Origin of the sequence: Bacteroides mucinivorans (assembly GCF_034654355.2) — a bacterium.
Lineage (GTDB): Bacteria > Bacteroidota > Bacteroidia > Bacteroidales > Bacteroidaceae > Bacteroides > Bacteroides nordii.
Genome location: NZ_CP178179.1, coordinates 3,344,949 through 3,460,291 on the forward strand (window position 1 = coordinate 3,344,949; position 115,343 = coordinate 3,460,291).

Sequence of the window (115,343 nt, forward strand, 5' to 3'; positions counted from 1 at the left end):
CGGCAGAGACTTTCAATTAAGTGTTTGCCTATCAACCCGGCATGCCAGGAGGTTCCGCAGGCTACAATGACAAAACGCTTTGCTTTCAGAAGTCTCTCCTTATAATCAATGACGGCCGAAAGCACAACATTGTTACTCTCTACATTGATACGCCCACGCATACAATCATAGATGCAATCGGGCTGTTCGAATATCTCTTTCAGCATAAAATGCGGATAACCACCCTTTTCCAGTTGCCCTAAGTTTAACTCTACCTTTGTCACTTCAGGAGTCATCTCCACATTGTTCAGATTCACCACTTTCAACTCCCTGTCCCGGTGTATCACTGCTATCTCTTCATCTTCCAGATAGACTACCTTATCAGTATATTCTACAATAGGAGTAGCATCCGAAGCCAGGAAAAACTCATCTTCACCAATGCCCACCACCAACGGACTACTTTTACGCGCTGCAATAATTTCATCGGGATGATCCTTCTCCAATACGGCAATAGCATACGCACCAATCACCTCACGCAATGCCAACTGTACGGCTGTCAGCAAATCGAGGTTATTAGTAACTTTCATATATTCTATTAATTGTACGAGTACCTCGGTATCAGTACTGCTTTTGAATGTATAGCCTTTGGCCTGGAGTTTTTCTTTGAGAACGGCGTAATTTTCGATGATACCGTTATGGATGAGAGCGAGAGTTTCGGAAGAGGAATAATGAGGATGGGCATTAACTGAACAAGGTTCTCCGTGAGTAGCCCAACGTGTATGTGCAATACCAATGTTACCGGAAATATCTTTCTGTGTGACAAAATTTTCCAATTCGGAGACTTTTCCTTTTGTCTTATACACATTCAACTGTTGGTTGTTACTGATTAGTGCTACCCCAGCGCTGTCGTATCCCCGATACTCCAGCCGTTTCAGCCCTTTGACAAGGATGGGGTAGGCTTCTTTTTTACCAATGTAGCCTACAATTCCACACATATTATCCTATTTTTATGTTTTCAGGGTACAAAGATATACAATTATAATAACATAAAGATTATTTTTACTATAAATATTTGACATAAGCATAGAAAAAAGTTATTTTTACGTCAAAACGTTAATTTTTCTATTATTTTATCCTCAAAAAGAAAGTAGTTTCAAATCTTAATAAAAAGGCTTTCACTACCTTTCACATTAATATAAAAACCCGGCACTGAACTACCAATTTATAACTTCGACATGAAGTATATGTAATTTATGTCACAATAAACATCAATACATATATCAAAATGAAATTAAATTAATACTTTTGCAGAACAAAAAGACAGCATAAACAGGTATTATCATACAATAAAGCTAAATAGAATGAAGAAAAGAGAACTTTTTAACAACGAAACAAAAGAACTGCCTTACCAGCGACAGCCTGAGCAACAGGGTTTGTATGATGCAGCAAACGAACACGATGCCTGCGGAGTAGGTATGCTGGTAAACATTCATGGAGAGAAATCGCACAACATTGTAGAGTCGGCACTCAAAGTACTCGAAAACATGCGTCATCGCGGAGCTGAAGGAGCTGATAATAAAACCGGAGATGGTGCAGGTATCATGTTACAGATTCCTCATGAATTCATTTTATTACAAGGTATCCCCGTACCCGAAAAAGGACGTTACGGTACAGGACTGATCTTTTTGCCAAAAGAGCCGAAAGACCAGGCAGACATTCTGAGTATTATTATTGAAGAGACTGAAAAGGAAGGGCTTACACTCATGCACCTGCGCAATGTGCCTACCTGTCCTGAAATTTTAGGAGAAGCCGCACAGGCAGCAGAACCGGACATAAAACAGATTTTTATCACCGGGTTTACAGAAACAGAAACGGCCGACCGCAAATTATATATAATAAGGAAGAAGATTGAAAACAGGATACGCAATTCTTCTATCGCCACAAAGGACGATTTCTATATCGTTTCACTATCAACAAAAAGCATTATCTACAAAGGTATGCTTTCGTCACTGCAACTACGCAACTACTTCCCGGACCTCACAAACAGCTACTTCACCAGTGGATTGGCATTGGTACATTCACGTTTCAGTACAAACACTTTCCCAACATGGGGACTGGCACAGCCTTTCCGCTTACTTGCCCACAATGGTGAAATCAATACGATCCGTGGTAATCGGGGGTGGATGGAAGCACGCGAAAGTGTTCTTTCATCTCCTACCCTGGGGGATATTAAAGAGATACGTCCCATCATTCAGCCAGGGATGAGTGACAGTGCCTCACTGGATAATGTGCTGGAGTTTCTTGTGATGTCCGGTCTCAGCCTGCCTCATGCCATGGCTATGCTCGTACCGGAATCTTTCAACGAGAAGAATCCAATCAGTGAGGAGTTGAAAGCCTTCTACGAATATCATTCCATTCTAATGGAACCGTGGGATGGCCCTGCCGCACTACTCTTTAGTGACGGACGCTATGCAGGAGGAATGCTCGACCGCAATGGGTTGCGCCCGGCACGCTATCTTATCACTAAAAACGATATGATGGTAGTAGCCAGCGAAGTAGGTGTGATGGACTTTGAACCGGGAGATATCAAAGAAAAAGGACGCCTGCAACCTGGTAAAATCTTACTGGTAGATACCGAAAAGGGAGAAATATATTATGATGACGAACTGAAACAACAATTGGCAAATGCCAAACCCTATCGGAACTGGCTGTCAGCCAACCGCATTGAACTGGATGAACTGAAAAGCGGACGCAAAGTTCCTCACAGTATAGAGAGATACGATTGTATGTTACGTACTTTCGGTTATTCGAAAGAGGATATAGAAAAGATTATCAGCCCGATGGCTACCACCGGGGCAGAACCGATTCATTCAATGGGTAATGACACTCCATTGGCTATCCTTTCGGACAAGCCGCAACTGTTATACAACTACTTCCGCCAACAGTTTGCCCAGGTAACCAATCCACCCATCGACCCTATCCGGGAAGAACTGGTAATGTCGCTGACTGAATATATCGGAGCAGTAGGGATGAATATTCTAACACCAAGCGAAAGCCATTGTAAAATGGTACGCCTGAACCACCCTATCTTGAATAATACTCAACTGGATATTCTGTGCAACATTCGTTACAAAGGTTTCAACACAATAAAGCTGCCCATGCTTTTTGAAATATCACGTGGTAAGGCGGGGTTGCAGGAAGCCTTGAACAATCTATGCAAACAAGCGGAAGAGTCAGTGGCAAACGGAGTAAACTACATTGTACTGACAGACCGTGACGTAAATGCGACGCATGCAGCCATCCCCTCGTTATTGGCAGTGAGTGCAGTGCACCATCACCTTATAGCGGTAGGAAAACGTGTGCAGACAGCCCTCATTGTAGAGAGCGGTGAAATACGCGAAGTGATGCATGCTGCTCTGTTACTTGGTTTCGGAGCAAGTGCACTGAATCCCTACATGGCATTTGCCATCCTCGACAAACTGGTGGCGGAAAAAGAGATTCAACTGGACTATGCCACAGCAGAGAAGAATTATATCAAAGCCATCTGCAAGGGATTGTTCAAAGTAATGAGTAAAATGGGTATCAGTACCATCCGTTCTTATCGGGGAGCCAAAATATTTGAAGCCATAGGTCTGAGTGAAGAGTTAAGCAACGCCTACTTTGGCGGGTTAAGTTCACGTATCGGCGGTATCCGCCTGGAAGAAGTAGCACAGGATGCTATTGCAGTTGAAAGTGAAAAGTTGAAAGCTGAAAGTTCTATGCAGCATAGTGGTACAGCCGACTCTCAACCCTCAACTGGCAACTCTCAACTAAAGAATCGTGGCATCTATACTTTCCGCAAAGATGGAGAAAGACATGCGTGGAACCCGGAAACGATCAGTACCCTGCAATTGGCAACACGCCTGGGCAGCTATAAAAAATTCAAAGAGTTTACCACCATGGTGGACGAAAAAGAAGCTCCCATCTTCCTTCGCGACTTCCTTTCGTTCAAACGTAACCCGATCAGTATAGACCGTGTTGAACCGGTAGAAAACATACTGCGGCGATTCGTAACGGGTGCTATGAGTTATGGCTCTATCAGCCGCGAAGCACACGAAGCCATGGCTATAGCCATGAACAAAATACACGGACGAAGCAACACAGGCGAAGGCGGGGAAGATGCCGAACGTTTCACTCCCCGTCCGGATGGAACCAACTTGCGTAGTGCCATTAAACAGGTTGCTTCAGGACGCTTTGGTGTAACTGCCGAATATCTTGTTAACGCAGATGAAATACAAATAAAGATAGCCCAGGGAGCTAAACCGGGCGAAGGAGGTCAATTGCCGGGTTACAAGGTAGATCAGGTAATTGCCAAAACGCGCCACTCCATACCGGGCATCTCACTAATCTCTCCCCCACCTCACCATGACATCTACTCCATCGAGGATCTGGCACAGCTTATCTTCGACTTGAAGAACGTAAACCCGAAAGCCAAAATCAGCGTAAAACTAGTAGCCGAAAGCGGAGTAGGAACCATCGCTGCCGGGGTAGCAAAGGCAAAGGCTGACCTGATTGTAATCTCTGGTGCAGAAGGAGGTACAGGAGCTTCACCTGCTTCATCTATTCGTTATGCAGGTATCTCTCCGGAACTGGGACTAAGCGAAACGCAACAGACACTGGTGCTAAACGGGCTTCGCGGACAGGTTATGCTGCAAGTGGACGGACAACTGAAAACCGGACGTGACATTGTTCTAATGGCTATGTTAGGTGCAGAGGAGTTTGGTTTTGCAACTTCCGCACTGATTGTACTAGGCTGCGTGATGATGCGCAAATGCCATATGAATACCTGTCCCGTCGGAGTTGCTACACAAAATGAAGAGTTACGCAAACGCTTCCACGGACGAAGCGAATATCTGGTCAACTTCTTCACCTTCCTGGCACAAGAGGTACGAGAGTATCTGGCAGAAATTGGTGTGGAAAGACTCGATGATATCATTGGACGCACCGACCTCATTGAACGCAAACCGGATAACGGAAACGAAAAGCACCGTCTCATTGATTTCAGCAAACTGCTCACACGCATAGAGAGCAGTGCAGCCATCCATCATGTCAGTGATCAGGATCATGGTATCTCTGCCGTAAAAGACGTAACAATCTTGAGTGCTGCACAAGAGGCTATCGAACATCAAAAAGAGGTGTCATTGGAGTATACCATTGCCAATACAGATCGCGCGGTGGGCGCTATGCTTTCGGGGACCATTGCTTCACGGTATGGCGCAAAAGGATTACCGGAACATACGCTGAACATTAAATTTAAAGGTTCTGCCGGACAATCTTTCGGTGCATTCCTTACACCAGGAGTTAGTTTTAAACTGGAAGGCGAAGCAAATGATTACCTTGGCAAAGGATTGAGTGGCGGACGTATCGCTGTGCTTCCGCCCGTACGAAGTAACTTCGAGGCAGAGAAGAATACAATTGCCGGGAACACCTTATTATATGGAGCTACCAGCGGAGAAGTTTATATCAATGGCCGCGTGGGAGAACGCTTTGCTGTCCGCAACTCGGGTGCCATAGCCGTAGTAGAAGGCGTAGGCGATCATTGTTGCGAATATATGACAGGCGGACGTGTGGTAGTTTTAGGACAAACGGGCCGGAACTTTGCTGCCGGAATGAGTGGCGGTGTGGCTTATGTGTGGAACAAAGAGGGTAACTTTGACTACTTCTGTAACATGGAAATGGTAGAACTATCTCTTATCGAAGAAGCAAGCTACCGCAAAGAATTACACGAACTCATCCGCCAGCACTACCTCTACACCGGCAGTAAATTAGCCCGTATCATGCTCGACGATTGGAACCGCTATGCAGACGAATTCATCCAAGTAGTACCTATCGAATACAAAAAGGTTTTGCAGGAGGAACAAATGCGAAAGCTACAACAGAAAATTGCGGATATGCAAAGAGACTATTAAATAGTGATAAGTGGGTTAGTGAGTAGTGATTAGTACCATGCGGTATAATAGCGCAGCCACTTATCACTAATCACTTACCACTTACCACTAATCACTTATCGCTTATCACTAATCACTAATTCATTATCATCATGGGAGATCCTAAAGCATTTTTAACCATACGCCGTCAGGAGGCCGGATATCGCCCCGTATATGAACGTATCACTGACTATAGTGAAGTAGAACAAACCCTTAACACCCACGACCGTAAGCTACAGGCATCACGCTGTATGGACTGTGGTGTACCCTTCTGCCACTGGGCATGCCCGCTGGGTAACAAACAGCCTGAGTGGCAAGACGCCCTCTACAAAGGAAAGTGGAAGGAAGCTTATGAAATACTGGCTGCCACGTGTGACTTTCCGGAGTTTACAGGGCGTATCTGTCCGGCACTTTGTGAGAAAAGTTGTGTATTGAAACTGTCTTGTGATGAACCTGTGACTATCCGGGAGAACGAGGCAGCTATCATAGAAGCTGCTTTCCGGGAAGGATATGTCATGCCGGTAATGCCACAACGCAATGGAAAACAGGTAGCTGTGATTGGTGCAGGCCCTGCCGGACTGGCAGCAGCCAACCAACTAAACCGGAAAGGATACACCGTCACTCTGTTCGACAAGGCAGAGGCTCCGGGAGGACTGCTACGTTTCGGTATCCCCAACTTCAAACTGAACAAAAATATCATAGACCGCCGTATCCAACTACTTAAAGCAGAGGGTATCCGTTTTGAAATGAATACAACCATAGATCCCACCCATCTGCCGGAAGGGTTCGACGCATACTGCATCTGTACCGGAGCAGAGACGCCACGAGATCTTCTTATCCCGGGTCGTGAATTGAAAGGTATACATTTCGCCTTGGAAATGCTTTCACAACAGAACCGGATTGTGGAAGGACAAACTTTCTCTAAAGACAAACTGATAAGTGCCAAAGGAAAAAAAGTACTTGTTATCGGTGGTGGCGATACCGGATCGGACTGTATCGGAACCAGTATACGTCAGGGAGCTATTAGCGTAACACAGATAGAGATCATGCCACAACCACCCGTTGGGCACAATGACGCTACTCCATGGCCGCAATGGCCGGTAGTACTCAAAACGACTTCTTCACACGAAGAAGGTTGTATCCGCCGCTGGTCGCTCACTTCCAACCAATTCATTGGCAAAAATGGTAAAGTAACCGGTGTAGAAGTTGAACAAGTGGAATGGACACCTCCTGCTGATGGAGGACGCCCCACGATGGTACCAACCGGAAAGAAAGAGATTATCGAAGCCGATATAGTATTGCTTGCAATGGGATTCCTCAAACCGGAACAGCCAACATTCCCCAAGAATGTATTCATCGCCGGTGATGCAGCAACCGGAGCAAGCCTTGTTGTACGTGCCATGGCGGGAGGACGAAAAATTGCTGCTGAGATAGATAAAACGATCTGATTTACGATTTTACAATTTACGATTGAAGTTACTACAAGTAATCGTAAATCAAAGTAACATCAATCGTAAATAGTAAATTGTAAATTGTAAAATCGTAAATCAAAGTAACTTCAATCGTATATCGTAAATCGTAAAATCGTAAATCAAAGTTATGTGTGGAATAGTAGGTATATTCAAGATTAAGAGCCAATCAGAAGAGTTGCGGAACAAAGCGTTACGCATGGCACAGAAAATCCGTCATCGTGGTCCGGATTGGAGTGGTATTTACACCGGAGGCAGTGCGATCCTTGCACACGAACGCCTTTCCATTGTAGATCCGCAAAGTGGAGGACAGCCCCTTTACTCCCCCAATCGTAAACAAATTCTTGCCGTTAACGGCGAAATCTATAATCACCGTGAAATACGTACCCGGTATGCCGGACGCTATGAATTCCGGACAGGTAGTGACTGCGAAGTCATTCTGGCACTTTACCAGGACAAAGGTATTCATTTCCTCGAAGAGTTGAACGGCATCTTCGCTTTTGCTCTTTACGATGAAGAACGGGATGAATTCCTTATCGCCCGTGACCCTATCGGCGTAATACCTCTTTATATAGGACATGATGCAGATGGAACAATCTACGTAGCCAGTGAACTGAAAGCTCTTGAAGGTTTCTGTGACGAATACGAACCATTCCTTCCCGGCCATTATTTTTATAGTAAAGAGGGAAAAATGAAACAATGGTACACCCGCGACTGGACAGACTATGAAGCAGTAAAAAACAACCCTGCCTCTGTAACCGACTTACACGATGCACTTGAAGAAGCCGTACACCGCCAATTAATGAGCGATGTGCCTTATGGCGTGTTACTGAGCGGAGGGTTGGATTCTTCAGTGATCTCAGCCATAGCCAAGAAATATGCTGCCAAACGTATCGAAACCGATGGAGCCAGTGATGCCTGGTGGCCACAGCTCCACTCCTTTGCAATCGGTCTGAAAGGAGCCCCCGATCTTATCAAAGCCCGCGAAGTTGCCGAATATATCGGAACCGTACATCACGAAATAAATTACACCATTCAGGAAGGTCTCGATGCACTTCGTGATGTTATCTACTTTATCGAAACATACGACGTTACCACCGTTCGTGCCTCTACCCCAATGTATCTGCTGGGACGCGTTATCAAATCAATGGGAATCAAAATGGTACTTAGTGGTGAAGGAGCAGATGAGATATTCGGCGGTTATCTCTACTTCCACAAAGCACCCGACGCCCATGCCTTCCATGATGAAACCGTTCGTAAACTCTCCAAACTGTATCTTTATGATTGCCTGCGGGCCAACAAAAGTTTGTCGGCCTGGGGAGTAGAAGGACGCGTTCCATTCCTCGATAAAGAGTTTCTGGATGTTGCCATGCGCCTCAACCCGAAAGCTAAAATGGCTCCGGGCAAAGTGATAGAAAAGAAAATTGTGCGTGAAGCCTTTGCAGATATGTTGCCCGAAAGTGTAGCATGGAGACAAAAAGAACAGTTCAGTGACGGAGTAGGCTACAGTTGGATTGATACATTGAAAGCAATCACTGCCACCGCTATAAGTGATGAACAAATGGCAAAGGCGGCAGACCGTTTCCCGGTCAACACACCGCAGAATAAAGAAGAATATTATTACCGAAGCATTTTCGAAGAACACTTCCCCAGTGCATCGGCGGCAAGAAGTGTACCAAGTGTACCAAGCGTAGCTTGCTCCACAGCAGAAGCATTGGCATGGGACGCTTCCTTCCAGGGCAAGAATGAGCCAAGCGGACGAGCCGTAAAAGATGTGCACGAAGAGGCTTACTAACTAATAATGTGAATCAATAGTTGGATATTCAGTTCAAAGTTATTCAGAAGTGAACTGAACTCACCACAGAGTTTCACAGAGTACTATTTATCTGATGAAACGCAGATTAGCGCAAATAAACGCAGATTAAAAGACTATAGTTCTTTATCATCTTGTTTTCCATTTGCGAAAATCTGCGTTCATCTGCGTTTCAATGAACTATCACACGGCGTACCTTTCCATGCGGAATAGGAAATGCCTCAGGAGCATTGTAATATTCCTGTAATTCCATTCTCCCTATCAGTCCATTTATATCCACTCTTTTCACACAAATTCGCAATCCATAACTTGCAATTCATAATATCTTCTTTACCTTTGTCTCACTCTACCAACTCACAGAATTATATAGTATGAAAATAAAGAAAATCCTTCTTACCTCCGCCCTGGTTCTCTCAACTTACAGTGCAATAGCTCAAACCCAGGTTATCGCCCATCGTGGTTACTGGAAAACAGATGGTTCGGCACAAAACAGTATCGCTGCCCTTCTGAAGGCTGATTCTATCGGTTGCTACGGTTCCGAATTTGATGTGTGGCTCACAGCTGATGATAAGTTAGTGGTGAATCATGATCCTATTTTCAAACTAAAAAGCATGGAACGTTCCACGGCTGCAACACTTACCTCACTCAAACTGGACAATGGTGAACAGCTCCCCACACTGGAACAATATCTCAAAGCTGCCAAGAAAACCAAAACACAGCTCATCCTCGAACTAAAAGCGCATAGCAGACCCGAACGCGAAACGCTGGCTGTTGAAAAAATAGTAAATATGGTCAAGAAGTTAGGATTGGAAAAGAGAATGGAGTACATTACCTTTTCATTGCATGCCACCAAAGAGTTTATCCGGTTGGCACCTGCCGGTACGCCTGTATTCTATCTGGATGGAAAATTAACCCCGAAAGAATTAAAAGAAATGGGATGTGCCGGACCGGATTATCATCTGAGTGTTTTCCAGAGACATCCCGAATGGATCAAAGAATGTCATGACCTGGGGCTGAAAGTTAATGCCTGGACAGTAAACAAACCCAAAGATATGAAATGGCTCATCGAAAAGAATATAGATTTCATTACTACGAACGAGCCGATTTTATTGCAGGAGAAGGTGAGAAATTAGTGATTAGCGATTAGTGATTAGTGATTAGTGGGCTGCGCTATTATTTGCACTAATCATTCCTTCACTAATCGCTAATCACTCCTTCGCTAATCACTAATCACCCTTCACTAATCGCTAATCACTCCTTCGCTAATCACTAATCACCCTTCGCTAATCACTAATCACCCTTCACTAATCACTAATCACCCTTCACTAATCACTAATCACTCCTTCACTAATCACTAATTTCTCCTATTTCTCAGAACTCCGATAACACCAGCCGGAGCTGATCAACGGTCAATTCGCCTATCTGCCTCCATAACTCCTTACCTCTATGCAGTAAAACGAATGCCGGCACAGTTCCTATATTATAAGAATCGGCCACTGCTTTATCGGTCTCAATATTTACTTCAATAAGTTCAACTACTCTTTTCTCATACTCATTGATAGCCGGTTCCAGCCAATTATAATGGGGAGCCCAGTCGGCATAAAAGAAAATCAAAACCAAGTGACTGGTTTGAGCTGCTGCCTCTAATTGTTTGGTTACATCATCCATTGTTTATTGTTTTTTTATAATTATACCCCACATCAACAAAAGCAATAAGAAAAGGTTTCACTATAACTGGTTTTATAACGAATATAAGCCCGATTTATAATCACATTAAGACAATAATCAGCGTAATATCCTTTCATTTTGTCAATTCCATAGTACCCCTTTTTGTTCCCAAAACACCTCAATTGATCTAAATCAAGTATTCAAACCTCTCATATATAACGGAAGAATATGCAAAACAAAACGACTCTATAATAGTTTATTAGTATATCATCCTTTTATATTTCAAATTACAAGTATAAACACCCCTGTTTAACAAAATTGAAAGACTCAATAAAATAAATAGATATTAGATATATATTTAAGCAAAATATAAAGCAAAAAGACATATCTTTGCATTGTATTAAAACAAAAGGATATATCAATTGATAAATAAAGAGCAAAATGATAAAAAGAATTCAATTCACTAAAATGCATGGAGCAGGCAATGATTATATCTATATAGATACTACCAGATACCCGGTCACAAATCCGGAGAAGAAAGCCATTGAATGGAGTGCATACCACACAGGAATAGGAAGCGACGGACTTGTTTTGATTGGCACTTCTGATAAAGCAGACTTCAGTATGCGCATTTTCAATGCAGACGGCTCGGAAGCAATGATGTGTGGCAATGCAAGCCGGTGTATAGGCAAATACTTATTCGAATATGGATTGACCGGCAGAACGGCCATTACTCTGGATACGCTCTCAGGCATCAAAATACTAAAACTTAATGTAGAAAACGAAACAGTAACGGCTGTAACAGTAGATATGGGAGAACCGTCGGAGATAGGAATCATTGACTTCAGCGATACATATTCATATGTTTCTACCAAAGTATCTATGGGAAATCCGCATCTGGTAACTTTTGTGGAGGATATTAACGGAATAGACCTCCAAAAGATTGGTCCGGAGCTGGAAAACAACCCACTTTTCCCCGACCGTACCAACGTAGAATTTGCACAGGTATTAGACGATCATAAAATAAGAATGCGTGTGTGGGAAAGAGGTTCGGGAATTACCCAAGCCTGTGGAACAGGAGCTTGTGCCACTGCCGTAGCTGCCGTCATAAGAGGTAAAGCCGGACGAAAATCAGATATTATCATGGATGGCGGAACGCTGACCATCGAATGGGATGAGAAAACGAATCACGTGTTTATGACTGGTCCCGCAACAAAGGTTTTTGACGGAACAATAGAAACAGAAGAATAAAAGAGAATAAGAGAGAGAGTATATAAAACGATAAACTTAAAACAACAACAATATGGCACTTGTAAACGAACATTTCCTGAAATTACCGGGAAGTTATTTATTCTCGGATATTGCGAAAAAGGTAAATACATTCAGGATCACACACCCGAAGCAAGACATTATCCGCCTGGGTATCGGAGATGTCACCCGTCCATTGCCTCCGGCCTGTATCGAAGCAATGCACAAAGCCGTAGAAGAATTGGCTCATGCCGAAACCTTCCATGGATATGGTCCGGAACAGGGATACGACTTCCTTATCGAAGCCGTTATCAAAAATGACTATGCATCCCGGGGAATTCACTTTTCCAACTCAGAAATATTCATCAGTGACGGAGCCAAAAGTGATACGGGAAACATCGGGGATATTCTGCGCCATGACAACAGCGTAGGAGTTACAGACCCTATTTATCCGGTATACATAGACAGCAATGTGATGTGTGGACGCGCAGGCGTATTGGAAGAAGATAGTGGTAAATGGAGTAACGTGACGTACATGCCTTGTACAAGCGAAAACAATTTCATCCCGGAGATACCCGATAAACGTATCGACATTGTGTACCTCTGCTACCCTAACAACCCGACAGGGACAACGCTAACCAAAGCAGAACTGAAGAAATGGGTGGACTATGCACTGGCCAATGATACGCTGATATTGTTTGATGCAGCCTACGAAGCATATATCCGGGAACCAGACGTCCCACACTCCATTTACGAAGTCAAAGGAGCCAAAAAATGCGCCATTGAATTCCGAAGCTTCTCGAAGACAGCAGGTTTCACCGGAGTACGTTGCGGATATACCGTAGTGCCCAAAGAACTGACGGCAGCCACTCTCGGAGGAGACCGCATCCCTCTGAACCGCCTATGGAATCGCCGGCAATGTACAAAATTCAACGGTACCTCTTATATCACCCAACGGGCTGCTGAAGCGATTTACACCCCGGAAGGAAAAAAGCAGATACAAGAGACCATAGATTATTATATGACCAATGCCCATATCATGAAAGAGGGACTTGAAAGCACCGGACTAAAAGTTTACGGAGGGGTAAATGCTCCCTATCTCTGGGTTAAAACCCCAAATGGAGCAAGTTCATGGAAGTTCTTCGACCAGCTGCTCTACGAAGCCAACGTAGTAGGTACACCGGGTATAGGCTTTGGCCCAAGCGGAGAAGGATATATCCGCCTCACAGCATTTGGTGAACGCAATGATTGTATCGAAGCTATGAGAAGAATAAAAAACTGGCTGTAAAGCAGTTAAAAATTGAAAATTAGAAATTAAAACAATCCCCTACCCTCGTAACTCTAATTTTCAATATATAATTTTTAATTTACAAAGATAATATTAGCGCGCTACTATATAACAGTTGGACCGTACATCCACAATTTTTCTAATTTAAAGGTAAAAAGACGATGAAAACGACGATTAACAAAAAATTAGGGGGAGTAGCAGTAGCGATAGTTGGAATGCTCATTCCAACAACCACAATGGCACAAGACAAATTTGAGGTTTCACTGGGAGCCGACGTAGTAAACAAATACGTATGGCGTGGTTTCGACCAAGGCTCCGGTACCTCTGTTCAACCTTCTTTAGGGCTGGCCTATAAAGGGGTATCACTGTCGGCATGGGGAAGCACCAGTATCACAGATCTCGAACCCAAAGAATTCGACATCACGCTAGGTTACAGCATTGGTGGATTTGGTATTACAGTGACAGACTACTGGTGGTCCGGCGAAAGCGGTAAATATGGCTATTATAAAGACAGCCATTATTTTGAAGGTGCATTGAGTTACCATTTCGGAGAAAAAGTACCGCTGACTCTGTCCGTAGCAACCATGTTTGCCGGAGCAGATAAGAACCCGGAGGACAACCAGAACTTCTCCACTTACTTCAATGCCTCGTATGATATCGCCTGTCCGGGAGACATCACATTGACTCCCTCCATCGGTGTATCAACTAAATCTTATTTATACACAGGTGAGAAGATCAGCGGCCTCACGGATATCTCGCTGAAGGCAGCCAGATCAATCAAAGTAACAGATAGTTTTTCTATCCCAATCTTTGTACAGGCCACCGTATCACCCGCTATGGACAAGACATATCTGGTGTTCGGCATGAGTTTCTAAAAGAAATACAAAACACACTAATTCAAGAAGGTATATGAAAAAGATTGAAGCTATTATCCGTAAAACCAAATTCGAGGAAGTGAAAGATGCGCTTCTGGATGCAGACATTGAGTGGTTCTCTTACTATGACGTAAGAGGTATAGGCAAAGCACGCCAGGGACGTATTTACCGTGGTGTGGTATATGACACAAGCTCTATTGAGCGAATTCTTATTTCGATTGTAGTACGTGACAAGAATACAGAAAAGACCGTTCAGGCGATTGTCAGATCAGCACAAACCGGAGAGATCGGAGACGGACGTATTTTTGTTATTCCGATAGAAGATGCTATCCGCATCCGCACAGGAGAGCGAGGCGACATTGCTCTCTATAATGCCGAACAGGAGCGATAGCACGGCGTGACCGGATTCCTGATACGGACCATTAGAAAATAAAGAAAGTAGTACAATTCAAAGACATCAAAATTATGGATACATATAGAAAGCACAGCATTACAAAGCTGTGGTTGGCCAGTGCTATGCTTTTTGCACTGTGCTTCGCAACAGAAACACTCGCTCAGGATACAACCCTTGTAGACGCTACAACAGTAACAACTGCCGTAACGGAAACAATCACTACGGCAACAGAAACCCCGGTTACGGAAACTGCACCGGATACAATAGGAGAATTGGCTAACGGACTGAACACTGTATGGATGTTATTGGCGGCAATGCTGGTATTCTTCATGCAACCGGGGTTTGCACTGGTAGAAGCCGGATTCACAAGGGTAAAGAACACCGCCAATATTCTAATGAAGAACTTTGTCGATTTCATGTTCGGTTCGTTACTCTACTGGTTCATCGGTTTCGGACTGATGTTCGGCGCAGGTGGATTCATCGGTATGCCCCACTTCTTCAACTTGTCGTTCTATGAAGGTGGCGGACTCCCTTCAGAGGGTTTTCTGATATTCCAGACTGTATTTTGTGCCACAGCAGCCACCATTGTCTCAGGGGCTATGGCCGAGCGTACTAAATTCTCTATGTACATCGTTTATACCATCTGCATCAGTGTATTGATCTATCCCATTTCAGGACACTGGACCTGGGGAGGAGGTTGGCTCATGAACGGCGAAGAGGGCTCATTTATGATGAACCTGTTCGGCACAACTTTCCATGACTTTGCCGGTTCAACCGTAGTTCACTCCGTCGGAGGCTGGATAGCATTGGTAGGTGCAGCCATTCTCGGTCCACGTATTGGCAAATATGGAAAAGACGGGAAATCAAAAGCCATTCCGGGACACAACCTGACGATTGCAGCATTGGGCGTATTTGTCCTGTGGTTCGGTTGGTTCGGTTTTAACCCCGGTTCTCAACTGGCAGCAGCTTCTACCCCCGATCAGATAGCAATTTCCCATGTGTTTTTGACTACGAATCTGGCAGCTTGTGCCGGTGGTTTCTTCGCCCTCGTAGTGAGTTGGTGGAAATACGGAAAACCCTCTTTATCACTTACATTGAACGGTATCCTTGCCGGATTGGTAGGCATCACAGCCGGATGTGATTGTGTGTCGGCAGCAGGGGCTGTACTGATTGGTGCTATCTGTGGGGTTGTAATGATATTCTCAGTAGACTTCATTGACAAGGTACTGAAAATAGACGACCCCGTAGGTGCAAGTTCCGTACATGGTGTTTGTGGTTTCTTAGGCACACTGCTCACCGGATTGTTCTCTACAAGCGAAGGAGTATTCTATACAGGTACTTTCGGATTCTTTGGAGCACAAGTATTTGGAGCAGTCATAGTAGGTTGCTGGGCAGCCGGCATGGGTTTTGTTATCTTCAAGCTGCTCGATAAAGTTCACGGATTACGTGTTCCGGCACGTGTCGAAGAAGAAGGTCTCGACATTTACGAGCACGGAGAATCAGCATATAACTAATCTATCATAATTCCATCAATCATAAATCAAAAGATTATGTCAAAACTAAGATTCAGAGTAGTAGAAACAGCTTTCAAGAAAAAAGCGGTAGAAGTGGTTCCTCCTTCGGAACGGCCTTCGGAGTACTTTGCAAAGTACGTATTCAACAAAGAAAAGATGTTCAGATACCTGTCAAGTAAGGTATACAACAAATTGATTGACGTTATTGACAATGGTGCTTCACTGGATCGCAGCATAGCCGATGAAGTAGCTGCCGGAATGAAAAAGTGGGCCAGCGAAATGGGAGTCACTCACTATACCCACTGGTTTGCTCCACTGAACGAAGGTACTGCCGAAAAACATGATGCCTTTATTGAACACGATGGCAAAGGAGGTGTAATGGAAGAATTCTCCGGCAAGTTACTTGTTCAGCAGGAGCCGGATGCCTCATCCTTCCCTAACGGAGGAATCCGTAATACTTTCGAAGCCCGTGGATACTCAGCCTGGGATCCTTCCTCACCTGCATTTATTGTAGATGATACATTGTGCATCCCAACTGTATTCATAGCGTATACAGGCGAAGCACTCGACTATAAAGCTCCGCTGCTGAAAGCCCTGAGAGCCGTAGATAAAGCAGCTGTCGACGTTTGCCATTATTTCAACCCGGAGGTAAAGAAAGTAATCGCCTATCTGGGATGGGAACAGGAATATTTCCTGGTAGACGAAGGTCTTTATGCCGCCCGCCCCGATTTGCTGATGACAGGACGTACACTCATGGGGCATGACAGTGCTAAGAATCAGCAACTGGAAGATCACTACTTCGGTGCCATTCCTACCCGTGTAGCGGCTTTTATGAAAGATCTCGAAATAGAAGCGCTTAAATTGGGTATCCCCGTAAAAACACGCCATAACGAAGTGGCACCCAACCAGTTTGAACTGGCTCCTATCTTTGAAGAATGCAATCTGGCAAATGACCACAACCTGCTCATCATGTCATTAATGCGCAAAATAAGTCGCCGCCACGGTTTCCGGGTATTATTACACGAAAAGCCATTCAAGGGAGTAAATGGTAGCGGTAAACACAACAACTGGTCACTGGGTACAGACACGGGCATTCTGTTAATGGCTCCGGGCAAGACTCCGGAAGACAACCTGCGCTTTGTGACATTCGTAGTGAATACACTAATGGCTGTTTACCACCACAACGGCTTACTGAAAGCATCTATCTCAAGTGCCACAAATGCCCATCGACTAGGAGCCAACGAAGCACCTCCTGCCATCATCTCTTCTTTCCTGGGCAAGCAATTGTCTCAGGTACTGGAACACATTGAAGAGAGTACCAAAGATGATCTGGTAAGCCTCAGTGGCAAACAAGGAATGAAACTTGACATTCCACAGATCCCGGAATTACTGATTGACAATACAGACCGTAACCGTACCTCACCTTTCGCCTTCACCGGAAACCGTTTTGAGTTTCGTGCCGTTGGCTCGGAAGCCAATTGTGCCAGTGCCATGATTGCCTTGAACTCTGCTATTGCCGCTCAGTTGAAGATGTTCAAAAAAGATGTAGATACACTGATAGAGAAAGGTGAGCCCAAAGTTTCGGCCATCCTGGAAGTAATTCGTAAATACATCAAAGAGTGTAAAGCCATCCACTTTGACGGCAACGGATATAGTGACGAGTGGAAAGAAGAGGCTAAAAAAAGAGGATTGGACTGTGAAACCAGCGTTCCATTAATCTTCGACAATTATCTGAAACCGGAGACCATTGCCATGTTTGAAGCCACAGGCGTAATGACAAAGAAAGAGCTGGAAGCCCGGAATGAAGTGAAATGGGAAACCTATACCAAGAAAATCCAGATTGAAGCCCGTGTTTTGGGTGACCTGGCAATGAACCACATCATTCCGGTTGCAACACAGTACCAAACGGATCTGATTGATAATGTGTACAAGATGCGCGCGCTCTTCCCGGAAGAGAAAGCCGCCAGACTATCTGCTAAAAATCTGGAACTTATCGAAGAAATAGCAGATCGTACAGCTTTCATAAAAGAGCATGTAGATGCTATGATCGAAGCTCGTAAAGTGGCAAACAAGATTGAAAGCGAACGCGAAAAAGCCATCGCTTATCATGATACCATAGTACCGGCCCTGGAAGAGATACGTTACCACATAGACAAACTGGAACTCATCGTTGACAACCAGATGTGGACGCTACCCAAATACCGGGAATTATTATTCATTAGATAGTGAATAGTGATTTAGCGATGAGTGATGAGTGATTAGTGATGAGTGATTAGTGCCATGCGGCATATAAGTACAGTATTAATCACTATTCACTAACCACTAATCACTATTCAAATATTTCTTTTGTTGGTTGTTTTAAGTTTGCAGGGGAGGATTGCCGTGAGGCAGGCCTCTTCTTTTTTTACTCTATTATCTTCGCATCCTCAATATCATCTGATACCGGTTTTCTGGGTTTATTGCGTGTAAACTTAAACCAGTTCACCAATTCAGATACCGCGTATATAAGGCTACTTACTCCGATAATCATAAATGCTGTATTGCGTGCTCCTGTCGGATTGAAAAGAGCCACAATACCTGCAAGCAGGATAAGAGAGGGTACCACATAAAACGCACCGGGAACTACCGTCCAGCGACGAGCCATTGAAAGCGAAGCTATCTGCTGCACACCTCCTAATATAAGGATAAAGCCAAGCAGGAACATCAATACATCGGCAAAGAATCCCGGCATTACCACCAACCAGAGACCGAAAAGCAAACTACCCGTTCCTTCAATCGGAAAACGACGTGAAACACCTTCCTCTGGTTTAGCTGCAAAATAACTGATAATAGAAATAAAACCGGGAATCAGGAATAACACACCAAGAGTAATAACAAGATACTGTACCGCAGCGTCGGGCCAAAGAACAAGTACCAGGCCAATAATCAATGCACAGACAGTACGGATAAGGGAATAATTCATTGTTTTCATATTTTTCTATATATTTTTAACGGGATACAACCCAATCTTTTTTGCGAATATAGGTGTTTCAGTTTACATATTAAAACAACAAACCAGTTTTGTAATAAGTTCATAGCAGAAATGTAACTTTTCTTACATCCTGCTTCCGTACTTTTGCTACAATAAATTTATAGACACTAAAGAGCCACCCTAAGTTATGACAAAGTGTACTAAGTACGTATTTAAGATAATAGGGCTTCATTGTCTTGCGAACAATGAAGCCCTATTATGTTGTAACTTTGTTATATAACAAAACGATTGTTTTAAAACATTGATAAGTACTACCTCTTAAATAGCACTTTCCAATATCTCTTTTGCCACTGCACCTGTTACATTTCCGTTCTCGCCATACTTCACTCCACGGGCATTAAAACGACGTTCTATTTCTTCAATCGTTTCTTTGCCGATCCCCTCTTCACTCAAACAGGTAGTGAGTCCCAAGGAACGGAAAAACTCTTCGGTACAACGGATAGCCTCATCAATGCGTTCTTCTCTCGTACCGGACGTTATTCCCCACACGCGTTCACCATATTGCAGGATCTTGTCTCCTTTGAACCGACGAAGCACGCGCAAGGTAGCCGGATAAACAATGGCCAATGTATGCCCGTGCGTCAATCCGTGAAGAGCTGTCAGTTCATGCCCAATCATATGTGTAGCCCAGTCTTGCGATACTCCCATGGCTATAAAACCATTCAGTCCCATGGTAGCAGAAAGCATAAAATCTGCCATCAACTGGTAGTCATGCTGGTTCTCGCGAATCTGCGGAGCAATCTCTACAAGGGTTTGCAAAATACCTTCTGCCCAACGGTCCATAAGGCGGCTTTGACCGGGAGTAGTCATATATTGCTCTACTACGTGCACAAATGTATCGGCAATACCGCAGGCTACCTGATGAGGAGGCAGAGTAAACGTCACCTCAGGATCAAGGATAGAAAAGAGCGGATAGTTGGCATAGAAAGAATATTTCTCCTTTGTTTCGTGACGGGAGATTACAGCCCCGTTATTCATTTCCGATCCTGTGGCAGGCAAAGTGAGTACGGTAGAAAGAGGCACGGTATTTGTCACCGGACGTCCGGCAGCCACAAGATCCCAGGCATCTCCATCATAAAGTAATCCGGCGGCTATCAATTTTGTTCCGTCAATGACGGAACCACCACCTACTGCCAACAGATAGTCAACTTTATGTTCTTTTCCAAGAGCAATGGCTTTACGCAACGTTTCGATAGCAGGGTTGGGTTCAATGCCCCAGAATTCTACTGTAAAATAATCTTTGAGAGCTTCTTTCACTTGGTCGTACACGCCGTTTTTCTTAACGCTTCCACCACCAAAAGTTATCATAATTCGTTTATCGGACGGAATTTCCTTACTCAATTGAGCAATCATCCCACGTCCCATAATGAGCTTGACGGGATTCTGAAAAATAAAGTTGTTCATAGGTTATTACTTCTTTAATAATGATAAGTGCAAAGATAACAATCCTACTGCGATATAGGAAGAATCTTTTATAAAAAGAGATTCATTCAAGACTGTACAGGAATGAAGCAGTTCACCACAGAGTAACACAGAGTTCCACAGAGTTTAAATCTTTATTGAAACACAGATTAACGCAGATTTTCGCAAAGGAAAACAAATGTATGATAAAGAACTATAGTCTTTTAATCTGCGTTTATGTGTTAATCCGCGTTTTATCAGATAAATACTGCTCCGTGGAACTCTGTGTTACTCTGTGGTGAAATACCATACAAAAACGAACAATTCATATTAGTTCACCGGAAGCCATGCGTTAATATCTTCGGCTACAAAAAGCCAGTATAATAACAGTAAGATTAAAATAACGACAGCGATTGTAATAAGGACTTTCCTTTGTTTCATAATTTGGTTTCTGTTTAAATATTAATTGTATAATTAAACAAATCAAGAGAAGGAAATGTTTATTTAGTACTTTCTTCAAACGGAAAGAATAAAAAAAGAAAGATTTTGTTTGCTGTTTCAAACAATGTGTTTATATTTGCCCCCGTAAAACATCAAAAGACAATGAGAACAATGTTAGTAAATACATATTGGTGGTGGCGCCCGTTACAACTCCGACAGTCGTAAGGGAGCAGTGCTCGTATGTATATACCTCATTAAAGATATAACAGATTTGAAAGAGCCCTGTCGCAACCTGCGACAGGGCTCTTTTCATTTCCGCCCATTTATCGAACCCGGCTCAGCCGGCATTACAACAGAGTTTAATTATAAAAAGAAGAATATATGAAAAGTTATCAAGTTGACAAAGATGGTTATTATGGAGAATTTGGCGGAGCATATATCCCCGAAATACTTCACAAATGTGTAGAAGAATTAAAGAATACATACCTCACCGTACTGAATGATGAGAGTTTCAAACAGGAGTTCGACCAACTACTGCGCGACTACGTAGGACGTCCCTCCCCTCTCTACCTGGCACGCCGCCTTTCAGAGAAATACGGATGTAAGATGTACCTGAAACGGGAAGACCTCAACCATACCGGTGCTCATAAAATAAACAATACCATCGGCCAGATATTGCTGGCTCGCCGAATGGGCAAAACTCGTATCATCGCCGAAACAGGTGCCGGACAACATGGGGTAGCTACAGCCACCGTTTGTGCACTGATGAATATGGAGTGCATTGTCTACATGGGCAAGACAGATGTGGAACGCCAGCACATCAACGTAGAGAAGATGAAAATGCTCGGCGCAACAGTTATCCCGGTAACATCGGGAAATATGACATTGAAAGATGCTACCAACGAAGCAATACGCGATTGGTGTTGTCATCCGGCAGACACGTATTACATCATCGGCTCTACGGTTGGTCCTCACCCTTACCCGGACATGGTAGCACGGTTGCAGTCGGTGATCAGTGAAGAGATAAAAAAACAACTTGCAGAAAAAGAGGGACGCGACTATCCCGATTATCTTATCGCCTGTGTAGGTGGAGGAAGTAATGCTGCAGGTACTATCTATCATTATCTGGATGACGAACGGGTACGCATCGTTCTGGCAGAGGCCGGAGGAAAGGGCGTAGAAACCGGACAGACTGCAGCAACTATCCAACTCGGAAAAATGGGTATCATTCACGGAGCACGTACCTTCGTCATCCAAGACGAGGACGGGCAGATCGAAGAACCCTACTCGATCTCTGCCGGATTGGACTATCCGGGCATCGGACCGATACATGCCAACCTTGCATCGCAGCATCGCGCCACAGTACTGGGCGTAAATGACGACGAAGCCATAGAAGCCGCCTACGAACTGACAAAACTGGAAGGAATCATTCCGGCACTCGAATCGGCCCATGCATTAGGTGCCCTCAAAAAGTTAAAGTTCAACCCGGAAGATGTGGTAGTATTAACAGTGTCGGGAAGAGGAGATAAGGATATTGAAACCTATTTGGGATTTACGATTTGACGATTTACTATTTACGATTGGGATTACCCTTATTTATAAATAAAGTAACTTCAATCGTAAATAGTAAATTGTAAATTGTCTAATCGTAAATCAAAGTAGTTTCAATCGTAAATTGTAAATCGTAAATTGTAAATCGTCTAATCGTAAATAACCCCATGTTTAATTATAAAACCAATAGCAAACAGGTACTTGGCGACCTGCATACTCCGGTAAGTATCTACCTTAAGGTACGCGATATGTATCCGCAATCGGTACTCATGGAAAGCTCAGACTTCCATGCCGGAGAGAATTCCATGTCATACATCGCTCTCTGCCCACTGGCAAGCGTAGGTGTCAACAACGACCTTGTCACTACTACCTATCCGGACAATACCCGCGAAGAAAAGCCGTTGACAGAAACCTTCACAGTAGAAAATGCCATTAACAGCTTCATTAACTGTTTCCATGTATCGGGAGAACACAAGGAAGTATGCGGACTCTACGGTTATACCACTTTCAATGCCGTGAAATACTTTGAACATATCCCCATTAAAGAGAGCCACGACCAGATGAATGATGCACCGGATATATTGTACATCTTATATAAGTATATCATCATCTTCAACCATTTCAAAAACGAGCTTACGCTTGTAGAAATGCTCAGCGAAGGAGAAGAGAGCGGATTGCCGGAACTGGAATCTACCATCGAGAACCGTAATTACGCATCTTATAACTTCTCCGTGACCGGTCCGGTAACAAGCCCCATCACCGATGAGCAACACAAAGCAAATGTTCGCAAAGGTATCGCACACTGTCTGCGTGGCGATGTTTTCCAGATTGTTTTATCGAGAAGATTCGTACAGCCTTATGCCGGTGATGATTTCAAAGTATACCGTGCTCTGCGCAGCATTAACCCTTCCCCTTATCTGTTTTATTTCGACTTTGGCGGTTACCGCATCTTCGGTTCATCTCCCGAAACACACTGCAAAATTGAAGGTAAACAAGCCTGTATTGATCCCATAGCAGGAACTACCCGCCGCACAGGCGACTCTATCAAAGACAAAGAACTCGCAGAGGCTCTGCTTGCAGACCCGAAAGAGAATGCAGAGCATGTCATGCTGGTAGATCTGGCACGAAATGATCTCAGCCGCAACTGCCATGACGTGCGTGTAGTGTTCTACAAAGAACCACAGTATTACAGTCATGTGATCCATCTGGTCAGCCGCGTCAGCGGAGTACTCAACCAAGAGAGCAGCTCCATGAAAACGTTTATCGACACTTTCCCGGCAGGTACTCTTAGCGGTGCACCCAAAGTACGCGCCATGCAACTCATCAGTGAGATAGAGCCGCACAACCGCGGCGCCTATGGTGGTTGCATCGGATTCATCGGACTAAACGGAGACTTGAACCAAGCCATTACAATTCGTACCTTTGTGAGTCGTAACAATGAACTGTGGCTCCAGGCAGGAGGCGGTATTGTAGCCCGTAGCCAGGACGAATATGAATTGCAGGAAGTAAACAACAAGTTGGGTGCATTGAAGAAAGCAATAGACCTGGCAGTAACACTTAAAAATTAAAGACAATGAAGATATTACTTTTAGATAACTACGACTCTTTCACTTATAATTTGCTGCATGTAGTGAAAGAATTGGGAATCAAAGACGTAGAAGTATTCCGCAACGATCAGATTGCACTCAGTGAAATAGAACGCTTTGACAAGATCATCCTCTCACCCGGTCCCGGTATACCGGAAGAAGCCGGTCTGTTATTGCCCATCATCAAACAATATGCCCCAACCAAAAGTATTCTCGGCGTTTGTCTGGGCCATCAGGCTATCGGCGAAGCATTCGGTGCCACACTGGAAAACCTTACGGATGTATACCATGGTGTACAAACTCCGGTTCATATCATCAAAGACGATATTTTGTTTCAGAATCTGGAACACGAAATACCCGTAGGGCGCTACCATTCATGGGTAGTAAGCCGCAACGCCTTCCCGGAGTGTCTGGAAATTACAGCCGAAAGCCAGGAAGGGCAAATCATGGCATTGCGCCATCGGATGTACGATGTACATGGCATTCAATTCCATCCCGAATCGGTGTTGACACCACAGGGCAAAGTTATCATTCAGAACTTTTTAAATGCATAAATGTATGAAACAGATTTTATATAAGCTCTTCGAGCACCAATACCTGGGACGGGACGAAGCCCGTATCATCCTGCAAAACATAGCACAGGGCAAATACAATGATGTACAGGTGGCATCCCTGATCACCGTTTTTCTGATGCGCAATATCTCCGTAGAAGAATTATGCGGTTTTCGCGATGCTTTACTCGAGATGCGGGTCCCTGTCGATCTGAGTGAGTTCTCTCCTATTGACATTGTAGGCACGGGTGGTGATGGAAAAAACACCTTCAATATTTCTACAGCAGCCTGCTTCACAGTAGCCGGAGCCGGTTTTCCGGTTGTGAAACATGGAAACTACGGAGCAACTTCCGTTAGTGGTGCCAGCAATGTAATGGAACAACACGGTGTGAAATTCACCAATGATGTTGATAAGTTACGGCGTTCTATGGAGAGATGTAACATCGCTTATCTGCACGCTCCCCTCTTCAACCCGGCACTCAAAGCAGTAGCTCCGGTACGCAAATCACTGGCAGTACGTACGTTCTTCAATATGCTTGGTCCATTGGTCAATCCGGTACTACCGAGCTACCAGCTGTTGGGCGTCTACAATCTGCCGTTGCTTCGTCTGTACAGCTACACTTATCAGGCAAGCAATATTAAGTTCGCAGTAGTCCACAGCCTGGACGGATATGACGAAATATCCCTGACAAAGGAATTCAAAGTAGCTACCAGCGAGAGTGAAAAAATTTACACCCCCGAAAGCCTCGGTTTCTCTCGTTACACAGAGATGGATCTGGACGGTGGAAACACACCGGAAGATGCCGCAAGGATATTCGACAACGTACTGGCAAATACAGCTACCGAAGCACAAAAAGATGTAGTAATTGTCAATGCTGCCTTTGCCATCAATGTGATTTGTCCGGAGAAACCAATAGAAGAGTGTATTGCCCTTGCCCGCGAGTCGCTGGAAAGCGGAAGGGCACTGGATACGCTTAAGAAATTTGTAAATAGTGGTGAGTGATTAGTGATGAGTGATTAGTGCCATGCGGATGATCGCGCAGCCCACTAATCACTAATCACTTATCACTAATCACTTATCACTAATCGCTCATCACTAATCATTAATCACTATTTTTCCTATGCCCGATATATTATCAGAAATTATCGCTAACAAGCGGATTGAGGTGGAGTTGCAGAAGCAATCCATTACAATCGAACAATTATACGAAGGGGTTAGTGACGCCCCTCCTACCCGCTCTATGAAACAGGCATTAGCTACTTCTTCCAGTGGTATTATTGCCGAGTTCAAACGCCGTTCTCCCTCCAAAGGCTGGATAAAGGAAACAGCCAGTCCGGAGGAGATCATTCCCGATTATGCCGCTGCTGGTGCTTCTGCACTATCTATCCTTACAGATGAGAAATTCTTTGGCGGAACATTACGTGATATCCGTATCGCCCGCCCGTTGGTGGATCTGCCCATTCTGAGGAAAGAGTTCATTATCGACGAGTATCAGCTCTACCAGGCCCGTATCGTAGGCGCCGATGCAGTGCTGCTTATTGCTGCTGCACTCGAACAGGACGAATGCCATGCACTGACTGCCAAAGCTCACGAACTCGGTCTTGAAGTTCTGCTCGAAATTCATAGTGCAGACGAGCTTACTTATATAAATAAGGAGACAGATATGGTAGGTATCAACAACCGTAACCTCGGGAGCTTTCATACAGATGTTGCCAACTCCTTCCGTCTGGCAGAACATTTGCCGGAAGACATCATACGCGTATCCGAAAGCGGACTTTCTCAACCAGAAACCGTATCTCAGTTACGCGATGCCGGTTTCAGAGGCTTTCTTATCGGCGAAACCTTTATGCGAACCGGGCAACCGGGTGAAACACTCAAAGATTTTATAGATAAAATAACCACATAATAACTCTTAATCCCTCAAGAAAATGGTAAACAACAAATTAATCAAAGTTTGCGGCATGTGTGAAGGAGAAAATATCCGTGAAGTAGAATCACCGGACATCGACATGATCGGGTTCATCTTCTATCCCAAATCTCCACGTTACTTATGCGAAATGCCCGATTATATGCCTGCCAATGCCCGCCGTGTCGGAGTCTTTGTTAACGAAGATAAGCAGACAATAGAAATGTTTGCCGACCGTTTCAGTCTGGACTTCATTCAATTACACGGAAATGAATCGCCGGAATATTGCCGGTCACTCCAGTTGTCAGGGCTGAAACTTATCAAGGCATTCCCTATAGCCAGCAGAAAGGATCTGCAAAACGTACACAATTACAGCAATTTCTGCAAATACTTTCTCTTTGACACAAAATGCGAACAACGCGGAGGATCGGGCAATCAATTCGACTGGAGCATTCTGCATATCTATAAAGGACGTACTCCCTTCATACTGAGTGGCGGTATCAATCCTTATAGCGCCAAAGCACTCAAAGAGTTTCAGCATCCCCTACTGGTGGGCTACGATCTCAACAGTCGCTTTGAAGTAAAACCGGGAAGAAAAGATGCGCAACGTATCCATCAGTTTTTAAACGAATTACGCTAACAATAAAGAAAGAATAAGAACATGAATAGAATCAATCAACTCTTCAGCAGCGATAAAAAAGACCTGCTATCTATCTATTTTTGTGCCGGTACTCCTACATTGGAGGGAACAGCCAACGTTATCCGCACCCTCGAAAAGCACGGTGTAAGTATGATTGAAATCGGAATTCCGTTCAGTGATCCAATGGCAGACGGCATTGTGATTCAGAATGCAGCCACACGGGCACTTCGCAACGGCATGTCGCTCAAACGGCTTTTCGAACAGCTTCACGACATCCGTGAAGATGTGAAAATTCCACTTGTATTTATGGGATATCTGAATCCTATCATGCAGTTTGGGTTTGAAAACTTCTGTCGCCAATGCACTGAATGCGGTATTGATGGGGTTATTATTCCCGATCTTCCCTTTCGCGACTATCAGGAACAATACCGCCCCATAGCCGAACGTTATGGTATCAAAGTAATTATGCTTATCACTCCCGAAACCAGCGAAGAACGCATACGTGAAATAGATGCCCATACAGACGGGTTTATTTATATGGTATCTTCGGCTGCCACTACGGGTGCCCAGCAGGATTTTGATGTGCAAAAGCGTGCTTACTTCAAGAAGATAGACGAAATGAAACTGCGCAATCCGCGCATGGTGGGTTTTGGCATTTCGAACAAAGCTACCTTCCGTGCAGCTTGTGACAATGCGCGGGGAGGTATTATAGGCAGTCGATTTGTTACTTTACTGGAAGAAGAAAAAGATCCTGAAAAAGCAATCCTACGACTGCTGGAAGCAATTCGGGAGTAAGTTGATGAGTTGATGAGTTTGTGAGTTGACAGGGGGGACAAGTTGTCAACTCACAAACTTACCTAACGATAATCCATAAATCATAATAAATTTATATCTTTGTCGCCGATTTAACAAAAGAGCCACAGATATGATAGCAAATTGCCCTTCCGTTTTGTTAATATATACTGGAGGAACTATCGGAATGATAGAAAACCCGGAAACAGGTGCCTTAGAAAATTTCAACTTTGACCACCTGCTGAAACACGTCCCCGAATTGAAACGTTTTAATTACCGGATCTCCTCCTATCAATTCGACCCTCCCATTGACTCTTCTGATATGGAGCCTCTTTACTGGGCAAAGCTCGTAAAGATCATCAACTATAATTATGACAACTTCGATGGCTTTGTCATTTTGCACGGCACAGACACAATGGCCTATACTGCTTCGGCTTTGAGTTTCATGCTTGAGAATTTAAGCAAACCAGTCATCCTCACCGGCTCACAGCTTCCTATCGGAACCCTGAGGACAGACGGAAAGGAAAATCTGATAACCGCCATCGAAATAGCCGCAGCCAAAAATCCGGACGGTACCGCTATAGTACCGGAAGTATGTATCTTCTTCGAAAATCACCTGATGCGAGGCAACCGTACCACTAAAATCAACGCCGAAAACTTCAATGCCTTTCGCTCATTCAACTATCCGGCATTGGCACGTGTCGGTATCCATATTAAATATGAACCTAATTTAATCCGCAAACCAGATTTCTCCAAACCACTGAAACCACATTATCTGTTCGATTCCAATGTGGTGATATTAACTCTTTTCCCCGGCATACAGGAAAGTATCGTCACCTCCCTGCTTCACGTGGAGGGATTGAAAGCGGTGGTATTGAAAACTTTCGGTTCGGGAAATGCCCCTCAGAAACCCTGGTTCATCCAACAGCTAAAAGAGGCTACAGAACGAGGCATTATCATTGTCAACATTACCCAATGCTCTTCGGGAGCGGTAGAAATGGAACGGTACGAAACCGGAATACAACTATTGCAGGCAGGTGTAATCAGTGGATACGACAGCACCCCGGAATGTGCAGTAACCAAACTGATGTTCCTGCTTGGACACGGATTGAGTAACAAAGAAATCAGATACAAAATGAACTCTTGCCTGGTGGGAGAAATAACGAAGTCAATAGGATAAAATGAAATAGACAATATATTCCCTAACTCCGAAGTTTTCAATCAACCGATATAGAGTCCCAGGGAATATTTTCGGTATTTAGCTAAAAATCAGGCATTAGTCCTAAATAATAAATAATAGATTACAGATGAATATTTTTATCCTGTTGGGTTCCAATACACAATCATTAATCTTCTTGAATAGTAACCGGAGCAGAGAAAACACAGTTCTTAATAGTAAAAATTCAATAAATATATCTATTATCAACTAAAAATATTTTTCTATATACTTACCTTGATCCTCCCCAAATACAGACATCTCAATCATATATTGAAAGAAGAAACAGTCAAAATAAGCATCATGATAACAATAACCTGTTACTGTAATCCATGACTCCTCTGCTTGTAAAGAAAATCCAATAATAAACAATGAACAGAATATACAACTTTTATTACAACCATCTTTTACAACACGCAAACAAGCACAGCATATACCACTGATAAACAGAGAAATAAAAGTTATTGAAAGAGCAACAAAAGAAAGTTGCAATATCCATCCAATAATATCTAAAAAGATGTTAACAAGCAAAACTTTATCTCCCCTAACAGGTTGTTATCATACAATAAATAGATATCTTTGTGATAAATAGTAAAGGCTATTTGTTGTTATAGCAAATTACAGTAGACAAAATAAGCAATATTTAATGTATGAAAATTAACTTCCGGGAATCACTGGCAGCTACATTTATAGTAAGTGGAGTTGTTTTTAGCAGTTGTGTAGATAGCGATAAGAACTTCTATGATCCCAATTACCGTGCTCAAAATCCAATGGGTAACATAAGTGCTCCTAATGGCTTTGACTGGTTATTATTCTCTTCGATAAACCTCAATGTGAAGGTTAACGACACTTTTAACGGACAATATCATTATACAGTAGAAGTGTTCGACAACAATCCTGTAATATCTCCGGATGCAACCCTCCTGACCAAAGGATTTGCCAAATTGGGTCAGGACTTCACTACCGAATTGCCCGTATCCAATTCGATTCCGCTGCTTTACATTCGCCAGACTGCTCCGGATGGATTGGCATCAATCCGTGCGTACAGCACAGAGAACGGTGTCGTTAATTGTGATTTCAGTACTCCGGTGACTACACAAGCTACCAGAAGCATGAGCACACGGGCATCCACGACAATGACAGCACCAGACAGTGAAGATAAAAGTATATTCCCCGAAGCATCACCCACAAATGAAATATTCGATCAAAACAACTTTAAAGCCAACGGCAGTTATAAAGTTACTGCAAAGACAACCAAAATAAATATTTGGGCGTCAGGGGTTAGTTTGTATGTTACCGAAAACATAACGCTGAGCGAAGAAATATACCTTGCTGCCAATTGCAAACTATTCATACTGCCCAATGTGACTGTAACAATGCCACAATCAAAGAATAATGGCCAAAGCAACTGTCTGATTTCAGTAGGTAAAGGGGCAACATTAAAGATAGAAAACGATATGCAACTGGATAGTAACTATAAGTTGTATAACCAGGGTACTCTCACCGCCCGTAATGTCACTTATGCCAACAGTTCTTTCATCTATAATGGAGAAAAGGGTATTATAAATATCTCCGGTAAACTGACCGGCACGAACGGAAACTCTAACATGCTGAATGAAGGAGAAGCGACTGCCACCGATATAGCTATCACAGGTGATAGTCATATAAAGAATATCAATAAAGTAACCGTATCCCAACTGACTAACCTCAACTGTACAAACGGCTCATGGGAAAATGAAGGTGAATGGACTACCACGAACATGCACATAGAAGGCTGGAATGATTATAGCCTCAACAAATGCAAACTAATCGTCAATCAGCTATTAGATCTGCACGAAGCTAAAATCATAAATGACGCCGGTGCATTTATTAAGACCAGCAGGCTGTATATGGACAACACATTAATAGAGATGGGTGCCAAGGCTATGTTTACAGTAGAAGAGCAAGCCGAATTCCGATATCATACAAAAAACAGAGGGTTCAAGGGTACAGGCAACGAGAAAGCACTTCTCAAAATAAAAAAAGCAGTTGCTACGAATCCCGACAACAATGACATGATTCATTATTCCGGAAATTTACAGATTGTCTGTGATGATCATCCGGATTCTAAAAGAGATCAATGGGGGAATATTCGTTGGACAATGACAGGCGGTGCCGAATGGGCAAGTGAATCTACCAATCCTGTAGAAATCGCCAAATCAGAATGTAGTGAAGGCTCTGTTACCAATCCGCTTCCTCCAACTGAACCGGAATTCCCGACTATCATAGAAACAGCCAATAAATACACACTGCTGTTTGAAGACCAATGGCCTCTCTACGGCGACTATGATATGAATGACATTGTAATACAGCTCAAAGGTTTGAAGTATGAACTTGACAGTAAAAACAAAACGAACAAAGTAACATTCACTGTTACCCTTCGTGCCGTAGGAGCAACCAAAGCTATCGCCGCCGCTGTAATGTTAGACAAAGTACCGGCAAGCAGTATAAACAGCATTGTATACAAAGCCCATAAACCCACCACATTCAATCTTCAAAACAGTGGAGTTGAAGCAGGTCAGAGCCAGGCTGTGATACCTCTCTTTGACGATGCACACAAATTAATGGGAAAGAATACAAGAGAGTTCATCAATACCCAGTCTGGCAGTGACAATAATGTAAGCAACAGTGATCTTCCCGAAATAGAAATCACTGTAAACCTGACCAATAGGATAGAAGAAAGTGCCTTCAACATCAACAATATGAATTTCTTCATCATCACCGACAGAGCCCAGCAGAGAAAAGAAATCCATATGCCGGGACGTCAGCCAAGCGATTTGGCCAATACCCAACTGTTCGGAGGAAATGATGACGGGTCAACGGGTACGAAATATTACATAAGCAAAGAGAATCTTGCCTGGGGTATCATCATACCACAGTCGTTTAAATGGCCTTTGGAGTATCGCAATATTAAAGATGTATACAAGGAGTTTGAAAGTTGGGTAACCAGTGGTGGTACAGAGAACCCCAAATGGTATACTACCTTCGACAACAACGGCACTTTCCAGAACAATAAAAATTAAAAATAAAGTAAAAGCCGGAGAATAAGAAAATCCGGCTTTTATTTTGTCCGGGAAACAGACTTTATTTGAAAACAGAAAATAACTTTATCGTAAAAGAACACAGTTATAAAAATATTATATATATTTGCACGGCTTGAGACAAGAAAGGCATCAATCACGTATCAACAAAGCAAGCAAAGTAAAAAGTTTTATTATAGACATGAGAAAAAAAATATTGCTCATTGATGACAAGGCATCCATCGCAAAAGTAGTTTCCATCTATTTGGGAAAAGATTACGATTTCACCTATCATGAAAATCCTATTAAAGCCATTGAGTGGCTGAATGAAGGGAACGTTCCGGATCTTATTATCTCGGACATCCGTATGCCGGAAATGATGGGAGATGAATTCTTGCTTTACATGAAACGAAATGAGTTATTCAAATCCATACCTATTATTATGCTTTCAAGCGAAGAAAGCACAACAGAAAGAATCAGGCTTCTGGAAGAGGGAGCAGCCGATTACATCCTAAAACCATTCAATCCTCTTGAACTTAAAGTCCGTATTAAAAAAATTATAGACTAAGTCTTTCTATGCTACATCTTATCTATATCGGAAGATACGAAAAAACGATTAAACGCTTTTCCAAACTCCCCAAAGGGGAATTTTACAATGTAGCTACATGTGATAAGGCTATCAAAATAATAGATAAGATACGGGAGAAGTTTGATATAATCATATTATACGAACAGACTAATACACAGACAGATATCAAAGATATTGAGTCTTTGCGGAAAAAGTATCCCGGTATCTATATGGTATTAGTGATGGATTCACTTACACAACAAGAAAGTCTGCAATATCTGAAAGCCGGTATCAACAACACCATACCGTTTGAAAGCCCTCAGGATGCAATAGACAGCCTGATAAGCTTTCAGAAACGCAGAAAGCAACAAAAGATAAAAGACCTGCAAAAAAGAGGAGAAAATATACAAACATTCAGACTTCCTCTCTGGAAAAGATATTTCGATATACTCTTTTCGGGCACTGCACTGTTAGGTTTGTCTCCCTTACTCATTATCACTGCGATAGCTATCCGCCTGGAGAGCAAAGGAGCCATTATCTATAAATCAAAACGCGTAGGAAGCAACTATGAGATATTTGATTTCCTGAAATTTCGTTCCATGTATACGAATGCCGACAAGCATCTGAAAGACTTCAACTCCCTGAATCAATATCAAGCCAAAGAAGAGACAACCGAAGATATCATCTGGGGAGAAATGCCCGAGCTTAGCGAAAATGAAGACGGGATAGTACTAATCTCTGATGATTTTGTCATTTCAGAAGAAGCGTATATCAACAAAAGAAGCCACGAACAGGAGAATGCATTTGTCAAACTCGAAAACGATCCGCGTATCACACGAGTAGGACGTTTTATTCGTAAATACAGTATTGACGAATTACCTCAGCTTATCAATATATTGAAAGGAGACATGTCAATAGTAGGTAACCGCCCTTTGCCCTTATACGAAGCAGAGCTACTGACCAGCGATGAATATATTGACCGCTTTATGGCTCCGGCCGGATTGACGGGACTTTGGCAGGTAGAAAAGCGGGGAGACTCAGGAAAGATGTCGGCAGATGAGCGTAAACAGTTGGATATTAAATATGCCAAAACATTCTCTTTTTGGATAGACATGAGAATTATCCTGAAAACTGTTACTGCATTTATACAAAAAGAAAACGTATAATATATACAGCTTTATGGCAAACACTCTTTTCTATACAGCAGACAGTATACTCTTTCTCTGCATAGCGATAGCTGCTATCTATCTGTTTATTTTTGCTTTAGCAGCATTATTCAGAAGATCAGAGAAATATCCGGCTACCGGAAATATGCATCGTTTTATACTTCTGGTTCCTCCGGGAACAGAAATCTGTAAACAAAAGTATCCGGAAGAGTTATACACCCTGCTCACTTACGAAAATCTGTATCAGAGTGTAAAAGAACTGGATGAGTCGCTATACGACATAGCTATCATTTTGGGAGAAACAACCAACGTATCTCCGTGCCTGCTGAAAGAAATCAATAATGCATACGGATCGGGAACAATGGCCATGCAACTACACCACGTCATTGAATGCCGTCCTACCCGAAAAATCCGCTGGAAAGCAATTTGTGAAGAAATCCGAAATTCAATATTCAGGCAAGGACATGTCCAGGCAGGACTTTCTTCGGCACTCGAAAAAACGGACATTGCCATAGACTTCAAATGGCTGAAACAAAACCTGAGAAGTCCGAAGAGCAATCTGGAAAGCAGATTATTACAACAGAACATCTATATAGAATATATGGACCACATCCATGTATATAGTAACACTCCTCGTCCCCGCCCCTATTCTATGTCAAAGCAAAAGGCCGTTTCAAAGCTTCCTGTAGTACTAATGGAAGGTAACTGGGATTATGCAGACAAATTATTCCGACAGCTTTTGCCTTCATGGGGAATCCTTCTTCTTGTCAGCAGCATCTGGTGCATCATAGCTACCTGTTATGACTGGAGAGCTTCTTTGAGTTGGTGGTTCCTGTTGTTCGCCCTGTTATTTACTCTCTGCCTGGCTATCCCCGATTATCTGGTAGAAAAGAAGTAATCTCCAAACCCAACAAACATATATGGACATCAGAAAGCTAAAACATAACATTAAGCAACACCCGGGCTTAAAACAGGCCGTACACAGATTCATTATGCATCCGGTAAAAACACGCCCCAACTGGTGGATACGTCTGTTTTATTTTGCATACCTGAAACGGGGGAAAGGTTCGGTTATTTATCGTAGCGTACGCAAAGATCTTCCACCGTTCCGTAGCTTTTCACTCGGCAAATACTCAGTTGTAGAAGATTTCTCGTGTCTCAACAATGCCGTGGGAGATTTGATTATCGGAGATTATACCCGCGTGGGATTAGGAAATACGATCATAGGTCCTGTACAGATAGGCAATCATGTAAACCTGGCACAGAATGTGACTGTAACCGGATTAAACCACAATTACGCAGATGCCGAAAAGCCGATTGATGAACAAGGAGTAAGTACTGCCCCTGTGAAAATAGAAGACGACGTGTGGGTAGGTGCCAATGCAGTCATTCTACCCGGAGTGACACTTGGAAAACATTGTGTTGTAGCTGCCGGGAGCGTTGTAAGCCGTTCTGTTCCGGCTTATACAATATGTGCCGGAAGCCCTGCACGTATCATCAAACGCTATGATCCGGTAAGCAAAGAATGGAAAAAAGAACTCAAGTAACTATATATAGTGAGAAATACTACGTAATATACCTTATTTAAGGGATTGTGGCTATGGGGTAAACACTCTATCTTTGCAGTATCAGAATTTAATTAATTAGTCATAATTTTATTACGTAGCCACATTTAAGTAAAATGAAACAGTATCCTGTCGAAGTGATTTCGCCAGGATTTTGTTTTTTATATACAAAAAAATCCCCGAACAAAACAGTGTCCGGGGAGAACATATATATAAAAAGGTAGGCTTATTGGCCTACCTCACTTAGTTTTTCCTTTACCTCATTGGCCTTATCCGCTACTTTACCTGCAACCTTAGCACCTGTTTTCACAGCTTTTACTTTTGCATCTTCCATTGCAGCTTCGGCATCTGCCTCAATCTCATGAAGGGCATTAAACACATCATTTTTCAGTTTCTTAGCTTTCGCTGTGCGCGAAAAGTGATAAACCAACGCACCAATGGCAGAACCTAATCCAAGACCTACCAGAAATTTAGCATTTCCACATTCCATAATCAAATAATTTTATGTTAGTTAATAAAATAAATACATTACAAAGGTAACTTACTGTCGCGAATGACTAAACAAAGATGCAATCCACAGAAACAGAACAGCACCTACAACAGAAGTTATCAAACTACCGATAATCCCCGTTGCCGCCAATCCAAGTAAAGCAAAGACCCAGCCTCCGAGTACACCGCCAATAATTCCTAAAACAAGATTGACCAGCAGCCCAAAGCCACCTCCTCTTGTTATTTTACCAGCCACATAGCCGGCAATAATTCCTATCAGAATATACCAGATAAAATTCATAATATTCTCTTTTTGTATTGTTTATACAAGGAACGTATCTCCTCTGTGAAAAGTTCGCAAACAGAAGAGGGAATTAACGAGAATTTAGGAAAGACATGATTATAAAAAAAGGCAGTATAGAAATAAATTCCTATACTGCCTGCGTCTAATATAAAAAGGATCTTTTTTTATTTATCGCCGTACATCTTAGCTCTCAACTCCTTAATATGATCGGAAGTAATATATTCATCATATTCCATCATCTTGTCAATGATGCCGTTCGGAGTCAGTTCGATCACACGATTTGCCACAGTCTGAATAAATTCGTGGTCATGTGAAGAGAACAGGATATTACCTTTATATGTTTTCAGGTTGTTATTGAATGCCTGAATAGATTCCAGATCGAGGTGATTAGTCGGCGTATCTAAGATCAGACAGTTTGCATTGCGAAGCTGCATACGTGCAATCATACAACGCATCTTTTCACCACCCGAAAGTACACTTACCTTTTTCAAAACTTCTTCTCCAGAGAAAAGCATACGTCCCAGGAATCCTTTCATATATACTTCATTCCCTTCACCATACTGCCCCAGCCAATCTACCAGATTGAGGTCAGTGTTAAAGAACTCCGTATTATCCAACGGCAAATAAGCGGTAGTAATCGTCACTCCCCAATTGAAGTGTCCGGCATCCGGCTTCATATTGCCATTGATTATTTCAAAGAAAGCCGTCATGGCGCGTGGATTGCGTGAGATAAACACGATCTTATCTCCCTTCTCAACGTTAAAGTTCACGTCATTGAACAGCACTACGCCCTCTTCGGTCTTCTTACTCAAACCTGAAACCTCAAGAATCTGATTGCCCGGTTCACGTTCGGGTGTGAAGATAATGCCCGGATACTTACGTGAAGAAGGTTTAATCTCTTCTACATTCAGTTTCTCCAACATCTTTTTACGGCTAGTAGTCTGCTTGCTCTTAGCTACATTGGCGCTGAACCGGCGGATAAATTCTTCCAGTTCTTTCTTCTTCTCCTCAGCCTTTGCTTTCTGGTTCTGTTGCTGACGGAGAGCCAACTGACTGGATTCATACCAGAAACTGTAGTTACCGGCAAACATATTGATTTTTCCGTAGTCGATATCAACCGTGTGTGTACATACTGAGTCAAGGAAGTGACGGTCATGGCTCACCACCAATACGGTATGTTCAAAGTTTGACAGATATTCTTCAAGCCATGTCACTGTCTCCATATCGAGGTCATTGGTAGGCTCGTCCAGTAGCAAGTTGTCCGGATTACCATAAAGTGCTTGCGCCAACATCACACGTACCTTCTCTTTACCACTCAGCTCACCCATCAACACATAATGTTTGTTTTCTTTAACTCCCAGGCCACTGAGCAACATGGCAGCATCACTCTCGGCATTCCAGCCGTCAAGCTCAGCAAATTTCTCTTCCAGTTCGGAAACCTTCAACCCGTCTTCATCGGTAAAGTCTTCTTTGGCATACAACTCTTCGCGTTGCTTCATGATGTCCCACAACACAGTATGTCCCATCATCACAGTATCCATTACCGTGAAAGCATCCCACTTAAAGTGGTCCTGGCTCAACACTGACAGACGTTCGCCCGGACCTAATGTTATATTTCCGGTAGTCGGATCAAGATCGCCATAAATTGTGCGAAGGAAAGTGGACTTACCTGCACCATTGGCACCAATAATACCATAACAATTCCCACTTGTAAACTTCAAATTTACATCATTGAACAATACTCTTTTACCAAACTGTACCGAAACGTTTGAAACTGTAATCATCTTTTATATTTACGATTTTAACTATTTACAATTTACGATTGAAATGTCTGTAATTCACAAACAGGTTGCAAAGATAGACATTTTTAATGAATTACATGCTATGCAGCATGTGTCAATCTGACAGAAAAGCATTACCTTTGCAGCGTTTTTTGACATGTTTAGCAGATTGGCAGAGTTTTTGCTGGGAGGCAGTTACATTGTAACGTCCTATTGACATGAAATTGAATCCATTTATTAAGAACAAAAAAGATAAAGATATGAATCCTAAAGAAAAAGAAACAGCTAAAGAACAAGAGTTGAACGCTGAAAACCTTGCAGACGAACAGTTGCAGGATACAGAAAATACGGAGGAAGCAGCTCCCCTGACCAAAGAAGAAGAGCTGGAAAAGCAGTTGAAAGAAGCTGATGCAACCATTGAAGATCAGAAAGATAAATATCTGCGCCTCTCTGCCGAATTCGACAATTACCGTAAACGTACGGTAAAAGAAAAAGCTGAACTGATCTTGAATGGAGGTGAAAAGAGCCTGAGTAGTATCCTGCCTGTGGTTGACGATCTGGAACGCGCTATCCAAATGATGGATAAAGCAACAGACGTAGCAGCCGTTAAAGAAGGTGTGGAACTTATCTATAACAAATTCATTTCTGTATTAGGACAAAATGGCGTAAAAGTAATCGAAACCAAAGATAAGCCTTTGGATACAGATTACCACGAAGCCATCGCAGTGATTCCCGCACCGTCTGAAAAACAGAAAGGAAAAATTCTGGATTGTGTACAGACCGGATACACACTGAACGATAAAGTACTGCGCCACGCCAAAGTGGTAGTTGGAGAATAAAATATATATATGGAAAAGAGAGACTACTATGAAGTGCTGGAGGTATCGAAAACCGCAACAGCAGAAGAAATAAAAAAAGCGTATCGTAAAAAAGCCATTCAGTATCACCCGGACAAGAACCCGGGCGACAAGGAGGCGGAAGAAAAGTTTAAAGAAGCAGCCGAAGCATATGACGTGCTGAGCAACGAGGACAAACGTGCCCGTTATGATCAGTTCGGTCATGCAGGTATGGGTGGTGCTGCCGGAAATGGTGGTCCGTTTGGCGGCTTCGGTGGAGGTATGTCTATGGACGATATTTTCTCCATGTTCGGCGATATCTTCGGAGGTCGCGGAGGCGGCGGTTTCGGAGGCTTCAGTGGTTTTGGAGGCGGAGGCAGTCAGCAACAGAGACGCTATCGTGGCTCTGATCTTCGTGTGAAAGTAAAACTGACGCTGAAAGAAATCTCTACCGGAGTAGAAAAGAAGTTCAAGCTGAAAAAGTATGTGCCTTGTACACACTGTCATGGAACGGGTGCAGAAGGTAACGGTGGTTCTGAGACTTGTCCGACCTGTAAAGGTAGCGGATCGGTAATTCGTAACCAACAGACTATTTTGGGTACGATGCAGACCCGCACCACCTGCCCCACTTGTAATGGTGAAGGTAAAATCATTAAGAACAAGTGTAAGGAGTGTAGCGGTGACGGTATCGTATACGGAGAAGAAGTGGTAACCGTTAAGATTCCGGCCGGCGTAGCAGAAGGCATGCAACTCTCCATGAGTGGAAAAGGTAATGCCGGAAAACATAACGGTGTACCGGGTGATTTACTCATCCTGGTTGAAGAAGAGCCACACGAAAGCCTGCTCCGTGATGAAAATGATTTGGTATACAACTTACTTCTCAGTTTCCCGGCAGCAGCCTTGGGAGGAGCTGTTGAGATACCTACCATCGACGGAAAGGTAAAAGTAAAGATTGATGCGGGTACACAGCCGGGTAAAGTGCTTCGTTTGCGTGGCAAAGGCTTACCAAGTGTTAATGGATATGGTACAGGAGATTTACTGGTAAATGTAAGTGTCTACGTGCCCGAAGCATTAACAAAAGAAGAAAAGAGTACACTTGAAAAACTGGATACTTCTGATAATTTCAAGCCCAATACTTCTGTGAAGGAAAAGATCTTTAAGAAGTTCAAGAGCTTCTTTGATTAAGAGATTGCCTCAAAAGTCTGAGAAAGCTATCAATCCATAACTTTATAAACGCAGATTAACGCTAATTATCGCAGATTTAATTTAATCTTTGCTCAAATTAGCGTTAATCTGCGTTTTAACGATAGTGAGTTTTACTTTTGGCCATCCTCTTTTGTATCTCTCCCCCTCTTATTTATACCCCGGATTCTGAACCAGATTCAGATTCATACGCCTCACCTTATCCGGTATGGGGAATACCGTAGTATACCCACTCGCTTCGCCAGCCAACTGTGGCCGGCTGCTATACGGACGGGTGAATAATCCAAACCTCACAAGATCCTGTCGCCTCCAGCCTTCCCAGGCAAATTCCAGTTGGCGCTCATCAAGAAGGGTATTCAAGGTAGCTTCCCGGTAAGGAGCAGCCACACGGGAACGTACCCGGTTCAACTCTTCATCACCGTTCTCTCCGTTGCGGACTTTTGCTTCACTCTTCATCAGCAGCACGTCGGCATAGCGATAAAGCACAATATCATTCTCCATCAGTTTACCGTCTTTCGTGCCCGTATCATCTACTTCGTACTTCTTCATACGGGCTCCTGCTGTCTTCTCATAAGGCTCATTGGATATATCCAAAGCCACCTCCCAGGGTAGGTATTCAAGTATCGTACCGTCGTCCAGCCTCACGACGTTTCCTTTCAAGTCATAAACAATGCCGGCGAAGTAGCACTTGTCAAAACGGGGATCAACCTGAGGAGTGCCATAAGCAAAGGTTTTCAGAACCTCAATAGTGGCACTTGAACCATTCTCTCCGCTCAAGCCATATGCCTTGGCATGGTTGTAGTGACGCGAACGGAAAAGATATTGCATCTGATTGGTGTACAGGTTCTTATTCATCGGTATAATAAAAATATTCTCGGCAGATGATTCGTTGAATACGGCAAAGTTGGCTGCATAATCTTCTTCAAGCCGGTAACCGGATTTCGTGACAGAATCACAATAAGCCTCAACGGTCTGCCAGGCATTAAGCTCTTCACCACCTACATTAAAATAGATGTTTCTGCCATCCGGCCGTATGCCGTCCGTCCAGTCATTATCGGTATATACCTCTGCATTCAGAGCCAGTTTAGCCAAAAGGAAATGAGCAACGGGGCGGGTAATGCGTCCATAATAAGTACCGGGCAGATTGCTATGGGCAGTGCTCAGTTCGGGAGCCGACTGCTGTAACTCGCGTACAACAAAATCATAAACCTCCTGGCGGGTGGACTGTTTTACTTCTTTCACCGGCATAGAAGAAGACAATACCAACGGAACATTTCCAAACAAATCTACCAGATGATAGTAATACAGGGCACGTAATGCTCGCACCTCTGCTTCATAGGCCACTAACTCCCTGTCGTTGTGCGTCCCGGCATACTGCGCTATTCTTTCCAGCGATTTATTACTTAAACCTATCACTTTATACAAATATTCCCAGGTGGCTTGTATAGCATCATTATTGACACCCCAATTGTGCAGATAAAGCCCCTGCCAGAAACCACCATCATACCAGTCGCCACCCCGGGTGGGCATTATAGCCTCATCGGTAGTGAAGGTATTCAGATCGTAGATACCGCGTCCGGTGCCCTGCAAGCCCTGGCTGTCACTGTATCCGCCAATATTGTTGTACAATGAGGCGACTGCATTGAGATACAAGTCGGACAAGTTTTTATATGCTTCTTCCTCAAAGATGCGGTCTCTCGGTTTCTCACGTAAAAAGTCATCACAGGATAGTTGCACCAGTGATAACAGCAGAAAACATGCTATATATATAAATGAACGTTTCATCGTAGCTCCTTTTTAAAAGTTAATACTCAAACCTACTGTATAAGTCCGCGCCAGCGGATAACCACGTTTATCATCTACTCCTAATGTAGAGTTGACGGTGGAACTATTGATCATCGGAGAAAGTCCGGAATAGCCGCTAATGGTAGCCAGGTTATTGACCGTAAGTGCCAGACGAAGTGACCGGATATACTTCTGAGCCTTTGCTAACGGGACATTCCAGCCGATGGTAAGATAATCGAAGTTGACGTAATCTCCCTTTTCCAGCCAGTAGTCGGTGGCGGTCTGATCTTTTATATTTCGCCGGGGGGCCTCTTCCATCACATTATAATCGGGGAAGATGTTCATATTCATATAAGTCAGCGAAGTGCCGTTGTAGACCTTGTGTCCGAAAGCTCCGTTGATCTGTACCGAAATATCAAAACGCTTGTAACGGAAACTGATGTTAGATCCCAGTAAAGTTTTGGGCACTGCCTGCCCCGCCACATAGCGGTCTTCACCGTCTTCAAGACTGATGCCTCCTCCGTTCAGATCGGCTATGCCATAGGTATATCCGCCATCGCCATCAGAAACAAGCCCGTCGCTGTGCGGAAGATAAAAAACACCGAGCGGTTGTCCCACTATCTGATAGACGATGTGATTGTATCCTCCATGAAAACCTGCACCGTCAAGGCTTGCCAGGCTTTTATACTCCGGTGCCGAGATATTCTCGCCATTATAGACACCGCTCAAAGAGAGTAGTTTGTTGCGCTGAAAGGTAATATTGGCATTGATATTCAGTTCCATATCCGGCGTTTTGAGTGGAGTGATACCAATGGCTATCTCGGTACCGCTGTTACGCATGGAACCGATATTTGCCAGCAGCGTGTTGTAGGTAAAGGGAGGCACACTGACGTTATAAAGATAGAGCATATCGGTGGTCTTTGAGTTGTAGTAATTGACAGAGAGTAGCAGGCGGTTGCCAAACATCCCTAAGTCTGCCCCGGCATTAAACGTATGCTTCACCTCCCACTTCAAATCGGGGTTTATATTCTGCATCTCTCCCAGGGTAACTACTGCCGAATTGCCCACAGGCACTACCCCGTTGGGCCTCACCAATCCGAGGGTGGTGTATGAGTCTATCCCGTTCTGATTTCCCGCCAATCCGTAACCTACACGTAGTTTCAGATTGTCAACCAGAGGGATACGTTTCATAAACTCCTCTTCACTCACCGCCCATGCTGCGGATACGGAAGGGAAAAAGCCCCACTTATGATTGCTCCCGAACTTGGAGGAAGCATCCGTACGGGCATTCACGGTAAGAATATAGCGGTCGGCATAGGTATAATTGAAGCGCCCCATGAAGGAAGCCAGATGTGGCTCTTCATAATAAGAATTCGTACCTTCCCAAAGGCGGATTGCACCTGCCTGAAGGTTGTCATATCCAAACTGGTCGGAACTAAAGTTTGTAACGGTGGTATAATATCCGGTATAGGTCTCCTTCTGAAGTTCGGCAAGTGCCAGTACATCAAAGAAGTGTTTCCGCCAGTTCTTCTTATAGCTCAGCATCAGGTTGCCAAGCAGAGACTCCATCTTCTTCGTCCCTTTGTATGCCTGCCCGTGTGCCCAGACCGATGTGGGGAGATACTGGGAGTTCTCTACAATATTGTAGGTGTATGCACCAAACATGACGAGCTTTAGATCATCCATCAGATTGAACGTCAGCCGGGCATGTGTGCTGATGTGAGAAGTAGCATCATGGTCTTTCACTTCCATCCATGCCAGCGGGTTGGTGATCTGGCTGGCACTTGTGATCTGATCCCACGAACCGGTTTCCGTATTCTTATGATTGGGAAAGGTGGGATTGAAAGTAGCCGCAGAGTAAAATGTCTTCTGGTAATCGAACAAGTTATGGTTCTTTTGCACGGAGCCGAACATGCCTAACTCGCAACGGATAAAGTTGCCAAAAATGTTCTGGCTCATATTCATGTTGGATGTAAAATTCTTCATATCCTGATTTTGTATCACCCCCTGCCGGTCTACATATCCCAGGGAGACACGGTAGCTGGAGGCATCGGAACCGCCATAAAAGGCGATATGATGATTCTGCTGAAATCCGGTTTGTTCTATTTCTTTCTGAAAATCGGTATTGTTTCCCAAATCCAGAATGGAAAGTCCCCGCTCACCGGCCACCTGCCGAAAGCCGTTTGCCGATAGCATGCTGAGATTCTTGTAAACGGAGGTTATACCGAAACTACCATTATAGCTGACGCGGGTTTTGCCGCTAATACCCTTTTTGGTAGTCACCTCTATGACACCGGAAGCCCCACGAGAACCGTACTGGGCAGTTTCGGAGGCATCTTTCAGGATAGTAAAACTTTCGATGTCAGTGGGATAAATGGAGGCAAGCATATTCAAATCGCCAAATACCCCGTCGACGATGATCAGCGGATCGTTGCCACTGGTCAAGGAGGTGGTACCCCGCAAGCGAACGGCATCCAGGGCGGCCTGCCCGTTTGTTCCCCGTTGTATGGTTAACCCCGGCACACGGCCACGGATTGCATCGAGAGGATTCGTGATCTGATCCCGGTTCATCTGTAACTCGGTGATCTTCTCAACGGAACCGGACAGATTTTTAATACTTCCGGTGGCATATCCTACGGTTATTAAAGAATCGAGCGGAACTAGCCCGGACTTCTGGGCCACGACATCCGAAAAAAGAAACAGAGAAAAGAGGCATAGGAGAGAAAATCTCAAATGTGTAGTGTGGTGTTGCTTCATGTTATCTCTTTTTTTAAGGTATATACATCTTCAATATACATTTATAACAAAAAAAAGGATAGAGGGGTTCGTGAAGCAATGAATTTTATTCCGGCTTCCGGAATGTCACGGAACAGAGCCTATGAAATCAGTAACAAAAAGACGCTATATGAGCTGCATATAGGCAACGCCTTGCCTGCATGCAGTAAAGGCGTGGACTACATGCAGGCAAGGCGTTGCCTGTAAAAGGGTATTCGGAGATGTTATACAGCAGGTATTTGCTCGCTCTTAATAAGATCGGAAAGTAGAAGCCGGCAACCCCTGAGCATTCACCAGATTGGCACGGGTGAAAGGTTGCCAGCCATAACGCACATAACGGGGATGCTTCACCTGATCGCTATATACTTTTATCCGGTCGCCAACGATCTCGGCTTTGGCCGGATAGAAGAGCCCTTCGGTTTCTGCCACTTCAAAAGTCCGCAACGCTTTGCCATCCGAAGAAGACATTCCATCGGCAAAATCAAACGAAACATAAGCAGCCCCTTTGCGGAACTCTGCACTGCGGAACAAGGGTCCGGAAGGTACAACCGCTTTCATGCCATACGTACGGTTCAATGCCTGACGTGCCAGACGCTCGCCCACCGGTTTCTTATTCTTAGGATGTACATCCAGCGAATCACCCTGATCGCTCGAAACAGCCATGCCCGTATGAGGTATCTCCTTCAGCAACCTGCGCTGGCTATCGCGAAACCACGGCCACGAAGGACGGTCCATGGAAGAGAGCTGTACGTAGTAAAACGGAAGTTCCGGATTTTCCCAATTCTTGCGCCAGCTATCTACAAGCAGGTGGAACAGCTTCTCGTGCGTCTCGTAATCGGGAGCATTGGATTCTCCCTGATACCAGATCACTCCTTTCACCGGAAACTTATCCAACGGGAGGATGCCGGACTCATACAGATAACATGGTTCATAGGGGTGACGCTGAAACTGATTTGTCGATTTCTTAACATTCAGCGTAGCGCGTGCGCGTATCCAGTTTTGCGGATCGCCCTTCGCCCAGTTGCGCAATAGGACAGGAAGGTGAAACTCCAATGCATGCCTGCTCACCCATGCTTCTGTGGGCGAACCACCAATCGCATTGCAAATCAAACCAACGGGTACATGCAGGCTATCCTGCAACATCTTCCCGAAATAGTATGCCACAGCAGAAAAATCAGCAGCACTGGCCGACGTACAAACCGTCCATTGGCTATCTTTATAATATTGCAAATGGTTCAGAGAATCGAGTACGGACACCTCCCACTCTACAGGATTGGTACGCCAACGGGCTTTCATATCCAGCAAACGAATGTTATTATTGCCACTTTGAGGAATATCCATCCGGGCCGTAGAGGCTTCTTTCAGCATAAACTCCATATTGGACTGCCCCGAACAAAGCCATACTTCTCCTACCAACACGTTGGAAAAGTGTAACCGGGTCTTTCCGGCAGAGACAGTAAGTGTATGAGGGCCTCCCGCCTGCATGGGTTTCAGACGCACGCACCACTGTCCGTCCGATCCGGTTTTAGCCCGTTGCTTTTGTCCGGCAATGCTTACCGTTACTTCTTCTCCGGCATTGGCAGTACCCCGCACTTCCAACGGACAATCACGCTGTAGCACCATGTTATCACTGTATACCTGCGGCAGACGAAGGCCACCATAATCACCGGTGATGGCCGAGCAAACCGTTTGTGCCAGAATCCCTGCTCCTTCGGCAGTGGGATGTACCGCATCCGGAAGCATAAAGGGATAAGGATAAAGGGGAGTATGAAAGTCTATCAGTTGTGCCCCGGCAAGCTCGGCCACCCTTTCAATGGCCTGTTGTATCTGTTCGTGCCAGTCGCGCGTGCCCGACTCAAAACGGGAGTGGCGGTTGGTTATGGGAGTCATTCGCGCCACCAGGATACGCACCTTCGGATTGACTACACGGAAAGAGTCGATCAGCGCCAGATAGTCTCTGACGAAATAATCACGATAATTGGGCCAGTCGCGCGGATCGGTATCATTGATGCCCAGATGAATCACAACAACATCTCCCGCGAAGGTCAATGCCCGCTGAAATTCCTTCTGTCCGATATAGGGACGATGCCCTTTATTCAGCAGTGTGGCCCCTGATTTACCAAAATTTCCTACCACATACCCCTCTCCCAACATCCGTTGCAGTTGGGCAGGATACGCATCCCGTTCCCGGTTTTCAATCCCGGCCCCATACGTAATGCTGTTTCCCACACAAGCCACCCTTACCGGCGTTTGCGCTACAGCAACCAGGCTACAAAGAACCAGCAAATAACTCAGTACTATCTTTCTCATTTTCCGTTAACATAAGGTTTAACAATCTCCACCCATTTCAGATAACCTTTACCCAACAGGTGTAATCCGTCATTCGTATCATCCATATTCATTTTCCCCGTTGCCGGATCGACAAAATGAGCGTAAAGGTCGATATACGTAAGCCCCCTCTCCGTAGCCAGCCGGAGTATCCCTTTGTTGATCTTCTCTACTTCTTCCCAACGGGAAGTGTGGCCCTTAAACAGTCCATAATGATCGGTCACCGGGAGTACACTTTGCAGATATAACTTCGTTCGGGGCGAATCTGCCTTTATTTTAGAGGCAATCATGCCGATGCGCTGCACAATGGTGTCTGCCGGAGTACCCCGACTTACATCATTAATGCCGATCAGCAAAAAGATCTTCGCAGGTTTCCCTTTCAGAACCGCATCCAGGCGATCATACACTCCCATGCAGACATCACCGCTGATCCCTCTGTTCTTGACATGCTTATTGCCAAGCAACTCGGCCCACTCCGCTCCGTTTGTGATACTGTTTCCCAGAAAAATAATATCCTTCGAGGTGACGGGTAACTCTTCAAACAAAGTAGCCCGCTGATAATAAAACGTTGAGTACTTCCGCTCCTGGGCATTGCCTGCAACAGATACAAGCAATAGCACAATAAAAATCCACTTGTTCTTCATAAATTATTCCTTCTTAATGTTCATTCAATTACGATCTTGCAAATTTGTGCTGTACGAATGCCGGGCTTTGTCTCACCACCTATAACGAAGACTTCTTGTTGCCTTCCTGCCAAAGCAGCACCGGCACGTGCCAGACCGGAAGATTGTCCCCATTCATCCCAGCCGTTCCGGTGGATATCATATACCATCAAGCGGTTGTTAAAGCGATACCAGCTTACGGGTTGCGTCAGATAATTTTCTTTAGTAACCCGGCTATAACTTCCGCTGATTGCATCCAGAAAAATCTCTTTGTTCACTCCGCCTACACAAAGAATAAGACTGTCCGAGCAGGCTATGGAGGCCCCTCCCGTCAAAGTAAGAAGTTCGCCTGTGGCCGGGACCACAGGTGCCGATACGGGTTCCCATGTTTTCGATGCCGGAAGATACCGATAGCCATCCGTAGCAACCGTGGCCTCCTGATTCTCTCCTAAGGAAGGTGAAAAGCCTCCCCAAATGTAGAGCGCATCCTCCTGAGCAGTACAAACCGGTTGCACACGTGGAGCTCCGGGCAAGGCTGGCTCTTCCTTCCAGCCCTCAGCAGGATTCTCCATACTCAAAGAGAACAGAGAAGCAGAGGGAACACCTGCTTTGTTACCCCCGAACACATAAAGAACATTCCCAAGAACAGCGCCTGCCATATTATCTAAAGCAAAAGGTAACGCGGGCAATGTGTCAAGAATAGCAGCGTCACCTGTGGCATTCAATGACAAAGAGTAGGTGGCAGAAAGCCTGCCTGCGGAATGATTGCCACCTACAAAGATCAGTTTATGAGGCAGTGAAAGCGTTACTCCATAGGCAGCCTCAACGGGGAGTTCACCTATTTGGGTCCATGTCAATGTAGAGTCGTTGGCAGGCAGGCCCCTATATATGCCTTTATAAAAACGTTTTTCACCTCCCTCGGAAGCAGGTATACCAGGGAAATTACAACCGCCTGCAATGATTAGTTCGTCGTTTATAAAACCGGCATAGCATGCCGACACTCCCAGAGAGTATCCGGGCTCATAATCCGGAAAACCGGAGATATGCTCTATACGTATGGCACAAGAGGCGGCCTTCTGCCCGGAAGAGGAGGTACATGCCGGGAGCAGACCGCCCGTGATTACAGTGGCGATCAGTGACAGGACTATGAGAGAGGACTTTTTCATAATATATAGATCATGGAAGATTTTACCACAGAGTAACACTGAATTAAATCTTTATTGAAACGCAGATAAACGCAAATTTTCGCAAAGGGAAACAAATAGATGATAAGGAACTACAGGCTTTTAATCTACATTAATCCGCGTTAATCCGCGTTTCAATAAAGATTTAAAACTCTGTGCTACTCTGTGGTGAAACTCAGTATATATCTCCTTTCGCCAATTCCCCCAACAACTGCGCATACTTTTCTACCACAGCCCCGGCGTATCTTTTACCTTTTTCTGCCGTAGCCAGCCGGGGATCTCCGATGCCTGTATCCTCAGATACTTTCTGCCAGTTTCGCGGAATCCATGCAACCTTTTCTTGCAGTGAACTTATGGCAAATGGTTTGTATTTACCCTCACCGGCTTCTTCCAGATTAACTAACTCCGGGTGATAATGCATCATCACAGAAGTTTCCACCTCGTCGGCATGGTCGCCTGGCCGATCGAAGTACTCCTTTGCCGGAAGCACCGCAAACCACTCGCTGCAAGCTATCAGGAAGTCCGGGTAATCAACAGATAAGTCGCGAATCATATTCTTGAAATTATTCCCGCCATGTCCATTGATAATCACCATTTTGCGAATGCCCTGTGTATGGAGTGAAGCCACGATATCCGTAAGGATTGCCCTCTGAGTCTCATACCGGGCATGTATACAGAAGGGTAACTCGCGCTGTCCCGGATTTTGTGACCCCATAGTTACAGGAGGCATCACCATACAGCGCACACCATACAACTCTTTACTGCGCTCTGCCGCATCAACGGCAATGGCGTGTGCCAAGATACAATCTGTCAAATAAGGCAGATGCAGATTGTGCGGTTCGGTAGCTCCCCAGGGAAGCAGTACCAAATCATAAACTAACTCTCTCGTTTTTCCGTAGCATGATACGGACAAGTCAATTTCTTTATTCATCGTCATCCTTTTTTATCTGAATTCAATAGATACAAAATCATTTTAGTTTCTTCTCCGGCGAGTAAATCAACCCGTCTACTGCATGTTCGCCATCAAGCGTGACAAAAACAGTTGTAAACATCCACTTCACCAGACGAACCTGAGGAGTCGTAAATTTCCCTACCGGAAGTTTCAGCAGCACCTTATTCCACCCCTTATTCAAGTGTACCTTCAAAGGAGGGCGGGCTGTAAAGTTTTCATTACCCAAAGGCGTTTCATTATCCGGCTTTGTGTGGGTAGCCGTCCACACAGGAGGAAGTATTTCACTATCGTTCAGCCAGATGCGGCTCCCTTTATAATCCCACTTTCCGGCTGGAGGAGGTAAGTCTTTCTCCGAACGTCCGTAGTTCTGAAACTCCGCCCACAGCCCCACATCCTGTGCTTTGGGCGAATATACCCATGTATAGGCATATGCCGTATGGTTTTCTGCCGGCTCTTTATAGAAAGAGGGGACCAGCGTACCCCATACATGACGCAGATAGATACCCGCACCGATAGCCTGCCGCACATTATACGCTTTGCCATCATATATATACTGATCTTTGAGTCCGGCTTCGGGTGGAAATGCCTGTTCCGGATTTCCTCCATTGGGAAAAGCATCCGTAATGTTCCACTTCACATTTGTCTGCTTCACATAAGCAAAGGGATATCCTTTGAAATGATGCTCTTTGTGCCACAACATTCTTTCTTCAAAATCAGCAAAACTCTTAAACTCCTCCGAGTCTTCACCCGGAAGAACCGTACCGTTCCGGTTAAAATATTCGGAGCCTCCCCCTCTCCACGAACGCTCGGCAAAAGCCAGCATGTTAGGATAAAAGGCATTCTCCCTGATCACATTCTCCTCGGGCACTACTACCCTATCCTGCCACACTGCCATGATAGCCCCGGCTATATCCTCACTACCCTGAGGCTGATTGTAAATGCGACTGTTATACAAAGCTATTATATCGGCAAATACGTCAAAATGATTCAGGTAGTGGAACCTTGAATCAATGGCAGGAATACCTTCCTGCGCCTTTCCGCGGTAGCTCCAGAGGTGGGTCATATCTATTTCTCCCGGTTTGTAGTGCCAGCCCGGATTCCAGGAAATCACTTTCTTGCCTTTTGCCCGGATATAGGCTACCATCTCCGGCGCAAATTGCGGATTGGTAAAGGCTACCTCATCCGTGCCGATATGCAGGTAAGGTACCTCAAAAACCTCACAGACCTCATCCATCAGCAGTTTAAGAATTTTCATTCCCGCTTCGCTCTGCATATCGTGCCGAAAGGCCCGTACAAAGGCGGCACTATGCCCCGGCATATCAAACTCCGGTATCAGCAATACCTGACGCTGTTTACAGTACCGAACCAACTCTTTAGCTTCTTCCTGCGTATAAAACTTGCCCGGCATACGCGTCACATTACAACTGTCGTTCAATACCGGAAAGAGCTTACTCTCAAGCCTCCATGCCTGGTTCTCTGTCAGATGCCAGTGAAACACATTAATTTTATAACGAGAAAGCATGTCGATCTCCCGCTTCAATTCGTCCATAGAAATATAGCCTCTGCCTACATCCTGCATGAATCCCCGTACCCGGAAAGCAGGCCAGTCTACAATCTCACATCCCCGAACAAAGGTCTTTCCTCTCCGGTGCTGCAACAATTGGTTCAATGTTTGTAATCCCCAATAAGCTCCTTGTTCGGTGATAGCCTCAACCCTGATATTGTTTCTATGTACCGTCAGGCGATATGCTTCATTTTCATTCAAGGGTATCCCCTCCAGTTTCTCAACCAACCGGATTTCAATTACAGAAGAGGCGCGCTCATCGGCAGTCCCTCCCGCTTCGGTCACCCATGCTTCCAGTTGCGGAACAAGTACGGAAGAGACGAGCCTCACCCGTTTCATATCAAACTGCTCACCGCTCAGTTTCACTTGCTGCGGCTCTGGCAGGAAATGAATCTCACCTGCCCGGACTGTAGGAAATGTACAAAGCAACAGGAGAAATGCAACGCTATATACAATGTGCCTCATTTCACTATATCTTTTATTTTAATCTGTTGAAATGTCATATGCGCCACACTGCTCTCATACAAAATGCCAATCGTTTCATTGTCCACCAACGTAAGACAGGAATATCCCCAACCATCGGCCTCGTCTATCAACAACTGATGTTCAGGCAACCAGGTCACGCCTCCATCCAGACTGGCTTTTATAGTGATATGGTTTCTTCCCTTCGTTGTATCAGGATTGGAGAAGAACAAAAGATCTCTGCCAAGCACATTGTCCTTTGCCTCTACTTTTATCAGACTTGCCATACACACCGGCTCACGCAAAGCACTCCGCGAAGAAATATGTTCTGTCCACGTTTCGCCTAAATCCCTGGTTATAGATACTGCACGACTTCCACCCCGGTTATCGCGCATGTTCAGCATCAATACACCAGGCTCTACTTCCGCCACTTGTGCCTCGGTGGTATTGGTACGGGCATAGTTATGTATTTTCCAGGTTTGTCCCCGGTCCTTACTGTACATAATACCGGCGTTGGGTATACGTGTGGCATCAATAAACTGAATAGGAAACACCAGCGTACCGTCTTGCATGGTGATACCACGCCCCGGTCCTTGCAGCAGGAAATACCAGGAAGGATCTTTCACCTGCTCCGTGATGTTGATCGGAGCCGACCACGTCTTTCCATCGTCAGTACTCTTTGTCATCATCAATTGCGCCGTATGATTCATATCCATTCCCGGATGCGAACTCACCCACGCCCGCTGATTGCCCATGCCGTGCGTCCATGCAGCAACAATCCATATTGTATTGGTCTTTGTATCTACCAGAATAGACGGATCTCCTACCCCATTCTGTGCAGCAGGCAGTCCTCCATACTCTCCAAATGCCAGTGGCAAACGCATTTTCTCCCATGTCTTTCCACCATCCGTACTCCGGCTTAAACCTACATCGACGCGCTCCTGCAAATCAACACTGCTATTATAGCGCACGTCATACACTCCCAACAGCGTACCTTTGTTGGTAGTCACCAATCCCGGAATACGGAATGCGGCCGACTGATCATCTCCGGCATGACGCACGCCTACCCCCATGCGGTGTTCTGTTTCTTTCGGAGATACAATATCTATAAGTGCTTGTTTACCATCCACTGTCACAGAGGCGATACTCGCCGTAACCTTAGCGGCCAGCGGAGTGGAAGGCTTCATTTGCAAGCTGACCCAGAAATAATTGACACCTGGAAACAGATCTTGGCTGCCCTTCAATGTAACTTCGGCGTTAGGATTACTCACTTCGGCTTTTTTGATTGAATAAGACGGATTGGCAGCCAGCGTATTTCCCACAGCATGGCTGGAAATGTATTCAACTGGTGCAAAACGGTTCTTATGCTTATTCTGCAACGCCTCTGTACCGCTATAATAAAGTTTCACCGATTGAATATCTGAAAGCCTTGTTCCTTTGTCTAATTTCAAAACCACATTATTTAGTTTTTTGCTCTCTTGTGCATTCAGGCGCAGATAGAACAGAACGTTGTCTTGTCTTTCGATCAAGACAGGGATACGCGCTTCCTTAACGAATATAGTATCTGCTGCATAAAGCACAGGTGTGGTACATAAAAAGCAGAAAAGGAGAAACAGAAGAGGGGTCTTTTTCATGGTAATGATTAAAATTGTATGAATATTATTGAGGACAAAGATACTATTTTTCATTTTACAGGATAGGAGGATAATTAAGTTATTTAGCATAGATAAAGTCTATTCCATATTATCAGTTTTAGGCCGCAAAAAATAGAGTTGCAACGCCAATGCTATCAGAACAACAACGCTAAGCCATGCAAAGCCCAATCCCAGATTGCCACCATCGGTCCAGCGTCCCAACAAACTGGTAACCGCTGCTCCGGCAAATACACCAGTCATATTCATTATACCATAAGCCGTGGCTCTATATTTAGTTGACACAAACTGGCACAGAATAGGCATGTTGTTCGCATCGAAAATGCCATAGCCCACACCAAACAACAAACCCGCTCCCACGATGCCTGCTGTATTGTGGCCAAATCCCAACAACATCAGCGCCGGAATTGTAAGTCCCAATCCGATAGCACCGGTATAAACTCTACCACGGATATTCTTCAACACCCATCTATCCGAAAGAACACCTCCAAGCAATACACCGACGAAAGAAGACAAAGCAATCGTTATAGTTGACATTGGCCCCGCTTCGGCCATCGGAATATTCAAATTTTCGGCAAACAGCGTAGGCAGCCAGTTCTTTGTAGCCCATCCCGGAAGGCTCGGTGCGGCAAAATAGAACAATATTACCCAAAATGCAATGTTACTGAACAACAAAGAAAGGCCTTTGAATACAGATGATTTCTGCTTCGGCTCCTCTCTGCGTAAACGTTCAATCTCAATATGCTCTTTATTCTCATGTAAGAACAACACCAGAATCAAAGCATAGATAATACCGATAATACCAAACCAATGGAAAGCAGTATGCCAGGAGTATGCCGCTGCTACCGTAGCACCGAAGCCACCGATAGCCTGCCCTGTGTAAAGCCCCGTCATGTGTATACCTACTGCCAATGACCGGGATTTATCCTGATGCCAGTCGGCAATCAGTGAAAGCCCGGCGGGAATATAAAGTGCTTCACTAACTCCCATCAAAGCGCGCAACCAATATACCTGACTGAACGTTTCGGCATATCCCATGCCAAAAGTGACAGCAGACCATACGAAAAGACTCCCTACAATTAACCACTTTCTATTCAGCCTGTCGGCAATCATACCGGCTACCGGGCTCATAAATCCGTATATCCAAAGAAACACAGCCATCAAACGGCCGAAATTAGTAGCTGATTGTAGCTCTGCAATATCCAGTTGCATGGCGTCTTTCATCGTCGAGAGCATCTGACGATCCATGTAATTGAGTAATGCCACTCCCCAGAGAAGAGCTACCACAATCCATGGATAAATTCTTGAGTTTTTCATAATATGCAGTTCTTTTTATTTATTATTGCGTACTTCCTGCTACGGTTTATACTTGTCTCTAAAACAAGTATCTCTCTCATCACCCGTAAATATAAGAATATACTTTTTCTTTCAAACCTCACTATTCAGTGAGGTTATCTATTGATAGTCAACACATTCAGAAGTACTATTCTTTATATTATAAAAGTACGTATTTAATGGAGTGTTAAATGTACACTTTTGCTATACAAGAGTGTACACTTTCATACTACAAAAGTACGTACTTTTACAAAGGAAGAATCCGATCTTTAACATCTACGTTAATAATGTTAATAGACAATGCCATTAAAAACCGTAAACAATTCGTATGGCAAAATATATATATATTGTTGTTTTAAGGTAGTAATTCCTGGCAAAGTACATAGCCCTTCGTTAACATCCGGGGGATGTGGAAAGGACCTTTGAAAATGTTACCTTTTGCCGGTTGTGAGACTGTTCCGTTGCGATGAAGATATCCATACCATTCGCCAAAATCACTATCAGGAAAATGAGCGTATGTCCAATCACTGATTTGCTGATGCATAGCAAGATATTTTTCATCTTTTGTTGCCTGGTAAGCGTAGAGTGTAGCGATAATAGCTTCCGTCTGCGGCCACCAGAATTTCATATCATGTGCATAATCCTGTGGGGGCAGGTTACGACAATCTCGGAAGTTGATAATACCACCGTGTTCTTTATCCCATCCCCACTCCCAAGACCAGTCGAGAATGGTAAGAGCCATGTCTGTAAGCTGTTTATCCCAGTTACGGAACTTGGCTTCTTCAAGGATAAACCAGGAGGTTTCAATACAATGGCCCGGGTTGATGATACGTCCATTTATGGTATCAATAAATTCACCATTAGCACCCACTGTCTCCAGTAATGCTTTAAACTCCGGATGCATAAAGTCCTTTTTCAGCAAAGCAATAGAGTCATCAATTTGCTGGTCGAGTATGGGATCGGCTATGGCAGCCCGAATGCGCGAAGCTGTATTTATAAGGATCATGACAATCGAATGCCCCTTTGTATGCACCGTTTCACAGTATTTTGGCTCCAAAATGCCGGGAGTCTGGAGAAAGCGCTGAATGTCTTTAAATAAGTTTAAAGCCTTTTCTGCATAAGCCCTTTCGCCCGAAGCAATCGCATACTCCGCCATCGCAATGGCTGCAAAGGTTTCGGAGAATACATAACGGCGTTTACGAATAGGCTCTCCGGATGCTGTAACTTCAAAAAACATACGCCCATCCGAATCAAAACAGTGATGTTCTATGAAATCAAGTGTGCTCTTTGCCGCAGCCAGCCAGTCGGGGTTCTGCTCAATATGATTGTATGCATAACTGCATGTAAAAGCAAAACGCCCCTGAAACCAAACGGATTTGGTAGTGTCTATCAGCGAACCGTCACGATTTAAACAAGTATATATACCTCCATTCTGGCGGTCCAGACCATGCTTCAACCAAAAAGGCATAATATTATCCAGCATGTCAGCCTTGTACGAGGCCGACCATGTCTGTAGGTATTCGGTTACATTCATAAAAATAGATTTAAAATTTATTGCAACGCTCAAAGAAGTGAATGGCCTCTAACTCAGCTTTCAAACGTGCTTCTTCTTCATCGGTTATATTCTGGAACGGAGTACGGTTCTTGCCAAGATCCAGACCTATCAATTTCATTATTCTTTTACCACCAACAATATTGCCCCGATAGTGACAAATCACATTGATAACCTCCTGAGAGAAGTTCTGAAGTTCGCGTGCTTTCTCCAAATCACCTGCATTCCATGCGTCGATAATACCAACCAGGTTGCAACCATTGTAATTGGTAGTACCACCAATTCCTCCCTGAGCACCTCCCATAGCCAGACAAGGAAGAATCGTTTCATCCTGTCCATGCAACATATCAAATTTGCCGTTCTTGTAAAGACGACATTGGTTGTACTCATACAAACTTTCATACGTATACTTAATACCTGCAAAGTTGGGGATACGTCCGTCTACCGCTTCAAGGAAAGCTACCATAGACAGAAAGGCGCCGTTAAAAGCAGGAATATGATAAAAGTAGAAAGGCAGATTGGGTGCACCACAAGCAATCTCTTCACAATATTTCACCAACTCTTCTACGCGACCTACCTTAGGAAAAGGAGGAGCCATTGCACCAATTCCCCATGCACCTATCTTTTGTGCATGTTCTGCCAGACGCCGGCTCGACTTCACACAAGTACTGCCCACATGAACAATCACTTTGAAACCTTCGGGAGCTACTTCGATCCAACGTTCGGCCAGCTTCATGCGCTCTTCTTCTGTCAACATATAGCCTTCGCCGGAAGAACCGTTGATAAAAACACCTTTCAAACCATTCTTCGCTAACATGACGGCATAGGCTGCAATCGGCTCATAATTTACTTCCCCATCCTCATAAAAAGGAGTAAAAGGGGCATCAATCAATCCAATAATCTTTTCCATAAGTATACAGTTTTCATATATCAAACAATTTATTTAAACATTCATGTTGCAAATATAAAAACTTCTTAATTAACAGCAAGTATATTTCTAAATTATTTTATTATTATACCTATATAAAAGTTATATTATTTATTATATCTTCTTATATAAACCAATAAAGAAAGAATATTAATAAATTAAAGAGCTAAAACGAAACGAAATATTTAAAATACCCGTATATTTGTTCAGCATTAATCACTAACATGGCATATATGAAACATAATCTGCTTAAAGAAATAGAAATGGGCTCCAAAAATGCCCTTGTAAAGAAGAGAATCATTACACATTATATATACAACGGTAGTTCAACCATTACCGACCTCTCAAAAGAGATGGATTTGAGTGTGCCAACCGTTACCAAATTCATAGATGAAATGTGTGAAGACGGATATATCAACGACTATGGTAAGCTGGAAACAAGTGGTGGACGACACCCCAATCTGTACGGACTCAATCCGGAATCCGGCTACTTCATCGGAGTAGATATCAAGAAGTTTGCCATCAATATCGGACTTATCAACTTTAAAGGAGATATGATGGAACTCAAAATGAATATCCCCTATCAATTTGAAAATTCAATAGAAGGGTTGAATGAACTGTGCAAACTCATAGCAAACTTTATAAAAAAACTCAATATCAATAAAGAGAAAATATTAAATATCAATGTAAATGTATCAGGGCGGGTAAATCCGGAATCGGGTTATAGTTTCAGTCAGTTCAATTTTGAAGAACGCCCGCTGGCGGATGTCTTGACAGAAAAACTTGGCTATAAAGTAACAATAGACAATGATACGCGCGCCATGACTTACGGAGAGTATATGCAGGGATGCGTAAAGGGAGAAAAGAATATTATATTCGTCAATGTCAGCTGGGGACTGGGTATAGGGATCATCATTGACGGGAAAATATACACCGGAAAATCGGGATTCTCGGGTGAGTTCGGACACGTAAGTGCTTATGAAAACGAAATCATTTGCCACTGTGGGAAAAAAGGATGTATCGAGACTGAAGCATCAGGTTCGGCGCTGCACCGCATATTACTGGAGCGTATTAAAAACGGAGAAAACTCCATCCTGTCCGACCGCATTTCGTCAGAAGATCCTATCACCCTGGACGAGATCATTGCAGCTGTCAATAAGGAAGATGTTCTTTGTATCGAAATAGTGGAAGAAATCGGGCAAAAATTAGGAAAGCAGATTGCCGGACTTATCAATATTTTCAATCCGGAACTGGTAATTATCGGAGGCACTCTGTCGCTTACCGGAGATTATATCACACAACCGATAAAAACCGCGATTCGAAAATATTCTCTCAACCTGGTGAATAAAGATTCGGTTATTCTCACTTCAAAGCTGAAAGACAAAGCCGGAATAGTAGGAGCTTGCATGCTTGCACGAAGCAGAATGTTCGAGGATTAACCCTCGGACATCCGCTTCATAAAAGCTTTTATACCTTCCCCATCGGTCACATCTGGTGCCCAGGGAGCCATATTTTCAGGAGTCAACGGAGCATAAGGCCCCTGCTTTATTTCATATATCACCGTACCAGGCTCAAGCACTACAATACAGTGCCATGTACAAGGTGGAATCTCTATTCCATACATACCTTTTTCCGGATTCAGGTTTACCTTCTCTGTCACATTTCCTTCTTCATCAAACAGAATAGCAAGCAGGCTACCACGGAGAACAAGATATATTTCTTCTTTATCCGGATCCTTATGACGATGCGGAGGTAAATATGTATCGGGTTCCAACGCATTCAACATACGATGAATCGGTGCATCCATAGATTCATGGAAGTTGTAATTCATACGCAGACGCGGATTCTCCTTAGCCTGTCCGGATACCGTGTTCAGCAAAGCTTCAGTAATTAACTTCATAACGCTTACTTCACTTTTTCAATAGTATCCGAAGCAACAGTGACCAATGCACATCCCAACCCCGCGATACGAAGCATTAATTTATTCTTACCCTGACAATCAAGCAACTCACCGGTCGCCCCTTCCAATTGTCCCCGAGTCACCCGAACTGTTATTCCCGGAGTCAGTTCTTCAGCAAATTCAATAAATTCACCGGCATTCTCTACCATCGAACGAAAGACCTCCATCTGACATTCCGGAATAGAGACATAACGCCCTTCTTCGCGTAGCAGGAAAGAACCCCCTTTTACACTTTTAACCTTAGCAACATCGCCCACCGGCAGATGCACAAAGATATAACCCGGAACAACAGGAATCATTACCTTTCTCTTACGATTGTTCCACAAACGAATTACAGACTGAAGTGGCAAATAGCTTTCAATGCCAGCTTTATCGAGCCGTTCTTTCACTTTTTTTTCCGCTCTGCCAGCTGTATAGACAGCATACCAGCAAGAAGTTTTTCCTTCTATTTCTCTGTTTGTTGTTTCCATCCCTTTAATAAGTCTTTAACAAAAAGAATCCATCCCACACTACCAACGCCTGCCAAAAATACAAAGCCAATAAGAATCATGATTTTATTTGGTTTAGCGGGCTTTAAAGGCACCGTCGCTGGTTGTACTACTGTATATACAGGAGTAATCTCCTGTACTTTAGCCTTAGCCATCTGCAATTGCTGAGCAACCTGATTGTATACCCCATAAGCAAGGCTCATCTCATTCTGCAAACGTTCTTGTTCCGTACGGACACTGTGTAAAACGATATTCTGATTACCATCGGCATACCGGGCATACTTTTGTTGTGCTGCATAATAGTTAGCCTTGGCTTCATCATATAATTTTTCAGTAAACTTCAGGTCATGGCGGGCTTTATTGGTACGATAATCTGTAATATAATTCTGCAAACGACGCATCACAGTATCAGTCAATGCAGCTGATATCAATGGATCCTGCATAGTAACAGACAAAGTAGTCACCCCAGTTTTTTTATCTACAGACACAGAAATGCGTTTACTCAAAGCATCGGCAATAGCAGCCTCATCTTTAGTTAGCATAAATGGATTAACTTTACCATCTCCCTGTCCCACAGGTTCGTCTTTAAATAAAGAAACTACCCATCCCAAAGCTTTAAATGGTGCAGATATAATAGTTCCCCACCACGGGTTTCTTTGATGTTCGTCCAGATAGTCGTATAACCGAGTCTTTAACTCACCTTTTTGATCTTCTACCTTTACATCAAACAACTCCGTCAGAAAAGGAGTCGAACTTACAATATCCGGATACAAATCAGGAAAAAGAGCATCATCTCCTCCGGAATTGCCTAAATTAACACCTGCCATAGCAGCCAAAGCTCCCATGCTCCCACCTGTTGATTTTCCTGTTGTCTCAGGAGCAAGTGTCACACTGGTAGCATACTCTTTAGGGATACTAAAAGCAACTACAAGTGCTACTATTGCAGCAATCCCACAAGTTTTGAAAACCAATTTACGGTTAGCCCAAACCTTTTTGGCCAACTCTATCAAATCTATTTCCTGCTCCTCAACAGGCTGAGGTATTTTATTTTTATCAGTTTCTTCGTTCATGTTATCCACGGTTTTTTTATATTATTTCTTCAATAAATTTGCAACCGTAGCTGCCATTGTACCGATTGAAGCAGCCGAGGTAGTCAAACCGATAATTTGTGCAATATCCACACGCTTGCGCTCACGCTTCGTTGGAATAATGATTTCGCACCCCGGCTCTATTTTCGCTTTACGCAAACGTTTCACCCTTGATACTGTACCATTCATATACACAATATAAGCCTTACTCTTCTTGGCACGAGCTCCATAGCCACCTGCCTGATCAATATAATGTCCTAACTTAGCTCCTTTCTTATATAATACGGTATTGGGATACATCACTTCACCATTAATGCGAACTGTACTCAAGTATTCCGGTACGATCAACTGATCTCCTTCACGTAGTACCATATCATAATCAGAACCCGGATTCTGTAATGCTTTATCCAGTTCAATACCCACTGTATATTGTTCACTCAACGCAAGACTTCCCAAAGCAACAGAATCTTTACCGCTACTATGAATAGCCATACGCAAAGTAGCGCTACGAAGAGCACGCTCTTCATCATTCATCCGACGGATAAGACGGGCACCTTTTGCATACGCATCAGCAGTCAAACCACCCGAACGGGCAACCAAATCAGACAAACGTTCGCTCTTCTTCAACAGGGTATATCCACCGTCGAAAACAACTTCGCCCGAAACGCTGACTTTACGCTGCACCTGATAAGCAGGGCTACGACGTACTATAACTTCGTCATAAGGCTCCAACACAAATCCGGGAGTTCCGTCAACAACATAACCATCTTTTACAGAGAAAGTAAACACCTCACCCAAACGGCTGGTAGACGTCATACCTTTGGGATCTTTCAAACGACGGGAGATATCTATTTTAACAGTAGATGCAGCTTCCAGCAAACCACCAGCTTGCACGATAAGGTCTTCTAATGTGGTATTTTCGGCATAAGGATATGTACCGGGACGTGCAACCTGTCCTCCAATCGTAAATGCTCCACGCTCCTGAAGTTCATGGATACTGGGGATTACCAATACATCATTCTTAATAAGAGGAATATCGGCCACCGAACCATTCATCATACCTTTCAGATCAATAGGTATAACTTCTAATGTCAAATCTTCATGCTCACGGAATAATTGTGCACGATTCAAAAAGGCATCACCTTTCAAACCTTCTGCTTTCTGGATCAGCTGTTTCACCGTATTCATATTGCCACTTAACTCATACATACCACTACGGTAAACAGCTCCGCGAACTTCAACACGATTCTCAAAACGATCCAGGATAGAACCTACAGTCACTGCGTCGCCATCGTCTAAATGGAATACGGAATAATCCATTTCGTCGATATTGAACAGCTTGTATTCACGTCCACTCTGACGTACCAGACGGACTCCTTTTGTATAAGCATCACCAGAGAACCCACCGGCATACTTTATCAAAGTAGCAAGTGTTTCGTTCTTCTTCATTTCATAATACATCGGACGTTTCACCTTACCCGATATATCAACCAGCTTCTCATAAGGAGGAACAATGATTACATCCCCTTCCATCAAGCGAATATCATCTAACAATTTTCCTCTTAAGATATAATCGTATACATCCAGGTCGGCAATGCAGTTACTACCACGCATCACTCTGATACTACGCAAACTACCGATATTGTTGACTCCTCCCGCACGATACAACGCATGAAATACCGTAGATAAAGAGGATAGCATATAAGTGCCCGGGACAGCAACTTCACCCATTACATTAATTTGAATGGAGCGTATCTGTCCTAACGTCAGTCGTACTTCAGATTCCGGATTGGTACCTGATACCTGTGAATAAATCTTGCTGAATTCTTTTTTGAGAAAGCTGTTTGCTTCTGCAACGGTCATGCCATTCAAATAAACCGGACCTAACAGATTAACCATTATATTTCCCTCCGGAGAAATGGTCTTTCGCATACTGGCTTCATTGGCTCCCCATACATCTATAATAACTTCATCACCGGGACCCAAACGATAATTAGGTGGAGTAGCCATATTGACATTAGGTTCAAATGTCAAATTCCGGCTATTAAAGATATTGCGACCAAAGACTAAACGAGCTGCAGCAGCTGTACCTTTAGTAGTAGGGTCACTTACTTCTGTACTGATAACATCAAATGTTCCGGCTGTCACTTCATTAGAAGCATCCTGCCTCCTTTCTCTTTGTTGTGATGCAACACTTTGATCTACAACGGCAACATCGGCCCCTTGGCCCTCTTCGTATCGTTCTTTTATTCGCTCAGCCTGTTGTTTGGTTACGCCTCGTGCAGTCAATTCTGTTATAAGCTGCTTTTGATTCTTTCCCGATTTCTGGCCATCTTTCACATACTGGATTACTTGATCATCGGACATTTGTGCCATTACTGCCCCAGTCAAAGTAAACGTCAAAAAGAACAGTGTGATAAATCTACGCATAAGATATTCTGATAAATCTTTTTTGAGTTTCTTTCTTAAATCGGGCACAAATATAATACATTATTTTCATAATATACATTTATTTCATTCCGAAGTTTCAGAAAATACCTAAAACGAATAAATATGTTCAAAAATAGTACATAATGATATCTCGGTGCACAAAGATAAAAATTCTTTTTTACCAACTATCAATCTACAGAAAATCAATATTATATTAAAGCAAAACAACTATAAAACAGCTCAAGTCCTCCATATAATCACTATCTTTAAGCTATTTTTATATCAGCTTTTTTTTCAGAGTTAGCAAAACAAATATTTTCTTTAACATTTAACATTTAGTCTTATTGCTCTCCCATATTTCATAATATTGTAAATTCTATTTTATCTACATCGTCCTCTTTATACTAAATTTTTCCATTAGCTTCTTCCCACCTGACTACATTTTATTAATATTGAAAATGTAAAACTAATCGCTGAAACCAGACTTTGATAGTAACTACAAATACACTATAATAATTATTATCAAAAAAAGATTGGCTTTCTTTTTGTTTTTTCAAATAAAGCTGTAATTTTGCACGCCGTAAACGAGTCCTGCCGCTATAGCTCAGTTGGTAGAGCAACGCATTCGTAACGCGTAGGTCGCCAGTTCAAGTCTGGCTAGCGGCTCTTGAACAAAACGCTGATTATCACACATTTAATCAGCGTTTTTCTTTTAAAAACAATGTTGCAATTTTAAAAAAAAGGCAAAAAACACCCGTGTACAAGTCATTTTGTTTGTCGATTTGTTTGTCTTTTAACTGTTAAAATTATGGCAACTTTACATCTTGTAATCCTTAAGACAAGGAAAAATTCAATTGGGAAATATCCCATATTTATTGCAGTGACTGAGAAAAGAGAAGTTCGTTATATTAAAACGAATTATCTAATTGATGAGTTTTACGAGTTTGATAATGGACTCGTCGTCTGTCGGAAAGATGCAAATACTCTAAATCAGCGACTAAAGTATGTACTTTCTGAATATCAAGAGAAACTTGATAGCATTTCAAATCCTCACATCTACAAGTGTTCGCAATTAGTTGAAATACTAAAAGGCAAACAGAAGCTAGATACTCCTGTTACTGTAAAAGAATACATGGATTTGCGTATAAAACGCTTTAAAAAAGAAGGTCGAGAAGGTTATGCGGACATGAACACATACACCTTAGATAAAATCTTGTCCATTTTAGGTGATATTACGCTTCAGAGCTTCTCTCCTGCTACGATTGATAAATTCATCATTGGCATGGCTAAACTAAGCAATGCGACAAAGCAAATGCGTCTATGCCATCTAAAGGCTTGTATTAATGAAGCTATCCGTGAAGGTGTAGTAAAATATGAGATACATCCGTTTGCATATACAAAAATGCCCAGGTCAGCAATTAAACAGGTTGATATAAGCATTGATGATTTTATTAAAATACGCAAGTTTACTCCCACTTATAAACGTCTTGAATTGGCTAAAGATCTATTTCTGCTCTCCTTTTATCTTGGCGGCATTAATCTTGTGGATATTATGAATATTGATTTTAGTGGGAATGAATTACATTTCATTAGGAAGAAAACAAGATATAGCGATCAAGAGCCTAAACCTATAACTTTTACAATGCCACAAGAGGTAAGAATTATTGTAAATAAATATATAACAAAAAATGGATTATTAGATTTTCAGTATAATTTTAGCTATAAAAATTTCCAATGTTACCTGAACAAGTGCTTAAAAATGCTAGCAACAGAAGTGGGGATAAAAACTGATTTTTGCTTTTATTCTGCTCGTAAGACGTTTGCTCAGTTTGCGTCCGATTTAGGAATACCGGACAATATTATCGACTATTGCCTTGGTCATTCAGACAAGACTCGTGGTGTTATTAGATATTATGTTAGAATAAAACAAAAGAAAGCAGATATTGCAATAAGGAGGGTCATTGACTATACAAATAATCCTGAAGATTTCAAAGATTACATTGAAATGCATTCCGATATTATGATGATGCGTTTATGAATATTATCGAGTGATCACAAACCATTCTGATCAACTATTCTAATACATACCCCAACTAAAAAAAAATAAAGGCTCTTTTTCTTTTTTTTAGTTGGGGATATCTATCATTTCTTTTTTTTCTTTTCTGCTTCTAATCTGCTATATTCGGAATATACCAGTTCAGCAATCTCTTTTTTAATTTGCCTGTAATTACTTTCGATTGTCTGTTTCATACATTCTTCACTTCCAAAATCTATAATAGTGGGTATATCAACATAGCTTTTTTCTTCCATCTTAACTTTCTCATTATCTACCACGATCTCAGCATGGAATACTTTTTGTTCAATTCTCTCGTCATAATTGTCGGCTACAGAACCAACAAATACACCTTGTGTGAGATTTGAAATTTTGGCAGCAGGTATCAGACTGTCCATTTGGGTGGATATGGAAGTAGATTTGTCAGTTCGGTTGATAGTCAGGCTCTGTCTTTTTTGTAGGACTTTCCCGAAACGTTCACTTAGGATCTTGGCAGTATCGCCTACTACCTGACCAGAAAACACATTACCAACTGTATTCTGAATTACTTTACTTTCGCCATCCCCATAATCACGTTTCAACTGTGAAAGATCTTGTGCGCTTAATAAAGATGCGACTTTATTACTTCGTGCTGTGGCTATCAGATTATCTAGTCCCCGAAAATAAATTGTCGGTAGCTCGTCAATAATAATAGAACTTTTAAGTTTTCCTTTCTTGTTTATTAGCTTAACAATGCGGCTATTATATAATCCGAGAGCTGCTGAATAGATATTTTGACGATCAGGATTATTACCCACACACAGAACTTTCGGTTCTTTAGGATTATTGAGATCCAGCGTAAAATCATCTCCTGTCATTACCCAATATAAAGTTGGGCTGATCATTCTGGACAATGGGATCTTAGCACTTGCAAGCTGTCCCTGCAACTGATCTTGTGCCTGCGACTCCCATGCATCCATAAATGGCGAGAGGTAGTTTTCAAGCTCTGGATATGACGTTAAAATAGGAAATATTTGTTCATAACTTTTATTCAGAAATTCAATCGTATGCGGAAATGTACAATACTTTCCATTTTCATAAATTTTGAGAAACCAAATAATTGCGGCAAGTAAAATTATCGGGGATTCTACAAAGAAGTCACCCTGTTTCTGAATCCATGTCTTATTGAGGTTAAGCATAATCGTATAACTAGCTTCATATGCGTCAGCGATATCAGTCATAAATGCAGGATTAATAGGATTACATCTATGACTATGGCTTGGATCATCAAAGTTTATCACATAAAAGACTGGTTTAACTTTATAACCTTCTGTGTGATTTAGTAAATGATTATAAGCGATTGTAGATAGATCCGGATACTTAAAATCATATATATACATGGCAAATCCTTTCTCTATTTGCGTTTTGATGAACTGATTTATGATCGCATAAGACTTACCAGAACCAGGTGTTCCTAAAACTAATACAGCTCTAAACGGATTAACTACATTAATCCAACCGTCCCATTGTTTTTTATCGTACCAAAAGCGTGTTGGCAGATTAACAGAATACTCATTTTCCATCAATTGAGTTTCCTGCATAAAAGATTCATTCTCTGTATTAAATGTATCTTCCATGATATTAACATTGATCAATCTGGAAATCCATATTGCAGCTGCAAATATTGCAGTATAACCGGCTCCTATTGTCCCGGCATATATGAATACTTGGTTTCTTGTCGTAAAACCTAACAACGAAGCAATGTCATTGAAAAAAAACAATAATATACCAACTCCTGCTGCAATGTATATCTGTTTCCACGATGCCGACTCGCTTTTTGTGCCTCGGACTCCTAAACAACTAAAGCCAAGCAAAAGCAAGCTTCCTAATTTCGTGTTTAACTCCTGTTCAAAAAGTCCTGTTTTTGAAAGATTAAAAATTACTTGTGAAACTATTTTATTAACAATTCCTTTCTGCAAGAACCATTCATAGCAGAAAACATAAACATTTAAAACTAAGAGGATAATGGATACGGCACGTAGCAAATCTATCACCTTACCCATTCCTCTTTGATCATCTTCTTGTCCCATATAATTTAATATTGATTAATTTACTATTGGATTTTTTGATTACGTTTTATCTTCTTTTTCTTACGTAACATCCTTTTATATGCTTCTTCTTCCGGATCAGACTCACTTCCACTTGGTAACAGTCCGGCAAAAACAGAATCTTCTAATTTCTGGAAATAATCTTCTTTTTCTTTAGTTGGAGAATTTTCCATGTCCAGTCCTTTATTCTCTAAAGGAAATGGTATAATATAGTCTAGATTTCCAAAGAATTCTTTCAGTGATTTTGCGCTAAATGCTTTGTCTACTTCAGAACCTTTTAGTATCCTATGGGTGTTATGATCCACAATGGTAACTCCAAATAATCCTCCTTCTTTCGTATCTCTTAAAATTAAATCCATTCCTCTTTTTCTTAACAGATCTGTGAATTGTGTTCGACTTCTTTCTTTGCACTGGTACATACATTGTACTATTACCTTTCGCATAAAGTCCCTATCTCTGTTCGATAACTGATTCTTCTTATTTTTCTCAAATCTCTTTTCCAGCTCCTTTCTGGAGTACTTCTTAGGAAAGAGCGATGATTTCAAAGACTTTCCAATCTTTTCTCCTTTCTCATTAGTTGCTGAATAGACAAGTCCCCGAATATTTTTACCGTCTTTATATCCATTCACTTCTGTAACTGTCATATTAAACAGTTCTAAGAGAGTTTTGTATTCGGTTATATTTCTAATATTATAGTTAGAAATGGCCGTATTTATGTTACCGGCTATTTGACTTTGAATGTCTCCTCTAGAATAATCAACTTTCATAGGGCGGCTTTGTTCTTTCATCTGTTGTTTGGTCGGAACGTGTAAACCATATTCTTTTTCAATATCTCTGCACGCTTTCATTGATCTTCTTTTTTCATAATCACTATTTATCTTCACTCCATCCAATCCAACACAAATCGTCACAATATGATAATGTATTCGGGCAATATCTTCGTGTTTATATAGAATATATGGCTGGTCAGCATATCCCATTTGATCAAGGTATTTTTCTGCAATTTCTATAGCCTGGTCATCTTCTATTGTATCTTTGGGATCAGGATTGAGCGATATATGAACCATTGGTTTTTCGGTACGTCTGTTGGCATCCAACCAATCTTCTAACGATTTCACACAGTTACTAACACTATGGTGATAATATTCATCATAGATAAACCTAGAGCTATTCAGTACGGTAGCTTCTCCATTGTCTACTTTGTTCTGATTGTACTCAAATACCCCATAAACACAGCTGCCATGACTTATTTTTGCAACCATTTTTTTTCTATTTTATTAGTTAATTCTATTATCTCATTATTTAAAGTCACTAACTCAATTGTGCTTTTTTCCAATTTGAAAAGAAAAGCAAGTGCCTTTTTTTCTTCAAATGTTGTATGCAATATCTTCACTACCTGATTATAGTTAATACCAATTTTGCGATATTGTGCCTGAATGTTATTCAGCAATTTCCAATATTCTTTCACTCCGGATTCTGTTTTCGTAATACGTATTTCTCTTTTAAAAATGGCTGCTTTTATATATTCGGTCCGGCTTTTGGCTTCTGCATTATATACCAGTCTATCAAGTTCAACCAATTCTTCAGGATTCAGTCTAAAGCCGACTCTGTTACCTTTGACGAGACTCTCGTCTTTTTTCTTTCTTCCTTTTTCTTTAGTTTTCATATTCATATATATTTAGTTTAAAATTGCGACTTGGGAGCAATTTCCCCACCTACGGTGGAATACAAATTGTCGTCGGACAATTTGATTTTCGCTCGACGAAAATACAACTCGCTATCTGCTGGAGCAGATAAAAATCTTTCACTCCGTTTCAGATTTTGCCATGCGGGATGCTCTCCCCTGCGGGTGGACTTCCCTAATCAAAAAAAGAGAAAAGACCCACTTACAAAGATATAGCCGTTTTTATCTGATAGTAATTTCTTCATGTCCTTCTTCGTCCCTGTATCCACACGCATAAAGGAAAAGCAGAATGATATTAAAATTCTATCAAAATGATACAGAATATCATATATGGTTACTTGTACAGATGGTTATTTGGTTACTTGTACAGATGGTTATTGGGCTACTTGTACAGATGGCTATTTGGCTACTTGTACAGATGGCTATTTGGCTACTTGTACAGATGGCTATTTGGCTACTTGTACAGATAGTTATTTGGCTACTTGTACAGATGGTTATTTGGCTACTTGTACAGATAGCTATTTGGTTACTTGTACAGATGGTTATTTGGCTACTTGTACAGATGGCTATTGGGCTACTTGTACAGATGGTTATTTGGCTACTTGTATAAATGGCTATTTATCATATCATAATGAAAGTAAACTGTAAGTCAGCAATTCAATATTTAAAGATTTAAGAACATCCTTTCACGTCCTCGCTTGCGCATAGGCTATTTTATAGCATAGTATTTTTCGTTTTATTTGCAGGAAAATAGAACTATTATGGAAGAAGTTGAAGATTATTTTATTGACGAAGAAAAAATCAAACTGAGTATTGCTGGCAATCGCCAGGCGAAAAATCAAACAACCTTAGATTCTGATATGAGTCATGAGATTAAGGACTCGCTGAATACACCGCCCCAAGCTAAAGTAAAAGAGAATAGTATAAAGACTCATTCTAAGAATAAGGGTAAACCAACCCTAAATTCATTATTCGAAGTCTCTGCTCGTAACGTCCGGACACGTTCTCGCATATCTATCCCGTCAGACATCTCATCCAAATTTAAGCAAGTTGCACTTTATATGGAACAGGCAGGGATGCCACATTCAGTTAATACATATATAAACAATGTGCTATTACAACACTTAAAGGAGTATGAAAATGAAATTAATCAATTGGAAAAAAAACAACTATAAGTTCATATGACAAAGGTTATACATGTACACTTGATATTTGAAAAGAAAAACCGCTTTTTCGGTAGCTTTGCTGCAATCTTTGATGAGTTCACAGAAGAACAAGTCGGAATTACCCTTAATACCTTACTGCATTCCGGCTTGGCAGACGGAAAAAGCATTCCAACAAAACGTGCTATCATAACTCAATCACACCTAATAAGAAAGCGAACGCCTAAAAAGGATAGAAAATAACAAGAATCTTCTATATAGTGAATATATGGAAGATTCTTGTTATTTTTATGTATTAGAACCTTTGCAAAACTTCTATATGATAATCATATGGAAGTTTTATCATTATATAAGATGATCTTCATTACCATCTCAAGAACTTGCCTGAATCCCAAACCTGTTTTATAATCTCTTATAAAACAAGCCCTCTATATTCATGAATTCCATCCATTTTCAATGTTTATGTTTTTTACAGCATGTCCTTTTGTGTCCCTCAAACACCCAAACAATGTCCTTTCTTATCCCTGCATGCGCATAGGGTATTGTTTTGCCACGAAAAAATATTGTCCTTTGCAACGTTCAATAAAATAAAAGGAATGAATAGACCTGTAAGAATGAGCTTTTGCTCTCAAAAAGGCGGAGTGGGAAAAACAGTTTTCACAATACTGTTTGCTAGTTATTTACACTATAAACAAGGTATGAATGTCGCTGTTTTAGACTGCGATTACCCACAACATAGTTTATTAAAACTTCGTGCCCGTGAAGTATCAAAGTTACAATCTATACAGACATATTCGAATTCATTTAAAAAGCAAATGGAGGCTTTAAAGAAGAAGCCCTATCCTGTTATAGGAAGTGATATAAATGTAGCAATTTCTGATTCAATAAATTTATGTTCAGATATGCCAGGGACCTATGATGTGATCTTCTTTGACTTTCCAGGTACTATTAATACTCCGGGTATATTGTCCGCATTGGCTGAGATGGATCACTTATTCATACCAATTGAAGCGGACCGGGTAGTTCTTGAAAGTGAAATAGAGTTTGCTCATCTGATGTCTGAATTATATCGTGACTTAGGAAAGTCATCAAAACTGCATCTATATTGGAATAGGATACAGCGTAGTGTCAAGACATTATTATATACAAGTTATGAAAAGGTTATTGAAGAAGTTGGTTTATCGGTATTGTCCGAGCGTATTCCAATGGCAGCAGCCTTTCAAAAAGAGATGGAACAGGAGAATGATCCGAAAATAATTTTTAGATCAACGCTCTTTCCCTTCTCACAAGCCGCCTTGCGTGGCACAAGTGTACCTATGGAGACATTTTTCAATGAAATTATTACAATAACTGAATTAAAAACTAAAAACAATGAGTAAAGGCAAATCGACTGGAGAAAAAAAAGAGTACAAAGCACGCTTTCTGAAAATAAGAGAAAGAAAGATTTCTGAAGAGAAGAAACCGATCAACCTGGTGTTGCCTGTACAGCTTATGCAAAGGATGCGGCAAATAAGTATTCTTGCAGGAATCAATAAATCCTGCGTCTCGCATATCGTCGCCAATATTTTAGAAGATCATATTCATGAATATGCTGACGTTATTCAGGAGCTATTTGAAGACGAAGGTATTACCCCTCGATAGTATCTGTAAAGCTATCCGTCAAGAAACGAACAAAAGACTTCCCCATCTAAAAGAAAAAGAAGATGAAAAAAATAAGAAAAAGAAGGATACTCCACTTAGAAGTATCATGGGAGTTTCTAAAACCGTAATAAAGCCGGTACAAAATATAATTGGAGAAAGTAAGACTAAGATTCCTGATGCGTCTGATTTTATTCAATCCAAAGAGTCGGATAACATGAAAGATTCAGAAGGAAGCAAGAGTATAACAATCTCATTAATGGACGAAGGAGAAATAGATCTTTCGGCTGAAGAAATACCACTGGAGTACAACATAACCAATTCTGAAGATACAGAGTCAGTAGCTACAGGAGTATCAATAGAGGATATAGAACGAATGAATAGAGTTGCTGATAATCCAGGGCTTTGTTCTCCAGAAGAATTTAAAAGTGTACAGAAAACGGTTGATAAACTTTTAGGCACAAAAATATTTGAAAGTCAGTCAGCCATTTTCTCAGCAAAGCTAGGAAAATTGCTTGATGAATGTACCGATGAAAATATTGGCAATAGATCAGGGGACACAGATCCGAATGAAATTGATAAATGGTTTAATAAATAAAATAGATAATGAAAAAACAAATGAAAAAATTATTGACTTTGTGTATTATGGTGTTGGCACAAGTCGAACTAGCAATGGCACAAGATGGCGGCAAAGCCGGCTTGGAAGAAGCAACAAGTATGATTACCGGATATTTTGATCCGGCAGTAAAACTGATCTATGCGATTGGTGCAATATGCGGGCTGATCGGTGGCGTTAAGATATATGGCAAGATACAAGGCGGAGATCCGGATGCCGGTAAATCAGCCGGTATGTGGTTTGGTGGATGTATCTTTCTGGTAGTGGTAGGTACAGTATTAAAATCATTCTTCCAGTAATGGCTGAATACCTGGTAAATAAAGGAGTAGATAAATCTATTGAGTTCTGGGGGCTGAAAGGTCAATACATCGTATTGGTAGCTTTAGGAGCTATTGGATTGTTCTTTTTATCTACTATTTTGCTGGCATTGAATACTTCGGTCTGGTTAGTCGTTTCCCTGATAGGAATCTGTGCATTTGCTTTAATCCGTGGTAGCCGATGGATGAATACTCATATGGGAGAGTCGGGTCTGACAAAACTTCAGGCTAGTTTCTCTCGCTATCATTTCCTATCGAACAGAAAAATAATAGCTCATATATTAAGTAAATAAAGATGTATAACGCTGGAAAAATAACGACTCTTGAAAGTGTATTTCCCCTACTTTCTGTTGAAGATAACTGTATAATATCCAAACAAGGAGATATTACGGTGGGGTTTAAGGTAACACTACCCGAAATATTCACGGTTGGAAGTATGGAATACGAGTCCATACATGCTTCATGGCTGAAAGCAGTACTCCTGCTTCCTGATTATACGATTGTGCATAAGCAGGATTGGATAATAAAAGAGAATTATGTTCCTAATGTGAACCAGGATGATCTTACTTTTTTGAGCAAATCTTTTGAATTGCATTTTAATGAGCGACCTTTTGTTCGTCATACATGTTATTTGTTCCTGACTAAAACATCCAGAGAGCAGATGCGCAGGCAAAGCTCATTCAATTCACTTGTAAAGGGAAATATTATTCCCAAGGAAATAAATGGTGAAACTAAAAAGCGTTTTCTGGAAACCGTCGGACAATTCCAGAGTATAGTTAACGAAAGTGGTTTTATAGGACTGGAACTCATCCATAATGATGAGTATATATGTGAAGACGGCATCCTGCAAAAGCATTTCTCTTTATGTAAAACAGACATATTACAAGATTTTATACTCAAAGACAATAAGATGTTTATTGGGGATAATGAATTATGCCTGCATACTTTGTCCAACCTTGATGACCTACCTCCAAGCGTAAAGACAGAATCAAGGTTTGCCAAGTTAAGTACAGACCGCAATGATTGTATGCTTTCATATTCCAGTCCGTTAACGGTTTTACTTACTTATAATCATATGTATAACCAATACATATTTATAGAAAAAAGTGAAAACATAAAGAAGATGCTGGAAACTAAAGCCAAACATATGTTTAGCTTTCATCGTTTTTCACGTGCCAACTCTATAAACAGTGATTTAGTCAATGATTACCTTAATGCGGCAGAGAATTTCAAGCTCACCCCGTGCTATGCTCATTTCAATGTGATCAGCTGGAGCAATAATTCCGGAGAATTGGATAAAATAAAGAACGAAGTAGGAAGTCAGATTTCATTAATGGACTGCAAGCCAAGATATAATACAATTGATGTGCCGACCCTTTTCTTTGCTGCGTGTCCGGGGGCTGAAGGAGACTTCCCAAGTGAGGAAAGGTTTCTTACATTTCCGGAGCATGCATTATGCTTCTTTTCCGGAGAAACATCCTATTTAAGCTCACCGTCTCCCTTTGGGTTTAAATTGGTCGATCCGCTAACGGCTAAACCAGTCCATGTGGATATTTCTGATTATCCTAGGGAAAAAGGAATAATTTCCAACCGTAACAAGTTCGTGTTGGGTCCTTCCGGGAGTGGAAAATCCTTCTTTATGAATTATATAATCCGGCAATACTACGATCAGCAGGCACACATCGTTCTGGTGGATATGGGTAATAGTTATCAGGGAATTTCCAATCTGATACAAGCTCAGACAAAAGGAAAAGATGGCGTGTATTTCACCTATAAAGAAGATGCGCCTATTTCTTTTAATCCTTTTTATACAGATGATGGATTTTATTCAGAGGATAAAAAAGAGACTTTGAAAACAATTATCCTACAACTGTGGAAGAGAGGGAAAGAGGCTGATGTATCTGAAGATACTACGATCTCATCTGCTTTAGCGAAATACATAGAATGTGTAAAATCCGGAAAGTATATTCCTTCTTTTAATACTTTCTATGAATTTATGAGGGATGATTACGGAAAAAATGAATTAAAAAGTGTCCGTGAAAAAGAATTTGACCTGGAAAACTTTCTTTATGTTCTTCTCCCATATTACAAAGGCGGGCAATATGATTATCTGCTGAATTCAAATATGGAACTTGATCTACTGCATAAGCGATTCATAGTCTTTGAAATTGATGCCGTGAAAGAAAATAAGGTACTATTTCCAATCGTAACACTGGTCATCATGGAGGCATATTTGAATAAAGTGAGAAGATTAGATGGAATCCGGAAAGTGTTATTGCTGGAAGAAGCCTGGAAAGCTATCGCTAGTGAAAGTATGGCTACGTATGTACACTATCTGTTTAAAACAGTCAGAAAACAGTTCGGAGAAATAATTGTAGTTTCACAGGAACTAGATGACTTGATATCCTCTCCGATTGTCAAAAAGACTATCATCGCTAACAGTGATTGCAAAATTTTACTGGATCAAAGTAAAAACCTTAATAAGTTTGATGAAATCCAGGATGTTTTTGGACTTACTGATAAAGAAAAGGCTCAGATATATACTGTCGGAAGATCATTGGACCCTGCACGTAAATATCGTCAGATCTGGATTGGATTGGGCAATGGCAATCATTCAAAAGTGTATGATGTAGAAGTCAGTGAAGAAGAATATCTGGCGTATACAACAGAACAAAGTGAAAAGGTCGAACTGTACGATATAGTAAAAAGAAACGGTGGAGATCTTGAAAGTGCTATAAAGCAAATAGCTCATAATAAAAAAAAGAACTGAGTCAGTAATTTTTAAATTCAAACGATATGAGAAACTTAAAGAAATGGATGTTATTAGCATTGTTTTGTACTGTTCATTTCAGTACTTACGCACAATGGGCGGTCATTGATCCGAGTAATTTGGCACAGGGTATTATTAACATGGGAAATAATATCTCCGCTGTATCGAAAACAACAGGAGAAACCCTAAAAGTGTTTCAACAGGCACAAGCCTTATACCAGGAGAACAAAAAGTATTACGATGCTCTGTTAACAGCAAAGGATTTCATTAAACAAACCAAAAAGGTAGGAAGAAGTATTCAGATGGTGAGTGACATGTCTGAAATGTTCATAAAGGATTTTACTAAATTCACCTCTGATCCGCGTCTTTCAGCACGAGATATCGATACTTATATGAGGCGGTATAACAGGAGCATTCGCCTGGCGACTGAAGAACTGAAGGAACTTACTAAAATTGTAGGAAACGGATTATCTATGTCTGACAAAGAACGGATGGACAGAATAGATCACTATTATTCAAACATCTATAGTTCCTATTCTGATTTGAAACTCAGCCAATTGGAAATGAGCATGCTTGCTGAAAATGCAGAGCGAAAAAGCAAACAAAAAAAAATGTTGAAAGAATTTAGCGGTAGGCAATGGTAACAGCATTAACAATTCTATTCGACACAGATGTGTTGACTAAATTAAAGGAGCAAATGCTTCCTTTATGTGACGATATGGGAAAATTGGCTATGGCTATAGCTCTCTTAGGAGTATTATGGTCAATTACGTCCAAAATCCTAACCTCTATGGCACAAGCCGAACCTATTGACTATGTAGCATTCCTTAAGCCTTTGGCAATCGCACTTTGTATAAGCCTCTTTACTCCACTGGTGATTGGGATATTGGATGGAGTAATGAATCCCGTCAGTACAGTTGCTTCTAATATTGCAAAAAGCCAGATTGAAACAACAAAAGAATTGCAGCAGATTGTAGATAAGCGCATAGAAGAAAAGCCATTGACAAAGGAGGAAGTTCTGTTTTACATGGAGCAGGCAAGTCCTAAAGGAGTTTTTGACGAAGAGAATAAGCCTACACCAGAAGAGCAGGAAATGCAGATGCAGACTTTAGCTAAAGCAAAAAAAGCATCGTTTACGACAGTTATAATGTCCTATATAACAGATATTCTGTCTTTTCTCTTGCAATGGCTGGTTGAAGCTGTAAGTATGGGCCTTGCCGTAATCAGTACTTTTTTTCTGATAATATTAGCAATATTCGGACCATTGGCTTTTGCTGCGGGTTGTTTTCCTGCGTTTGAAAATTCGATTTCAGCATGGTTGGCACGATATCTGAGCATTTCTTTGTGGGTCCCCATAACTGACTTATTCAGTGCTATGATGTCCCGTGTTCAGTTAATCTCCCTGCAAGGACAAATGGCTTCTCTGGAAGAAGGAGTCGGACTAGAAGGAGTGCTTCATATTTTGATATCTATAGTTGCTGTTTATGGATTATTATCCATACCTACAATTGCTGGCTGGATTGTACAAAGTGGCGGTACGGGATCATATTCACGTAACATGACTAATCATGCAGGAAAAGTTGGCGGTGTCGGAGCTGCGGCGATAGGTGCTCAGGCGGGAAACGCTGGTACCAGCTTTAAGAAAGCAAGTGATGCCGCATCAGCAAGCGGTATGATTAACCGTTCATTTAAAAAGTAAGGAAAATGAATTTTAAATCATTAGAGAATATAGAAAGCAGTTTTCAGCGAATCCGGATGTTCATGCTGGTATTTTGTGTCATGTGTACACTGCTGACCGGATTTGCCATCTGGAAAGCGTTTGATTATGCAGAGGAGCAACGTTCTAAAATATATGTGTTGGACCAGGGTAAATCCCTGATGCTGGCGTTATCTCAGGATATGGCACAGAACAGGCCGGTTGAAGCACGGGAACATGTAAGACGGTTCCATGAGTTGATGTTCACTCTATCTCCTGATAAATCAGCAATTGTGTCAAATGTGGACAGGGCATTACAGCTCTCGGATAAAAGTGCATATCGGTATTATAGCGATATGATGGAGAAAGGATACTATAACCGCTTGATTGCAGCTAACGCCTCTCAGATCCTTGAAATTGACAGTATAAAGTGCGATTTCAACCACTACCCTTACGCAGTACAAACTTTTGCAAGGCAGTTGATTATCAGAGAAAGCAATGTAACGGAGCGGACACTAATAACAACCTGCCAATTAAGAAACTCTGTGCGTAGTGATAATTCACCACACGGCTTTATCATAGAGAAATTCACTGTAATAGAAAACAAAAACATACGAGAATATGACAGAGGATAATTCCCCAACTAAAAAGGAAATAGAACAAGTTGAGCATAAAGAAGGCTACAACTTAAAAATAAGGAGAAAGATAGATAATATTAAAGAAGAATACAAACGCCTGGTATTAGGCTTAATCCTACTTATATTTTTGGTCTATGCTATCTATCTACTATTTAGTTCGATCTACCATATTACCGATATGGATTCCGGAGTAATTAATGAGAGTGTTAATAATGTGTATAACAATATTTCTAAATAACAGGACTTATGAAGAAGGAACAAAAAGAAAAGATGATCGTGTACAGTGTAGCTGTCATAATCTTTGCAGTTATCTTGTATTTTATCTTCGCACCGTCTTCGGATCAAAAAGACGATGCAGGAAGCTTTAAAACAGACTTACCGGACGGAACGAGCAAACCTATTGTTGATTCCAAGCGAATGGCATATTCTAAGCATGACAACAAAAATAATACGATACGAAGTTTTAATGAGATGTATGATCTCACTTCTGACACAATACGGGAAACCAGCCGAAAGCCATCTGCGGTTGAAGAAGATATATTCCGGGATGTGAAGAATGCAGATAACCAGGTTAGGGATATTTATGCAGCAATGTCAGCTGACGAAGAATATAATAATTTGGTAAAAGAGAAACAGGAACTGGAAAAGAAAGTGGCTAAAATGGAATACCAGCAACGTGAAGCGGAAGTGCGTATGCAACAAGAACAGGCTACACAAATGATTGAGCAGGCGAAACTCAAGAATAGACAAGAAAAAGAAACTGCTCCGGTGAAACTTAAAGATGATTTCTTCAGTGATGATGCAAAGCATGTATCCGCTTTAACAGAGAATGCAGTTTCTACTTTATCAGATGAAGATCCTAAATCAGAAAAAGAATACCAACACGGTTTCAATACCCCTGTCGGTGTTGGATATGAAATGGGAGCAAATACTATAAGGGCTTGTATTCATCAGGAACAAACGTTAGTGGATGGCCAAAGGGTGAAACTGAGGTTATTGGAATCTTTGCGTGCCGGTTCTGTGGTACTTCCTCCCGGACATGTTATTTCAGGAGTAGCAAAATTACAAAAGGACAGACTGGATATTCTTATCAATAGTCTGGAATATGGAGGTAGCATCATTCCGGTAGCAATGACAGTATATGATACAGACGGTTCGGCTGGGATCTATTGCCCGGGCAGTGAAGAATTAAATGCTGCTAAAGAAATTACGGCAAATGCGGGAAGTTCTTTGGGATCATCTATATCTTTCGCAACATCAGCCGGGCAACAAATAGCAATGGATGTTACACGTGGGCTCATCTCCGGAGGCAGTCAGTATCTTTCAAAAAAAATGCGTGTTGTGAAAGTTACTCTTAAAGAAAATTATCAAGTATTGTTGTTACCTAAAAAGAAATAAGTCATGAACAAAAAAATTAGTTTATTATCAATGATGCTGCTCATCGCATCTTTCTGTTTTGCTAAAACCTTAGAGACTATACCCTATCAGGTGGAAGTCGGATTCATAAAAACGATCCATATCTCTTTCCCTTCAAAAGTCACATATGTTGATTTAGGATCTAATTATATAATAGCGGGAAAAGCTGACGGAGCTGAAAACGTACTCCGTGTAAAGGCTGCTGTACGTGGATTTAGTGAACAGACGAACTTTAGTGTAATTTGTGAAGATGGTAGCTTTTGGTTATTTCAGGCAAACTACAAGGAACAGCCTGCACAACAATATTATGAAATGAAGTCAATGCATTCTCTGTTGGCTAAGGACAGACCAACAAATATACAGGACATCAAATTATCAGAGATCAACGGAGAATCACCGGTAATGCTTGATTTAATAATGAGATCCCTTTATAAAGAAAATAAGAGGGAAGTTAAAAATATCGGCCAGCGAAATGGAAGAATTGAGGCTACCATTAAAGGCGTGTATGTGCATAATGACATCATCTACTTTCATTTGAATTTGAAAAACAAGTCAAATGTGAGTTACGATATTGACTATATGAAATTCTACATAGCAGACCGGAAAAGTTTCAGAAAGCAGGCAAGTCAGGAATTGCCACTTTATGTTGTTCGTGAATTTAATGGAAGCGTACTGGCTAAAATCATCGTTGATAAACAGTATCATACTATTATAGCATTCAATAAATTTACAATATCTGCCGATAAGAAAATGGTAGTGTCCATTGCGGAAAAGAACGGTGGACGACATCTGAATTTCGACATCCTGCCATCCGACATCATCAATGCTAAACCAATCAAAAAAGTGATCTTATGAAAAGTAGAAAAAGAAGTTTAGTTACGGCTATTATAGCTATTTGCTGCTTGCTATTGTCACAGGAGGAAATATGCGCACAACGCTATCTTCCAGGACAAAAGGCGATACAAGTAACGGGAGGTGTAACAGATGGTGATTGGACCTTTGCGGGGTATCATGCAGGCATTGCCTATTCAAAATATACCCGAAGTGGAAATAGATGGCTTTTTGGAGCTGAGTTTTTAAATTCTGAAAGCGAGATAAATAATTTTCAACTTCCGGTCAGTCAGATGACAGGTGAAGGTGGATATTACATTAACTTTCTCTCAGATAGAAGAAAGAATTTCTTTTTCTCATTAGGATTCTCTGCTTTAGCAGGGTATGAAACAATAAATTGGGGAAGTAAAACTCTATCTGACGGCTCTCTTATAACAAATCGTGACCGATTTATCTATGGTGGAGCGATTAGTTTTGAGATAGAGGCATATCTGACGGACCGTATTGCAATTCTCCTGAATGTCAGGGAACGTTCTCTATGGGGGTCTGATGTCGGGACCTTTCATAATCAAATAGGCATTGGACTTAAATATGTACTAAAATAGTAATACATTAATTCATTATTTAAAGAATTAATTATTGCGGTAAATAATTTATTAATTATTAAGCTCAGAAGACAATGAAAACAATTAAGAAACAAATACTTAAAAACATAGTCCATGCTAATATGCTTATATTATCCCTATGTTTGTTAGTCTCATGCAACGAGGATGTCACTATTAAACAAGATTTTGACTACAACATCAGAATACAAAAATACAGAACTGATGTAAAAGTTGGCGTACCAGTAAATCTTGTGTTCTTTATTGATAGTGAAGGAAATTATAGTGATACACATTATAAAGTCAACTACTTTCTGAGAAAAGGCACTGGCCAGTTACGTAGTGACGACAATACTCCTTTAATTGATAATATTTTGTATGAAATTCAAAGTGGCACATTACGGATCAACTACACTCCATCTGAAAAAGGAGAACATGTTATTGAGATTGAATTTGCTGACAATTTCAACCAAAAGAAGGAGATTATTATAAAGTTGAGTGCCGACTAAAATACAGCATTAAATTATAGAATTTTACTATTAGACACTTTTGAAATAGAAGTGTCTAGGGGACTGCTACATCAAAAAAACAAAAAAAATGAAGAAAATAGCGTTATTTATATTTATTTCCCTGACAATGTTACTGAATGCAAATGCTCAATTTTATTCAGTAAAAACCAATCTGTTAGGGTTGGCGATGACTAATCTTAATGTCGAAGCCGGGATTTCCGTTCACCGTAACTGGTCCCTTCATTTGCCTGTAAACTACAATCCTTGGGTATTCTCCAGAAACAAGCGTTTCCAGAACATAACAGTTGAACCAGGTGCACGGTATTGGTTCCTTGAATCATTCTCGCAAGGATTTATCGGTTTCCAATCAATCTATTCACGTTTCCATGTGGGAGGTACAAAATACCGTTACGACGGCTATGGATTCGGAGTGGGGCTTTCGTATGGATATAGCAAAATACTTAATAAAAGATGGAACTTAGAGTTTGAAGCCGGATTGGGAGTCTTGTGGTCAGATTACACAAAATACTTGTGTAAGACATGTGGCGCACCACAAGGGAATGAAAAGAAAATTTATTTGATTCCCAGCAAGGCAAGTATTTCCTTAGTCTATCTCTTCTGATCAATATTGAGATTATGTTTAAAAAATATAAATACATACATTTAGTTCTCTTACTGATAATGGTTTGCTCCTGCCGACTCACACAAAAGCTGGAAAATACAGACTATCGTCCACAGGTGAATCAGCCGGGAAAGGTGACTAAAAATGCAGATACTGATATTAAAGAGGAATCAGTAGTGAAGGAAGCTGATGGGAATTCCGATGAACAAATAAGAACCAGGGATGAGAAAACAGGTGAGGATATTGTAACTGTAGCTTTGTCTGAAGTTACAGTTGTGGCCCGTACAAAAACCGTCCCGGAGCGCTTTGGCACGGTTAATCTTGACTTTGTTGTAACTGTTCCCAAAACACTCATAGATAAACGGTGGATGATAACCCTGACACCCACACTAGAGAAGTCAGGTGAAAAGATTGAATTGGAAGATGTATCCATCAACGGTGAGATATACCGCCTTTTTCAAGAAAAAGGTGAGGCGATGTATTCAACTCTGGCAGATCGTTACAATTTCTTCACCCGTGATACCACCCGAATCTGGGACTATTTTTACCGGAAGTATAACTTACAGTATAATACCGATGCACGATTAGATACTGTAATATCTGCCGGTAACAACTTCAATTACTACTATACACAGGAAGTGGCGACTGATGAATCAAAGAGCATGGACCTGTATCTTACCGGTAACATCTTTGCTCTTGATAAGAGTACCTATACTCTTCCTCAATCCGATACGATCACCTATTTTGTTTCAAGCATGATCCAGTTCCTTGATAACGCTCCCAGATTCAAACGGAAAATTATTGAGCGCCATGCTGAAGCCAACTTTTCCGCACATATCACCTTTCCGGTGGGACGGGAAAATATAGATGAAAATCTGAATGACAATGCCAACGAAATAGCAAAAGTTCAGGACATCATTAAGCAATTAACCTGGAGCAGTGAATTTATTATAGATTCAATCAATATGACTGCATCCGCTTCTCCTGAAGGCAGTTGGAGGTTGAATGAAGTATTAGCAAAACGAAGGGCAATCTCTCTTAAAAGCTATTTTGGCAGGAAACTGGACGATAAAAAAGGAGTTGATACGCTTTTTAATGCAAAATGGATTGCTGAGGATTGGAAAAGAGTATATGATTTAATTGCAATGGATAACCATATATCATCTAAAGATGCAATCCTGCAAATAATAACGAATGAAGCTGATCCGGACAAGAGGGAATTACAAATAAAGAATAAGTTTCCGGTTGAATATAAATATATCAGGGATAGCATTTATCCGGCATTGCGTGTCGTTGATTTCCAGTTTAACTTACATAGATCCGGAATGACGCAAGACACCATTCATACGACTGAACCTGATACTTTATACGAAAAGGGCCGTGACCTGCTTAAAGCACGTAAGTATAAAGATGCTTTGGCGATTCTGATCGAGTATGGAGACTATAATGCGGCAATAGCCTATATGAGTTTGGGATATGATAAACCAGCTTATGATATCCTGCTAAAAGAAAAGGAAAGCGCCAATCAGGAATATTTGTTGGCAATCCTCTGTTCAAGACTTAAAAGAGAGGAAGAAGCGGTCAGAAGATTCCTGCATTCATGTGAACTGGACGGTTCTAAAGTATATCGGGGAGCATTAGATCCTGAAATTAATCGTCTTATACGCAAATATAACTTAAATAAAAAAATAGATGAACTATAACATACGAAGAACTATCATGATAAAAATAAAATCATATACAGCATTTTTGTTCATTCTCCTTACAATGTCAAGCTGCCAATTCTCAGAAGATTGTAATTATGTTGGTAACGTTCAATTAATAATGGATTGGGAATCAATGTGGGGCAATCTTTTGAAGCCTGATTCATTGACAGCGTTATTCTATCGCAATGGCAATCTTAATACAAAGAATGCCCTTCTGGGTGATACAATTTATGAGAATATTCCAGCGGGTGAAACGGAGATGATCATTTATAACCAGGCAGAAGGTACAACGTCTACAGGACTGGATATCTACACAAACGGTGAGTTGCACCTTCCTACCTATTTTGAGGGAAATATTCGTGCAGTCAATGGATGTCCGATGATTTGCGGCTTTAACAGTAGTTTAAATGTTCCTATTGAAAGTACAGTAAAGCAACTGGTAACTCCCCTACCTATTGTCAAACAAATGATTTTCATCGTACATATTATAAGGGAAGGCGTAACAGGGAATATCACTTCTTGTGAGGCATCATTAAGCGGAATAGCAACCGGCTATTCATTGAGCCGGCAAGAAGCGATCCGTAGCAAAGCCACAGTATTTTTCCCATTAGAACGGGATACGAAAGAAGAGGAAGAAGATTACCAACACAGTTTATTTGTTCTGGGGGTTAATCCGGCTAAAGATGGCGAGGAAAGCATATCAAAGAAACTGTCTGTAACTGTCACACTTGACGATGGTGAAGTCAAAAGCGAGGATGTGGATATTACCGCTGAACTAGAAAATTTCACGGCTAATGTATTTAAGTGTGAAGTTAATGTAAAAATAACGTCTTTGTCTACGACTGTAGAAATTGCTTCCTGGAAACAGGGAGCATGGAACCAAATAATTATCCAATAATTTTTTTATTCACTTTTTAAAATTTCAATTATGAAGAATTTTTTATTTTTTGCGGCTATTGCTGCTAGTATGTTTTTTGTTAGCTCTTGCAGCAATGACAGTGTGATAACTCCCGAAATTGAACAAGGAGATCAACCTACATTGCTGAATGTTACAACAAATATTGAAGTGGCTTCTCGTTCCGTAACTGGAAGACCTATCAACTCATTTGTATCCGGTGATGAGATTGGTTTATTTGTCAGTTCAGGTGCTGTCAACTCTCCGTATAATGGTGTTGCTTCAAACAAAAACGTGAAGTCCGCCTTTACAACAGTTTGGACACAGGCTACACCTGTTTACTTATCAAGTCTCATGGCGACAATTTATGCCTATTATCCCTGGAATGCTGCCGCTACAGATGGCACAGCTATAGACATCGATCATACGTCACAAACGGATTACATGTATGCAACTCCGGTTACGAACATTAATAACCGCCAGCCCAGAGCAGCAATCACAATGAACCATGCGCTTTCACTTGTACAGTTTGACTTCAAAAAGGAGAACTATACAGGAGTTGGTTCCCTTACTGCAATAAGTATTGCTAACAAAACCGGGGGAACTTCTTTGATTTCCACTGGAAAGTTGAATCTGACAAACGGTGCGGTCACAAAAGGCGCATCTAAAGAACCGGTTACCAAAGCGACTAACTTACCTCAGACAATAGGAACATGGAATGAAAGTACATTTCCTAAAATGTTGGTTATCCCGACATCTTCAACTGCAACGGCTGGAGACATTGTGATTTCCTTTACTGTGGACGGACAGGTTTATAAATGGAATGTACCCGCAGGAACTGCATGGGAGCAGGGTAAGAAAAACACCTATACTGTAACGATTAAAGGTACAGCACTTGAAGTATCTCCGGTAACTATTACACCATGGGGAAACGGTGATTCCGGAAACGGCACAATTCAATAATCAGTTTATATTAACAGGGAGATAGTTCGATAGGGCCTATCTCCCAACTAAAGAAAAATATATGAAATTTATTCATGTTATAATATCTATTCTGACAACCATATCATTCGGTTCTTGTGTCAATGATTGCGTTTCTTTAACAGAAGAAATTCCATCAGCACCTTTTCTATTTGTTGATCAGCAAACAACCAGGGCGACGGACACTTCGTTTGAAGAAGGTGATATTATCGGAATATATGCTGTTAAACGTCATGGATCTGTCGTAGGAACATTGCTTGCTAACGGGAATTTTGCAGACAACAAAAAGTATGTATATCATTCCGGAAACTTCAATCCGGTAAGTACGTCAGATATAATATATCCCCCGACAGGCGAGAAAGTAGACTTTTACGCATACTATCCCTATCAGGAAAATCCAAATCCTATAGATCTGATAATAAACAGTAGTACAGCGCAACATTTAGGCAGCAATTATAAAAATTCAGATCATCTGTTTGCGAAAAGTGAATTAGGACATTCTAATAGCCATGTATCTGTATCCCTGTCATTTAGACACATCATGGGGCTTGTGGAAGTTGCTGTCAATAAGAATGGAACTGATGTTGTATCAAATGTAAACATATCAAACGTAGCTGTTGAACAAAAAGGAAATATACAAACCGGAATGTTGCGATTCTCTAATTTGTCACCGAAGATTGTCAGTATGCTAGCTTATACGGAGACATCAACTCAATATCTGTTCCGGGCACTTCTTCCGGATGGAATAGTATTTTCCAACGGTAACGACATATTTCAATTCACATTAGGAAATGGCGCGACAAAGAAATTTGTGTCCACTGATGATCTATTAGTTGAATCGGGTAAAATTACACGCTTTACGCTTGACCTGCCAACTGACGTCATTACCTGGAATTATACACTAACAGTGAACCCGACTTTTCTGACTTTTTCCTCCAAAGGAGGTATGAAGGCTTTCACCGTTTTATCTTCCAGAACAAAAGTAGTCAATGGTATTCCAACAAGCGAAGTAGAAGATGTGACTTATACAACTAACATAAGCGGACCTGACGCTGACGGATTCTCTGTGTCTGGAAGTTCGGTGATTGCTTCTGAGAATACAACAACGAATTTTAAAGACGCAACATTAACAATCACTCAGTCTGGCAGTAGCAAAACTGTAACAATCACATTAGAGCAGGAAGGAAAGGTAAACATTGATACTGAAATATAACCCCAAAGTAATCATTAAAACAATCAGCAATGAAAAATAAAAAAATCTTTTTACCCATATTGGGTCTTTTATCAGGACTGTTTATTTCCTGTGAGAAAAATAATACACCGGCTGAAGCATCTTCTGTCCTATCTATAAGCACTGCGGAAGTGCTAACCAGAAATAGCAAGGATGCCTTTATACAAGGTGACAAAATCGGAGTTTTTGTTCTCGATGAAAACAGCGGTATGTATAACGGTTCTGAATCCTGCTGGAACAATAGAGCCACACTTGAAACTGCCTGGCATTTAGAAAAAGACATTTATCTCAGTGGCAACCCGGGGACAGTACATGCTTACTATCCATATCATGAAAATGTTTCCTCTACGCAAATTCAGATTGAAAGTGCTTCACAAACTGATTTTCTTTTTTCCAGGGGGATAGTAGTGAATGCAGAGAATCCGGAGGTGACATTACAAATGAAACATGCGTTATCCCTTGTTAAGTTTGTGATCAAGCAGGAAGGCTATGTTGGGGAAGGTAAAATATCCGGGATATCTCTTCAGGGAGTAAACCAGGAAGGAATATTGGATATCTGTACGGGAGAAATTGCAATACAGAAATCAGGAAATGAAGCATATAAGGGTGATTTCACCCTTGACGATTCACCGCTTGTCATTGGTATTATTGCTTTGCCACAAACAATCACCTCTACTACAGTAATGCTACTGTTAGATGGTGAAAGATACGGTTTCAAACTACCAAAAGGAGCTTGGGAACAAGGTAAGGAAACCACCTACACTTTGGGAATTAATAGTGTTGAGAAAAAGTTGTTCCAGATCGGCACATCGACGATTGACAGTTGGGGATCTGGTGGAAGTTATGAAGGTGATCTAACGCCAGGAATTGATATAGGAACCGAAATAGATTGATAAACTTATAAATAAAAGTAAGATGAGAATGAACTTAAAGAACTTATTATGGCTGTTAGCAGCCGTTATTTGCTTTGCTTCGTGTAGTAAAGAAGATATTATAGAAAAGGTAGCAGAAATACCGGAAGGCAAAATTCTGGTAGGTACTGAAATCGTTATTGACGGAGTTATTCAGAGTGATACCCGTGCTGTTAGTGAAGCAGGATATACGACCGGAGATGGTTTGTACGATAAAAAAGACAAGGTAACAGTAGCAGCTTTTGCAAATGAAGGTTATGAGTTAGTAACATTTTACGACAAAAAAGAGCCTAATATCAACCTGGGAGCTTCCTATACTTTGACTGTACAAGAACCTCGAACCTTTAAAGCTGAGTTCGCTCGGAAATACACAATTACTGTATCGGCTAATCCTACAGCTGGTGGTACTGTGGCTGGTGGTGGTACATATAGAGGTGGTAAAACTTGTACCCTTACAGCTACTGCAAACGCTGGTTATGTGTTTGACGGATGGTATGAAGGTAGCACGAAAGTGTCATCTGATACTAACTATTCTTTTATAGTTAGTTCTAACAGAACTATCCAAGGGAGATTCGTTAAAGCCGCTGGAGTTTATTACTTCTCTTCCTCGAATGAATCTTTTGGTACTGTATCGCAAGATATAGCTATTATAGAGGATTGGAGATACTTAGACGAGCAATCCGGAGCAATTTTTGTAGCTGCTAATCCAATAAATGGATACTATTTCAATGGCTGGATCGTTAAGATACCTGGTTCTAATTCTTATGAAGAAGTATCAGAATGGTGGGTTGATGATAGAGGAACATTGACTTTGAACGATAGCCGAATTGTCGATGATTATCCTTCAGGATCGAACTTTAAAGCCATATTTTCAACTGATCCTATTCGTCCGGAACATACCGTCACGATCAATATCGCAGAGTGGAAAAGCAATACTTGGTCGGCTACCGGTGACTATGGCGTTTATTGGTATCCGGGAACTGCCAACGGTGCATATTCTATTACAAAGAAATATAAAGAAGGGGACATCTGCACATTCGGCTATATATCGGGAGGTGATAGCTCTGGTCAGTATGTATACCGAGGTGTAAAGGATGCTAACAGAAACGCAGTAGTGGGTATCAATGATTCTGGAATAGGAATTTTATTTACAGTAACTAAATCCGTTACTTATTATGTAGAAATGCTTTATGACAGGAACTAATGTGATTACGTACATTAAAACAGAATAAGAAGAATCCCATTCCAGTATTAAATATTGGAATGGGATTTATTTTTTTTCGATCTAATTATGTATCCTACTATGGTATAGCGCAAATTCCATACAAATTTACATTTATAGGGTTCCCTTGTTTGTCTTTAATCTGTATAGGAACAGACCAATTAATCCCATCGGTTGAAGTGGACATATATCCATTAGTTCCTACTGCAATAAAATTATCTTTCACATATGTAATCTCTTGCCAATTAGTAGTCCCAACTATCTTAATAGGTGGTGTCCATGTAATGCCGTCAGTAGAAGTCGAAGTATAGCCCTCACTAGCTACTACAACGAACTTTCCATTGCCATAAGTAATACTTTTCCATGTATATGTTCGATAGTCAGTTCTTGTTGTCCAATTGATTCCATCAGTAGATGTGATAACACATTCTAACGGTCCAACTGCAATAAATATACCATTAGCATAGATTATATCCAATAAATCACGGTTACTGGTTATTGCTACATCCTCCCTTGACCAATTCACTCCATCAGTAGAGGTATTCATAAATCCCCACTTTCCTACTGTTACAAATCTGCCATTTCCATAAGTTATAGCATTCTTATTATTTGAACCAATTTTCAAATTTCCAGTCCATGTTATCCCATCTGTAGAGGTTGCTGCCCATCCACTTCCACCTGTTGTGACATATCTACCATTTCCGTAAGCTATACATTTAAATTCATAATATCTATATTCTCCAGATGATACGCCCATTTGTGTAGTAGTCCAATCTGTTAAATTAGTGGATGTAGCGACTATCGCAGAGCCTGTCGCTGACGGGTTTCCTCCAACTGCTATATATTTTCCATTGTTATATATTATATCATGCAAATACTTCGTCCCGATTTGCTTGGTATCAAACGGAGTTATAATATAACCTTCACTACCTACAATTATATACCTTTGATCTTTAAACTTCCCTTGGATAGTTCTGTTAGGTTGATATCGTCTTTTGGAAGAGCAATATATTATTGTATTCTACATTTTCTATAATGATAGATTTTAAATTATTTGCGTATATGGTATAATTTTACTATTTTTGTCGAAAAGATAAAATAATGGGAAAATATTCAGCTTTAATTCAAAATAAACGTTTCGTTTCTGGGAAAGAAATGTTCCAAAACATTCCCAATAAAGAAACAGCTTCTTCTTTGTTATACAAATACAAGAAGCGGAATATTATTGTCCAGATACGCAAGAATGTATATCTACCCACAAATCCAGAAGATGGTTTTATTGACGAAAATAAATACGAAATAGCATGCAACTCTGTTCCCGGATCATACATATCCTATCATTCTGCGATGGAATTCTATGGGCTACAGAATCAGGTCTTTAACCGTATTTACATATCTGCTCCTAAACGATTTCGCTCTTTTGAATTTGATCATGTGGAGTATATGTATGCTCCGGATAAATTTCAAGAAGGAGTTGTTAAATTAGAAGGGAAAAAGGAGAAGATTTATGTTACCGATATCGAACGTACCATGATAGATTGCATTGATCGTTTAGACCTTGCAGGTGGTTTAGAAGAGTTAATTTATAATCTTGAATTGATAGATACTGTAGACGAAAGCAAAATACTACATTACTTGTCAATACATGATAAACAAATCATGTATCAAAAAGTCGGTTTTATTCTTTCTTTTTTCAAAGAACAAATGAATCTAAGTAAGAAATTCTTTGATGTATGCAACGCAAAGATTGGTAAAAGTGTTCGTTATCTTACTGACAAATATGAATCTAAAATATATATTCCTGAATGGAAATTATATGTTCCACAATATATCCTATCCTTAACTCAAAACAATTAGAATCATGAATGCATTAGATATTACACGATCATATATTAATGAGACGGCACAAAAACTAGGTTTCCAACGTGATACGCTGGAAAAGGTAGTACGACTTTACTATGTGCTTAAAGATATGTCTGAAACCCCTTTGTTCAGGGATAATTTAGCGTTAAAAGGTGGGACAGCTATTAACTTGGCATATTTCAACCTTCCTCGCTTGTCCGTTGATATTGATATGGACTTCACCAAATCCGGAGAGATGGCGGATCTTCTATCCATGCGTAAGGAAATAAAAGATACCCTGTTTGACCTCCTACAATCTCAAGGCTATACTATTGGAAAGTTAGGAAAAGAACTTCATACCCTGGATCAATGGACATTCAACTATCAAAGTATAGCTGGGAATAATGACCACATAAAGATAGAACTGAATTACGGTATTAGAAATCACTTCCTGCCAGTAGTAAACAAAGACATTAATCTGAGTATTGTTTCTGATATGGGTGTCAAGATACCGACCTTACATCCCTGTGAGCTATTTGCTACAAAGATAAACGCATTGATTGAGAGGGCAGCAGTCCGGGATTTATTTGATGTTTATTCACTTTCAAAATCGAACTTACTTTCAACTCCAGAAGAAAGAAAAATGCTAAAAAAAGGCATTGTATTCTATCAGACCATTGGGGTGGAAGGTGCTGCAACAAAAGAAATTGATATATCTAAGATCATGGATGTTCAGCCTTCTAAGATTAAAAGCCAATTAATACCTTTACTTTCTTCAGGAAAAAAATTCTTCCCTATAGATGTGGCTAAGGAAAGCACTACGCAATACTTAACTTCTGTACTCACCTTATCTCAAAAGGAAGAGGAATATTTGGAAAAATTTAGCCTTGGAATTTATAAGCCGGATCTATTATTCTCTGATCCAGCAATCTTAGAACGGATATCTGATCATCCTATGGCGCTATGGAAAATAGCTCAAACAGAAAGAGAAGCGGATTTATCCGGTGAACATCGGCAGATGAAAAAGAGATCCAGAAAATTGTAAATCTATTAATACTGATCTTTCCCAATTTTGATTTTTTCTTTTTCTGGGGGAATCCAACTAAAAAAAAGAATTATAGACATATCACTTGCTAAGTTCTTGTGGAACTTTATTCAGCTTTGGAGAGTAACTGGATATATCCGAAAGCTCCCCTTATTAAAATTTATTCTAAGATGCGGTAATTTTCCACTCTATTCTAATCTGCAAAAAATAAAAGTAAAGTACGAATTATATCAATCAATTTAAACGTTACTTTTCACAGTAATAATCTCTTCTGAGTAGATTACGATATCTACTTAATATTTCCTGTAAATTTGAATAAAGTATCTCTTTGTCATAGTCGCCTCTAACGTTCTTATTCCAATTACCACCGTCCAATGTTTTAATCTGAGCTTCCAATTTAGCTATACTCTCTCTTACATAATTGAGATAATTATTTAGTTCTGATACATCCATTATTTATAGTTTTACTAATTACTTAACTTTACAACATAACAACACTGCTCCAATAAACCACAAAAAACAAATCCCTATTGCCAGATATCCCATATCTAAGGATCTTAATAACCAATATCCAGCGAACATACCATGAACAAGAGAAAGCAACTTTGCGTTTGTGATAATCGTACCTTCCATGAAGGTAGTCAGTAGTAAGTTTTCACTAGAAAGCCAGGTAATAATCGTATTCCTGGTTGCTTGTGGAATAGGTTTTGACAATGATGTTTCCATATTTATTTTGATTATGATAGCCCGAAGGCTACCGGATTAAACTTATAATGTTTTCTCTGTGATCTTATAATACCAATAGATAACGGTTTGACCGCCCTCTACCTTTACGATTTTTTCATGTCTAAGCTCATTAAAAGGTTCGCCATCTTTATTTGTACCTTCTAAATGATATTGATATATATCTTCATTGAAAGCATTTTTATATGCGATACCATCTCTTATATCTTTTTGCTCATAGATTTCTCGTAAAAGCAAGATCTCTTCTTTGGCCTTAAATACGTTTACATAGTTTATTCTGTGATTGTTTTTTCTATCAACAAATCCGGTTGTGTATAGGTAAACTATAACTTTATTTTCATATGCTGTTTCCATGTTTATTTTGATTATGCAGGGCTTTCACCCTGCTGTTAGATATATTTTCAATTAATAACCGGCTGTTTCAACCATTCCTTCAGCAAGGAAAGTAACATACTGCATTACATCACCGTTTTTAAAGTCGATCTTTCTAAAAGTGTTTTCTACCTCTTGTACTGTTGCATCTGGCATTGAGTAAACAAATTCAATCAACATTTCAATTGTCAAACCGATCTGCCCTTTATCTTCTAAGAGCCAAGTTCCTAAATCTATATCCTTTTCCTTAAGCAATGTTTCAATGTAACTCATAACGACTTTTTCTTTGTTTTAATTATTACTATCTTTCTCTTGCACAAAGGTACGTATATATATGTACTTATTCAAATTATAGGACTTATATATGTGTACCTTAACCTTATTTAGTGCTTATATATACGTACCAAATTTAATTAAGACTACTTTTGTAACATCATCATAAATATATAGAAAATGGTTATTGATAAGATCAAAGAAATTTGCGAGAAAAAGAATCTGACTATAACAGAATTAGGCAGAATGATAGGCTTGAAAAAATCGTCTATTTACTCCGTTATAAATAATGGTAATCCTACGGTTGAAACTCTTGAAAAGATAGCTAAAGCTCTCGATGTGAAAGTTAAAGATTTCTTTGAAGAAGACAAAGAGGTTTTCACGTGTCCACATTGCGGACAACCAATATGCGACAAAGATTTTTTCCGGAAGTAAAAACACAGGAATAAATGGAACAAGATAAAGTAATCTTGTATCTGTGTATTTTGCAGAAGAAATAAGATCTGTCTTACTTTAAAATTACAATTATGACAAAAAATGATAAATATAAAATTGTATGCAAATATAACGAGCTTTTTTTTGATGAGAAGGAAAGAATGCTCTATGATACACGCAATAGCAATTTCTGGCAGAAAATAGATGATTTGCATAGAGTATATCCTAATGCAGCTATCACGGTGGAGCGTAGGGTAGATAACAGAAGAGCACCATATTTATACGAAACGGTTACCATTCACTGCGATTCAAAAGAGGTACAGGATATTGCGGATGATATCTTTAAGCAATACTATATCATTGTTCCTTTGAAATTTTATGATCAGAATTTTACGGTTCCTCGTGAAGATATCATAAAAGAATTACTACGTAACGATATAGAAAAATGAGCATTACTATACTCATTGGGAAACTATATTTATATTAGTTGGAGACGAATCTAAACAAAGAATAAAAGGCAAGTATACATAACTGCCTTTTATTCATAATATTAGTATCTTATAATCAGCTGTACCTTATGGTGCAGCTCTTTTATTTGATACCGGTTGTTTCCTTTTCTTTTTCATGTTGCTCTTCTTTATTTCCTTCTCTACCGTTAGGTCAGTGACAGCACTATAAACCTGGGTGGTCTTTACACTTTTGTGTCCTAGCAATTTCTGAACTGTAGTGATATTGACTCCCCGGTATATCAACAACGTGGCGAATGTATGGCGGGCCGAATGGAAGGAATAGTTTCTCTTTATTCCTAGCTTTTTCAGTATTGCCTTTATAGTACGATTCGTCTTCTGATTTGATTCAAGCAGGAACAAGCGTCCCCGGCTTCGTGGAATGGATTTACTTAACAGCAAAGCTTTCCCATCGAAGATTGTGGAGACAGGTATTCTCACCTCAATATTTGTCTTATGCATCTTAATAATCAGCCATTTCTTCCGGTTTATAGAGTAGATGTCCTGCTTAGTGATGTTGCAGATATCAGAATATCGTAATCCTGTGTAGCAACTAAACAGAAATGCGTTTAGGATCTCGTCTGATCCTGTACGCTGCCGGTACTCTTCAAGAAGATCAAGTTCTTTCTCTGAAAGTGACTCCCGGTGTGTTTCTTCCGAGCGGATCGTGTAATTCAAAAACGGATCTTTAATGATGATCTCTTTTTTTCTTGCTACATTGATGTATCTCTTGATCACCTTCATATGACGAGCGATTGTATTGATTGATAGTTCTCGCTCGATGCGCATATAGCCTTCCAAGTTTAGAAGAAAATCACTATTCACACTCCTTATATCAATGCAGGATCTGTAACCTCTCAATTGTCTATACGTATCCATATGCAGGATCTTTGTGCTTTCACTTACATTCGCTATAGCAATTTCTCGCTTCATGAATTCTATAAAATTCATGCCTTCAGTATTTTCACATAACCTCCCCTGCATGGTAAGGTTGTTCAGATCCCCGCAGTATTTAATATAACTTTTCCCTTCGATATTGATTTGTACTAAATATGCTCCAGTTTCCTCAGACAAGCCTAGCTCTCTCAATTGTGATTCAAACGTGGATAAAACTCCTTCTATATTCATTTTTAGGGCAAAGGTACTAATTGCATGGAGATTTTGTTTTTACCTTAAAAATCGGCATAAGACGCAAAGAAAAGCAAAGTTCTACTTAAATAATTGGAGGTCAGTATTTTGTATGTAGGGCGGATTGAAACAAGCTTTGGCATAAAACGCTTGAAAATACCCCTTTCAGACAAAGTTCGGCTACTAAGCAGCTACCAGTCCTAAAGAGGATATATGGAATATAACAAGTTCTGTTTCACAGCTTTGCGTTGTTTTGCATAACTCTTGGTAACAAATAATTAACTACCTTTAGAAACGAAAATTTTAGAGTTATGAAAACAAAGAGAAGTACGTTTGCAACCTCGTTCTACATCAAGAGATCGGCAGTGAGAAACCGGGACGGAAAAGCCCCCATCATGGTGAAGATCTCCATTGATGGGGATGACAAAGCATTGGGAACCAAACTATTCGTTACGCCGGATTTATGGGAGAATGGTAAGGCAAAAGGCAAGTCCGCCGAGGCGACAGAGATAAACGGGCAGCTCAAAGAAGTCAGTGCCCGGCTTACCAACCACTATCACCGCATCCTCCGGGAAGAGGATTTTGTCACCGCCGAGAAGCTGCGTAACGCCTTTCTGGGTATCGGCGTGATGGAAAACTGCATCCTGAAAGATTTCGAGAACATGAACCGGGAATTTGAGGCGATGGTGGAGAAAGGCAAGGCTTTCTTTTCCGTGTCCATAGCGGCGGTATCCTTTGGAATGATCTTCCCTGCGTTTTCACCCTTACTCTTCTCTTTTGTATCTGCTACGGGGTGTGACGCCAGGCTGTTTCCCTCCCGATTGATGCCATCGGTCGGAGTATCGTTTTCCAGCCCCAGACATAACTCCCGGTCAATGGTATGCAGGACTTCCACGAAGTCAGCCGCACTATGGCAGTCCAATCCCTTCAGTTTCGCAACGAGGAAGAAACAGTCCCCCGAATACTCCCCGTTACCGAAGTCCTTCATCCTATACATCCCGCTACGGCGGTCATAATAGACGTTGCACGAAGCTTTACTGTCAGCATACAGTGGGTTCAGGAAATTCCTGCCCACCCGCCACTTAACGGGAAGGTAATGACGGAACACCTCCAGCCCGTTACCCGTTTTTGCCAGTATCTCTTCTTTTCTTACCATACGACCTGTTTTTACGTCCGTGCAAAGAATGTGCCTCGATCATCTGGTCCACCTGCTTGTCAGGCGTTTCCCGCATCCAACGTTCGCGGAATTGCTCCACGTCAGTGCGGCGGTAGCGTATCTTTCTCCCACAGATGGAGTAAGCGATGATACGGTTCGTGCGGTAACGTTGCAAAGTACGGGCGCTGATTTCAAGCTGTTCGCACACTTCCTGCCCCGTCATCCACGGCTCTCCCTTCCGCCTGCTCTTCTTATCCGTTACCTGCTGTTGCTCCGTTTCCTTTGTCAAGGACACCTCCACGTATGTCGCTATCCTCTCGATCTTCTCCACGAGGGCGGCAAACGCTTTGCTTTCGATTGTTATTATTTCCATAATCTTTTGATAATTTGGTTTTCCGTTGCAAAGGTCCGATTGTTCGTCCATTTCTCTTTTCACGTTCGTAGCAAGCTGCTAAAGATTTTTTTCGGATGCAAAAAGACATCGCAGAGCTTTATCAGGGGGCTTTACGGTGGTTGTATCCCGTTTTTTCACCAAATGATGCATCGCAAAGGATGATTTGGCAGCTTGCTACAAACCTGCCAATTCCTTCTTTATTTTATCCGTCCGTTTCGTCCATCCGCTTCAATAGCTGTTCTCTCATCTGGTCAAGGTAGGCTGTCCGGCTGTTCTTCCGGTTACGCATGGAGATAAACGTATGGTACACATCCCCCAGGTCAATATGAAATATCTGTTCGAACAGCATCACGAGCTCGACAATGCTCGCCTTACCGTTATCCACGCTACCCATCGCCCAGATGCCATATATCAGTTCCACGGCTGCCGCTTTCCGGTCTGTCCAATGGTGTTCCTTTTCCTGTACGGCATCCGGTCCCTCCACTGCTAACAGTATCTTCCGGTTTAAGTAACCAAGCAGCATTTCCACCGCTATCAGTCGTGCGGCAAGCAGATCATAGCCGGTTGACATCACCGAATCCTCCTCCAGCATAAAACTGCCGTTCTCCGGACTCAACTCCTTTTTGGCACGGCGAAAATAGTAATGGTCTCGGTAAGTCGCCCCGCTCCGGTAATACTGGTAAAAGGGCAGGTAGCGTTCCAGTTTCCTCTGGTACTCTTTCATAGCCTTGCGGTAATGCATCCGGGCGATCTCCGGACAGCATGAACAGCCACTTTCGATCTGATATACCCGGTAATAATAGAGCAGACGTCCTGTCAGGGCAGGCTTGTAATACTTGAAAAAGCAGATTTCTTCTTCCACATTGGAGAATGGATGGTTCAGAGCATAATCCCTCAACTCACGGGACCGTTCCCTCAGGAAGGCAACCATCTCCCGACAGGTCTGTATTACCTGTTCTCCTTCCATTCGGGAGGATTCAAGACCCATCCTCCGCTCGACTTCTTGCATCAAGTTGCTAAAGTACGTTTCTATCATATTATTGTTTTTAGAGGCACGTGAGAACCTTCACGCTACCTGGTTTATTGATTATCTCTCGCTTGACCCGATAACAGGTCTTCCGTTCTGATGTTTTACGGTAATAAAAGCTTTTCTTTATAGCAAAAGACCGGAGAAAAGCTGTAATACAGCTTTCCCCGGTCGCACCCACAAAATTAGGAGATCTCTTCTCCAATTTCCGGGACCAGACTACTCAAGGTCCCTTACGCAACGCACGTATCCCTTTTTGTCATTGACAAGCCTATCCCTGTCGCCTCCCCAACTGGTATCGACAGTGGTGACAAACCGCAGATAACCGTTGAAATACATCTGATATCCGGCACTGAATGACCTGGCACCATTCATGTCCCGTTTGGAAAATCCAGTCCGGGAATGGATGACCTGGCCGTCTGTCATATTCAAGGAATAGAACTTGTTCCCCTGAAAGAAACTATAAATATCTTTCTTTTCCCTGTCATCCCAGTCGAACAGGCTTCCGCTCATTATCATCAGTTCAGCCTCATTGGGCAGACGCCATGTACCCAGGTCACTTTTATCCGGATTCTGGTAATAATAGGCACAGGGAGAGTTGCCTTTTTCCACATCACTCATCAGCGTACTCCACGTTTCGAAATAATACTCACTTTTCCTGTTAGGATTGTTCAAATCCTTCGGCTTGTCTATTGTATTTGCAATATATTTTGCAACCTCAAACCCTTTCTGATAGATCGTATTATTCTGGGAGGTCTCGTCATGTGCCGGAAGTTCATAAATGGCTCTTGAAGCCCTGGTAGTACTGGCAGGCAGGTTGTCAGCCTTGAAAATCAGGTACTCATCCTCCGTCCGGTTGTTGTTCAGCGTCTTGCCAAGTTCATCTTCCATCTCATCAATATGGTAACTGTGGTCCTCAGAAGTCTCCAGGATCCCAAGATCCCTGACCAGTCTCACGTCCGAATAGGGAGTTCTTTCTCCCGGACTCGCAGTTTTTTGGTAATCAAAGTTATATATGGGGGTCATACTATGGGACTCCTCAATAAGTATAATAGGATTACAGCTGTTCAGTGTCAGGTTGGTACTTCCCATGAAAGCCCTTGAGGTGAATAACGCTGTAGCATTATCCGACGGAGCATGCCCGACAAGCCTGCTCTTCAAAGGCAATGAACGTTCCGCCACATACAGCATGTTGATCTCGCTGACGGAGGGGATATACCACTGCATCTCGCCGGCCTGCATCTGGCCGTCACGGTTATTGTCCCGATTTCTCAGGAATGGGGTAAAGCAGGCATATGTCGCATGATAGTTACTAAGAGCAGGATTATAATGATCCTTGCTGAGCGTCAGTTTCGCATTGTCCACTTTTGTCATGACCTTCCAGAGCTGGTCCTCTTTCCCCCGGTTCATCGGATCGCGCATGATTTCCCCGCTGAACCCTCCCGCAAGTCCCGAACGTGCCATCGCTTTCCAGGTATTCGTCCAGCCATTCGCATAGTACTTGTTATAGAAGGCGTCCGCCTCACTGGGGGCTTTTACTGACCAGTCCAGGTCTTCGGTCTCGTTCACGTTCTCCACCCCCCACACGCGCATGCCGTCGGGACAGCTGACAAACACCGTCTTTATGAACCTTCACTACCTACAATTATATACCTTTGATCTTTAAACTTCCCTTGGATAGTTCTGTTAGGTTGATATCGTCTTTTGGAAGAGCAATATATTATTGTATTCTACATTTTCTATAATGATAGATTTTAAATTATTTGCGTATATGGTATAATTTTACTATTTTTGTCGAAAAGATAAAATAATGGGAAAATATTCAGCTTTAATTCAAAATAAACGTTTCGTTTCTGGGAAAGAAATGTTCCAAAACATTCCCAATAAAGAAACAGCTTCTTCTTTGTTATACAAATACAAGAAGCGGAATATTATTGTCCAGATACGCAAGAATGTATATCTACCCACAAATCCAGAAGATGGTTTTATTGACGAAAATAAATACGAAATAGCATGCAACTCTGTTCCCGGATCATACATATCCTATCATTCTGCGATGGAATTCTATGGGCTACAGAATCAGGTCTTTAACCGTATTTACATATCTGCTCCTAAACGATTTCGCTCTTTTGAATTTGATCATGTGGAGTATATGTATGCTCCGGATAAATTTCAAGAAGGAGTTGTTAAATTAGAAGGGAAAAAGGAGAAGATTTATGTTACCGATATCGAACGTACCATGATAGATTGCATTGATCGTTTAGACCTTGCAGGTGGTTTAGAAGAGTTAATTTATAATCTTGAATTGATAGATACTGTAGACGAAAGCAAAATACTACATTACTTGTCAATACATGATAAACAAATCATGTATCAAAAAGTCGGTTTTATTCTTTCTTTTTTCAAAGAACAAATGAATCTAAGTAAGAAATTCTTTGATGTATGCAACGCAAAGATTGGTAAAAGTGTTCGTTATCTTACTGACAAATATGAATCTAAAATATATATTCCTGAATGGAAATTATATGTTCCACAATATATCCTATCCTTAACTCAAAACAATTAGAATCATGAATGCATTAGATATTACACGATCATATATTAATGAGACGGCACAAAAACTAGGTTTCCAACGTGATACGCTGGAAAAGGTAGTACGACTTTACTATGTGCTTAAAGATATGTCTGAAACCCCTTTGTTCAGGGATAATTTAGCGTTAAAAGGTGGGACAGCTATTAACTTGGCATATTTCAACCTTCCTCGCTTGTCCGTTGATATTGATATGGACTTCACCAAATCCGGAGAGATGGCGGATCTTCTATCCATGCGTAAGGAAATAAAAGATACCCTGTTTGACCTCCTACAATCTCAAGGCTATACTATTGGAAAGTTAGGAAAAGAACTTCATACCCTGGATCAATGGACATTCAACTATCAAAGTATAGCTGGGAATAATGACCACATAAAGATAGAACTGAATTACGGTATTAGAAATCACTTCCTGCCAGTAGTAAACAAAGACATTAATCTGAGTATTGTTTCTGATATGGGTGTCAAGATACCGACCTTACATCCCTGTGAGCTATTTGCTACAAAGATAAACGCATTGATTGAGAGGGCAGCAGTCCGGGATTTATTTGATGTTTATTCACTTTCAAAATCGAACTTACTTTCAACTCCAGAAGAAAGAAAAATGCTAAAAAAAGGCATTGTATTCTATCAGACCATTGGGGTGGAAGGTGCTGCAACAAAAGAAATTGATATATCTAAGATCATGGATGTTCAGCCTTCTAAGATTAAAAGCCAATTAATACCTTTACTTTCTTCAGGAAAAAAATTCTTCCCTATAGATGTGGCTAAGGAAAGCACTACGCAATACTTAACTTCTGTACTCACCTTATCTCAAAAGGAAGAGGAATATTTGGAAAAATTTAGCCTTGGAATTTATAAGCCGGATCTATTATTCTCTGATCCAGCAATCTTAGAACGGATATCTGATCATCCTATGGCGCTATGGAAAATAGCTCAAACAGAAAGAGAAGCGGATTTATCCGGTGAACATCGGCAGATGAAAAAGAGATCCAGAAAATTGTAAATCTATTAATACTGATCTTTCCCAATTTTGATTTTTTCTTTTTCTGGGGGAATCCAACTAAAAAAAAGAATTATAGACATATCACTTGCTAAGTTCTTGTGGAACTTTATTCAGCTTTGGAGAGTAACTGGATATATCCGAAAGCTCCCCTTATTAAAATTTATTCTAAGATGCGGTAATTTTCCACTCTATTCTAATCTGCAAAAAATAAAAGTAAAGTACGAATTATATCAATCAATTTAAACGTTACTTTTCACAGTAATAATCTCTTCTGAGTAGATTACGATATCTACTTAATATTTCCTGTAAATTTGAATAAAGTATCTCTTTGTCATAGTCGCCTCTAACGTTCTTATTCCAATTACCACCGTCCAATGTTTTAATCTGAGCTTCCAATTTAGCTATACTCTCTCTTACATAATTGAGATAATTATTTAGTTCTGATACATCCATTATTTATAGTTTTACTAATTACTTAACTTTACAACATAACAACACTGCTCCAATAAACCACAAAAAACAAATCCCTATTGCCAGATATCCCATATCTAAGGATCTTAATAACCAATATCCAGCGAACATACCATGAACAAGAGAAAGCAACTTTGCGTTTGTGATAATCGTACCTTCCATGAAGGTAGTCAGTAGTAAGTTTTCACTAGAAAGCCAGGTAATAATCGTATTCCTGGTTGCTTGTGGAATAGGTTTTGACAATGATGTTTCCATATTTATTTTGATTATGATAGCCCGAAGGCTACCGGATTAAACTTATAATGTTTTCTCTGTGATCTTATAATACCAATAGATAACGGTTTGACCGCCCTCTACCTTTACGATTTTTTCATGTCTAAGCTCATTAAAAGGTTCGCCATCTTTATTTGTACCTTCTAAATGATATTGATATATATCTTCATTGAAAGCATTTTTATATGCGATACCATCTCTTATATCTTTTTGCTCATAGATTTCTCGTAAAAGCAAGATCTCTTCTTTGGCCTTAAATACGTTTACATAGTTTATTCTGTGATTGTTTTTTCTATCAACAAATCCGGTTGTGTATAGGTAAACTATAACTTTATTTTCATATGCTGTTTCCATGTTTATTTTGATTATGCAGGGCTTTCACCCTGCTGTTAGATATATTTTCAATTAATAACCGGCTGTTTCAACCATTCCTTCAGCAAGGAAAGTAACATACTGCATTACATCACCGTTTTTAAAGTCGATCTTTCTAAAAGTGTTTTCTACCTCTTGTACTGTTGCATCTGGCATTGAGTAAACAAATTCAATCAACATTTCAATTGTCAAACCGATCTGCCCTTTATCTTCTAAGAGCCAAGTTCCTAAATCTATATCCTTTTCCTTAAGCAATGTTTCAATGTAACTCATAACGACTTTTTCTTTGTTTTAATTATTACTATCTTTCTCTTGCACAAAGGTACGTATATATATGTACTTATTCAAATTATAGGACTTATATATGTGTACCTTAACCTTATTTAGTGCTTATATATACGTACCAAATTTAATTAAGACTACTTTTGTAACATCATCATAAATATATAGAAAATGGTTATTGATAAGATCAAAGAAATTTGCGAGAAAAAGAATCTGACTATAACAGAATTAGGCAGAATGATAGGCTTGAAAAAATCGTCTATTTACTCCGTTATAAATAATGGTAATCCTACGGTTGAAACTCTTGAAAAGATAGCTAAAGCTCTCGATGTGAAAGTTAAAGATTTCTTTGAAGAAGACAAAGAGGTTTTCACGTGTCCACATTGCGGACAACCAATATGCGACAAAGATTTTTTCCGGAAGTAAAAACACAGGAATAAATGGAACAAGATAAAGTAATCTTGTATCTGTGTATTTTGCAGAAGAAATAAGATCTGTCTTACTTTAAAATTACAATTATGACAAAAAATGATAAATATAAAATTGTATGCAAATATAACGAGCTTTTTTTTGATGAGAAGGAAAGAATGCTCTATGATACACGCAATAGCAATTTCTGGCAGAAAATAGATGATTTGCATAGAGTATATCCTAATGCAGCTATCACGGTGGAGCGTAGGGTAGATAACAGAAGAGCACCATATTTATACGAAACGGTTACCATTCACTGCGATTCAAAAGAGGTACAGGATATTGCGGATGATATCTTTAAGCAATACTATATCATTGTTCCTTTGAAATTTTATGATCAGAATTTTACGGTTCCTCGTGAAGATATCATAAAAGAATTACTACGTAACGATATAGAAAAATGAGCATTACTATACTCATTGGGAAACTATATTTATATTAGTTGGAGACGAATCTAAACAAAGAATAAAAGGCAAGTATACATAACTGCCTTTTATTCATAATATTAGTATCTTATAATCAGCTGTACCTTATGGTGCAGCTCTTTTATTTGATACCGGTTGTTTCCTTTTCTTTTTCATGTTGCTCTTCTTTATTTCCTTCTCTACCGTTAGGTCAGTGACAGCACTATAAACCTGGGTGGTCTTTACACTTTTGTGTCCTAGCAATTTCTGAACTGTAGTGATATTGACTCCCCGGTATATCAACAACGTGGCGAATGTATGGCGGGCCGAATGGAAGGAATAGTTTCTCTTTATTCCTAGCTTTTTCAGTATTGCCTTTATAGTACGATTCGTCTTCTGATTTGATTCAAGCAGGAACAAGCGTCCCCGGCTTCGTGGAATGGATTTACTTAACAGCAAAGCTTTCCCATCGAAGATTGTGGAGACAGGTATTCTCACCTCAATATTTGTCTTATGCATCTTAATAATCAGCCATTTCTTCCGGTTTATAGAGTAGATGTCCTGCTTAGTGATGTTGCAGATATCAGAATATCGTAATCCTGTGTAGCAACTAAACAGAAATGCGTTTAGGATCTCGTCTGATCCTGTACGCTGCCGGTACTCTTCAAGAAGATCAAGTTCTTTCTCTGAAAGTGACTCCCGGTGTGTTTCTTCCGAGCGGATCGTGTAATTCAAAAACGGATCTTTAATGATGATCTCTTTTTTTCTTGCTACATTGATGTATCTCTTGATCACCTTCATATGACGAGCGATTGTATTGATTGATAGTTCTCGCTCGATGCGCATATAGCCTTCCAAGTTTAGAAGAAAATCACTATTCACACTCCTTATATCAATGCAGGATCTGTAACCTCTCAATTGTCTATACGTATCCATATGCAGGATCTTTGTGCTTTCACTTACATTCGCTATAGCAATTTCTCGCTTCATGAATTCTATAAAATTCATGCCTTCAGTATTTTCACATAACCTCCCCTGCATGGTAAGGTTGTTCAGATCCCCGCAGTATTTAATATAACTTTTCCCTTCGATATTGATTTGTACTAAATATGCTCCAGTTTCCTCAGACAAGCCTAGCTCTCTCAATTGTGATTCAAACGTGGATAAAACTCCTTCTATATTCATTTTTAGGGCAAAGGTACTAATTGCATGGAGATTTTGTTTTTACCTTAAAAATCGGCATAAGACGCAAAGAAAAGCAAAGTTCTACTTAAATAATTGGAGGTCAGTATTTTGTATGTAGGGCGGATTGAAACAAGCTTTGGCATAAAACGCTTGAAAATACCCCTTTCAGACAAAGTTCGGCTACTAAGCAGCTACCAGTCCTAAAGAGGATATATGGAATATAACAAGTTCTGTTTCACAGCTTTGCGTTGTTTTGCATAACTCTTGGTAACAAATAATTAACTACCTTTAGAAACGAAAATTTTAGAGTTATGAAAACAAAGAGAAGTACGTTTGCAACCTCGTTCTACATCAAGAGATCGGCAGTGAGAAACCGGGACGGAAAAGCCCCCATCATGGTGAAGATCTCCATTGATGGGGATGACAAAGCATTGGGAACCAAACTATTCGTTACGCCGGATTTATGGGAGAATGGTAAGGCAAAAGGCAAGTCCGCCGAGGCGACAGAGATAAACGGGCAGCTCAAAGAAGTCAGTGCCCGGCTTACCAACCACTATCACCGCATCCTCCGGGAAGAGGATTTTGTCACCGCCGAGAAGCTGCGTAACGCCTTTCTGGGTATCGGCGTGATGGAAAACTGCATCCTGAAAGATTTCGAGAACATGAACCGGGAATTTGAGGCGATGGTGGAGAAAGGCAAGGCTTTCTTTTCCGTGTCCATAGCGGCGGTATCCTTTGGAATGATCTTCCCTGCGTTTTCACCCTTACTCTTCTCTTTTGTATCTGCTACGGGGTGTGACGCCAGGCTGTTTCCCTCCCGATTGATGCCATCGGTCGGAGTATCGTTTTCCAGCCCCAGACATAACTCCCGGTCAATGGTATGCAGGACTTCCACGAAGTCAGCCGCACTATGGCAGTCCAATCCCTTCAGTTTCGCAACGAGGAAGAAACAGTCCCCCGAATACTCCCCGTTACCGAAGTCCTTCATCCTATACATCCCGCTACGGCGGTCATAATAGACGTTGCACGAAGCTTTACTGTCAGCATACAGTGGGTTCAGGAAATTCCTGCCCACCCGCCACTTAACGGGAAGGTAATGACGGAACACCTCCAGCCCGTTACCCGTTTTTGCCAGTATCTCTTCTTTTCTTACCATACGACCTGTTTTTACGTCCGTGCAAAGAATGTGCCTCGATCATCTGGTCCACCTGCTTGTCAGGCGTTTCCCGCATCCAACGTTCGCGGAATTGCTCCACGTCAGTGCGGCGGTAGCGTATCTTTCTCCCACAGATGGAGTAAGCGATGATACGGTTCGTGCGGTAACGTTGCAAAGTACGGGCGCTGATTTCAAGCTGTTCGCACACTTCCTGCCCCGTCATCCACGGCTCTCCCTTCCGCCTGCTCTTCTTATCCGTTACCTGCTGTTGCTCCGTTTCCTTTGTCAAGGACACCTCCACGTATGTCGCTATCCTCTCGATCTTCTCCACGAGGGCGGCAAACGCTTTGCTTTCGATTGTTATTATTTCCATAATCTTTTGATAATTTGGTTTTCCGTTGCAAAGGTCCGATTGTTCGTCCATTTCTCTTTTCACGTTCGTAGCAAGCTGCTAAAGATTTTTTTCGGATGCAAAAAGACATCGCAGAGCTTTATCAGGGGGCTTTACGGTGGTTGTATCCCGTTTTTTCACCAAATGATGCATCGCAAAGGATGATTTGGCAGCTTGCTACAAACCTGCCAATTCCTTCTTTATTTTATCCGTCCGTTTCGTCCATCCGCTTCAATAGCTGTTCTCTCATCTGGTCAAGGTAGGCTGTCCGGCTGTTCTTCCGGTTACGCATGGAGATAAACGTATGGTACACATCCCCCAGGTCAATATGAAATATCTGTTCGAACAGCATCACGAGCTCGACAATGCTCGCCTTACCGTTATCCACGCTACCCATCGCCCAGATGCCATATATCAGTTCCACGGCTGCCGCTTTCCGGTCTGTCCAATGGTGTTCCTTTTCCTGTACGGCATCCGGTCCCTCCACTGCTAACAGTATCTTCCGGTTTAAGTAACCAAGCAGCATTTCCACCGCTATCAGTCGTGCGGCAAGCAGATCATAGCCGGTTGACATCACCGAATCCTCCTCCAGCATAAAACTGCCGTTCTCCGGACTCAACTCCTTTTTGGCACGGCGAAAATAGTAATGGTCTCGGTAAGTCGCCCCGCTCCGGTAATACTGGTAAAAGGGCAGGTAGCGTTCCAGTTTCCTCTGGTACTCTTTCATAGCCTTGCGGTAATGCATCCGGGCGATCTCCGGACAGCATGAACAGCCACTTTCGATCTGATATACCCGGTAATAATAGAGCAGACGTCCTGTCAGGGCAGGCTTGTAATACTTGAAAAAGCAGATTTCTTCTTCCACATTGGAGAATGGATGGTTCAGAGCATAATCCCTCAACTCACGGGACCGTTCCCTCAGGAAGGCAACCATCTCCCGACAGGTCTGTATTACCTGTTCTCCTTCCATTCGGGAGGATTCAAGACCCATCCTCCGCTCGACTTCTTGCATCAAGTTGCTAAAGTACGTTTCTATCATATTATTGTTTTTAGAGGCACGTGAGAACCTTCACGCTACCTGGTTTATTGATTATCTCTCGCTTGACCCGATAACAGGTCTTCCGTTCTGATGTTTTACGGTAATAAAAGCTTTTCTTTATAGCAAAAGACCGGAGAAAAGCTGTAATACAGCTTTCCCCGGTCGCACCCACAAAATTAGGAGATCTCTTCTCCAATTTCCGGGACCAGACTACTCAAGGTCCCTTACGCAACGCACGTATCCCTTTTTGTCATTGACAAGCCTATCCCTGTCGCCTCCCCAACTGGTATCGACAGTGGTGACAAACCGCAGATAACCGTTGAAATACATCTGATATCCGGCACTGAATGACCTGGCACCATTCATGTCCCGTTTGGAAAATCCAGTCCGGGAATGGATGACCTGGCCGTCTGTCATATTCAAGGAATAGAACTTGTTCCCCTGAAAGAAACTATAAATATCTTTCTTTTCCCTGTCATCCCAGTCGAACAGGCTTCCGCTCATTATCATCAGTTCAGCCTCATTGGGCAGACGCCATGTACCCAGGTCACTTTTATCCGGATTCTGGTAATAATAGGCACAGGGAGAGTTGCCTTTTTCCACATCACTCATCAGCGTACTCCACGTTTCGAAATAATACTCACTTTTCCTGTTAGGATTGTTCAAATCCTTCGGCTTGTCTATTGTATTTGCAATATATTTTGCAACCTCAAACCCTTTCTGATAGATCGTATTATTCTGGGAGGTCTCGTCATGTGCCGGAAGTTCATAAATGGCTCTTGAAGCCCTGGTAGTACTGGCAGGCAGGTTGTCAGCCTTGAAAATCAGGTACTCATCCTCCGTCCGGTTGTTGTTCAGCGTCTTGCCAAGTTCATCTTCCATCTCATCAATATGGTAACTGTGGTCCTCAGAAGTCTCCAGGATCCCAAGATCCCTGACCAGTCTCACGTCCGAATAGGGAGTTCTTTCTCCCGGACTCGCAGTTTTTTGGTAATCAAAGTTATATATGGGGGTCATACTATGGGACTCCTCAATAAGTATAATAGGATTACAGCTGTTCAGTGTCAGGTTGGTACTTCCCATGAAAGCCCTTGAGGTGAATAACGCTGTAGCATTATCCGACGGAGCATGCCCGACAAGCCTGCTCTTCAAAGGCAATGAACGTTCCGCCACATACAGCATGTTGATCTCGCTGACGGAGGGGATATACCACTGCATCTCGCCGGCCTGCATCTGGCCGTCACGGTTATTGTCCCGATTTCTCAGGAATGGGGTAAAGCAGGCATATGTCGCATGATAGTTACTAAGAGCAGGATTATAATGATCCTTGCTGAGCGTCAGTTTCGCATTGTCCACTTTTGTCATGACCTTCCAGAGCTGGTCCTCTTTCCCCCGGTTCATCGGATCGCGCATGATTTCCCCGCTGAACCCTCCCGCAAGTCCCGAACGTGCCATCGCTTTCCAGGTATTCGTCCAGCCATTCGCATAGTACTTGTTATAGAAGGCGTCCGCCTCACTGGGGGCTTTTACTGACCAGTCCAGGTCTTCGGTCTCGTTCACGTTCTCCACCCCCCACACGCGCATGCCGTCGGGACAGCTGACAAACACCGTCTTTATGGACATCTGGCGGATCGAGACAATGGCCTGGTGATACCGTGACTGTCCGTCGGGGGAGATTTCATGTGAGGTGTTCACCAGCAGGTCGAAGGTCCGGTCTTCGGCATTAGCAAAGGTCTTCCACAGATCCTTGTCCTGGGGGGCGTTCTCCTGCATGGGGTTTCGCTCATAGAAATACTCGTTGGCGTAAACCGTCACCTTACAAAGTCCCGTAGTGGCGTTGAACACATAGTCGGGTTCAGTCATCAATCTGTAAAGGAACTCCTCCAGTGAGAGCAGGTACGCCCCCGTATCGGAATAATACTTCATCGTCTCGTCCCCGTTGTCAGAGAGCGTGCTCGGATGGATATAGAATGCAAGCCAGCCCGTATCGGCCTTCTTATCTCCGGAGGGAACGTAGCCGTTGTTCTTCAGCTGTTCCAGTTCCGCTTTCGTGTAAGAGACAATCTTGTCACAGAACGGCGTACGCACGGCAAAGGAGATCATGGCGTCGTCTTTCAGGCTTCCGTCCGTATTGAAGATGGCCAGTTCGTCCTTATTGAAACGCATCAGTCCCTGTTCGTAGTGGCAGTCAAAACTGAATGACCGGTGGGCGTCATACACCAGCCCCTCCACTCCGGGGGCGGGCTCCTCCTCAGCGTCCTTATCGGACTGCGCCTCCACCACCAGGTCGTTCATACCATTGATAGTCACATTGTAGGTATAATGCACGTTGCGTTCGATGTCATAGTCATTGACCGGATCGTCGGTGGCCGTATAGCCCAGATAAATCCTGTAGGTCACCCTCCCGAAACGTTCCATGGCGGTATTGCCCACTGCCAGATCCTGACGCAACTCACCCGTAAATTCAATATAGGGAGCCAGGTCAGGGGCGTATTCAGTCTCCCCGTTTTTCAGGTTAGGCTTGTCGGTCGCGCCTGCAACGGGGGACTTCAGCTGCTTCTGCCGCAGGTCATATCCTTTCCGGTCCGCATCATATCCGGGAGAGGTGGGAAGGATCATTTTTTTTGCAACCTTGCGGTTCTCAGGCATATAGAATGAAGTGGTGACGTTATCGGCATCCCCCTCGAAGTGGAACTCGTCCGATGTCCAGTAGGAATCCGTATCCGTCCCGTCCGCATCCCACGAGGCGCTCTGGTCGGTCCCCTTCGCATGTTCCGTTAGGAATGTCGAGCCCGCCACATTGCCGAGCCTGTACGTTCCGGGATCGAAAGTGAGCCCCTCGGCCGTTTTCAGGTTGACCGTGATTTTGGCTTCGGAGCGTTTCAGGGATACCTCGATCTGTCTTGTTGCCGTGGAAACCGTGACGGCCTTGGTTACCGACATCAGCAGGTTCCCGTTCGGGCGGAACAGGGTACGGGCGGTCATGGCCGCCTTTATTTTATCTACGTCGGAAAGTTTGCCGATTCCCTCCAGGATATCCGGCTCCACATGGAACAGGCCGTCACCGTCCGACTTGTAGTTCGCGAGGAGGAACAGTGTCTTCTCCCCGGTGGTGAGGCTTATGTTTTTCAGAAGTCCCATGCTCGTGGGGGCGTCACCGTCAGCCTCGCCCGTGGACGCCTCAAGGTCGCTTGCCGCCTGGTAAAGATCACTCCTGGGGTACTCACGTGAAAATTCCACGTCCCCCGAGGCGTTGAAGACCCACAGGTAAAGGTCGTAGATTTTCCTTTCCTCGCTTTCCAGCAGGGCGGAGCGTGTCTTGGCCGTATTGGCTGCCGTACCCACGTTTATATCCACAGTGGTGGGTATTCCCTCCACCACACCGCTCCTTTGAAGGAGCTCGTCATCCGTGCAGCCGGCAAGGACGGGCAACAACAACAGGATGCGGCAAATTATTTTCAGTTTATATCGTTTCATAAATATTTAAATTTATCATGACAATTCTCGTGTACATCATTGGAACGGGGGAAAATCCACCGTCTTGCTGTTCCAGGACTCGACCCGGTAAATAATTTCCCGGTCAGAGGATTCCGGCAGGACAATGAATACCTTGTAATCCCGGTTCGGATAGACAGGACCGGAATACACCCCGGGAGAGCTCTCCTCACCAACATCAAGCAGGAAAGTCCTTGTCCTGCCCTGTGAGGTGTCACCTCCTGTATGATACTCCACTGTCAGCTGTATCTTCGGGTGGGGCTGTCCCTTCTGCCAGGAATTGGCTTCCGGGATATACGGGGCCAGATACTGGGGAAGGAAGAACTGCTCGTATTTCTGGGCGTCCATTTTCGTATAGTCAACCTTTCCGTCAGCATTGAGGGGGGCCTCGTATATGGTCAGCTGCGTTTCACTCTTTATTCCGTAGGAATACGTGCCCGTGTGCTCCGTGTTCTTTCCCGTTCCCGGTGTGGAGCCTGCAAGCTGGGAAACGTCCGAGTCATTCTCTCTGAAGGAGGGGGACATCAGTACCGGAAAGTTCAGCAAGGCAATCCTTTTATAATCATACATGATCCGGTCAAAGGGGGTAATGCTTGCGATGTATATCCTGACACGGGAGAAATCACGGAACAGCGGGATTGTGATATCCTGTACCTGCTCCCCGGAAGCGGGCTGGACGGTCGTGGTCAGCTTTCCCGAAAGCATGCCCATATGCAGCCTGTTCGATATTCCGGGAGCGTCTTCCCAGGCTACCATGGAAGTTGTTGTCCAGTCTATGATCTTCTCATCCGACGGGGAAGGAGTCACGCCATCGTACGGGTTGTCCACCGGTATGCCGAGACTGCCGTCATCCTGCTCCTTGATGATGGCAGGGAATGCGGCTCCGACAATATCCTCCCTGTCCACCTCTTCCATGCCTTCCCCGAGGAAATCCCATGGAATCGTGTTCTGCAGGATTCCTCCGGGAGTATAATAGGGCAGATCCTTTCCCGTCTGGTTGGGGGCATAGAAAGCGTAGAATTCACTCTCGCCCTTGGGGATGCGTACCTTGGTCTGGTATTCCCCTTCCGCGTTACCGGAACTGAAAGGAAGCAGGCGGCTGTACACATACCGGTTCTGCTCCTTGTTGAAAACCATAAGCGCTATCCTGGGCTGAGCGGGAGCCTGGGGAAACAGCGTGCCGGTCTTATACCAGTTGGCGGGATCGGATGAATAGTTGTCCAGCATAACACTCCCGCCGGATTCAACACCCCTGGTCGACAGATTCAGTCTGACCGTCACGGCATCCTCATCGGAAAACTGTTCCGGAATAGGCTCCCCGTTCTGGCAAGATACCGGAATGAAGCAAAGGACCAGTGACACCGTTATCATAGAGTACCTCACAGCCTTCATCATACGAATATATTTAATATCTTTCAACATAATATTAATCAATCAGTTATGGGAACCACGTCAACAGCTTCCCATGGTTTTACACTTATACTCAGAGAGAGGGGATTCTGGCGGAAATACAGTGGCAGGACAGCCTCCTGACGCCCCGTTATCCGTATCTGCTCGGGATATTGCGCGATATATTGCGCCACATCTACGGTACAAAGGACTTTTTCTCCTTGCATAAGGCGGATCGTTAACGGATCCCCGTCCTCGAAGCGCAGGGTATTGAAGTCAAGCACAAAACGGTCGTTTTTCCCGCTCGCGGTGAACGCGAGATCGAAAGATGTTTTCCCGGCACGCTGTCCGGAAAAGGAGAAACGGGCGGAGAGTGATTCCAGTGTCAGACGGAATCCCTCTCCCTTGTTCTGTTCAAACCAAGTTTGTGAATTATTATCCTCGTCGGAAAGAACTACCGCATGGATTTTCACGTGCTGGGAATAAAGTCTTACCACATCACGGGACTCGTTCATAACTTTGGAGGTGATGGATGTCTCACCCAAGTACAGCCTGTCAAACGTGCCGGATGCCTGTCCGTCCTTCTCCATCAGTTCGGGACGGGAAACCGACGCCCTCTTGTAGCCGTCCTCAACAGCTATGCCCGTTTCTTTCAAGGCGTTGCCTACGGCCACCACTTTATAATCTCCTTCCGGGAGTGTGACCTCCAGCGGCGAAAGCAGGCGTTCCCCATCCAAATGGTGTCTTTCTACAAGAACCTCGCCCTTGGCGTCAAAAATAAAGACGTCAACGCCATCCACATATTCCCGCAGATGTTCCTGATTGTCATCAGCCAGATAGGAAAAGACAATCGTGTTGCCAAGACAGCCGCTCAAATCGTCATATACCCGGTCGCAGGCGGTCACGAGGTATAAAGTGAGCAGCAGACCCAGCCAGGTGGATATATATCTTATGTTCATACTTTACACAAATTATTATAAATCAGTACAGATTATTTTCCCGGAAGAGAAGATGCGTGTTCCTTCCGGGAGTAATAAAAAAGGGAGGGGATAATCTTTCCCCTCCCCGAGAGTGCGGGGCGGATTCCGGTACCGGCCCTTTAAGGGCGGCACGGGAGAACTGCCCGGCAGTTGGCTATTACTCTCTATCTATCAGTCAAGGATGGGGAAGACGTTCACAGCAGTCCAGGCCTGCACCTCAACACGGACAATCACATTCACATTCTCGTCTTCCAGATCTTCCTGGCCGCCCGGTTCGGGAGTCACCCCTTCCGGAATGGTCGGATCTGTATCCACGAGTATACCCTGTCCGTTGTTCAATGTACTAAGATTCAAGTTGATCAGGTAGCCGCCCTTGCCGGCCGGGACATCAGTTGTACCGTCTGTCGCACCTTCTGTTTTCGCGTAACCGGAGATGACCACAAAACGCCTGTCGGCGGATACGCCATCGTCACCTGTCTTGAAGACGAAGGCAAGCTTGGGCGCATTGTTGTCTTTTCCGTAACCGGTAATGCCGTTTACAAAGAAATTGAACGCTGCGGCCTTTGCACCCTGTTCGAAATCGAAGCCCGCTGCATTGAAATAGGATGCCACGTCCGACAGGTCAGTCTGGCCGTCCGGTTTGAATGTACCGCTGGCAAAGTCATATCTGTCACCCGCATAAGTCTTGGCCCAGAACCAGTTTGCCTCTTCTTCCACTGTAAGTGCAGGAATAGAAAGCGTTCTGCTGAAACGGTTCATCAGGATACCCTGGTTTGCGGTGGTCACTTCGACAACCTGCAACCATTGACTCAGGTTGGCTTGCTGGGTAATGTCGGACTTGCCGTCCCATGTCTGGCCGTTGAAACCGTTGGCATCAGCCTTGAAAGCCGCCCACGCTTCGGCGCTGCTCTTTCCCTTGTTTTCATCCTTGGCCAGCCAAGCCGTGCACCACTGTTCAGCCTCCGTCTTTTTCCCGTCTTTCCAGGTAACCTTGACAAATTTGGTTCCAGTCACCTGGAAGCGGTTCATGCTGGCGGTTAATGTAAGTTCCGCTTTTTTTACAGTGCGCTTGTCGTCCTGGGGACTGACACCATAAGGTTCAGCGCCAACGGTGGCAAGTGTTTCAGAACCGGCATAAATCACTTCATTAATTTGGGCTTTCAGCTGTTGTTTGCTGATTTCAGCAACAGTCTTGCCCTCACCGTCAACCAACGCTCCCTGAGGGTTAGCAATAACAAGTGCCTTTGTCGCACCCTTGTCCACGTCAAGGAATTTATAGCCTCCTGTCGTTTCAGCAGCTCCCACTGGAGTTGTCGAGGTCAGCTTGGTAAAATCATCAGAACCCTTTGCGAATTCTTTCGCCAGGACGATATCATCTCCATTTAACAAGTACACATGCAATTTTTCAACTGTTGCCGCATCCTGATCGTTGGCGGTGTCCTGCAAGTCCCCCATGGCGGCACGTGTGTTTGGACCGGGCAATGCTACTGACATCACCACATCAACAGGCTGGTTTCCACTCTCCGGTACGACCGGATTCTCTTCATTGTTACATGCAGCAAACAACGCCAGTGAAGCCGCTGCAAAATACTTCATTACTTTCATAATTTGAATTGTTCTTAAATTTAAAATACTAATACTATATATGTCTGAGTTACATCTGTATCCCATGTTTGTTTTCTCGTCCTTCGGCTATTCGGGAAGTCTTAGCATGGATGCCCTGCTCACACCGGCTTTCTCCAATAATTCTTCCGCCTGCCTCCAGTCACCCTTCATGTTACAGGCAACGGCCATGGGAAAAAGTGCACGGCTGTCATTCTTCACCGCTTCCAACACCCGCAACGCGCCGTCCGCATCCTTCCCGTACTTCAACAGGGCATTGG

104 protein-coding genes, 1 tRNA gene and 5 pseudogenes (2 of these 110 cut by a window edge) are annotated in these 115,343 nt (G+C 42.1%); 62 read left to right on the plus strand and 48 right to left on the minus strand.

All coding sequences use genetic code 11. From position 1 onward, the window contains the following. A protein-coding gene (gene glmS / locus VCM39_RS12790; protein ID WP_221649017.1) for a glutamine--fructose-6-phosphate transaminase (isomerizing) crosses the window boundary here: on the minus strand, window positions 1-974 show its 5' portion. It extends 871 nt beyond the left edge of the window; the window shows 974 of its 1,845 coding nt (coding positions 1-974); its start codon is at window positions 972-974; its stop codon lies off the left edge, out of view. Between the two features lie 366 nt (window positions 975-1,340). Between glmS and gltB the strand changes: the two genes are divergently transcribed. The 4 genes from gltB (at window position 1,341) to VCM39_RS12810 (ending at window position 10,360) form a co-directional block, all read left to right on the plus strand. Continuing rightward, the gene (gene gltB / locus VCM39_RS12795) at window positions 1,341-5,927 is read left to right on the plus strand and encodes a glutamate synthase large subunit (RefSeq protein WP_322932523.1); all 4,587 of its coding nucleotides are present in this window, start codon (window positions 1,341-1,343) and stop codon (window positions 5,925-5,927) included. Window positions 5,928-6,058: 131 nt separating this feature from the next. Continuing rightward, on the plus strand, window positions 6,059-7,393 hold the full coding sequence (locus VCM39_RS12800; RefSeq protein WP_322932522.1) for a glutamate synthase subunit beta: 1,335 nt from the start codon (window positions 6,059-6,061) through the stop codon (window positions 7,391-7,393). A gap of 151 nt (window positions 7,394-7,544) precedes the next feature. Next, a complete protein-coding gene (asnB, locus tag VCM39_RS12805; RefSeq protein ID WP_322932521.1) occupies window positions 7,545-9,209 on the plus strand; it encodes an asparagine synthase B in 1,665 nt (554 codons plus the stop codon). 389 nt (window positions 9,210-9,598) lie between these two features. Beyond that, window positions 9,599-10,360, plus strand: coding sequence for a glycerophosphodiester phosphodiesterase family protein (locus tag VCM39_RS12810; RefSeq protein WP_195348982.1), 762 nt, complete (start codon window positions 9,599-9,601; stop codon window positions 10,358-10,360). Between the two features lie 238 nt (window positions 10,361-10,598). On the opposite strand, the gene VCM39_RS12815 is transcribed toward VCM39_RS12810, so the two are convergent. Further along, window positions 10,599-10,895 (minus strand): thioredoxin family protein, encoded by a 297-nt coding sequence (locus VCM39_RS12815; RefSeq protein WP_002560828.1) that lies wholly within the window; start codon window positions 10,893-10,895, stop codon window positions 10,599-10,601. 441 nt (window positions 10,896-11,336) lie between these two features. Here VCM39_RS12815 and dapF point away from each other — a divergent pair, with 441 nt between their 5' ends. The 6 genes from dapF to VCM39_RS12845 all read left to right on the plus strand — a co-directional run bounded on the left by dapF (window position 11,337) and on the right by VCM39_RS12845 (window position 18,440). Beyond that, window positions 11,337-12,146 (plus strand): diaminopimelate epimerase, encoded by an 810-nt coding sequence (dapF, locus tag VCM39_RS12820; RefSeq protein ID WP_322932520.1) that lies wholly within the window; start codon window positions 11,337-11,339, stop codon window positions 12,144-12,146. Between the two features lie 52 nt (window positions 12,147-12,198). Then, the gene (locus VCM39_RS12825; protein WP_321028767.1) at window positions 12,199-13,431 is read left to right on the plus strand and encodes an LL-diaminopimelate aminotransferase; all 1,233 of its coding nucleotides are present in this window, start codon (window positions 12,199-12,201) and stop codon (window positions 13,429-13,431) included. 161 nt (window positions 13,432-13,592) lie between these two features. Beyond that, window positions 13,593-14,306: a hypothetical protein gene (locus VCM39_RS12830; protein ID WP_322932519.1), complete on the plus strand. Its 714-nt coding sequence runs from the start codon at window positions 13,593-13,595 to the stop codon at window positions 14,304-14,306. A gap of 34 nt (window positions 14,307-14,340) precedes the next feature. Then, complete coding sequence (locus VCM39_RS12835; RefSeq protein ID WP_221649024.1) at window positions 14,341-14,697, plus strand: P-II family nitrogen regulator; 357 nt, start codon at window positions 14,341-14,343, stop codon at window positions 14,695-14,697. A 74-nt stretch (window positions 14,698-14,771) separates the two neighbouring features. Further along, a complete protein-coding gene (locus VCM39_RS12840) occupies window positions 14,772-16,214 on the plus strand; it encodes an ammonium transporter (RefSeq protein WP_322932518.1) in 1,443 nt (480 codons plus the stop codon). 36 nt (window positions 16,215-16,250) lie between these two features. Beyond that, window positions 16,251-18,440 (plus strand): glutamine synthetase III, encoded by a 2,190-nt coding sequence (locus VCM39_RS12845; protein ID WP_322932517.1) that lies wholly within the window; start codon window positions 16,251-16,253, stop codon window positions 18,438-18,440. Window positions 18,441-18,618: 178 nt separating this feature from the next. Here the strand turns inward: VCM39_RS12845 and VCM39_RS12850 are convergent, their stop codons facing one another. Then, window positions 18,619-19,185 carry an HdeD family acid-resistance protein gene (locus VCM39_RS12850; RefSeq protein ID WP_289294204.1) on the minus strand — a complete coding sequence of 189 codons (567 nt, stop codon included), beginning with the start codon at window positions 19,183-19,185 and terminating at the stop codon, window positions 18,619-18,621. Window positions 19,186-19,503: 318 nt separating this feature from the next. Then, window positions 19,504-20,649: an iron-containing alcohol dehydrogenase gene (locus tag VCM39_RS12855; RefSeq protein WP_322932516.1), complete on the minus strand. Its 1,146-nt coding sequence runs from the start codon at window positions 20,647-20,649 to the stop codon at window positions 19,504-19,506. 819 nt (window positions 20,650-21,468) lie between these two features. On the opposite strand from VCM39_RS12855, the gene trpB reads away from it, so the two are divergent. The 13 genes from trpB to VCM39_RS12920 all read left to right on the plus strand — a co-directional run bounded on the left by trpB (window position 21,469) and on the right by VCM39_RS12920 (window position 35,670). Next, window positions 21,469-22,650 carry a tryptophan synthase subunit beta gene (gene trpB / locus VCM39_RS12860; RefSeq protein WP_322932515.1) on the plus strand — a complete coding sequence of 394 codons (1,182 nt, stop codon included), beginning with the start codon at window positions 21,469-21,471 and terminating at the stop codon, window positions 22,648-22,650. A 155-nt stretch (window positions 22,651-22,805) separates the two neighbouring features. After that, complete coding sequence (locus VCM39_RS12865) at window positions 22,806-24,206, plus strand: anthranilate synthase component I family protein (protein ID WP_007485072.1); 1,401 nt, start codon at window positions 22,806-22,808, stop codon at window positions 24,204-24,206. A gap of 5 nt (window positions 24,207-24,211) precedes the next feature. After that, entirely contained in the window at window positions 24,212-24,778 is a 567-nt protein-coding gene (locus VCM39_RS12870; protein WP_002560840.1) for an anthranilate synthase component II, read from the plus strand. Window positions 24,779-24,782: 4 nt separating this feature from the next. After that, window positions 24,783-25,778: an anthranilate phosphoribosyltransferase gene (gene trpD / locus VCM39_RS12875; protein WP_322932514.1), complete on the plus strand. Its 996-nt coding sequence runs from the start codon at window positions 24,783-24,785 to the stop codon at window positions 25,776-25,778. A 118-nt stretch (window positions 25,779-25,896) separates the two neighbouring features. Further along, entirely contained in the window at window positions 25,897-26,682 is a 786-nt protein-coding gene (gene trpC / locus VCM39_RS12880; RefSeq protein ID WP_221649032.1) for an indole-3-glycerol phosphate synthase TrpC, read from the plus strand. A gap of 22 nt (window positions 26,683-26,704) precedes the next feature. After that, window positions 26,705-27,322, plus strand: a complete 618-nt coding sequence (locus tag VCM39_RS12885; RefSeq protein WP_221649033.1) for a phosphoribosylanthranilate isomerase — start codon at window positions 26,705-26,707, stop codon at window positions 27,320-27,322. Between the two features lie 21 nt (window positions 27,323-27,343). Next, a complete protein-coding gene (trpA, locus tag VCM39_RS12890; protein ID WP_221649034.1) occupies window positions 27,344-28,117 on the plus strand; it encodes a tryptophan synthase subunit alpha in 774 nt (257 codons plus the stop codon). A 130-nt stretch (window positions 28,118-28,247) separates the two neighbouring features. Further along, on the plus strand, window positions 28,248-29,294 hold the full coding sequence (locus VCM39_RS12895; protein WP_002560845.1) for an asparaginase: 1,047 nt from the start codon (window positions 28,248-28,250) through the stop codon (window positions 29,292-29,294). A 686-nt stretch (window positions 29,295-29,980) separates the two neighbouring features. Next, complete coding sequence (locus tag VCM39_RS12900) at window positions 29,981-32,392, plus strand: LruC domain-containing protein (protein ID WP_322932513.1); 2,412 nt, start codon at window positions 29,981-29,983, stop codon at window positions 32,390-32,392. Between the two features lie 199 nt (window positions 32,393-32,591). Next, a complete protein-coding gene (locus VCM39_RS12905; protein ID WP_044095214.1) occupies window positions 32,592-32,957 on the plus strand; it encodes a response regulator in 366 nt (121 codons plus the stop codon). A gap of 8 nt (window positions 32,958-32,965) precedes the next feature. After that, window positions 32,966-34,123: a sugar transferase gene (locus VCM39_RS12910; RefSeq protein WP_322932512.1), complete on the plus strand. Its 1,158-nt coding sequence runs from the start codon at window positions 32,966-32,968 to the stop codon at window positions 34,121-34,123. A 13-nt stretch (window positions 34,124-34,136) separates the two neighbouring features. Continuing rightward, on the plus strand, window positions 34,137-35,021 hold the full coding sequence (locus VCM39_RS12915; RefSeq protein WP_322932511.1) for a hypothetical protein: 885 nt from the start codon (window positions 34,137-34,139) through the stop codon (window positions 35,019-35,021). 22 nt (window positions 35,022-35,043) lie between these two features. After that, a complete protein-coding gene (locus VCM39_RS12920; protein WP_322932510.1) occupies window positions 35,044-35,670 on the plus strand; it encodes an acyltransferase in 627 nt (208 codons plus the stop codon). A gap of 244 nt (window positions 35,671-35,914) precedes the next feature. On the opposite strand, the gene VCM39_RS12925 is transcribed toward VCM39_RS12920, so the two are convergent. The 3 genes from VCM39_RS12925 to VCM39_RS12935 all read right to left on the minus strand — a co-directional run bounded on the left by VCM39_RS12925 (window position 35,915) and on the right by VCM39_RS12935 (window position 38,265). After that, a complete protein-coding gene (locus VCM39_RS12925) occupies window positions 35,915-36,178 on the minus strand; it encodes a YtxH domain-containing protein (RefSeq protein ID WP_221649040.1) in 264 nt (87 codons plus the stop codon). A gap of 51 nt (window positions 36,179-36,229) precedes the next feature. Continuing rightward, complete coding sequence (locus VCM39_RS12930; protein WP_002560852.1) at window positions 36,230-36,478, minus strand: GlsB/YeaQ/YmgE family stress response membrane protein; 249 nt, start codon at window positions 36,476-36,478, stop codon at window positions 36,230-36,232. 167 nt (window positions 36,479-36,645) lie between these two features. Continuing rightward, window positions 36,646-38,265 carry an ABC-F family ATP-binding cassette domain-containing protein gene (locus VCM39_RS12935; RefSeq protein WP_289294177.1) on the minus strand — a complete coding sequence of 540 codons (1,620 nt, stop codon included), beginning with the start codon at window positions 38,263-38,265 and terminating at the stop codon, window positions 36,646-36,648. Between the two features lie 257 nt (window positions 38,266-38,522). Here VCM39_RS12935 and VCM39_RS12940 point away from each other — a divergent pair, with 257 nt between their 5' ends. Both VCM39_RS12940 and dnaJ read left to right on the plus strand, forming a co-directional pair. Then, complete coding sequence (locus VCM39_RS12940) at window positions 38,523-39,101, plus strand: nucleotide exchange factor GrpE (protein ID WP_085929647.1); 579 nt, start codon at window positions 38,523-38,525, stop codon at window positions 39,099-39,101. A gap of 9 nt (window positions 39,102-39,110) precedes the next feature. Next, window positions 39,111-40,283 carry a molecular chaperone DnaJ gene (gene dnaJ, locus VCM39_RS12945; RefSeq protein ID WP_221649042.1) on the plus strand — a complete coding sequence of 391 codons (1,173 nt, stop codon included), beginning with the start codon at window positions 39,111-39,113 and terminating at the stop codon, window positions 40,281-40,283. A 168-nt stretch (window positions 40,284-40,451) separates the two neighbouring features. Here the strand turns inward: dnaJ and VCM39_RS12950 are convergent, their stop codons facing one another. The 11 genes from VCM39_RS12950 to VCM39_RS13000 form a co-directional block, all read right to left on the minus strand. Further along, window positions 40,452-42,086, minus strand: coding sequence for a RagB/SusD family nutrient uptake outer membrane protein (locus tag VCM39_RS12950; RefSeq protein WP_322932509.1), 1,635 nt, complete (start codon window positions 42,084-42,086; stop codon window positions 40,452-40,454). Window positions 42,087-42,098: 12 nt separating this feature from the next. Next, a complete protein-coding gene (locus VCM39_RS12955) occupies window positions 42,099-44,843 on the minus strand; it encodes a SusC/RagA family TonB-linked outer membrane protein (protein ID WP_322932508.1) in 2,745 nt (914 codons plus the stop codon). Between the two features lie 267 nt (window positions 44,844-45,110). Beyond that, a complete protein-coding gene (locus tag VCM39_RS12960; protein WP_322932507.1) occupies window positions 45,111-47,171 on the minus strand; it encodes a GDSL-type esterase/lipase family protein in 2,061 nt (686 codons plus the stop codon). Further along, window positions 47,168-47,833, minus strand: a complete 666-nt coding sequence (locus VCM39_RS12965; RefSeq protein ID WP_221649046.1) for an SGNH/GDSL hydrolase family protein — start codon at window positions 47,831-47,833, stop codon at window positions 47,168-47,170. Before VCM39_RS12965 ends, VCM39_RS12960 begins: the two co-directional genes overlap by 4 nt. 20 nt (window positions 47,834-47,853) lie before the next feature. Further along, window positions 47,854-49,017, minus strand: coding sequence for a cyclically-permuted mutarotase family protein (locus VCM39_RS12970; RefSeq protein WP_289294160.1), 1,164 nt, complete (start codon window positions 49,015-49,017; stop codon window positions 47,854-47,856). Between the two features lie 193 nt (window positions 49,018-49,210). Continuing rightward, entirely contained in the window at window positions 49,211-49,966 is a 756-nt protein-coding gene (locus VCM39_RS12975; RefSeq protein WP_221649048.1) for a creatininase family protein, read from the minus strand. A gap of 37 nt (window positions 49,967-50,003) precedes the next feature. After that, window positions 50,004-52,016: a family 20 glycosylhydrolase gene (locus VCM39_RS12980; protein ID WP_322932506.1), complete on the minus strand. Its 2,013-nt coding sequence runs from the start codon at window positions 52,014-52,016 to the stop codon at window positions 50,004-50,006. After that, entirely contained in the window at window positions 52,013-53,647 is a 1,635-nt protein-coding gene (locus VCM39_RS12985) for a sialidase family protein (RefSeq protein ID WP_221649050.1), read from the minus strand. The genes VCM39_RS12980 and VCM39_RS12985 overlap by 4 nt, the downstream gene beginning before the upstream one ends. Before the next feature lie 99 nt (window positions 53,648-53,746). Then, window positions 53,747-54,982 carry an MFS transporter gene (locus tag VCM39_RS12990; RefSeq protein ID WP_289294155.1) on the minus strand — a complete coding sequence of 412 codons (1,236 nt, stop codon included), beginning with the start codon at window positions 54,980-54,982 and terminating at the stop codon, window positions 53,747-53,749. 373 nt (window positions 54,983-55,355) lie between these two features. Beyond that, window positions 55,356-56,534: an AGE family epimerase/isomerase gene (locus VCM39_RS12995; RefSeq protein ID WP_289294154.1), complete on the minus strand. Its 1,179-nt coding sequence runs from the start codon at window positions 56,532-56,534 to the stop codon at window positions 55,356-55,358. A gap of 10 nt (window positions 56,535-56,544) precedes the next feature. Next, complete coding sequence (locus VCM39_RS13000; RefSeq protein WP_221649053.1) at window positions 56,545-57,462, minus strand: dihydrodipicolinate synthase family protein; 918 nt, start codon at window positions 57,460-57,462, stop codon at window positions 56,545-56,547. Window positions 57,463-57,713: 251 nt separating this feature from the next. Here VCM39_RS13000 and VCM39_RS13005 point away from each other — a divergent pair, with 251 nt between their 5' ends. After that, on the plus strand, window positions 57,714-58,919 hold the full coding sequence (locus VCM39_RS13005; protein WP_221649054.1) for an ROK family transcriptional regulator: 1,206 nt from the start codon (window positions 57,714-57,716) through the stop codon (window positions 58,917-58,919). Here VCM39_RS13005 and VCM39_RS13010 read toward each other — a convergent pair. From VCM39_RS13010 to VCM39_RS13025, 4 genes are read right to left on the minus strand one after another with little or no spacing between them, the layout of a single operon-like run. Beyond that, the gene (locus VCM39_RS13010) at window positions 58,916-59,380 is read right to left on the minus strand and encodes a WbuC family cupin fold metalloprotein (RefSeq protein WP_221649055.1); all 465 of its coding nucleotides are present in this window, start codon (window positions 59,378-59,380) and stop codon (window positions 58,916-58,918) included. The two genes, VCM39_RS13005 and VCM39_RS13010, sit on opposite strands and share 4 nt — an antisense overlap. Before the next feature lie 5 nt (window positions 59,381-59,385). Then, window positions 59,386-59,910, minus strand: coding sequence for a UpxY family transcription antiterminator (locus tag VCM39_RS13015; RefSeq protein WP_221649056.1), 525 nt, complete (start codon window positions 59,908-59,910; stop codon window positions 59,386-59,388). Continuing rightward, the gene (locus VCM39_RS13020) at window positions 59,886-60,998 is read right to left on the minus strand and encodes a Wzz/FepE/Etk N-terminal domain-containing protein (protein WP_221649057.1); all 1,113 of its coding nucleotides are present in this window, start codon (window positions 60,996-60,998) and stop codon (window positions 59,886-59,888) included. The genes VCM39_RS13015 and VCM39_RS13020 overlap by 25 nt, the downstream gene beginning before the upstream one ends. 21 nt (window positions 60,999-61,019) lie before the next feature. Further along, window positions 61,020-63,446, minus strand: a complete 2,427-nt coding sequence (locus VCM39_RS13025; protein WP_221649058.1) for an SLBB domain-containing protein — start codon at window positions 63,444-63,446, stop codon at window positions 61,020-61,022. A gap of 593 nt (window positions 63,447-64,039) precedes the next feature. On the opposite strand from VCM39_RS13025, the gene VCM39_RS13030 reads away from it, so the two are divergent. Both VCM39_RS13030 and VCM39_RS13035 read left to right on the plus strand, forming a co-directional pair. Further along, window positions 64,040-64,112: transfer RNA gene (locus tag VCM39_RS13030), tRNA-Thr, on the plus strand. Between the two features lie 142 nt (window positions 64,113-64,254). Next, window positions 64,255-65,484 (plus strand): phage integrase SAM-like domain-containing protein, encoded by a 1,230-nt coding sequence (locus VCM39_RS13035; protein ID WP_322932505.1) that lies wholly within the window; start codon window positions 64,255-64,257, stop codon window positions 65,482-65,484. Between the two features lie 104 nt (window positions 65,485-65,588). Here the strand turns inward: VCM39_RS13035 and mobC are convergent, their stop codons facing one another. From mobC to VCM39_RS13050, 3 genes are read right to left on the minus strand one after another with little or no spacing between them, the layout of a single operon-like run. Next, window positions 65,589-67,568 (minus strand): conjugal transfer protein MobC, encoded by a 1,980-nt coding sequence (gene mobC, locus VCM39_RS13040; RefSeq protein ID WP_322932504.1) that lies wholly within the window; start codon window positions 67,566-67,568, stop codon window positions 65,589-65,591. Window positions 67,569-67,591: 23 nt separating this feature from the next. Further along, window positions 67,592-68,848: a conjugal transfer protein MobB gene (mobB, locus tag VCM39_RS13045; protein ID WP_322932503.1), complete on the minus strand. Its 1,257-nt coding sequence runs from the start codon at window positions 68,846-68,848 to the stop codon at window positions 67,592-67,594. Beyond that, entirely contained in the window at window positions 68,833-69,252 is a 420-nt protein-coding gene (locus VCM39_RS13050) for a hypothetical protein (protein ID WP_322932502.1), read from the minus strand. Before VCM39_RS13050 ends, mobB begins: the two co-directional genes overlap by 16 nt. A 348-nt stretch (window positions 69,253-69,600) precedes the next feature. Here VCM39_RS13050 and VCM39_RS13055 point away from each other — a divergent pair, with 348 nt between their 5' ends. The 24 genes from VCM39_RS13055 (at window position 69,601) to VCM39_RS13170 (ending at window position 89,016) form a co-directional block, all read left to right on the plus strand. Further along, window positions 69,601-69,918 (plus strand): hypothetical protein, encoded by a 318-nt coding sequence (locus VCM39_RS13055; RefSeq protein ID WP_322932501.1) that lies wholly within the window; start codon window positions 69,601-69,603, stop codon window positions 69,916-69,918. A gap of 113 nt (window positions 69,919-70,031) precedes the next feature. After that, on the plus strand, window positions 70,032-70,445 hold the full coding sequence (locus VCM39_RS13060) for a DUF3408 domain-containing protein (RefSeq protein WP_322932500.1): 414 nt from the start codon (window positions 70,032-70,034) through the stop codon (window positions 70,443-70,445). Between the two features lie 6 nt (window positions 70,446-70,451). Then, window positions 70,452-70,676, plus strand: a complete 225-nt coding sequence (locus VCM39_RS13065) for a hypothetical protein (protein WP_130062051.1) — start codon at window positions 70,452-70,454, stop codon at window positions 70,674-70,676. 353 nt (window positions 70,677-71,029) lie between these two features. Next, window positions 71,030-71,812, plus strand: a complete 783-nt coding sequence (locus VCM39_RS13070; protein ID WP_322932499.1) for a ParA family protein — start codon at window positions 71,030-71,032, stop codon at window positions 71,810-71,812. Beyond that, complete coding sequence (locus VCM39_RS13075; protein ID WP_322932498.1) at window positions 71,805-72,074, plus strand: DUF3408 domain-containing protein; 270 nt, start codon at window positions 71,805-71,807, stop codon at window positions 72,072-72,074. The genes VCM39_RS13070 and VCM39_RS13075 overlap by 8 nt, the downstream gene beginning before the upstream one ends. Beyond that, window positions 72,046-72,669 carry a hypothetical protein gene (locus VCM39_RS13080; protein ID WP_322932497.1) on the plus strand — a complete coding sequence of 208 codons (624 nt, stop codon included), beginning with the start codon at window positions 72,046-72,048 and terminating at the stop codon, window positions 72,667-72,669. Before VCM39_RS13075 ends, VCM39_RS13080 begins: the two co-directional genes overlap by 29 nt. A gap of 20 nt (window positions 72,670-72,689) precedes the next feature. Continuing rightward, window positions 72,690-72,986, plus strand: coding sequence for a DUF4134 domain-containing protein (locus tag VCM39_RS13085; protein WP_322932496.1), 297 nt, complete (start codon window positions 72,690-72,692; stop codon window positions 72,984-72,986). Then, the gene (locus VCM39_RS13090; protein WP_322932495.1) at window positions 72,986-73,297 is read left to right on the plus strand and encodes a DUF4133 domain-containing protein; all 312 of its coding nucleotides are present in this window, start codon (window positions 72,986-72,988) and stop codon (window positions 73,295-73,297) included. The genes VCM39_RS13085 and VCM39_RS13090 overlap by 1 nt, the downstream gene beginning before the upstream one ends. Window positions 73,298-73,299: 2 nt before the next feature. Further along, window positions 73,300-75,774 (plus strand): TraG family conjugative transposon ATPase, encoded by a 2,475-nt coding sequence (locus VCM39_RS13095; RefSeq protein ID WP_322932494.1) that lies wholly within the window; start codon window positions 73,300-73,302, stop codon window positions 75,772-75,774. A gap of 26 nt (window positions 75,775-75,800) precedes the next feature. After that, window positions 75,801-76,418: a DUF4141 domain-containing protein gene (locus VCM39_RS13100; protein ID WP_322932493.1), complete on the plus strand. Its 618-nt coding sequence runs from the start codon at window positions 75,801-75,803 to the stop codon at window positions 76,416-76,418. Then, window positions 76,412-77,473 carry a hypothetical protein gene (locus tag VCM39_RS13105; RefSeq protein WP_322932492.1) on the plus strand — a complete coding sequence of 354 codons (1,062 nt, stop codon included), beginning with the start codon at window positions 76,412-76,414 and terminating at the stop codon, window positions 77,471-77,473. Before VCM39_RS13100 ends, VCM39_RS13105 begins: the two co-directional genes overlap by 7 nt. 5 nt (window positions 77,474-77,478) lie before the next feature. Beyond that, window positions 77,479-78,105 (plus strand): conjugative transposon protein TraK, encoded by a 627-nt coding sequence (gene traK, locus VCM39_RS13110; protein WP_130062042.1) that lies wholly within the window; start codon window positions 77,479-77,481, stop codon window positions 78,103-78,105. Further along, window positions 78,092-78,346 carry a hypothetical protein gene (locus VCM39_RS13115; RefSeq protein ID WP_322932491.1) on the plus strand — a complete coding sequence of 85 codons (255 nt, stop codon included), beginning with the start codon at window positions 78,092-78,094 and terminating at the stop codon, window positions 78,344-78,346. The genes traK and VCM39_RS13115 overlap by 14 nt, the downstream gene beginning before the upstream one ends. 8 nt (window positions 78,347-78,354) lie before the next feature. Beyond that, window positions 78,355-79,506, plus strand: coding sequence for a conjugative transposon protein TraM (traM, locus tag VCM39_RS13120; RefSeq protein WP_322932490.1), 1,152 nt, complete (start codon window positions 78,355-78,357; stop codon window positions 79,504-79,506). 3 nt (window positions 79,507-79,509) lie between these two features. Beyond that, window positions 79,510-80,379, plus strand: a complete 870-nt coding sequence (traN, locus tag VCM39_RS13125; RefSeq protein WP_322932489.1) for a conjugative transposon protein TraN — start codon at window positions 79,510-79,512, stop codon at window positions 80,377-80,379. Continuing rightward, complete coding sequence (locus VCM39_RS13130; RefSeq protein ID WP_322932488.1) at window positions 80,376-80,960, plus strand: conjugal transfer protein TraO; 585 nt, start codon at window positions 80,376-80,378, stop codon at window positions 80,958-80,960. The genes traN and VCM39_RS13130 overlap by 4 nt, the downstream gene beginning before the upstream one ends. Window positions 80,961-81,034: 74 nt before the next feature. Further along, window positions 81,035-81,466 (plus strand): TraQ conjugal transfer family protein, encoded by a 432-nt coding sequence (locus VCM39_RS13135; RefSeq protein WP_322932487.1) that lies wholly within the window; start codon window positions 81,035-81,037, stop codon window positions 81,464-81,466. Between the two features lie 88 nt (window positions 81,467-81,554). Then, window positions 81,555-82,088, plus strand: coding sequence for a DUF3575 domain-containing protein (locus VCM39_RS13140; protein WP_322932486.1), 534 nt, complete (start codon window positions 81,555-81,557; stop codon window positions 82,086-82,088). Between the two features lie 14 nt (window positions 82,089-82,102). After that, window positions 82,103-83,791 carry a hypothetical protein gene (locus tag VCM39_RS13145; protein ID WP_322932485.1) on the plus strand — a complete coding sequence of 563 codons (1,689 nt, stop codon included), beginning with the start codon at window positions 82,103-82,105 and terminating at the stop codon, window positions 83,789-83,791. Window positions 83,792-83,912: 121 nt separating this feature from the next. Then, on the plus strand, window positions 83,913-84,692 hold the full coding sequence (locus VCM39_RS13150; RefSeq protein ID WP_413544798.1) for a DUF5119 domain-containing protein: 780 nt from the start codon (window positions 83,913-83,915) through the stop codon (window positions 84,690-84,692). Window positions 84,693-84,722: 30 nt separating this feature from the next. Next, window positions 84,723-85,652 (plus strand): fimbrillin family protein, encoded by a 930-nt coding sequence (locus tag VCM39_RS13155; RefSeq protein ID WP_322932483.1) that lies wholly within the window; start codon window positions 84,723-84,725, stop codon window positions 85,650-85,652. 61 nt (window positions 85,653-85,713) lie between these two features. Further along, entirely contained in the window at window positions 85,714-86,883 is a 1,170-nt protein-coding gene (locus VCM39_RS13160; protein WP_322932482.1) for a fimbrillin family protein, read from the plus strand. A 29-nt stretch (window positions 86,884-86,912) separates the two neighbouring features. Then, window positions 86,913-87,794: a fimbrillin family protein gene (locus VCM39_RS13165; protein WP_322932481.1), complete on the plus strand. Its 882-nt coding sequence runs from the start codon at window positions 86,913-86,915 to the stop codon at window positions 87,792-87,794. Window positions 87,795-87,816: 22 nt separating this feature from the next. Next, window positions 87,817-89,016, plus strand: a complete 1,200-nt coding sequence (locus VCM39_RS13170; RefSeq protein WP_413544799.1) for an InlB B-repeat-containing protein — start codon at window positions 87,817-87,819, stop codon at window positions 89,014-89,016. Between the two features lie 97 nt (window positions 89,017-89,113). On the opposite strand, the gene VCM39_RS13175 is transcribed toward VCM39_RS13170, so the two are convergent. After that, window positions 89,114-89,908, minus strand: coding sequence for a hypothetical protein (locus tag VCM39_RS13175; RefSeq protein WP_322934215.1), 795 nt, complete (start codon window positions 89,906-89,908; stop codon window positions 89,114-89,116). A gap of 227 nt (window positions 89,909-90,135) precedes the next feature. Between VCM39_RS13175 and VCM39_RS13180 the strand changes: the two genes are divergently transcribed. Further along, the gene (locus VCM39_RS13180) at window positions 90,136-90,891 is read left to right on the plus strand and encodes a type IV toxin-antitoxin system AbiEi family antitoxin (RefSeq protein WP_322934217.1); all 756 of its coding nucleotides are present in this window, start codon (window positions 90,136-90,138) and stop codon (window positions 90,889-90,891) included. Between the two features lie 4 nt (window positions 90,892-90,895). Next, window positions 90,896-91,921 carry a nucleotidyl transferase AbiEii/AbiGii toxin family protein gene (locus VCM39_RS13185; RefSeq protein WP_322934218.1) on the plus strand — a complete coding sequence of 342 codons (1,026 nt, stop codon included), beginning with the start codon at window positions 90,896-90,898 and terminating at the stop codon, window positions 91,919-91,921. Window positions 91,922-92,392: 471 nt separating this feature from the next. Here the strand turns inward: VCM39_RS13185 and VCM39_RS13190 are convergent, their stop codons facing one another. Genes VCM39_RS13190 through VCM39_RS13200 form a run of 3 tightly spaced genes read right to left on the minus strand, consistent with a single transcriptional unit; the run spans window position 92,393 to window position 93,310 of the window. Beyond that, entirely contained in the window at window positions 92,393-92,647 is a 255-nt protein-coding gene (locus VCM39_RS13190) for a hypothetical protein (protein ID WP_322934219.1), read from the minus strand. Between the two features lie 42 nt (window positions 92,648-92,689). Next, window positions 92,690-93,019: a hypothetical protein gene (locus tag VCM39_RS13195; RefSeq protein WP_322934220.1), complete on the minus strand. Its 330-nt coding sequence runs from the start codon at window positions 93,017-93,019 to the stop codon at window positions 92,690-92,692. Window positions 93,020-93,070: 51 nt separating this feature from the next. Beyond that, window positions 93,071-93,310 carry a hypothetical protein gene (locus VCM39_RS13200; protein WP_322934221.1) on the minus strand — a complete coding sequence of 80 codons (240 nt, stop codon included), beginning with the start codon at window positions 93,308-93,310 and terminating at the stop codon, window positions 93,071-93,073. Window positions 93,311-93,490: 180 nt separating this feature from the next. Here VCM39_RS13200 and VCM39_RS13205 point away from each other — a divergent pair, with 180 nt between their 5' ends. Further along, complete coding sequence (locus VCM39_RS13205; RefSeq protein WP_322934222.1) at window positions 93,491-93,745, plus strand: helix-turn-helix transcriptional regulator; 255 nt, start codon at window positions 93,491-93,493, stop codon at window positions 93,743-93,745. A 92-nt stretch (window positions 93,746-93,837) separates the two neighbouring features. Continuing rightward, window positions 93,838-94,194, plus strand: a complete 357-nt coding sequence (locus tag VCM39_RS13210) for a hypothetical protein (protein ID WP_322934223.1) — start codon at window positions 93,838-93,840, stop codon at window positions 94,192-94,194. Between the two features lie 126 nt (window positions 94,195-94,320). On the opposite strand, the gene VCM39_RS13215 is transcribed toward VCM39_RS13210, so the two are convergent. Beyond that, window positions 94,321-95,202 (minus strand): tyrosine-type recombinase/integrase, encoded by an 882-nt coding sequence (locus tag VCM39_RS13215; protein ID WP_413544800.1) that lies wholly within the window; start codon window positions 95,200-95,202, stop codon window positions 94,321-94,323. 488 nt (window positions 95,203-95,690) lie between these two features. On the opposite strand from VCM39_RS13215, the pseudogene VCM39_RS13220 reads away from it, so the two are divergent. Then, window positions 95,691-96,080, plus strand: a pseudogene (locus VCM39_RS13220) (Arm DNA-binding domain-containing protein); the annotation flags it as partial. Window positions 96,081-96,198: 118 nt separating this feature from the next. Here VCM39_RS13220 and VCM39_RS13225 read toward each other — a convergent pair. From VCM39_RS13225 to VCM39_RS13245, 5 genes and pseudogenes are all read right to left on the minus strand, one after another. Then, window positions 96,199-96,535: pseudogene (locus VCM39_RS13225) on the minus strand (bifunctional DNA primase/helicase); the annotation flags it as partial. Next, window positions 96,498-96,824 carry a helix-turn-helix domain-containing protein gene (locus tag VCM39_RS13230; protein WP_413544801.1) on the minus strand — a complete coding sequence of 109 codons (327 nt, stop codon included), beginning with the start codon at window positions 96,822-96,824 and terminating at the stop codon, window positions 96,498-96,500. The gene VCM39_RS13230 and the pseudogene VCM39_RS13225, both read right to left, overlap by 38 nt. Continuing rightward, window positions 96,787-97,017, minus strand: a complete 231-nt coding sequence (locus VCM39_RS13235) for a hypothetical protein (RefSeq protein WP_322934227.1) — start codon at window positions 97,015-97,017, stop codon at window positions 96,787-96,789. The genes VCM39_RS13230 and VCM39_RS13235 overlap by 38 nt, the downstream gene beginning before the upstream one ends. A gap of 114 nt (window positions 97,018-97,131) precedes the next feature. After that, on the minus strand, window positions 97,132-97,965 hold the full coding sequence (locus tag VCM39_RS13240) for an RteC domain-containing protein (protein WP_322934228.1): 834 nt from the start codon (window positions 97,963-97,965) through the stop codon (window positions 97,132-97,134). A gap of 210 nt (window positions 97,966-98,175) precedes the next feature. Next, a pseudogene (locus tag VCM39_RS13245) lies at window positions 98,176-99,582 on the minus strand (DUF4906 domain-containing protein); the annotation flags it as partial. Between the two features lie 184 nt (window positions 99,583-99,766). Between VCM39_RS13245 and VCM39_RS13250 the strand changes: the two are divergent. Both VCM39_RS13250 and VCM39_RS13255 read left to right on the plus strand, forming a co-directional pair. Further along, window positions 99,767-100,522: a type IV toxin-antitoxin system AbiEi family antitoxin gene (locus VCM39_RS13250; RefSeq protein WP_322934217.1), complete on the plus strand. Its 756-nt coding sequence runs from the start codon at window positions 99,767-99,769 to the stop codon at window positions 100,520-100,522. A 4-nt stretch (window positions 100,523-100,526) separates the two neighbouring features. Then, window positions 100,527-101,552, plus strand: coding sequence for a nucleotidyl transferase AbiEii/AbiGii toxin family protein (locus VCM39_RS13255; protein ID WP_322934218.1), 1,026 nt, complete (start codon window positions 100,527-100,529; stop codon window positions 101,550-101,552). Window positions 101,553-102,023: 471 nt separating this feature from the next. On the opposite strand, the gene VCM39_RS13260 is transcribed toward VCM39_RS13255, so the two are convergent. From VCM39_RS13260 to VCM39_RS13270, 3 genes are read right to left on the minus strand one after another with little or no spacing between them, the layout of a single operon-like run. Further along, window positions 102,024-102,278 (minus strand): hypothetical protein, encoded by a 255-nt coding sequence (locus tag VCM39_RS13260; protein ID WP_322934219.1) that lies wholly within the window; start codon window positions 102,276-102,278, stop codon window positions 102,024-102,026. 42 nt (window positions 102,279-102,320) lie between these two features. Beyond that, complete coding sequence (locus tag VCM39_RS13265; RefSeq protein ID WP_322934220.1) at window positions 102,321-102,650, minus strand: hypothetical protein; 330 nt, start codon at window positions 102,648-102,650, stop codon at window positions 102,321-102,323. 51 nt (window positions 102,651-102,701) lie between these two features. Next, a complete protein-coding gene (locus tag VCM39_RS13270) occupies window positions 102,702-102,941 on the minus strand; it encodes a hypothetical protein (RefSeq protein WP_322934221.1) in 240 nt (79 codons plus the stop codon). Between the two features lie 180 nt (window positions 102,942-103,121). Here VCM39_RS13270 and VCM39_RS13275 point away from each other — a divergent pair, with 180 nt between their 5' ends. Together VCM39_RS13275 and VCM39_RS13280 are read left to right on the plus strand one after the other, a co-directional pair. After that, window positions 103,122-103,376: a helix-turn-helix transcriptional regulator gene (locus VCM39_RS13275; protein WP_322934222.1), complete on the plus strand. Its 255-nt coding sequence runs from the start codon at window positions 103,122-103,124 to the stop codon at window positions 103,374-103,376. Between the two features lie 92 nt (window positions 103,377-103,468). After that, complete coding sequence (locus VCM39_RS13280) at window positions 103,469-103,825, plus strand: hypothetical protein (RefSeq protein WP_322934223.1); 357 nt, start codon at window positions 103,469-103,471, stop codon at window positions 103,823-103,825. A gap of 126 nt (window positions 103,826-103,951) precedes the next feature. On the opposite strand, the gene VCM39_RS13285 is transcribed toward VCM39_RS13280, so the two are convergent. After that, window positions 103,952-104,833, minus strand: coding sequence for a tyrosine-type recombinase/integrase (locus VCM39_RS13285; protein WP_413544800.1), 882 nt, complete (start codon window positions 104,831-104,833; stop codon window positions 103,952-103,954). A 488-nt stretch (window positions 104,834-105,321) separates the two neighbouring features. On the opposite strand from VCM39_RS13285, the pseudogene VCM39_RS13290 reads away from it, so the two are divergent. After that, a pseudogene (locus VCM39_RS13290) lies at window positions 105,322-105,711 on the plus strand (Arm DNA-binding domain-containing protein); the annotation flags it as partial. 118 nt (window positions 105,712-105,829) lie between these two features. Here the strand turns inward: VCM39_RS13290 and VCM39_RS13295 are convergent. The 9 genes and pseudogenes from VCM39_RS13295 to VCM39_RS13335 form a co-directional block, all read right to left on the minus strand. Further along, window positions 105,830-106,166: pseudogene (locus VCM39_RS13295) on the minus strand (bifunctional DNA primase/helicase); the annotation flags it as partial. Continuing rightward, a complete protein-coding gene (locus tag VCM39_RS13300; RefSeq protein WP_413544801.1) occupies window positions 106,129-106,455 on the minus strand; it encodes a helix-turn-helix domain-containing protein in 327 nt (108 codons plus the stop codon). The gene VCM39_RS13300 and the pseudogene VCM39_RS13295, both read right to left, overlap by 38 nt. Next, a complete protein-coding gene (locus tag VCM39_RS13305) occupies window positions 106,418-106,648 on the minus strand; it encodes a hypothetical protein (RefSeq protein WP_322934227.1) in 231 nt (76 codons plus the stop codon). The genes VCM39_RS13300 and VCM39_RS13305 overlap by 38 nt, the downstream gene beginning before the upstream one ends. A gap of 114 nt (window positions 106,649-106,762) precedes the next feature. Further along, window positions 106,763-107,596, minus strand: a complete 834-nt coding sequence (locus VCM39_RS13310; protein WP_322934228.1) for an RteC domain-containing protein — start codon at window positions 107,594-107,596, stop codon at window positions 106,763-106,765. 210 nt (window positions 107,597-107,806) lie between these two features. Next, a complete protein-coding gene (locus VCM39_RS13315) occupies window positions 107,807-111,073 on the minus strand; it encodes a fimbrial protein (protein ID WP_322934229.1) in 3,267 nt (1,088 codons plus the stop codon). Window positions 111,074-111,109: 36 nt separating this feature from the next. Beyond that, window positions 111,110-112,462 carry a DUF5042 domain-containing protein gene (locus tag VCM39_RS13320; RefSeq protein ID WP_407934721.1) on the minus strand — a complete coding sequence of 451 codons (1,353 nt, stop codon included), beginning with the start codon at window positions 112,460-112,462 and terminating at the stop codon, window positions 111,110-111,112. 59 nt (window positions 112,463-112,521) lie between these two features. Continuing rightward, the gene (locus tag VCM39_RS13325) at window positions 112,522-113,439 is read right to left on the minus strand and encodes a FimB/Mfa2 family fimbrial subunit (protein ID WP_322934231.1); all 918 of its coding nucleotides are present in this window, start codon (window positions 113,437-113,439) and stop codon (window positions 112,522-112,524) included. A 192-nt stretch (window positions 113,440-113,631) separates the two neighbouring features. After that, on the minus strand, window positions 113,632-115,065 hold the full coding sequence (locus VCM39_RS13330; protein ID WP_322934232.1) for a hypothetical protein: 1,434 nt from the start codon (window positions 115,063-115,065) through the stop codon (window positions 113,632-113,634). Window positions 115,066-115,152: 87 nt separating this feature from the next. Beyond that, a protein-coding gene (locus VCM39_RS13335; RefSeq protein ID WP_322934233.1) for a DUF3868 domain-containing protein crosses the window boundary here: on the minus strand, window positions 115,153-115,343 show its final stretch. Its footprint extends 1,276 nt past the window's final position; 191 of the gene's 1,467 nt are visible here — the last part of the coding sequence; the start codon falls outside the window, past its right edge; it ends in the stop codon at window positions 115,153-115,155.

Bases quoted from the DNA above. Each gene is read 5' to 3' on its own strand.
- VCM39_RS12895 (WP_002560845.1), top strand. From the start codon at position 28,248: ATGATAGCAAATTGCCCTTCCGTTTTGTTAATATATACTGGAGGAACT.
- gltB (WP_322932523.1), top strand. From the start codon at position 1,341: ATGAAGAAAAGAGAACTTTTTAACAACGAAACAAAAGAACTGCCTTAC.
- VCM39_RS13140 (WP_322932486.1), top strand. From the start codon at position 81,555: ATGAAGAAAATAGCGTTATTTATATTTATTTCCCTGACAATGTTACTG.
- VCM39_RS13015 (WP_221649056.1), bottom strand. From the start codon at position 59,910: ATGGAAACAACAAACAGAGAAATAGAAGGAAAAACTTCTTGCTGGTAT.
- VCM39_RS12995 (WP_289294154.1), bottom strand. From the start codon at position 56,534: ATGAATGTAACCGAATACCTACAGACATGGTCGGCCTCGTACAAGGCT.
- VCM39_RS12980 (WP_322932506.1), bottom strand. From the start codon at position 52,016: ATGAGGCACATTGTATATAGCGTTGCATTTCTCCTGTTGCTTTGTACA.
- VCM39_RS13135 (WP_322932487.1), top strand. From the start codon at position 81,035: ATGAAAACAATTAAGAAACAAATACTTAAAAACATAGTCCATGCTAAT.
- VCM39_RS12855 (WP_322932516.1), bottom strand. From the start codon at position 20,649: ATGAACAACTTTATTTTTCAGAATCCCGTCAAGCTCATTATGGGACGT.
- VCM39_RS12960 (WP_322932507.1), bottom strand. From the start codon at position 47,171: ATGAGAAAGATAGTACTGAGTTATTTGCTGGTTCTTTGTAGCCTGGTT.
- VCM39_RS13000 (WP_221649053.1), bottom strand. From the start codon at position 57,462: ATGGAAAAGATTATTGGATTGATTGATGCCCCTTTTACTCCTTTTTAT.
- trpB (WP_322932515.1), top strand. From the start codon at position 21,469: ATGAAAAGTTATCAAGTTGACAAAGATGGTTATTATGGAGAATTTGGC.
- VCM39_RS13215 (WP_413544800.1), bottom strand. From the start codon at position 95,202: ATGAATTTTATAGAATTCATGAAGCGAGAAATTGCTATAGCGAATGTA.
- VCM39_RS12925 (WP_221649040.1), bottom strand. From the start codon at position 36,178: ATGGAATGTGGAAATGCTAAATTTCTGGTAGGTCTTGGATTAGGTTCT.
- VCM39_RS13235 (WP_322934227.1), bottom strand. From the start codon at position 97,017: ATGTCTTTTTGCATCCGAAAAAAATCTTTAGCAGCTTGCTACGAACGT.
- mobB (WP_322932503.1), bottom strand. From the start codon at position 68,848: ATGGTTGCAAAAATAAGTCATGGCAGCTGTGTTTATGGGGTATTTGAG.
- VCM39_RS12985 (WP_221649050.1), bottom strand. From the start codon at position 53,647: ATGAAAAAGACCCCTCTTCTGTTTCTCCTTTTCTGCTTTTTATGTACC.
- dnaJ (WP_221649042.1), top strand. From the start codon at position 39,111: ATGGAAAAGAGAGACTACTATGAAGTGCTGGAGGTATCGAAAACCGCA.
- VCM39_RS13180 (WP_322934217.1), top strand. From the start codon at position 90,136: ATGGGAAAATATTCAGCTTTAATTCAAAATAAACGTTTCGTTTCTGGG.
- VCM39_RS12990 (WP_289294155.1), bottom strand. From the start codon at position 54,982: ATGAAAAACTCAAGAATTTATCCATGGATTGTGGTAGCTCTTCTCTGG.
- traM (WP_322932490.1), top strand. From the start codon at position 78,355: ATGAAGAAGGAACAAAAAGAAAAGATGATCGTGTACAGTGTAGCTGTC.
- VCM39_RS13070 (WP_322932499.1), top strand. From the start codon at position 71,030: ATGAATAGACCTGTAAGAATGAGCTTTTGCTCTCAAAAAGGCGGAGTG.
- VCM39_RS13255 (WP_322934218.1), top strand. From the start codon at position 100,527: ATGAATGCATTAGATATTACACGATCATATATTAATGAGACGGCACAA.
- VCM39_RS13165 (WP_322932481.1), top strand. From the start codon at position 86,913: ATGAAAAATAAAAAAATCTTTTTACCCATATTGGGTCTTTTATCAGGA.
- VCM39_RS12900 (WP_322932513.1), top strand. From the start codon at position 29,981: ATGAAAATTAACTTCCGGGAATCACTGGCAGCTACATTTATAGTAAGT.
- VCM39_RS12885 (WP_221649033.1), top strand. From the start codon at position 26,705: ATGGTAAACAACAAATTAATCAAAGTTTGCGGCATGTGTGAAGGAGAA.
- VCM39_RS13240 (WP_322934228.1), bottom strand. From the start codon at position 97,965: ATGATAGAAACGTACTTTAGCAACTTGATGCAAGAAGTCGAGCGGAGG.
- VCM39_RS13005 (WP_221649054.1), top strand. From the start codon at position 57,714: ATGAAACATAATCTGCTTAAAGAAATAGAAATGGGCTCCAAAAATGCC.
- VCM39_RS13115 (WP_322932491.1), top strand. From the start codon at position 78,092: ATGACAGAGGATAATTCCCCAACTAAAAAGGAAATAGAACAAGTTGAG.
- VCM39_RS12975 (WP_221649048.1), bottom strand. From the start codon at position 49,966: ATGAATAAAGAAATTGACTTGTCCGTATCATGCTACGGAAAAACGAGA.
- VCM39_RS13265 (WP_322934220.1), bottom strand. From the start codon at position 102,650: ATGGAAACAGCATATGAAAATAAAGTTATAGTTTACCTATACACAACC.
- VCM39_RS13195 (WP_322934220.1), bottom strand. From the start codon at position 93,019: ATGGAAACAGCATATGAAAATAAAGTTATAGTTTACCTATACACAACC.
- VCM39_RS12870 (WP_002560840.1), top strand. From the start codon at position 24,212: ATGAAGATATTACTTTTAGATAACTACGACTCTTTCACTTATAATTTG.
- VCM39_RS13150 (WP_413544798.1), top strand. From the start codon at position 83,913: ATGGATTGGGAATCAATGTGGGGCAATCTTTTGAAGCCTGATTCATTG.
- VCM39_RS13160 (WP_322932482.1), top strand. From the start codon at position 85,714: ATGAAATTTATTCATGTTATAATATCTATTCTGACAACCATATCATTC.
- VCM39_RS13100 (WP_322932493.1), top strand. From the start codon at position 75,801: ATGAGAAACTTAAAGAAATGGATGTTATTAGCATTGTTTTGTACTGTT.
- VCM39_RS12915 (WP_322932511.1), top strand. From the start codon at position 34,137: ATGGCAAACACTCTTTTCTATACAGCAGACAGTATACTCTTTCTCTGC.
- VCM39_RS13105 (WP_322932492.1), top strand. From the start codon at position 76,412: ATGGTAACAGCATTAACAATTCTATTCGACACAGATGTGTTGACTAAA.
- VCM39_RS13010 (WP_221649055.1), bottom strand. From the start codon at position 59,380: ATGAAGTTAATTACTGAAGCTTTGCTGAACACGGTATCCGGACAGGCT.
- VCM39_RS13060 (WP_322932500.1), top strand. From the start codon at position 70,032: ATGGAAGAAGTTGAAGATTATTTTATTGACGAAGAAAAAATCAAACTG.
- VCM39_RS12955 (WP_322932508.1), bottom strand. From the start codon at position 44,843: ATGAAGCAACACCACACTACACATTTGAGATTTTCTCTCCTATGCCTC.
- mobC (WP_322932504.1), bottom strand. From the start codon at position 67,568: ATGGGACAAGAAGATGATCAAAGAGGAATGGGTAAGGTGATAGATTTG.
- VCM39_RS13315 (WP_322934229.1), bottom strand. From the start codon at position 111,073: ATGAAACGATATAAACTGAAAATAATTTGCCGCATCCTGTTGTTGTTG.
- traN (WP_322932489.1), top strand. From the start codon at position 79,510: ATGAACAAAAAAATTAGTTTATTATCAATGATGCTGCTCATCGCATCT.
- VCM39_RS13055 (WP_322932501.1), top strand. From the start codon at position 69,601: ATGGTTACTTGTACAGATGGTTATTTGGTTACTTGTACAGATGGTTAT.
- VCM39_RS12835 (WP_221649024.1), top strand. From the start codon at position 14,341: ATGAAAAAGATTGAAGCTATTATCCGTAAAACCAAATTCGAGGAAGTG.
- VCM39_RS12935 (WP_289294177.1), bottom strand. From the start codon at position 38,265: ATGATTACAGTTTCAAACGTTTCGGTACAGTTTGGTAAAAGAGTATTG.
- VCM39_RS13130 (WP_322932488.1), top strand. From the start codon at position 80,376: ATGAAAAGTAGAAAAAGAAGTTTAGTTACGGCTATTATAGCTATTTGC.
- VCM39_RS13025 (WP_221649058.1), bottom strand. From the start codon at position 63,446: ATGCGTAGATTTATCACACTGTTCTTTTTGACGTTTACTTTGACTGGG.
- asnB (WP_322932521.1), top strand. From the start codon at position 7,545: ATGTGTGGAATAGTAGGTATATTCAAGATTAAGAGCCAATCAGAAGAG.
- VCM39_RS12950 (WP_322932509.1), bottom strand. From the start codon at position 42,086: ATGAAACGTTCATTTATATATATAGCATGTTTTCTGCTGTTATCACTG.
- VCM39_RS12905 (WP_044095214.1), top strand. From the start codon at position 32,592: ATGAGAAAAAAAATATTGCTCATTGATGACAAGGCATCCATCGCAAAA.
- VCM39_RS13330 (WP_322934232.1), bottom strand. From the start codon at position 115,065: ATGAAAGTAATGAAGTATTTTGCAGCGGCTTCACTGGCGTTGTTTGCT.
- trpC (WP_221649032.1), top strand. From the start codon at position 25,897: ATGCCCGATATATTATCAGAAATTATCGCTAACAAGCGGATTGAGGTG.
- VCM39_RS13155 (WP_322932483.1), top strand. From the start codon at position 84,723: ATGAAGAATTTTTTATTTTTTGCGGCTATTGCTGCTAGTATGTTTTTT.
- VCM39_RS12930 (WP_002560852.1), bottom strand. From the start codon at position 36,478: ATGAATTTTATCTGGTATATTCTGATAGGAATTATTGCCGGCTATGTG.
- VCM39_RS13075 (WP_322932498.1), top strand. From the start codon at position 71,805: ATGAGTAAAGGCAAATCGACTGGAGAAAAAAAAGAGTACAAAGCACGC.
- VCM39_RS13250 (WP_322934217.1), top strand. From the start codon at position 99,767: ATGGGAAAATATTCAGCTTTAATTCAAAATAAACGTTTCGTTTCTGGG.
- VCM39_RS13085 (WP_322932496.1), top strand. From the start codon at position 72,690: ATGAAAAAATTATTGACTTTGTGTATTATGGTGTTGGCACAAGTCGAA.
- VCM39_RS12920 (WP_322932510.1), top strand. From the start codon at position 35,044: ATGGACATCAGAAAGCTAAAACATAACATTAAGCAACACCCGGGCTTA.
- VCM39_RS13020 (WP_221649057.1), bottom strand. From the start codon at position 60,998: ATGAACGAAGAAACTGATAAAAATAAAATACCTCAGCCTGTTGAGGAG.
- VCM39_RS13090 (WP_322932495.1), top strand. From the start codon at position 72,986: ATGGCTGAATACCTGGTAAATAAAGGAGTAGATAAATCTATTGAGTTC.
- VCM39_RS12815 (WP_002560828.1), bottom strand. From the start codon at position 10,895: ATGGATGATGTAACCAAACAATTAGAGGCAGCAGCTCAAACCAGTCAC.
- VCM39_RS13035 (WP_322932505.1), top strand. From the start codon at position 64,255: ATGGCAACTTTACATCTTGTAATCCTTAAGACAAGGAAAAATTCAATT.
- VCM39_RS12830 (WP_322932519.1), top strand. From the start codon at position 13,593: ATGAAAACGACGATTAACAAAAAATTAGGGGGAGTAGCAGTAGCGATA.
- VCM39_RS13170 (WP_413544799.1), top strand. From the start codon at position 87,817: ATGAGAATGAACTTAAAGAACTTATTATGGCTGTTAGCAGCCGTTATT.
- VCM39_RS12800 (WP_322932522.1), top strand. From the start codon at position 6,059: ATGGGAGATCCTAAAGCATTTTTAACCATACGCCGTCAGGAGGCCGGA.
- VCM39_RS13095 (WP_322932494.1), top strand. From the start codon at position 73,300: ATGTATAACGCTGGAAAAATAACGACTCTTGAAAGTGTATTTCCCCTA.
- VCM39_RS12965 (WP_221649046.1), bottom strand. From the start codon at position 47,833: ATGAAGAACAAGTGGATTTTTATTGTGCTATTGCTTGTATCTGTTGCA.
- VCM39_RS13210 (WP_322934223.1), top strand. From the start codon at position 93,838: ATGACAAAAAATGATAAATATAAAATTGTATGCAAATATAACGAGCTT.
- VCM39_RS13190 (WP_322934219.1), bottom strand. From the start codon at position 92,647: ATGGAAACATCATTGTCAAAACCTATTCCACAAGCAACCAGGAATACG.
- VCM39_RS12940 (WP_085929647.1), top strand. From the start codon at position 38,523: ATGAATCCTAAAGAAAAAGAAACAGCTAAAGAACAAGAGTTGAACGCT.
- trpA (WP_221649034.1), top strand. From the start codon at position 27,344: ATGAATAGAATCAATCAACTCTTCAGCAGCGATAAAAAAGACCTGCTA.
- VCM39_RS13275 (WP_322934222.1), top strand. From the start codon at position 103,122: ATGGTTATTGATAAGATCAAAGAAATTTGCGAGAAAAAGAATCTGACT.
- VCM39_RS13185 (WP_322934218.1), top strand. From the start codon at position 90,896: ATGAATGCATTAGATATTACACGATCATATATTAATGAGACGGCACAA.
- VCM39_RS13325 (WP_322934231.1), bottom strand. From the start codon at position 113,439: ATGAACATAAGATATATATCCACCTGGCTGGGTCTGCTGCTCACTTTA.
- VCM39_RS12810 (WP_195348982.1), top strand. From the start codon at position 9,599: ATGAAAATAAAGAAAATCCTTCTTACCTCCGCCCTGGTTCTCTCAACT.
- VCM39_RS12825 (WP_321028767.1), top strand. From the start codon at position 12,199: ATGGCACTTGTAAACGAACATTTCCTGAAATTACCGGGAAGTTATTTA.
- VCM39_RS13065 (WP_130062051.1), top strand. From the start codon at position 70,452: ATGACAAAGGTTATACATGTACACTTGATATTTGAAAAGAAAAACCGC.
- VCM39_RS13280 (WP_322934223.1), top strand. From the start codon at position 103,469: ATGACAAAAAATGATAAATATAAAATTGTATGCAAATATAACGAGCTT.
- VCM39_RS12845 (WP_322932517.1), top strand. From the start codon at position 16,251: ATGTCAAAACTAAGATTCAGAGTAGTAGAAACAGCTTTCAAGAAAAAA.
- VCM39_RS13305 (WP_322934227.1), bottom strand. From the start codon at position 106,648: ATGTCTTTTTGCATCCGAAAAAAATCTTTAGCAGCTTGCTACGAACGT.
- VCM39_RS13270 (WP_322934221.1), bottom strand. From the start codon at position 102,941: ATGAGTTACATTGAAACATTGCTTAAGGAAAAGGATATAGATTTAGGA.
- VCM39_RS13205 (WP_322934222.1), top strand. From the start codon at position 93,491: ATGGTTATTGATAAGATCAAAGAAATTTGCGAGAAAAAGAATCTGACT.
- traK (WP_130062042.1), top strand. From the start codon at position 77,479: ATGAATTTTAAATCATTAGAGAATATAGAAAGCAGTTTTCAGCGAATC.
- VCM39_RS13145 (WP_322932485.1), top strand. From the start codon at position 82,103: ATGTTTAAAAAATATAAATACATACATTTAGTTCTCTTACTGATAATG.
- VCM39_RS12840 (WP_322932518.1), top strand. From the start codon at position 14,772: ATGGATACATATAGAAAGCACAGCATTACAAAGCTGTGGTTGGCCAGT.
- VCM39_RS13310 (WP_322934228.1), bottom strand. From the start codon at position 107,596: ATGATAGAAACGTACTTTAGCAACTTGATGCAAGAAGTCGAGCGGAGG.
- VCM39_RS13320 (WP_407934721.1), bottom strand. From the start codon at position 112,462: ATGATAACGGTGTCACTGGTCCTTTGCTTCATTCCGGTATCTTGCCAG.
- VCM39_RS12865 (WP_007485072.1), top strand. From the start codon at position 22,806: ATGTTTAATTATAAAACCAATAGCAAACAGGTACTTGGCGACCTGCAT.
- VCM39_RS13200 (WP_322934221.1), bottom strand. From the start codon at position 93,310: ATGAGTTACATTGAAACATTGCTTAAGGAAAAGGATATAGATTTAGGA.
- VCM39_RS12850 (WP_289294204.1), bottom strand. From the start codon at position 19,185: ATGAAAACAATGAATTATTCCCTTATCCGTACTGTCTGTGCATTGATT.
- dapF (WP_322932520.1), top strand. From the start codon at position 11,337: ATGATAAAAAGAATTCAATTCACTAAAATGCATGGAGCAGGCAATGAT.
- VCM39_RS13050 (WP_322932502.1), bottom strand. From the start codon at position 69,252: ATGAAAACTAAAGAAAAAGGAAGAAAGAAAAAAGACGAGAGTCTCGTC.
- VCM39_RS13260 (WP_322934219.1), bottom strand. From the start codon at position 102,278: ATGGAAACATCATTGTCAAAACCTATTCCACAAGCAACCAGGAATACG.
- VCM39_RS13285 (WP_413544800.1), bottom strand. From the start codon at position 104,833: ATGAATTTTATAGAATTCATGAAGCGAGAAATTGCTATAGCGAATGTA.
- trpD (WP_322932514.1), top strand. From the start codon at position 24,783: ATGAAACAGATTTTATATAAGCTCTTCGAGCACCAATACCTGGGACGG.
- VCM39_RS12910 (WP_322932512.1), top strand. From the start codon at position 32,966: ATGCTACATCTTATCTATATCGGAAGATACGAAAAAACGATTAAACGC.
- VCM39_RS12970 (WP_289294160.1), bottom strand. From the start codon at position 49,017: ATGAAAAAGTCCTCTCTCATAGTCCTGTCACTGATCGCCACTGTAATC.